Source organism: Rheinheimera oceanensis (assembly GCF_018831085.1).
In the GTDB taxonomy this organism is placed as follows: domain Bacteria; phylum Pseudomonadota; class Gammaproteobacteria; order Enterobacterales; family Alteromonadaceae; genus Alishewanella; species Alishewanella oceanensis.
On the sequence record NZ_JAGPNM010000001.1, the window covers coordinates 288,358 to 403,700 of the forward strand.

Genomic DNA, 115,343 nt, shown 5'->3' on the forward strand with positions numbered 1-115,343 from the left:
CACCCAATTCTTTAAATACTGCTGGCGCTATATGATAAGTGGCGCCATGAGCACAATCGATAACAATTGTCATGCCGCTTAACGATAAATGGTTAGGTAAGTGGCTTTTACAAAACTCAATATAACGTCCGGCAGCGTCATCGATACGCTGGGCTTTACCCAGTTTCTCAGATGATTCACATACCATCGGCTGTTCCAGTTCGTGCTCTATCGCCAGCTCAACGTCATCGGGTAGCTTAGTGCCATCAGCAGAGAAAAACTTAATACCGTTATCATAGTAAGGGTTGTGCGAAGCACTGATCACAATGCCTGCCTCAGCCCGGAATGTGCGGGTTAAATAGGCGACAGCCGGCGTTGGCATTGGCCCTAACAAGCGCACATTAATACCGGCAGCAATTAAACCGGCTTCCAATGCTGTTTCTAATAAATAACCGGAGATACGCGTATCTTTACCAATTAAGACTTTGCGGGTGCCGCGTTGTGACAACACCCGGCCAGCGGCCCAGCCTAACTTCATGGCAAATTCGGGTGTAATAGGAAACTCACCTACCCGGCCACGCACGCCATCAGTACCAAAATACTTTCTGCTCATCCTTTATGCTCCATACTGCATTGCTGTCACTACCCTGACCGCCTGCACTGTTTCTTTAACATCATGCACCCGGATTATCCGGGCCCCTTGTAATGTTGCAATAGTAGCGCAGGCCAGACTGCCTGCCAAACGCTCATTCACCGGTATGTTCAGTAATTGACCAATCATTGACTTACGCGACATACCCGCCAGTACCGGGTAGCCGGAACAGGTAAACTGTGCCAGCTGCTGCAACAATAAATAGTTATGGCTCAGGCTTTTACCAAAACCAAAACCGGGGTCAAGAATAATATGTTGCCGGCGCATACCAGCCTGTTCACAGGCAGAAGCCCGGTCTAATAAAAACTGCTTCACCTCTGCCACCACCTGCTGATATTGCGGTGAATGCTGCATACTACGCGGCGCTCCCTGCATATGCATCAGGCATACCGGTACATCAGCGGCAATAGCGACCTTTAAAGCTCCAGGTTCCAGCAAGGCCCTGACATCATTAATAATATCGGCACCAGCCTGAACCGCAGCTGACATCACCCCGGCCTTACTGGTGTCAACAGAAATTGCACAATCAAAACGTTGGCGGATTACCTCAATTACCGGTATAACCCGGCTTAGTTCCTCCTGCTCTGTTACATCTGCAGCACCCGGGCGGGTAGATTCGCCACCAATATCTAAAATTACGGCACCGTCTGACAGCATTTGCTCTGCCTGACGTAGTGCAGCGTCCAGTTGCTGATGTTTACCGCCATCGGAGAATGAATCCGGCGTGATATTTAAAATACCCATAACCTGTGGGCGACTTAAATCCAGCTTGCGCTGGCGGGGCAAGGACAACAGCATATTGGCTCCTGTAACAGATATTTTGGCTTTGGCAGTAAAAATAAACCCCGGCATAACCGGGGCTTTAATTTAGCTAAATACAGCAGATTTAGTGCAGGTTACCTTCTGATGGTTTACCCGGAACGGCTGCATCATCATCCTGGCTGACTTTGCTATCCGGCTTGTCGTCTGAGCCCGGCTTATCGCGAGGTTCCCAGTTTTCCGGCTGCCGTACTTCGCGCCGTGCCATCAGATCGTCAATCTGTCTGGCATCTATGGTTTCATACTTCATCAATGCATCTTTCATTGCATGCAGGATGTCCATGTTTTCTTCAATCAGCTTTTTCGCTCTGTCGTAGTTACGGTCAATAAAGTTACGAATTTCAGCATCAATGGCTTTAACAGTATCTTCCGACATATGCTTATTTTTACTGACCGAGCGGCCAAGGAATACTTCACCTTCTTCATCGGCGTACAGTAATGGGCCAAGCTTCTCTGAGAAACCCCACTGTGTAACCATCTTACGTGCCAGATCTGTAGCCCGTTCAATATCGTTCGACGCACCGGTAGTGACAGATTCAAAACCGTAAATCACTTCTTCGGCTATCCGGCCACCGAACAACGAACTGATCATACTCTCCAGCAAGCGTTTGCTGTGCGATACACGGTCGCGCTCAGGTAAGTACATGGTGACCCCCAAAGCACGGCCACGCGGAATAATACTCACTTTGTAAACCGGGTCGTGATCCGGCACCAAACGGCCGACAATAGCATGACCTGCTTCATGATAAGCTGTCATTTCTTTTTCTTTTTCTGTCATTACCATAGAGCGGCGTTCTGCGCCCATCATGATCTTGTCTTTGGCTTTTTCAAACTCATCCATAGACACTACACGGCGACCGCCCCGGGCGGCAAACAGCGCAGCTTCATTAACCAGGTTGGCTAAATCGGCACCGGAAAAACCCGGCGTACCACGTGCAATAACTGATGGCTCTACCCCTTCAGCCAGCGGTACTTTACGCATATGTACTTTTAAGATTTGCTCGCGGCCTTTTACATCCGGCAAACCTACCACGACCTGACGGTCAAAACGGCCGGGGCGCAGTAGCGCAGGGTCCAGTACGTCAGGGCGGTTAGTTGCGGCAATAACAATAATACCTTCATTACCATCAAAGCCATCCATTTCAACCAGCATCTGGTTTAAGGTTTGCTCACGCTCATCATGGCCACCGCCTAAACCGGCACCACGCTGGCGCCCTACTGCATCAATCTCATCGATAAAGATAATACAAGGTGCCGCTTTTTTGGCTTGTTCAAACATATCGCGCACACGGGATGCACCAACACCCACAAACATTTCAACGAAGTCTGAACCTGAAATAGTGAAGAAAGGTACTTTGGCTTCACCGGCAATGGCTTTGGCTAACAAGGTTTTACCAGTACCCGGAGGGCCAACCATTAAAATACCGGTCGGAATTTTACCACCCAGCTTTTGGAAACGGGATGGATCACGCAGGTAATCAACCAGTTCAGAAACCTCTTCTTTCGCTTCGTCACAACCGGCAACATCAGCAAAAGTAGTTTTGATCTGATCTTCACCCATCAGGCGCGCTTTGCTTTTGCCAAACGACATGGCACCTTTGCCACCGCCGCCCTGCATCTGGCGCATAAAGAAGATCCACACGCCGATAAGCAGCAGCATTGGGCCCCAGGACAACAGAATAGTACCCAGCAAGCTGCTTTCTTCCGGTTTACTGCCTAAGGTTCTGACATCATTTTTAATCAGGTCATCCAGCAGCTTTTCATCATAGCCACCAGGGATCACTGTTTCGAAGCGGTCACCGCTGCGTTTTACGCCGGTAATCACACCAGAACGCTCAACCTTCACCTCGCGGATCTGGCCCTGATTTACCTCGTTGATAAACTGAGTATAACTGGTTTGCCGGTCGGTACTGTCGCCGGGGCCAAAGCTGTTAAACACCGACATTAATACGACGGCGATCACTAACCAGACAATCAGATTCTTTGCCATGTCACTCAAGGTTATAACCTCTTCTTACCGATAAATAGATAATTACCCGGCTACTTTACTAGACTTTGAAGCCGGTCGCCACGATATATGTCTCTCGTGAACGCGCACGGGACGAATCGGGCTTACGAATTTTTACAGTGGTAAAGGCGGCGCGCACATCTTTTAAAAATTGCTCGAAGCCATCACCCTGAAATACTTTGACCACAAAACTGCCATTTTGCTTCAACACTTTGTGACACATATCAAGCGCCAGTTCCACCAGATACACCGACCTTGCCTGATCTGTAGTGTCATTGCCACTCATATTTGGCGCCATATCAGACAATACCACATCTACGTTCTGACCGCCGATCCGGCTCAGCAATGCGTTTAATACTGCTTCATCACGAAAGTCTCCCTGCAGGAAACTGACACCGTTAATCGGATCCATAGGCAGAATGTCACAGGCTATCACGGTACCTTTGCTACCGACAAGACCAACACAAAACTGAGACCAACTGCCCGGTGCTGAGCCTAAATCCACTACTGTCATAGCAGGTTTTATCAGTTTGTCCTGCTGGTTTATCTCTTCCAGTTTAAACGCTGCACGTGAACGCAGGCCTAACTTTTGTGCTTTTTGTACAAACTGATCATCGAAATGCTCTTTCAACCAACGGGTTGAACTGGCAGAGCGTTTTTTCTTGGTCATGCTTTCACTCTTGATTAGTGTTATGCGTTAGATGGCGCTACAATAACGCAAATTCAAGCGTTATCTTCGGAAATAGTCATTTTATGAGTTTAACCAACAAACAGAAACAATTTTTAAAAGCAAAAGCCCATGATCTTAAGCCGGTGATCCTGCTGGGTGGCAACGGCCTGACCGAAGGTGTGGTAGCCGAGATTGAAGTTGCACTGAACTTTCACGAGTTGATTAAAGTAAAAGTACCCACTGAAGATCGCGAACAAAAAGTACTGATTATGGATGCCATTATCCGTGAAACCAAAGCCGAAAAAGTCCAGATAATAGGCAAAACCCTGGTGTTATTCCGGCAAAGCGAAGCGAAAAAAATCCAGTTGCCACGCGGCTGAGTACATATTAAACATAAAAAAAGCGCCGTCAGGCGCTTTTTTGTTGGGTTCAGAACTCAGATATATTGCACTGCGGTAATTTCAAACTCAACTACACCTTTTGGCGTAGTGATATTTACGACATCATCAGCCGTTTTGCCGATTAAGCCGCGCGCTATCGGCGAATTTACCGAGATCAGGTTATTTTTGATATCGGCTTCATCATCACCCACAATACGGTAGGTCACTTCTTCCTCTGTATCCAGATTCAGAATAGTCACAGTACTACCAAAAATAACCTTGCCGGTATTGGGTAACTTGCTGATATCAATAATCTGTGCATTAGACAGCTTGGCTTCAATATCCTGAATGCGGCCTTCGCAAAAGCCCTGTTGCTCACGGGCTGCGTGGTACTCGGCGTTTTCTTTTAAATCGCCGTGCTCACGTGCTGTGGCAATGGCCTGAATAATTGCCGGCCGTTTTACTGATTTAAGTTCATGCAGCTCAGCGCGCAAACGTTCTGCGCCCTGCACTGTCATCGGAATTGCACTCATCCGTTAACTCTCTTATGTAGTTCCTGCACTGAGGCTACGTTTTCAAACGCACTGGCGGCGTTCGATTTTACCGTAGCAAAGGCAGCATTTAATGTCGTGGTGTAGTTAGCTTTGTACTGCAGCGCACCGCGGCGAATGACTTTAGAATCTTCAATCGCCTGACGGCCATCAGTCGTATTAACAATATAGCTGTATTCACCGTTTTTAATGCGATCCAGAATATGCGGACGGCCTTCAGACACCTTATTTACCGTGCGGCAAGCAATACCTGCAGCCTGCAATGCCTTGGCGGTACCGCCGGTAGCATCCAGCTCAAAGCCTTTTTCAACCATACGTTTTGCCAGTTCAACTACGCGCACTTTATCGCTGTCGCGTACTGAAAGCAAGGCACGACCACCAGTTGGAATTAAGGTACTGGCACCCAACTGGCCTTTAGCAAAGGCTTGCTCGAAGGTATCACCCACGCCCATGACTTCACCGGTTGAACGCATCTCAGGGCCAAGGATCGGATCCACACCCGGGAATTTGTTAAACGGGATAACCACTTCTTTTACCGAGAAAAACGGCGGAATAATTTCTTTGGTTACGCCCTGTTCAGCCAGCGATTTGCCGGCCATACAGCGGGCTCCCACTTTGGCAACCGCCACACCGGTGGCCTTTGAAACAAAGGGCACAGTACGGGCAGCACGCGGGTTAACTTCAATTAAGTACACTTCGTTATCTTTTACCGCAAACTGGGTGTTCATCAGACCGACCACACCCAGCTCCATCGCCAGCTTACGCACCTGCTCGCGCATGACGTCCTGGATTTCTTTGCTCAGGCTGTGCGGTGGCAGTGAACAGGCCGAGTCGCCGGAGTGTACACCGGCTTGTTCGATGTGTTCCATAATGCCGCCAATCACTACCTCTTTGCCATCACAGATGGCATCGATGTCAACTTCAATCGCATCATCAAGGAAGTTATCCAGCAGTACCGGTGAATCATTCGATACGCTAACGGCATCGGTCATATAACGGCGCAGGTCCTGCTCGTCATAGACGATTTCCATCGCGCGGCCACCCAGGACATAAGACGGGCGCACGACCATCGGGAAGCCAATTTCCGGCGCCTTGGCAATCGCTTCTTCCATACTGGTTACAGTGGCGTTTTTCGGCTGCTTTAAGCCTAAACGCTCTACCGCTTGCTGGAAACGCTCACGGTCTTCTGCGCGGTCGATAGCGTCCGGCGAGGTACCAATAATTGGCACGCCGTTGGCTTCCAGTGCGCGGGCTAATTTCAGTGGCGTTTGGCCACCGTATTGCACGATAACGCCTTTAGGCTGCTCTTTACGCACAATTTCCAGTACGTCTTCCAGCGTGATGGGCTCAAAGTATAACCGGTCTGACGTGTCGTAATCGGTAGACACGGTTTCCGGGTTACAGTTAACCATGATGGTTTCAAAGCCGTCTTCGCGCAGCGCCAGTGAGGCGTGCACACAGCAGTAATCGAACTCGATACCCTGGCCGATACGGTTCGGCCCGCCACCGATAATCATAATTTTATCGCGTTGGGTAGGCAGCGCTTCACACTCTTCATCGTAGCTGCTGTACATGTAAGCGGTGTTAGAGGCAAATTCTGCCGCACAGGTATCTACCCGCTTATACACCGGGTGCAACTTATAGCCGTAACGCTTTTTGCGTACTTCGTTTTCGCTAACCCCTAACACATCGGCAATACGCTTATCGGCAAAGCCTTTGCGTTTTAAGCGTTTTAACCGCGCTTCGTCCAGCGCGGCAAAGCCGTCTTTGCTCAGCAGTTGCTCTTCTTTGACCAAATCTTCAATTTGCACCAGGAACCAGCGGTCAATATTGGTTAGGGTGAAAATCTCATCCATGCTCATGCCAAAGCGGAACGCATCGGCGATATACCAAATGCGGTGCGAGCCCGGCTCTTTTAATTCACGGATAATTTTATCTTTGGCTTCCGGCAAGGTGATATCGATAATCGGATCTAAACCGCAAACGCCAATTTCAAGGCTGCGCAGCGCTTTTTGCAGCGATTCCTGCTGGTTGCGGCCAATTGACATTACCTCACCGACTGACTTCATCTGGGTGGTTAAGCGATCATTAGCACCGGCAAACTTTTCAAAGTTAAAACGCGGCACCTTGGTAACCACGTAGTCGATGCTCGGTTCAAACGACGCCGGAGTTCTACCGCCGGTAATGTCGTTGGCCAGCTCGTCCAGCGTATAGCCAATGGCCAACTTGGCAGCCACTTTGGCAATAGGAAAGCCGGTCGCTTTTGAAGCCAGTGCAGATGAGCGCGACACCCGCGGGTTCATCTCAATGATCACCATACGGCCATCCACCGGGTTAATACCAAACTGTACGTTTGAACCACCGGTTTCAACGCCGATTTCACGCAGTACCGCTAACGAGGCATTGCGCATGATCTGGTATTCTTTGTCGGTCAACGTTTGCGCCGGCGCTACGGTGATAGAGTCACCGGTGTGTACGCCCATAGGGTCGAAGTTTTCAATGGCACAAACGATAATGCAGTTATCGTTTTTATCGCGCACCACTTCCATTTCATACTCTTTCCAGCCGATTAACGACTCGTCAATCAACAGCTCTTTGGTAGGCGATAAATCCAGCCCACGGGTACAAATTTCTTCAAACTCTTCGCGGTTATAAGCAATACCACCGCCGGAGCCACCCATAGTGAACGACGGCCGGATAATGCACGGAAAGCCAATGTCTTCCAGTACCTGGTAAGCTTCATCCATGGAGTGGGCTAAGCCGGCACGTGGGCACGCCAGGCCGATAGAGCGCATGGCTTTATCAAAGCGGCTTCTGTCTTCAGCTTTGTCGATAGCGTCAGCAGTAGCGCCAATCATCTCGACATTGTATTTTGCCAGTACACCATGGCGTTCCAAGTCCAGCGCACAGTTCAGTGCAGTCTGGCCGCCCATGGTAGGCAACACGGCACAGGGCCGCTCTTTTTCAATAATTTTTTCCACTACCTGCCAGTGAATCGGCTCAATGTAGGTGGCATCGGCCATTTCCGGGTCAGTCATAATGGTGGCCGGGTTCGAGTTCACCAGAATAACGCGGTAGCCTTCTTCTTTTAACGCTTTACAGGCCTGGGCACCTGAATAGTCAAATTCACAGGCCTGGCCAATCACGATCGGGCCGGCGCCTAAAATCAGAATGCTATTTAAATCTGTACGTTTTGGCATTGCTGCTAAATCTCCGTAATTCGTTGTCGGCTCAGGCGTTGTGCTTACGCATCAAAGCAATAAAGTGGTCGAACAGCTCAGAGGCTTCGTGCGGACCCGGGCTGGCTTCAGGGTGGCCCTGGAAGCTAAACGCCGGTTTGTCGGTACGATGTATGCCCTGTAAGGTGCCGTCAAACAACGATTTATGGGTGGCGCGTAAATTGGCCGGTAAGCTGGCTTCATCCACGGCAAAACCGTGGTTTTGCGCCGTAATCAATACCCGTTTAGTGTCCAGATTCTGCACCGGGTGGTTACCACCATGGTGGCCGACCGTCATTTTCACCGTTTGCGCGCCACTGGCCAGTGCCAGCAACTGATGGCCTAAACAGATACCAAACACCGGAATGTCGGTTTCAAGGAAGGTTTTAATCGCCTCGATGGCATAAGTACAAGGAGCCGGGTCGCCGGGGCCGTTAGATAAAAAGATACCATCCGGGTTCAGCGCCAGTACATCAGCCGCTGACGTTTGTGCCGGTACTACCGTCAACTTACAGCCACGGTCGGCCAGCATGCGCAGAATATTGCGTTTTACGCCAAAATCATACGCCACTACATGGAACTGCTGCGGCGCGGCTGCGCGATGGCCTTCACCTAGCTGCCAGCTGCCTTCAGTCCACTGGTAAGCTTGTTTCACGCTAACTTCTTTAGCTAAGTCCATGCCTGACAAGCCGGGGAAGCCTTTAGCCAGCTCAAGTGCTTTAGCTTCATCCGGGTTATCGCCAGCGATAATGCAACCGTTCTGGGCACCTTTTTCACGTAAAATACGGGTTAACTTACGGGTATCGATATCGGCGATGCCGAGAATATTATGTTGTGTTAAATACTGACTAAGAGAGAGTTGGTTACGGAAATTACTGGCAAGAAGCGGAAGGTCACGGATTATCAGGCCCCTGGCCCAAATTTGTCCGGATTCTTCATCCTCAGGGTTAGTACCGGTATTGCCAATGTGTGGATAAGTGAGAGTAACGATTTGTTCTGCGTATGAGGGATCAGTTAATATTTCCTGATACCCGGTCATGGAAGTGTTAAACACCACTTCACCTACAGAAACTCCTTCAGCGCCAATGGCTGTACCGCGAAATACGGTGCCGTCTTCCAGTACGAGCAGGGCGGACTTAGTCAAGATAACCTCCAAACAGCAAAAAACGGGCGAAAACCTGACACTGTTTTACAACCCGTTTTGACCCAAAATGTGATACCCGATTTGCCTTAGGCAAACCTGACTATTTTAGGCGATCAGCGCTGGATAAGCTATGCTTTTTTTGAATTTTATTACAAATGACAACTTTAGCCTGTTTTTAACCTTAATAGCGCAAAAAGCTAGCTTAAATCAGCTAAACCTAACACTTGTTGCATAGAATAAAGTCCACTCTGTTTATTTTGCAACCACAGAGCAGCGCGCAGTGCGCCTTGGGCAAAGGTATTACGGCTGGACGCTTTGTGGCTTATTTCCAGCCTTTCGCCTAAATCAGCAAATAAGGCGGTATGGTCGCCAATAATGTCACCGCCACGCACGGTGGCAAAGCCGATAGTTTGCTGCTCACGCTCGCCGGTAATACCTTCGCGGCCATACACGGCAACCTTAGCCAAATCGCGGTCCAGCGCTTTGGCGATGCTGGCGCCAATCGCCATAGCCGTGCCCGATGGCGCATCTTTTTTAAAGCGGTGATGTGCTTCAATAATTTCAATATCTGCGGTTTGTCCCATTACTTTGGCGGCAGTTTGTACCAAATGCAGCAGCAGGTTTACACCTACACTCATATTCGGTGCCCAGACAATCGGAATCTGCTGGCTGGCTTGCTGCACCTGCTGGTATTGCGCATCGGTTAAGCCGGTAACGCCTATTACCATGGCTTTTTTTGCCGCTACCGCCAGCTCAAGATGCGCCAGCATGGCCTCGGGCATAGTGAAATCAACCCAGATATCGGCATTATTAATACTGCCGGTGCCGGTTGCACTAAGGGGTAAACCCAGCTTACCCACACCTGCCAGCTCGCCGGCATCAACACCGATAAGATCTGAGCCGGCACGTACTGTGGCGGCTGTCAGGTGTAGTTGTTGCTCTTTAGCAACAGTAATTAACGCCCGGCCCATGCGGCCGTTAGCACCAAAGATCCCGATAGATGGCATAATCTGGCTCTGTGTAAAAGTAATAATGGCGGCTATTAGAGCAAAAGCCGCCTGCAGGGGGAAGTAAAATAGCCATCTTTATAGCTAAAACTTAGGTTTTCTTATCATCATTGCAGCAGTCCAGGTTGTAACGCCTGCCGGGCTCGCCACAGCAACTCGTCTTTACTTCGTAAAGACTCAGACACTCTGTGTCGCCCCATCAGGGATACAACCCTCCCTAAGTAAAGCAAGAGCAACAAAGCAAAAGCTTACACCGCGCGCTGCAAAATCTGCCGCGAGATATCCGGAGTAATATCACCGTGCTCACCTAACTTCAGCATACCGTTCGCTTGCAGCGCTGCTACCAGCTTATCGACAGCATCGGCTTTAATGCCGTAATCGGCTAAACGGGTCGGTACGCCCATTTGCTCGAAAAAGGCACAGGTATGGTTAATCGCATCGTCAATTAAGCGCTCTTCATCCTGATGCTGTAATTGCCAGACCCGGCGGCCATATTGCAGTAGCTTGTCGCGCTTTTGTCCGCGTTGTTGCTGCAACAGTGACGGCAACACTATCGCTAATGTCTGGGCGTGATCGAGGCCATACAGGGCGGTGATCTCGTGGCCAATCATATGGGTGGCCCAGTCCTGCGGTACGCCCTGGCCAATCAGGCCGTTTAGTGCCATGGTTGCCGCCCACATTACGTTGGCGCGCACATCGTAATTCTCCGGCTGGCTCAGCGCTTTGGGGCCTTCTTCTATCAGGGTTTGCAGTAAGCCCTCAGCAAAACGGTCCTGTACCGGTGCATTGACCGGGTAAGTCATATACTGCTCCATCACATGCACGAAGGCATCCACTACGCCATTGGCCACCTGTTTGGGCGGCAGGCTAAAGGTGACGGTAGGGTCTAAAATGGCAAACTGCGGGTACACCAGCGCACTGGAGAACGACAGCTTTTGCTGCGTTTCATAGCGGGTGACCACCGAATTGCCGTTGCTCTCGGTGCCGGTGGCCGGTAAGGTAAGCACGCAACCCAGTGGTATAGCAGCGGTTACTTTGGCACCTTTAGCCAGAATATCCCAGGCGTCACCGTCAAATACTGCAGCAGCGGCAATAAACTTGCTACCGTCAATAACACTGCCGCCACCGACCGGCAGCAGAAAATCAATTTTCTCACGACGCACCAAATCAGCCGCCCGCATTAAAGTCTCAAAGCCGGGGTTTGGCTCTATGCCACTAAATTCCTGCCAGTCAAAACCGTCTAATGCTTTTACTACCTGATCGTAAACACCGTTGTGTTTAATGGAGCCGCCGCCATAGGTCAGCAGTACTTTGCTGCCCGGTGGAATAAGTTTGCTTAACTGCGCCAGTTGCTCTTTGCCGAATACGATACGGGTAGGGTTTTGAAATGAAAAATTAAACATCTTGCCTCCGAAACTGTGGCCTGCGCCAACATTAGACAATTGTTATGCGGCCGGATCAGCCCCCAATCAAGCTTTGATGTCAATATTGCGTTAAGCACAGTATTGTACAAGCTGAAACGCGCCGCCTTGCGATAGCGTAGTTTGCCAATAATACTGTAAACATACTTTTGATTTCTCCCTCGCAGGTAAGGTTAAGATGTTACGAAGCTTGCCTTGTGCGCTGATAAGCCTGCTGATGCTGGTGGCATGTTCTAAAACCGAACGCGAATTAGTACTGCAATATGGCACAGTGTTGCCGACACCAAGGCCTGTGGCCGACTTCATGCTACTGGATCAGAACAACATCACTTTTACTAACACAGATTTACATGGCAGTTGGACCATTCTGTTTTCCGGTTTTACCTATTGCCCGGATATTTGCCCGCTAACGCTTGGTCAGTTGCATGCAGCCGAACAGCAAATGACGGTGCAAAATCAGCACAAGGTTATCTTTGTCACCGTAGACCCGGAGCGGGATAACCCGGCCGGCCTGAAGCAATATCTGCAGTGGTTTCAACCACGCTGGATCGGTCTGACAGGTAAGCCGGCTGAACTCAGCACCCTGCTGGACAGCTTGGGACTATCTCAGGTGCGCATTCCGTCAACGACTGCCGGCAATTACAGCATCGAACATTCAACCGCCATTGTATTACTGGACCCACAGGGCCGTATGGCAGCGTACTGGAAAGCGCCACTGGATACGGCTCAGCTGGCGGCCGATTTCTCTGCTCTGCCAGCACCTGAATAACACTTTATAGTCGGGAGGATGTCAGTGTGATATCAGCATGCGCCCAGGCTTGCTTAAAGCGTGCGGCTACACTATCTGCTTCCTGGTTTTTATCCTGTGCCCGCAGCGCTTGCTCCAAACCGAATAACGACCAGCCATTTTCCGGATTACGCCGCAATTCCTGCCGGTAAGCCTGCTCTGCCTCACCCGGCCGGCCTGCTTCTAACAGCATAGCCCCCAGCGTTTGGCGAACCGGAGCATGCCAGGCAGGAGGCTCGTCATACGGCAACTCATCTTCTACCGCCAGTGCTTGTTGCAACGCAGACAAAGCGCGGTTCTTCTCTTTTGCCGCCCACGCCAGTTCGGCAGCCAGCACCCGCTCTGCCAACGTTACACCGTGACTAAGAGAGTAACGATCCCACACCTTCATAGCGGCTATCGCCGGCTCAGTTACCAGCGCCAGCAATGCACTGTGATGGGCTTTTGCATCAGCACTGCGCCCGGTGCGCAGCGCTGCCATCCCCTGCGCGTAGTGCCAGATCGCCTGCATATAAGGCAAATCGGCAGCGGGCTCCGGCGTTTGCAAAATAGCCTGCCATTGTCCGAAGCGGACTTGCGCGAACAGTGGCGTTACAGCAAAATTTTGCATTGCTTCCATGCCGGCCATTCGCATCAATTGCGGATCACTGGTGCGCTCAGAAGTGGACTCAGCCGCTGCCAGTGCTATCTGCCGGTTACCGGTCATCGTAGCGGCAAACCAGAGAAAGTGATGGTTATGCGGCACATAGCCCAGCGGATACACCCCGGGGCCGGGCCGGCAAGCAGCCAAATAGCTGTTATCCGCCTCTATTGCCCGTTGATTGGCAATCACCGCATCATGCCAACGGCCCACCCTGGCATAAATATGTGCCGGCATATGCACCAGATGGCCTGAGACGGGAATCAATGTCCGCAGCCGATCTGCTGCCTGCACGCCACGTTCCGGCTCATTTGAAGCTTCCACCGCATGGATATACAGATGCAGGGCTCCGGCATGATCGGCATTACGTGCAATAATATCTTCCAGCACCTGCACAATTTTTGCCGTATTGCCGGTCGGCTTACCATCGCTATCCCAGTAATCCCATGGCTGCAGATTCATCATAGACTCAGCATACAAGGTGGCGGCGTCAAGCTTGTCCGGTAGTTTTCTGACCAGCTCAGCCATCGCTCCGGCATATGCCTGATCCAGCGCGGAGCGGTCGGCTGGCGGCTGCCCGGCATAGCGTGCAGCCAATGCTTTAATAAAGGCCTGCTCCCACGACGTGGCCAGATGCGCAACGTTTTGTGCCGCCTGCAGCCGCTGCCATGCTGCCGTGTTGTTTGCAGGGTCCATACCGGCATTAACATGTGGCCCCAGCACTAATGCCGCCCCCCACCAGCACATTGCACACTGCGGATCCAGCTCAACAGCTTTAAGAAAGGAGCGTTCAGCGGCCTGATGATTAAAACCGTAAGTTAACATCAGGCCCTGATCAAACCAGCGCTGTACCTGCGGATGAGCCGTCGTAACCGGCAGGCTGTAATCGCCCAGCCCGTCCAATAAGGTGGCGCCAACGGGAGCAATTTCAGGTAAGTAATTCTTTTCGGCTGCCGGTGTTGCTGCCAGAGCCGAAATTTCAGTGTTATATCCCTGAGCGTTATTCAGTGCATAACCAACCGCAACTGAAACGCCGATAACAACAGACAGGGTAAAAAGCAGTTTCATAGTGTATCTCCTTAAACCCATAAAAGAAGTTTTGCGATACACGTCCTGACCTGATGTGATTTTTGCTTGAGAACGTCCCGGCTACACTGCATCACCACGCAATAACCGCACCTGTCGCTCCAGCTCTGCCGCAGTGGCAGCAGTTGCCGGTAATGCCTCGCTGGCGTGCAGCTTTATTTTAGACCAAAACCGGCCTTTGAACTTAAAAGCACCACTGCCATGATGGCTGAAAAAAGAGCCCCATAAGCCCTGCAAGGCCATTGGCACCACCGGTACCGGCGTTTCAGCTAAAATACGCTCAATACCAGGACGGAAGCTGTCTATCTCACCATTTTTGGTTAAACGCCCTTCCGGGAAAATACATACCAGATTGCCCTCTTCCAGCTCACGCTTAATGGCAGCAAATGCGGCTTCATATACCGCTTCACTTTTTTGCTTTGAGCAAATAGGAATAGTGCGGGCGGCTTTAAACAGCCAGTTGGCAACCGGTAAATCATAGATGGCTTTTTCCATTACAAAACGCACTGGCCGGCGCACAGCGCCACCAATCAGCAAAGCATCAACATAGCTAACATGGTTGGCAACCAGCACGGCCGCACCTTCAGCCGGAATATGGTCCAGCCCTTTGCTGCGTACCCGGTACATGGTGTGGCTAAGCAAATAAATAACAAACCGCAGTACAAACTCCGGCACTGTACTGTAAACATACAGCGCCACCACGGCATTCATAATAGCCAGCACTAAAAAATACTCTGGAATAGATATGCCCAGTACAGTTAAAAACACAATACCGGCAATAGCGCTCACCACCATAAACAATGCATTAAAAATATTGTTGGCGGCAATCACCCGCGCCCGTTGTTGCGGCTCGGCGCGCTGTTGCAACAATGCATACAGTGGCACAATAAATAAGCCACCGAAAATACCAATCAAGGTTAAATCAATTAATACCCACCATCCAAAAGCGCTAGCCAAAAACTGCGGTAAACTTAACAATTGCTCCGGTGACAGCTCTTCGGGCAAAACAGCCGGGCTGCTAAAGAATAAGCTGATACCAAACACCGTTAAGCCAAGCGAACCGATAGGTACTATACCAAGCTCAACCCTGTCGCCGGATAAGCGCTCGCATAACATAGAGCCGATGCCCACCCCCACTGAAAATGCCACCAACAGCGCCGTAACCACGGTATTGTCACCGCCAAGCGCGGTTTTGGTGAAATTGGGAAACTGGGTTAAATAGCTGGCACCTAAAAACCAAAACCAGCTAATCGCCATAATAGACAGGTATAAAGTACGGTTCTGATAACTAATACTGATAGTCGCTTTGGTTTGCTGCCAGGGCGCAAAACGAAATTTATCGGCATTATGCACCTCGCCAACTGCCGGGACCTGCCGGCTTATCAGATACCCCAATACCGAAAACAGCAGCACCACAGCACCCACCCATAGCGGTGCATCTGCCAGGCCTACTAATAAGCCACCGGTAATGGTGCCCAGCAAAATAGCCACAAAGGTGCCCATTTCTACCCAGGCATTACCGGCTAACAGCTCCTTGTCACTGAGTAACTGCGGCAAAATGGCGTACTTTACCGGGCCAAAAAACGCCGATTGGCTGCCCATTAAAAACAGCAGCCCCAGCAACATCAGGTATTGCTGAAAATAAAATGCTACGGCAGCCAGCAGCATCAAGCCTATTTCCAGCAGCTTTAATGCACGGATCAATTGGGTTTTGCATACTGCATCAGCCAGTGCACCGGCAGTGGCAGAAAACAACAAAAACGGCAGAATAAACAGCCCCGTTGCCAAATTCATGGTTAAATTAGTATCCCACGGCAACGCACTGGCGGCGGTAAAGGTCAGCATTAACATCAAGGCATTTTTAAATACATTGTCATTAAAAGCGCCGCTGGCCTGGGTAAGAAAAAACGGCAGAAAGCGTTTGCTGCTGATTAAGCGGTTTGTCGACATATCCACTCCATCGGAAAAAGAGATAGTAATAAATAAGTTGCCAGCATAATCAACTCATATTACATATACCAGTACGATCTAACGATCCGGTTTGACAGGCCATCTAGCCATCTATATATTGCGCAACCATTAAGGCAATAGCATTGCCTGCGTATTTATAAGGTAAACCTATGCACAACACTACGCTGGCACCAGCGGGCGCTAAGCGCTCACTGCTGCCATTACTGTTTTTTGTCGCGCTGTTTCTCGGCACCGGCCTTTATCTGCAAAATGCAGGCGTAGCCTATGCGTTTTACCAGTTGCCCGGTCATGTTGCTATTATCCCTGCCCTTATACTGGCAATCTGGCTGCATAAAGCGCCGCTGCAACAATCTATAGATGTGATGATAAAAGGCGCAGGTAACAGCAATATTATTACCATGTGTATTATTTATTTGCTGGCAGGTGCCTTTGCCAGTGTTGCCACAGCAACCGGCGGTGTAGATGCTGCCGTAAACGCAGGTCTTAGCTTAGTACCTGCGCCCTGGCTATTACCAGGCTTATTCGTTATTGCTGCACTAATATCCACCGCTATGGGTACCTCAATGGGCACTATAGGTGCACTGGCTCCTATTGCTGTTGGTTTATCTAATCAGGCCGGATTAGACCAGGCGTTAGTGGCGGGTGTACTGCTTAGCGGCGCCATGTTTGGCGATAATCTGTCGATTATTTCTGATACCACCATTGCGTCTACCCGCACCCAAGGCGCAAAAATGGCAGATAAATTCCGTGAAAATATTAAAATTGCCCTGCCAGCAGCCGTGTTAACACTGCTGCTGTACATTGCGCTGGCCACAGACGGAGCACCGGTACAAATTGATACCGTAAACTGGAGCGGTGTAATGCCATATGCTGCTATTTTGCTACTGGCGGTAATGGGGCTGAATGTATTTGTTGTACTGCTGCTGGGCATCGTACTGGCTGCACTGCAAGGCGCCTTTTTTGCTGATTACGCTCTGGCTAACCTCGGTAAAGATATCGCCGGCGGTTTTGCCAGTGTGCAGGAGATTTTCCTGCTGGCCATGCTGGTAAGCGCACTGAGCGAGTTTATTAAACAGCAAGGAGGCTTGCAGTGGATCGCCGGTAAAATCCAGCAAGTTGCTGGCAGCCTGAAACTGGCTGGCAATAAAGCGCAGCAACTGGCAATTGCAGCATTAGCGTTTAGCAGTAACCTGTGTATCGCCAATAATACTGTAGCAATAGTTTTAACAGGTGAGATTAGCAAAACCCTGGCCCAACAACATCAGATAACCCCTAAGCGCAGCGCCAGCTTGCTGGATATTTTTGCCTGTATCAGCCAGGGCTTGGTACCTTATGGGGCTCAGGCATTGTTGCTGGGGGCTAGTTTCGGCATATCACCATGGCAGGTAGTAACGCAAAGCTATTACTGCCTGATATTGCTGCTGGTAGCGGTATTCACTATTTTACTTAAACCGGCAAAGCCAAAAGTAGCGGCGGCTGCGGTTTAAGATTTATGCCCTGGTAATAAACGCCGGAACCAGCGCTGCAGGCTACTGGCAGGTTTAGCCAGGCTATGATAAACCAGCACCTGCCAGCGCATTTTCAGGCTGTGGCCGCGCACAAACCAGAGCTGGCGGGCAAGCCAGGCACTGCCCGCAGAGCCCTGCAACATGGTCAGCAGTAAATTACACACCAACGGCTGGGGCCGGGGCAACGCAGAGCGTTGTAAAGCAGCCTGCGCGGCACCATTATCAAATAATATACTCAGCACCCGGCACGCATTGCTCACGGCTGACTGCACCGACATCAGCGCAGCTTGTTCAAGCATAAAATCCAGTTGCTGCTGATGTTGCACTTCCTGCAGTAAATCATTTAAATCAATCACATCTTTGGTTAGCTTATGTGTCTCTTCCTGATAAAACAGATGCACAGCCGCATGGATAAATAAATGTGCGGTGGCAGGCACTTTAAACGCTGAGCCCGGAATACTGACAGCATGAGTAAATAACGGCGTGATATCTATACTTCTGGCAGATGCCGTCGGGTAAATATGGTGGTGTAAATCGATCACTGTGCCACGCTGATAATGTTGTAACGGCGGATTCTGATGCGACCAGTTTAGATAGTAATCACGGTCGTAACTGGTCATTTCACCTTCGCGAAAGCCATAAAAAAATAACCTGTCCCGCACATGCCGCAGCTGGTTTGCCGGCACCAGAATATCAATATCAGAAAACAACCGGCCAAAACTCACCACTAAAGCCTGTGCTCTGTAAGCTGCGCCTTTTAACAACAAGCAGGGGTAATCAGCGCCAGCAAACAACGGCTCCAGTTGCTGTAATTCAGAATACAGGCTGTGCTGCTGCTTCAGAGCGTAACGCGCCCCCGATTCACCATGCAACTTAACCTGCTGCGGCACCTGGTCAAGCAATTGCTTTGTTTGTAGCACATGGTAAAACCGGGCTGTAAGGCCTTGTTGGCGGGCTTGCTGTAAAAATATGGTCCATTGCTGTGGTGTGGCCTGGCGCACAAATGCGGCCGGCGAGGCAAAAAAAGCCAGTAACTGCGAACTTAACATAACTTATTCAACCCGCTCAAAGCTTGCTCTATGCAGGCATATTCCAGCCGGTAAGCATCAACCTGCTGTGTTAACCTGCTAAGGCTGTTAAAGCCCTGCTCTGCCAGTATGGCGTAGTTAAAAGAGTTATTGGCAAGATGCATAAAGGCATCAGCCTGGCTTACCTTTGATAGCGTTAGCTGCTGCTGTGCGGCATTATACTGCGGGAAAATAACCCAGGCAGCTATTGCCGTTTGCTGCATACCGGCCCAGCTTTGTGTTGATGGCAACATATAACCTACTGTGCCTTTAGTCGTACCGCTGGTAATTTGCCGGATTTGTGCCTGCGGATACCAGCTTTGCAATAACGTCAATGACTGGTTTTTCAGACTCACCGGCCTGACATAAGGCACAATTGCACCGCTGGTTAAATCAACCAGGCACATTTCGTCAGACAATAAACGCCAGCCTTCCTGCATCAGTACTGCGCACAGCGTGCTTTTACCTGAACCTGGAGGTGCCGGCATAATCAGTGCTTTTCCGTCACGTTCAAGCACTGCGGCATGAATAGCCAGAAACTGATGCTGATAAGAAGCCACGCACCAGTTAACACCCCACTCAAAAACCGGTACCAGTTGGGCTGAGTCGGTCATTCTGAAATGCTGATCGCCGGATGAAACATGAAACGGCCGCCCCCAGCCCGACCATTTACGCTGCACTTGCAGGCAAAAATCGTAAATAAGTTGTGGGTTCGGGCGTGTTATCAGTGTCGCAGGATATAACTCAGCAAGCGCGGCAGTAAGCTTGTTGCTGTGGTTAGTAACAAGTACGGAAAAAGGTGCAGTATGAATAGCGAAATCAGTCAACGTCAGGCTCTGTTATCTCAACCTCTGCTCCGCTCAGATGAGTTTCATGATCGAACGTTGAAAACAGCACACTGCTGGCATCATTAAATGTTACCTGCAGTGTGTTGTTATCTGTGGTTTGCTGAGATAGCCAGGCAGCATAACTCAGTGTTACGTCCATCAGGTTACCCCATGTAACCGTCGATGTAATACACCAATAAAGCCGATAGCTGATCTTTTTGTGCCTGAGTAACCGCGCCCTGATAAGCATTTACTATTTCATCAGGCGTAGGGATACTGGTGCTGATACCTTCTAACTGGTAGTACAGCGCATGCAGGAAAATTGCCGCAATATTGCGGATTAGTGCATTGCTACCACCAAGGTTAACGGCGTCGCGTAGCGTACCATTGTAGCCATACTGAAAAACAGTATTAAACTTGGTGTTTTGATTTATCTCTATACCGCGCCACTTCTTATGCCATTGGCCGCCAGACTTATAGAAATAACCGCCTTTACCGCCACCAATACCCGGCTTTTTAGCCTCAAAATATAGCTTGGCACTGCCATGAGAATCATAACTTTTTTTACACTGTTCAAATTTATCAGGTTGTACTGACTGCATCTGCGATGCATTTTCGCTTAACGAACAGTTAAGTGTGCTGGTACCCCAGGCGGATTTACTCTTAAGTGTCAGCAACACCGGCAAGCTACCCAGACCTGCGCGCATTAAAAATTTTCTGCGGCCAGACTGCGTTGCCTTTATTTCCTTGTCATTAACAGGTTCCATAGCTACATTCCATAAAGCAAACTGCATAAAGTGTAATGCCAGTTACATGCAAGATCAAATCCAACAATATAACTTCATATCAGGCATCATAAAATTCTGAAACCCAACATCGCGACGGCATAAGTTGTAAAGCAAGCTGACGCTAATATCAGGCTTTACAGTTAGGCAAAGCACCGCTGGCTTTGCGTTCATTGTAGGTTTGCATTGCCGTTGGCATTTTTTCGCGCAATTCTTTAATCCGTGTCTCCGGCAACGGGTGGGTAGACAGAATTTGTGGTGTACCGCTACTGCCCTGCGCCGCCATATTCTGCCATAAGTTAACCGACTGACGCGGCTCAAAACCCGCCTTTGCCATTAAATCCAGCCCTATAATATCGGCCTCACTTTCATGTGCCCGGCTAAATGGCAGTGCTACACCGACTTGCGCCCCTAAACCAAAAGCCGTCATCAGTTGTTGCTGATACTGTACGTTATAAGCTTTCATAGCGGCATCGCCCAGTGTCAAGGCCGTTTGAATAAACTGATTAGTAGACAGGCGCTCGTTGCTGTGACCAGCCATTACGTGCGCGATTTCATGGCCGATAACCGCTGCCAGCTGGTTCTGGTTTTCAGCTACTTTCAACAGGCCGGTATACACACCTATCTTGCCGCCTGGCAACGCAAAAGCATTTACCTGCTCAGAATCGAATACTACTATTTCCCAGGTGTTGCCCATAAACTCCTGTGGAGTCACCTTCAGCAAAGCGCCTGCAACACATTGTACATACTCATTGGTACGCCGGTCTTTGGAAATGGGCGTTTCAGCTTTCATGGTTTCAAAGGTTTGTGCGCCCATCTTATCCAGTTCAGCTGCATTAAACAGCATGACCTGACGGCGTCCGGTTGGCGATTGTGCACAGGCCACAATCAGTAAAGAGCAGGTGGTTAGCAGTAATAACTTTTTCAACATGAGCATATCCTTATTTGACACTTTGATCGCAGCCGACACTGCGTAACATGCTGTTATTGTATCTGCTGGGCAATAAAAAACCACCCGAAGGTGGTTTTTCATTACAGCTTAGCTGGTTAAATCGTCAAAGAACTTCTTCACGCCATCAAAGAAGCCCTTCGATTTAGGCCGGTGTTTGGCTTCACCATCCCCTGCCATGCTGTCATCAAGCTGACGCAGTAAATCTTTTTGCTTTTCGCTTAAGTTCACCGGTGTTTCGATCACAACTTTGCATACCAGATCACCCACACCGCCACCGCGCACCGACTGCACACCTTTACCCCGCAGACGGAACATTTTTTCGGTTTGCGTTTCTGCCGGTATCTTCAGCTTCACTCGGCCATCCAGGGTCGGCACATCAATTTCACCACCCAGTGCAGCAATAGTGAAACTCAGAGGTACATCGCAGTACAGGTTATTGCCATCGCGCACGAAGATCGGGTGCTCTTTTACATGCACCTGCACGTAAAGATCGCCTGCCGGTGCGCCATGCATGCCCGCTTCACCTTCGCCGGTTAAACGGATACGATCGCCGGTGTCCACACCTGCCGGAATTTTCACTGACAAGGTTTTGGTTTTCTCTACGCGGCCTTCGCCATGGCACTTAGTGCAGGGGTCAGGAATAATTTTGCCACGGCCATTACAGGTTGGGCAGGTTTGCTGTACGGCAAAAAAGCCCTGACGCATTGTCACCTGGCCGGCACCATGACAGGTTGGACAGCTTTTCGCTGACGTGCCTTTTTTAGCACCCGAGCCATCGCAGCTGTCGCAGCTCACCATCGTTGGTACTTTAATATCAACTGATTTGCCGCGTACTGCTTCTTCTAAGCTTAGCTCCAGATTGTAACGTAAATCGGAACCACGCTGCGCCCGTGACTGACCCCGACGGCCTCCGCCACCGAAGATATCACCGAATACATCACCAAAAATATCGCCAAAATCAGCATTGCCTGCACCAGCGCCACCGCGGTTTGGATCTACCCCGGCATGGCCATAACGGTCATAGGCTGCGCGTTTTTGCTCATCCGACAACACCTCATAGGCTTCCTGGACTTCTTTAAACTTCTCTTCCATGGCTTTATCACCCTGAGTTCTGTCCGGGTGAAATTTCATGGCGAGGCGTTTATAAGCCTTTTTGATGTCTTTATCGTCGGCGCCTTTAGCGACACCTAGTACTTCATAATAGTCACGCTTCGACATAGCTTAGTGCTAACTTCTCATGTTAAAGGGGCTGCAGTTTACTACAGCCCGGTTAAACCTTAATTATTTTTTGTCGTCTTTCACTTCTTCAAACTCAGCATCAACCACGTCGTCGTTGCCGCCTGCCTGCTGGCCTGCGTCGCTGCCGCCTTGCTGGGCTTTGGCCTGAGCCGCTTCCATCAGCTTTTGCGATGCCTGAATAAGTGCCTGAGACTTCTCATCAATAGCGGCTTTGTCGCTGCCTTTTAATACAGCTTCCAGCTCTTTGATTGCCGTTTCAATGGCTTCTTTATCATTTGCTGCCAGTGCAGTGCCTACTTCTTCCAGTTGCTTACGGGTGGCATGAACCATCGCGTCGGCCTGGTTACGGGTTTGCACCAGCTCTTCAAACTTTTTGTCTTCTTCAGCGTGAGCTTCTGCATCACGTACCATGGCCTGAATTTCTTCATCAGACAAACCAGAGTTCGCCTTGATGGTGATTTTCTGCTCTTTACCGGTGTCTTTATCTTTAGCTGATACGTGCAAAATACCGTCGGCATCCAGATCGAAGGTTACTTCAATTTGCGGCTCGCCGCGACGTCCGGCACGGATACCTTCTAAGTTAAACTGCCCCAGTGATTTGTTGTCAGAGGCGCGTTTACGCTCACCCTGCAGCACGTGAATGGTTACCGCAGACTGGTTGTCTTCTGCCGTTGAGAACACCTGCGATTTCTTGGTTGGGATCGTGGTGTTTTTCTCAATCAGCGCTGTCATTACGCTGCCCATGGTTTCAATACCCAGTGACAGTGGTGTTACGTCAAGCAGCAATACGTCTTTAACATCGCCTGACAACACCGCACCCTGAATAGCGGCACCTACTGCTACGGCTTCGTCCGGGTTCACGTCTTTACGCGGCTCTTTGCCAAAGAAAGCCGTTACCGCTTCCTGTACTTTTGGCATCCGCGTTTGACCGCCCACCAGAATGATGTCGTTAATGTCGCCCACGCTTAAATCAGCGTCTTTCAGTGCTTGTTTTAACGGCTCAATAGTACGTTGAATCAGGTCTTCTACTAAAGATTCCAGCTTGGCACGGGTTACTTTGATGTTCAGGTGTTTCGGGCCTGAAGCATCAGCAGTAATGTACGGCAGGTTTACTTCAGTTTGTGACGCTGACGACAGCTCAATCTTGGCTTTTTCCGCAGACTCTTTTAAGCGCTGCATTGCCAGAGGGTCGTTACGCAGATCAATACCCTGCTCTTTCTTGAACTCTTCAACTAAGTAGTTGATTAAACGGTTATCGAAGTCTTCACCACCTAAGTGAGTATCACCGTTAGTAGCCAGTACTTCAAAAGTTTGCTCGCCATCTACGTCGTCAATTTCAATAATCGAGATATCGAAAGTACCACCACCTAAGTCATATACCGCAACTTTGGTGTCGCCTTTCTTTTTATCCATACCATAAGCCAGTGCCGCAGCTGTTGGCTCGTTGATAATACGCTTAACGTCTAAGCCTGCAATACGGCCGGCATCTTTAGTGGCCTGACGCTGTGCATCGTTAAAGTACGCCGGTACGGTAATTACCGCAGCCGTTACCGCTTCGCCTAAGAAATCCTCTGCGGTTTTCTTCATTTTTTTCAGCACTTCGGCTGAAATTTGCGGTGCAGCTAATTTTTTGCCTTTAACTTCAACCCAGGCATCGCCATTATCTGCCTTAACGATAGCGTAAGGCATAATTTTGATGTCGCGTTGTACTTCACTGTCTTCAAAGCGACGGCCAATTAAACGCTTAATCGCGAATAAGGTGTTTTTCGGGTTAGTCACAGCCTGGCGTTTTGCCGGCTGGCCCACTAATACTTCGCCATCTTCAGCGTAAGCAATAATAGAGGGCGTGGTACGGGTACCTTCAGCGTTTTCTAATACGCGGGGTTTGTCGCCATCTAAAACCGCAACACAAGAGTTGGTTGTACCTAAGTCAATACCGATAATTCTGCCCATAACTACACTCCACTTAATATTCTGAACAAGCACAAATTGCGTTGAGCGGTTAATGGGGATTAGCCCTGATCCATTCAAGGTTATTAGATTAAAAATTTTGTCTGTTGCGTATTTAATCCGCTTTTAGCGCCGGTTTAACGCTGTTATCTACCGATAACGGTTAACTTATCGGTGTTTACCTGCCTATAATAGCCAGCATCATCAGCGTTTATTTTTAAAGGGTTTTGTTATGCCATTACTCGACAGTTTTACCGTAGACCACACCATTATGAAAGCCCCGGCCGTACGCGTGGCAAAGAAAATGAATACGCCAAAAGGTGATGCCATCACCGTATTTGATTTACGCTTTTGCGTACCGAATGAAGAAATTCTGTCAGAAAAAGGCATTCATACGCTGGAGCATTTATTTGCCGGTTTTATGCGCGACCATTTAAATGGCAACGACGTAGAAATTATCGACATTTCGCCGATGGGCTGTCGCACCGGCTTTTATATGAGCTTAATTGGTACGCCGGACGAACAGCGTGTAGCTAAAGCCTGGCAGGCGGCGATGGATGATGTGTTGCACGTTGCCAGCCAGAGCGATATCCCGGAGCTGAATATTTACCAGTGCGGCACGGCGCAAATGCACTCGCTGGATGAAGCTAAGCAAATTGCCAGGAATATTCTTGACCGCGGTGTCGGTGTAAACCGTAATGACGAGCTGGCATTACCGGCTGAGATTTTAAATAAGCTGTGATAATAAACGGCGTCTGACCGGTATCGCGTGTTGGCTTCAATTGCCAACAACACGAAAAGACGCGGTGAGGCAACTGACAACTAAGAAAATCGTCTGTGGCAGGGATGCCACAGAGGAGCCTACAGGGAAGTATCTACGGCGTCTTTTCGTGTTGTCAGTTGCCGGCCCGAAGCTCGATCCCGATGACTCACTTCAGTTAAATACCCGCTAAGAGCATTTATCCAGCAAATACACCAGATGCTGATACTCAATACCGCTATGGCGCGATAAACCAATTTCGCAGGTACGGCTGGTTGACACCCCTTGTGTGCAGCCACTTACCTGCTGCTGTAAACCAGACAGCGCCGAGGCATTTAACTCTGGCAAGACAAAACCTTTATCACCGGCAAAACCACAACAACTGATACCTTCCGGGATCACCACATTGCTGCTGCAACAACGCAGCAACTGTTTGAGTTTATCTGCCTGCCCCAACTGGCTGGCACTGCAGGTAATATGCAGCGCTACCGGCTCATTAAGCGGCGTAATATTCAGCTTAGGCAGCACTTTATCATGCAAAAAGTCGACACTGTCGAAAATACGCAGCCTGCTATCCAGCTTACCTTGCAGGGTTAAACTGCAGGGGCTGGTGTCTGACAAAATAGGTATGTCACCATTATTACTTACCTTAAGCAGCCATTGCTCCAGCTCATGCTGCTTTTGCCTTGCCGCAGCAAACTGGCCTTTAGATTGAAACGGCATACCGCAGCACTGGCTAGCCAGACCTTCCGGCATTATCAGCTGATAACCGGCTTTAGCCAGTAAGTGGGCACTTACCTGCTGCAGGCTGCGTTTATCTTTACTGTCTGCCTGCGGCGCCATTACGCGGCCAGAGCAGCTGGCTAAATAGATAACAGGTTTCAGCCGGGTATCTGCATGAGCTATTGGCAGCACATTGTTATAGTTCGCTGTTGGCATTGCGCTATGCCACAAAGCCCGTAGCGGCAACAGTTTGCCAAGTATACTGCCTATAGCCAGGCCGGCACGGGCCATAGCTGATACTGCCGTAAAATGCCGGGCAACGAAAGCCGACAACCCCTGCCATGAGCGGTTATGCTCTGCCCGTAACTGCCGGGTAAGATCGCCGGTATTAATACCCACCGGGCAGGCGGTGCTGCACATACCACAAGCGGCACAGGTGTCGTTACCGGCGTACTGATAAGCCTTATTAAGTTCAGCCAACCGCTCTGGCTCATCACCGCTGCGCTGTAAACGCGAAATTTCACGCTGCGTAACAATACGCTGGCGCGGCGTTAAGGTGAGCTTGCGCGACGGGCACACCGGCTCACAAAAGCCGCATTCAATACATTTATCTACCAGCGGGTTAGTTGCCGGTAAGGGTTTGAGGTTTTGCAAATGCAGCTGGTTGTTGTAAGTGAGTACTACATCCGGGTTCAGAATATGTTGCGGATCAAGTAACTTTTTAATCCGCCACATCAGATTATACGCTTCAGTACCCCACTCCAGCTCAACAAAAGGCGCCATATTGCGGCCAGTGCCGTGTTCAGCTTTAAGCGAACCGGCAAACTCTACTGCTACCAGTTGCGCCACTTCCTGCATAAAGGCATCGTAACGCGCAACCTGTGTCGCATCATCAAAGCCCTGGGTAAAAACAAAATGCAGGTTCCCCTCTAAAGCATGGCCAAAAATAATCGCTTCATGGTAGTAGTATTTATCAAACAACTGCTGCAGCCGTGATACACCTTCAGCCAGTTGCTCAACCGGAAAAGTAACATCTTCAATAATCACCGTAGTGCCGGTTTTACGCACCGCCCCTACTGCCGGAAAAGTGCCTTTGCGTATAGCCCATAGCTGGTTGTATACGGCGGGGTCAGTACTAAAATCAACCTGCTGTTCCAGCGTAAAAGCTGCCAGAGCACTGCGTACCTGTGCCAGCTGTTGCTGTAACACGGTACCATTTACTGCTGTGCTTTCTATCAGCAAAGCACAGGCATTGTCAGACAAGCCCTTTACCCATGCTGGCATGCCGCTCTTATGCTCTACCGAGCGCAGGCTGCGCCGATCCAGTAGCTCTACCGCTGATACCGGCTGCTGCTTTAATACCGTAACAGCACGGCAGCAGCTTTCTACCGACGGGAACACCAGCAAGGCACTGGCGCGGTGTGGATAATCCGGTACGGTGTTGTACGTTACAGCGCTGATAAAACCCAGGCAGCCTTCAGAGCCGACCATTAAATGGGTCAGGATATCAATAGGATCAGTAAATTCAGTTAACGCATTGAGTGAAAAACCGGTGGTATTTTTTAAGCGGTATTTATGGCGAATTCGTGCGCTAAGTTCGGGGTTATCACGGGTTTGCTTACCCAGCAAAGCCAGCTCGGCTAAAAGTTTGGCATGGCTGTGGCGAAACGCCATTACGCTTTGCGCATCTTCGGTATCCAGCACTGTGCCGTCAAACAATACCAGGCGCATTGCCGAAAGAGTATTAAAGCTGTTATGTGCAGTGCCGCAACACATACCGCTGGCGTTATTCGCTACTATACCGCCAATTTTGCAACTGTTAATCGACGCCGGATCAGGGCCGATTTTGCGCTGAAATTTTGTCAGTACACTGTTAGCCGCCGCACCAATAACACCGGGTTGCAGCCGTATTTGCTCGCCTAAACCGCGCACTTCACGTTGCTGCCAGTTTTCGCCCAGTACCAGCAGTACAGAGTCAGTTACCGCCTGGCCGGATAAACTGGTGCCGGCAGCACGGAATGTCAGCGCAACCTTAAATTCATTTGCCAGTTTTAGCAGCGCCACCACTTCAGTTTCACTTTCTATGCGCAGCACTAACTTGGGCAGCATACGATAAAAGCTGGCGTCAGTACCAAAAGCAAGCGTAGCAATAGGGTCGTCAAAATAACGTTCAGCAGGAATAAGCTGTTTAACGGCCTGAATAAACTGCGGTTGCATGCAAACCTCTGGTGATAACTCACTGAAAGCAGATTAACTGATAATACGGTATTCTGTTTAATCTTGCATAAATTTTTTGCCACAAAAACCAATTTATGAATAATTTATTCAGAACATCATTATTAAGCTGCTATAAAACCCGCTTTTACCTGGCGCAACCGCGCCGGCACAGTTGCAGTGCCAGGCCCCAGGGATCGCGCAGCATGGCCAGATGCGAGCCATCGTTCAGGTGTACGTCAGTAACATGGCTGGCACCTGCGGCGATTAGGCGGGCGCTGTCAGCGGCCGGATCGGCCGATACCAGCGCCAGGTGTAAAATTAGTGAGTCCATCGCCGCGTAATCAGGTACCTGATCGGCCGGGTTGCAGTAAATCTCTATCATCATGATGCCGCTGTCGTCGGCAAGAAAATGCGTTTGTGCCGCATCATTTAATGCGCGTTTTAAACTAAAGCCTAAATGCTCAATGTACCAGTTGGCCATTTGCTGGGGTTGGGCAACATTAAAAGCGACGTGTTCAATACGCATAACTTAAGGTTCCTGTGGTTTACTGCTGATGGGTATAAAGCTGTCCAGCCAGGCGTTGATATTGTCTGTTGGCACCTGCAGTGGCCGGTACACCGGTTTAATTTGCGGATAGCCACCCACTTGCTGTTGGCTGTCGATAATACGGCCATCGCGGTTGAAATAACTTTGTACTATGCGCCGTTCAATAGCGTCGCGTTGCCAGTACCGCGCGCCGATAACCGGTAGCAACTGGCGTTCCAGCTCTTTTGCAGCCATAACACTGATGCCCTGTGGCCATACCGGTGCAGCAGTTAAACGCTTTATTACGCCCATAGCATCATACATAGGCTTATCGTCGAGGTTAAAGGTCAGGTTATCCTGCAGGTAAGCATCGCCATGATAAGACACCAGGGCTAAATCTGAATACGAATCGCGGCCATAGCGCAGCACATTGCCTATCACCGCCACCTGCGGGTTCTTTGGTGTAAAAGCGGTATGTGTCCATTCATTATCAATAAAACCCAGCTTCACAGCATTGGCGTCGGCGTTATAAATAATGTTATTGAGTACCACACCCGTAGTATGGGCTTTAAAGTACGGGTTACGCCGTGCATTGTGGGCAAACAGGTTACCGATAAAAGCAATGTGCTGGCTGAAATCATGTACCAGCGCGCCTTTGCTGTGCTTGCCTTTTATGTGGGTGGCATAATCCAGCGCTTCGGCCAGAATATTGTAGCGAAAAGTGATGTGCTTCGACGTTGCCTGCGGGCCTTTATCACGCGGACCTGACGCCGACACCAGCTCGTCAGTGGCCCAGCTGATAGAATTGTGCTCGATTAACACATTGCAGGCGTCTTTACCGGTGACGGCTATACCGTCGGTATCCCAACCCGCCCGCTTTGGCAAACCGGCATCGCCCGGGCGGATATGTAAATGCCGCACTATCACATCATGGCTGATAATACGCAGGCCGCCTTTAATCAGCGTAATGCCAGGTGCAGGGGCTGTTTCACCGGCGATGGTCAGGTACGGCTGGTTTATTTCCAGATTAGTACGCTCAAGATCTATCACCCCGGCCACTTCAAATACCACAATACGCGGCCCGCTTTGTGCCAGCGCAGCAGCCAGAGAGCCGGGCCCGTTGCGGTTCAGGTTGGTCACCTTTAGCACCACACCGCCTGCACCGCCGGGTGTATCCAGGCCAAAGTTACGGCAATGAGCGTCTGCGCCAGCCTGATCATATTCTGCCAAAAACTCTGCCGCCACGCTTTGATACCAGCCATAACCGCGCTGGCGCTCCAGCGATACCCGGCTGACATCGTTGTAGGTTTTGCCATCGCGGTCGAAAAATACCGGCTGACCGGTTTGTATGTCGTAAAACCTTGCCCACACTGCACTGCCGGGGCTGTCGGTTAATGCCAACCGGCCATCGGCGTCGCGGTAACGCGCTTTATCTTTTATTTGCTTTTCTCTCAACCAGTTGGCAGCATCTGCCAGGCTTTGCGCTACGCCGGGGTGATCCGGCGCATAACGTAGTAATAGCTGCAGCAGTTTTGCACTTTCGCTGCTAACCAGTGATGCCAGCTCATAGCTACGTGCCATTACCGGCTCACCGGTTAACGGATGATGCTGCGCGCCCCACACTGTGCGTTTGCCGTCAACTATCACCTGATTAGCCAGCAGCCAGTCCACAGCGCGATAAAAAGCGACTGCGGCCGCTGTTTTTGTGCTGTCGGCCAGCATAGCAAAGCGCGGTTCATTGGCCACCTGCCACAACAGTTGCATCAGTTGATACAGGGCGTTGTCATTCAGCGTTATGGCGTCATGATAACTACCACGTAGCGGGTAAGATTGCGGGAAGCCGCCATTGGGGTATTGCGCACTCAGCACCAGCGTAATACCCCGTTCTATGGCCTGAGCGATATCCTGTTGCAGTTGCGGTGTGGCTTGCGGGTAAAAATCAGCCAGCCAGTGTAATTGTGTACTGGTGGCGTCATTATCAAAGGTGGGTACGTAATTGGGTTCCGAGCCAAACTGCTGGCCCGGTTGCCTGGCGCTGCGCATATCAGTGCGCTTGCTCCAGCCACCGGACGGTGTTTGAAAACTTAGCACGGCCTGCACTTCTGCCGCGCTATTAATGCCGGTTAAACCAAACTCATTATGCTTTAATGCCGCTGTTGCCGGCCTGCCCTGCTGTTCGGCTGCCAGCGCTGCGGCATCCTGCTGTAGCAACTGTGCAGAATCTGCCAGATATTGCTGCCACTGTGCAGTGAGCTGCTGCCCCTGCCAGTAATTAGCACTGGCAGCTAAAGGCAGCAATAACCCCGCTGCCAGCAGTAACCAGCGTAGCCTGTGTAACATCAGAACAAAAAGTCCGTGGCTAAAAAGTGCGAACTGCGCATCTTTACCATCTGTTTAACGAAGTCGATATCGGCTTGCTGGTATTTGGCGGCTACCAGAGTGGGAGTAGAGAACTGCCGCAAGGCGTCTACCACCGACAGCGTGCCTTCGGCGGAGTCTTTGCGGCCGTTAAACGGAAAGCTGTCCGGCCCGCGCTGGCATTGACTGTTGATATTAATCCGGCCGACCTGATTAGCAAAAATATCCACCAGTTCACCCACTTGCTGCGGGTTCTGGCCAAAGATACTCAGCTGCTGGCCAAAGTTAGAGTTCACCACATAATCAATCACTTCGGCAATATCGTTATAGGGCACCACCGGTACCAGCGGGCCGAACTGCTCTTCGTTATACAGCCGCATACTGCTGTTTACCGGATATAACAGCGCCGGGGTAAACAAAGAGGCTACCGTTTCACCACCTCCCGGGTTTTGTAGCTTAGCGCCTTTACTTAGTGCATCTTCTAACAACTCTGCCAGAAACTGCGTTTTACCGGGCTCGGGCAACGGCGTTATCGCCACACCACTTTGCCACGGCATACCGGCTTTTAGCGCGCTAATAGCTGTTGCTAACTTGTCTACCAGTTCAGCAGCGCGGCTTTGCTGCACAAACAGAATTTTCAGCGCGGTACAACGCTGGCCGTTAAACGACAAACTACCGGCCACGCATTCCTTCACCGTGCGGTCCATATCGGCGTCGGGCAGAATAATCGCCGGATTTTTCGCATCCAGCCCCAGCACAGCGCGCAGCCGGTGTGGTTTGGGGTGCATACGCTTTAGATCACTGGCGCCTTTGTTGGTGCCAATAAAGGCAAACAGGTCAATTTTGCCGCTTTCCATCAGCGCACCGACGGTTTCACGGCCGCGGCCATAGATAATATTGATCACCCCGGCCGGAAAGCTGTGTAAAAACGCCTGCAGCAGCGGCTGAATAAGCAATACGCCATATTTCGCCGGTTTAAAGATCACGGTGTTACCCATGATCAGCGCCGGGATCAGCGTGGTAAAGGTTTCATTTAGCGGGTAGTTAAAGGGCCCCATACACAGCGCGACGCCTACCGGCACCCGGCGGATTTTGCCTAAACTGCCCTGTTCAATAATAAAGTGACTGGCGTCTCTGTCTTGCTGTTTTAACGCTTCGATGGTATCGCGGATATAGTCACAGGTGCGGTCAAACTCTTTCGCCGCATCGGGGTAGGTTTTGCCGATTTCCCACATTAACAGGCGGATCACTTCAGTGCGCTGCAGTTGCATTAAGCCAAGGAATTTCTCTACATGCTGAATACGTTCCAGCACTGCCATAGTTGGCCAGGCGCCACGGCCTAAATCATAAGCTTTTACCGCACTGTCGAGTGCTGTTAATGCAGTGTCAGCGTCCAATAACGGCGTATGGCCCAGCACTACTTGCTGCAGAGCATCGCCGTCACGTAGGTAAATTGGGCTCACCACCGGGCTTAATTCGCCCTGCCACTGCACCAACTCGCCGTTTAATAAATAGTCGCGCTGGGTTATTTCGCCTTTATGGGCAAACTCTGCCGGTATATCAGCCGCTTGCGGAAAAACTGTTGCTAAACTCATGCCTTGCTCCTTCTAACAAAATTGACTTGGTTGTTAGTCAGGGTCAGATGCGACGCTTGCCCGGCTTGGGCCGGATCTTTTATGTTGCTTTGTTCTGGTACCGTTGCTGGCTTCACAGTTAAGGGAACGCAAAGACGTCGTGAATACGTCCCTGTAGACTTACAAACTGCGTCCTGCAATTTGCCCTTCGGGTGGCTGTGCCATTCAAATTCGTTCCCTACGAATTTGTCTCTGCCGCATCCCTGCGGCAGACGCTTTGCTATACCCTTAACTGTTTCGCTTTGTTATTCCGGTGATACATCAATCGTTAGCTGTGCGCTTCGGGGTTCCAACCTGCTACGGTAGTGATGCCGGAAAAAACTAAGCAGACCGTCTCCCGCATGGATGCGGGAGAGGAGCCCCCACGGATGGGTTTACGGCGTGTCTGCGTGTTTTATTGCGGCGTCACCAACCACCGATACCGGCTAAATAATCACTTCACAAACAGCGAAGGCCGGTTCTGCGCCCAAAAGCCGTTAAAGTGATCCTTGCTGACAATAGCGCCGGTATGCTCAACGACAAAGCCCGCTAAGCGGGCAGCAAACTTCACTGCATGCTGCGGCGCTATACCACCTAAGCGCGCTGCCAGATAACCGCCGTTAAACGAATCGCCGGCTGCGGTGGTATCTACCACCTTCTTCACCGGGTGCGCCAGCGCTGTAAAACCCTGCTGCTGATAACGGCCGTTAATACCGTTTTTGCCATCTTTAACAATAATTTCCGCCACACCCAGCTCCGTCAGCTGCGCTACCACATCATTGGTGGTTTGCGCATCAAACAATACGCGATGGTCATCCAGGCCAGGCAGCGCCATATCAGCCAGGCTATAGGCCTGAATAAAAGCGGCTTTGGCCGCTTCAGCATTCGGCCACAGCGCCGGGCGGTAATTCGGGTCGAACACTATCTGGCTGCCATCGGCTTTTAACCGGCTGACCAGCTCGAATAACTGTGCTCTGTCGGCTTCAGATAAAATCGCCAGCGTAATACCGGAGAAATAAAACATATCGCAGCCTTTAATGGCGTTGTAGTTCAACTGCGCATTAAAACACTGCAACACCTGCTTAGCTGCCGAGCTGTCGCGCCAGTAGACAAAACTGCGTTCGCCAAAAGCATCGGTATTAATCATATACAAGCCTGGCCGGGCGGTTTTAGTACGCAGCATCAGGCTGGTGTCTATTTTTTCCCGCTCCACCGCCCGTACCAGTTTGTCGCTGATAAGGTCGGTACCCACTGCAGTAAAAAACTGCACATCAACCGGGTTTTCACAAGTGCGCTTTAAATACACCGCAGTATTAAACACATCACCGGCAAAATTCTGGTGATACACATTGTCTACCAGCTGATACAGCTCGACCATGCACTCACCCATAATGACAATACGTTTGCTCATGCCATGCTCCTTAAGCTGCGGTTTTTATCTGTTTGGCAATAGCGGTTGCTTCAGCAGCCAGTGCGGTGATCTGGCTCCACTGCTGTGCTTTCACCAAATTAGCCGGGGTTAGCCAGGAGCCGCCCACCACAAATACATTTTTCAGCGCTAAAAACTCGGCCAGATTATGCTGACCAATACCACCGGTAGGGCAAAACTTTACTTGCTGGAATACACCGCTAAGGGCCTTTAGCATTTCAATGCCGCCGGATAAATGCGCCGGGAAAAACTTCACCTCGCGCAAACCGTATTCATACGCCATGGCAATTTCTGACGGTGTGGCTACGCCGGGCGCCAGTGGCAGGCCGGTAGCAATCATCGCTTCCAAAAGCTTTGGTGTGCTGGCCGGGCTAACCAGAAACTGCGCGCCGGCATCTTTACAGGCATTGGCATCTGCCGCTGACAATATAGTACCGGCGCCCACTAACAAATCCGGCAAAGCAGTACGAATAGCAGTAATGGCGGCTAAAGCCTGCCGGGTGCGCAGCACCACTTCGACCGAGCCTACACCGCCGTCCTGCAAGGCTTTGGCAATGGCGACAGCTTCATGCGGCGTGTCGGCCTGAATAATGGGTAATAATGCCGGCCCCTTAATTACAGGGGATAGCAAAGACGACAATAAAGGAGGTAAAGACGACATTAAGCAACTCCTGTAAAAGCTTCCAGCGCTGCGGCCGGTTGAGAAACCAGTTGATGATAAGCAGCATGCACTGCACCAAAAAATACTTTGTTCAAACTTAGCTGCGCTGGGAACACCGCATCGAGGGCTAAAAACAGCGCCACGTCGGTATCGGCATTGCCACTGCACTGTGCTGCCACAGCCAGTAGCTGCTCTGCCAGCGGGTCAACCAGTTTTTCGTTATCGCTATAACGCTTAACAATAAACCGGCACCAGGCGGCGATGGCAAACGCCAGTTTGTCGATCGCTTTACCGGCGGCTAAGTTGTCACTGATGACGGGCAGTATGCGCATCGGTAGCTTTTGCGAGCCGTCCCAGGCAATTTGCGCCAGCAAATGACGGATAGCCGGGTTACGAAACCGCGCCAGTATATCCTCACTGTACTGGTTAATATCCAGCTCGGCCGGGGCTTTGAACGACGGCATAATTTCAGTAGTGATCATTTGCTGAATAAACTGTGTCAGCACTTTATCCTGCATGGCATCAAATACCGTTTCGTAGCCCAGCAAGCAGCCTACATAGGCCAGTGTAGAATGCGGTGCGTTAAGTAAACGCAGTTTGGCTTTTTCAAAGGCAGTGACGTCCTGGGCGTAAATCACCCCGGCTTGCTGCCAGGCTGGCCGGTCGGCCGGTAAAATATCTTCGATAACCCACTGTACAAAGGCCTCGCGCTTAATCGGCCAGTTATCCTGCACACCCAATACTCCCGCAACCTGAGCTTTAATCGCCTCGTCGGTGGCCGGGGTAATGCTGTCGACCATAGTGCAGGGGCTGATCAGTTGCTGGCTGAGCCAGTTAGCGATAGTCGGGTCTTTTTGCTCCGCAAAGGCAATCAGTGCATTACGCAGCTTATGGCCGTTGTCGGTAAGGTTATCGCAGCTAATCACACAAAACGGGGCGATATTGGCCTGGTACCGCGCCGCCAGTGCGGTAAATAGCAAGCCAATGGCGGTTATTGGCTGGCCGCTGCCGGTTAAATCCTGCTGAATCTGGCTGTGGTTTAAGTCCAGCTTGCCGCTGCCGTTTAAGCAGTAACCTTTTTCGGTAATGGTCATAGTAACGTATTTGGTGCTGGCGGCCGTTAAGCGCGCTAATACCTGGCTATACTGCTCGCTGGCGATCAGCACTTCCTGCACCGAGCCGATAACCTGATAGCTTTGCACGGCATCCAGCACGGCCAGCGTATATAAACCATCTTGCGGTGATAATGCCTGGCTGACATCGGGTGAGCGCATTGATACGGCGCTGATGGCCCAATCGCCGCCAAATTGCAGGGCCTGTTCGGTATACCAGGCCTGATGGCCGCGGAAAAAGGCGCCGGGGCCTAAATGCACTATGCCGATTTGCGGCTTTTGCTCTGCCAGCCGGTAGGCCGGAATTGGCAGCTTGCCGTTTAGACTCGCCAGAGTCTGATTACTGAGATGTGCCATTTATGATTCCTGCTATTTTCTGCAGTGTAGGCTTGGGCAGTTTGTTACACGCAGAGACGTCGTAAATACATCCTTGTAGACTCCTCTCCAGCATCCCTGCTGGAGACGCTCTGCTTAGTAACAATCTGCCCCGCTGTTAGATTACGCTTAGCATCATTTCAACTGATACGCTTTTTTTACCAGGCCATAGGTCAGCTCGTAGGCTAACTCGCCGGCTTCTTCTTCGGTTAACCGGTGCTCGGCCACTAAACCTGCCAGGAAGCGGCAGTCGATGCGCCTTGCTACGTCGTGCCGCGCCGGGATAGACAAAAATGCCCGCGTATCGTCGTTAAACCCCACAGTGTTATAAAAACCGGCGGTTTCGGTTACCTGGTGGCGGAAACGCAACATGCCTTCCGGGCTGTCATGGAACCACCAGGCCGGGCCGAGTTTTAATGCCGGGTAATGACCTGCCAGCGGCGCCAGTTCACGGGCATAAGTGGTTTCGTCCAGTGTAAACAGAATGATGTTTAAGCTGGCTTCGTTGCCGTATTTCTGCAGTAAAGGCTTAAGGGCCTGCACGTATTCAGTCGGGCTGGGAATATCGGCGCCTTTATCGGCACCAAAACGCTCAAAAATCACCTGGTTGTGGTTACGGTGCGCACCGGGGTGAATTTGCATCGTCATGCCATCTTCCAGGCTCATGCCGGCCATTTCGGTCAGCATCTGGCCGCGAAACAGTTCGGTTTCAGCAAGTGTGGCTTTACCGCTTAAGCAGCGTTGGAATAGCGCGGCGGCATCTTTCATGGCTAAGTCTGCGGTAATGGCGGTTGGGTGGCCGTGATCGGTGGCCGTAGCACCATGCTCACGGAATACAGCGCGGCGTTTACGCAGTGCGGCCAGATAACCCTGCCAGCTTTTCGTATCTTCACCGGTAATTTCGCCTAATTTAGCCACGTTAGCAGCAAAATCAGCGCGGTCGGCATCTACCACATCGTCGGGGCGAAAGGTGGTAATCACCCGGGTTTCAAAGCCGCTGCCTTTTAATTTGGCATGGTGTTTTAAATCGTTCAGTGCGCCTTCGGTAGTAGCAATTAGCTCGATATTAAAACGCTCTAACAGCGCCCGCGGTTTAAATTCCGGTTTTGCCAGTTGGGCGTTAATGCTGTCGTAGTAATGATCTGCGGTTTCTTCACCCAGGGTTTCAGTTAAACCGAATACGTCGTGAAATACCGTGTCGAGCCAAATGCGTGATGGTGTGCCACGAAACAGATAATAATGCCTGGCAAAAATATGGAAGATTTTGCGGTAATCACTTTCCACCACAGCACCGTCTTTACGACGGATGCCAAGCTCTTCCAGTTTAATACCCTGGCTGTATAACATACGAAACACATAGTGATCCGGCAGCAACAATAAGGCGGTGGCATTGTCCCAGTTGACGTCTTCTGCAAACCAACGTGGATCGGTATGGCCGTGCGGGCTAACGATAGGCAAGTCTTTAATTTGCTGATATAAACGCCGGGCGATATCGCGCACCACCGGATCTGACGGAAATAAGCGGTCCGGGTGCAGTTCTAAGCGACGACTCTGTGCCATGTTCAAGTCCTGTTATAAAAAGTGGTTAAATGTAATATTGCTTTAATTTCACGCATCAGAGCGTCACGCCGTTTTTCCAGATGGCAATTTCGCGGTTATCTGATTGCTCATTGCGCGTAGCTTTGCCTGAGGCGACATCGATCAGATAACGGAAAAAGTCATGGCTGAACTGCCCGGCGTCCTGGCCTTTTTTCAGCAGGCCGCCGGCATCAAAATCAATCCACTGCGGCTTGCGTGCAGCCAGAGAGGAATTCGACGAAATTTTTACTGTCGGTGCAGGAAAGCCCAGTGGTGTGCCCCGGCCGGTGGTAAACAGCAGTAAGGTAGCGCCAGCTGCTGTTAAGGCGGTGGATGACACCGCGTCGTTACCCGGCCCTTCAAGCAGGGTTAGGCCACTTTGGCTGGCCATATCGCCATAGCGGATCACCTGGTTTACTACCGCAGAGCCACCTTTTTGAATAGCGCCAAGCGATTTTTCTTCCAGTGTGGTTAAGCCGCCATCTTTATTGCCGGGGCTCGGGTTTTCATACACCGGCTGTTTGTTGTCAATAAAGTACTGTTTAAAATCATTCACCAGGGTAACGATATCGCCAAACACCTGCTCGTTTTGCGCCCGGGCCATAAATACCTGTTCAGCACCAAACATTTCCGGGGTTTCGGTCAGTACCACCTTGCCGTTAGCGGCCGCGACTAAATCAGCAATCCGGCCCACCAACGGGTTAGCGGTTAAACCGCTTAAACCATCAGAACCACCGCATTTCATACCCACAACCAGATCAGCTACCGGGCACGGTGTGCGTTTATCATCGCGCATTTTTGCTACCAGCTCTTCCACTGCTGCCAAACCTTGCTCTATTTCATCTTCCACCTGTTGGGCATTAAATGAGCGGATGCGGCTTAAATCAACGCCCGGGCTTGCGGCCAGTAACTTACTTAGCTGATTGTTTTCACAGCCTAAACCCATTACCAGCACACCACCGGCATTGGGGTGTTGAATAAGCCCGGCCAGTAAACGGCGGGTGTGATCTAAATCATCGCCCAGTTGCGAGCAGCCAAACGGATGGGTAAAGGCATAAATACCGTCGATATCATCGCCATACTGTTTACGCGCCTGTTCGGCTACCCGCATCGCGGCGCGGTTAACACAGCCAACGGTGTTGATAATCCACAGCTCATTGCGCGTTCCCACTTTGCCATTGGCACGGCGGTAGCCCATAAATTCTGTTGGTAAACCGGCCGGAAACACCAACGGCTGTGCCTGACAACCGTTGTAACGATAATCAACCTGGCCGCTGAGTTTAGTTGCCAGGTTGTGCGAGTGAATATGCTCACCGGCTTTAATATCCGTTGTCGCCGCACCTATGGCAAAGCCGTATTTAATGACACTCTCGCCTTTGGCGATGTCAACCAGCGCCACTTTGTGCCCGGCCGGTACGGCCTGCTGTGCAGTTAACTGCGCAAACGGCTCTGGCAGCGCCGCGCCCTGCGCTAATGGTTGCAATGCCACTACTACGTTGTCGCGCGGATGTACCTGCAACACCTGTAATTGCTCGCCGATATCTGCCGGTGTATCCAGTCTGGTACTGCAACCGGTTTTTTGCTCTGTGCTCATGTTCAGCCTTCCTGCACCTTGTCTAGCGGTGGCAAACTGTGATTAAAAAAACGCGTCTGACTATTGTGTTTTGCTCGAACCGACTTGCCCACACCAACACGCCGTAAATACATCCCTGTAGGCTCGATTCAGGCATCCATGCCTTCAACGGTTGGTTTAGGGCAAGTCGATTCTCCCCTCTCAGCACCGCAGTACTTCAGGTAAAAGCTATAGCTGCAGCGCCTCACCATTTAAGGTTAGATCGAACTGATCAATCTGCGCCACATTCTCCAGCACGCCTATGCTGGCGGTCTGGTTAAACTGCACATGATGCAAACTGACACCGCTGATCGGCGCCCGCTCAAAACCACGCAGCAAAAACGCCCGCTGGGCTTTTTGCACGCGTAAATTGCTGATATGCAAATTCTTTACCTGCGGCAGGTGTTGGCCTGCATCACCTTCTTCGTAGAAGAAGTTAATCACGATAGCGTCTTTTACTTCACCGATATCAATATCGCGGATATAGATATTTTCAATCAGGCCGCCACGTACCGAGTTGGTTTTAATACGAATGCCGCGCTCTAAATCCGGGCTGCTCATCCGGCAGCGGCGGGCGAAAATATTACGCGCCCCACCGGAAATCTCACTGCCCAATACCACACCACCGTGGCCGGCACGCATCATACAATCCTGGATCACCACATTTTGTACCGGCGTTGCCAGGCGGCGGCCGTCGTTATTACGGCCGGATTTCAGTGCAATGCAGTCATCACCGGTATCAAACAAACAGTTTTCAATTAATACCCGGTTGCTGGACTCCGGGTTGCAACCATCGGAATTCGGCCCGTGGCTAACGCAGTTAACGCCGCGCACTATCACATCTTCTGACAGCACCGGGTTAATCAGCCAAAATGGTGAGTTACGAATGGTAATGCCTTCAATTAATACCCGTTTACAGCGGTATGGCTGAATAAACGGCGGCCGTAAGTAATTTTGCGCAAACACACGCTCGGCTACCGGCACACCGGCTTCGGCCATGTCAAACAGCGGCGTACGGGTGTTAGCTTGATCAGTTTTCGCGTCAAGCTGCCATGGGGTATGTTTCCATTTACCTTTCCACGGCCACCACTGCGTATTACTGCCATTACCTTCCAGAATACCTTCGCCGGTTACAGCGATGTTTTCCTGCTCGAAGGCATAAATCAGTGGCGAATAGCCCATTAACTCTACACCTTCCCAACGGGTAAACACTGCAGGCAGGTAACGCTCTGGTTCAGGGTAAAACGATAATACGGCATCTTTTTGCAAGTGCAGGTTAACGTTAGATTTTAAATGCACCGGCCCGGTGTTAAAACGCCCGGCGGGTACCACTACACGGCCACCACCTGCAGCAGCGCAGGCGGCAATGGCAGCTTTGATAGCGTCACTGCTATCAATGCCAACTTTGGCACCAAATTCGGTAATAACAAAATCACTTTTGGCAAAGGTAGTAGGTGCAATAGCAGCAATAATGGCATCGGCTTGTTGCCAAAGCACAGCGTCGGCAGCATCACTGGAAGAGGTTGCAACAGCAGACACAGACGAGCAGCCGTTTAATGACCATAAAGATAAGCCGACACCTGCCAGGCCTAAGGTTTTTAAATGTTGTCGTTTTTGTCTGTCTGTCATTAGTAACCTCTTTTTTTGGTGGCCACCGTTATTACAGTTACCGGCGCCTTTACCTTAATTTTTCAACTGAAGTAAGTTGGTTGCTGATACTATAATAACCAATTTGCCACCGGTGGCAAGTGAATCGGCATTTTTTTTGCCAGCGGTAGCAAAAAAGTTTGTCTGATTTAAAACCTGAATAAAACCGCTTAGTCGCTGCTACCGGCTACTCTGGCTGTTGACTCACGCACTACCAGAGTTGGCGCCACTTTTGCTGCAACGTTAGAGGCCGCTTTGTCGTTGTTTTCTATCGACATAATCAGCTTACTGGTAGCCAGTAGCGCCATTTGCCGCACCGGCCTTTTTATGGTGGTTAATGCCGGTATCACCCGCGAGGCCAGCATATTGTCATCAAAACCGGCTACCGATAACTGCTCCGGCACTTTAATCCCCAGGCTGTGTGCTACCTTTAATACCCCGGCGGCCATCTGGTCATTATTGGCAAAAATAGCAGTGGGCTTTTCTTCTGCCTGCAGCAGCTGGCGCGCACATTCAATACCGGTTTCGTAGGTATTATTACCTTCAATAATCCAGTCTGGCTGCAGTTTAATGCCATAGGCCGATAGCCCGAGCTGAAAGCCTTCCATCCGCTCGGTTGACGATTTATAACGCTGCGGCCCGCTGATAAAGGCAATATGCTCATGCCCCAACTGAGCAAAATAACGCGCCATTTCAGCAGCTGCAGCTCTGTCGTCTGACACGACTATGTGTTTGGCTTCATCCAACGCCACAGAGCTTAAACGTACATAAGCACTACCCGACTCTTTTAACGCCTGCGCCAGCGTTTCAGATTCCGACACCGGCGGCAATACGATAACGCCATCGAGTTTTGAGCGCTGCATAAAACGCAGGCAGTCCTGCAGCAGCGTTTCACTGCGATAGCGGCACGGATGTACTACCAGTTCGTAGCCCAGATTAGAACATACTTCCAGCACACCACGTTGTACGTCATCCAGATAAAGCGCATCGGGGTTGTCGTAAATAAGGCCAAGCAGGTATGAACGGCTGGATGCCAGCCCCCGCGCCTGGGTATTAGGCGAATATTTTAACTCGCTGATGACCTTTTCTACCCGGGTGCGGGTAGTGTCACCGACACTAAGCGAACCGTTAATAACCCGTGATACCGTGCGTTTGGATACACCGGCAATACGGGCAACATCATTTATCGTGGCTTGTTTTTGCATAAGTCTCATCTTATTGACCACGCGCACTGTTAGCGACCAGTTGCGGCCTGTAAGTACAAAGTGCGATATCGATCGCTGTTTGCTTTACGCTGGCGATTAGATCGGTTGGGGCTTTTTTGGCAAACAACACCAGTGGCCCGGTAACACCGACAGCAGCCACTACCACCCCCTGGCTGTCGCGGATTGGTACCGCCAGACAGCGCACGTCGTCATGGTATTCCATATCGTCGCTAGCATAACCGCGTGCCAGTATCCGCTGCAACTCTGTTGTTAATTCATTTGGCTGCACCAGACTGTGCGAAGTGCGCCGCTTAAACAACCCGGCTTCGGCTAATGCCGTTAACCTGTCAAAATGATGAAATGCCAAAAACACTTTACCCGCAGCAGAGCAGTTAAAATCGGCTATGGTACCCGGCCTTGCGGCTAAACGTTGCGGATTAGGGCTATCGCACACTTCTACCAGCAAAGCGCCTTTGGCATGTGGTAATGCCAGATGGCAGCTTAAACCGGTAGTTAGCGCCAGTTGCTGCAGCATGGGTAAGGCTTGTTGCTGCAGGCGCTGCGAACTTAATAAACTCAGGCCCATTTTAAACAACTGCGCCCCCACCAGATAGCGCTTGCCGTGTTTTTCCAGCACCTGCTCCTGGCACAGGGTTTGTAAAATGCGAAACGCCGTGGTGCGGGGTACCGCTAAACGCTGTTCCAGCTCGGTTAAACTCAGGCCCTGGTCCGACTCTGTCACCAGTGACAGAATGCGGCAGGCGTTGGCCAGATTGGGGATCACGTAGCTTACCATCGGTTAACTCCTGAGTTTAGGATCTGTTGAAAACCAAGTTGGTTAAGAAACAAACCGGTTAAAAGCCAAACTGCTTTGGTAACCACTCACTGATTGCCGGCACATAAGTGACCAGCATCAGCACCACAAACATTGCCAGATATAACGGCATTAACGGCCGGATAATGGCTTCAAGCTTGGTTTTGGCAATAGCACAACTAACAAACAGCACACTGCCCACCGGCGGTGATACCAGACCGATAGATAAATTAAGTACCATCATAATGCCAAAATGCAGCGGGCTCATGCCCAGCTCTACCGCTACCGGCAGAAAAATGGGGGTAAAAATCAGCACTGCCGGGGTCATATCCATAAAGGCACCCACCAGCAGTAAAATCAGATTAATCATCAATAAAATTAACAGCGGATTTTCACTGATTGTCAGCATGCCGGCACTAATGGCCTGCGGAATTTGCTCGTAAGATAAAATCCATGACATAGCCGATGAAGTGGCAATAAGCGCCAGCACGATGGCAGTGGTTTCTGCTGCTTTCATCAAAATACCCGGCAGTTCAGTGGTTTTAACTTCACGGTAAATGCCCACCGCCAGGATCAGCGAATACACCACAGCAATAGCGCCAGCCTCAGTAGCAGTAAATACGCCGCTGACAATACCGCCAATCACCAGAAATATCATAAACAAGCTGGGGACCGCAGCAGCTACTTTTTGTACCACCAGCTTTAACGGCAAGCGAGCGCCCAATGGGTAGCCTTTTATTTTGGCGTAACCGGCACAGACAATCATTAACGACACGCCAAGCAAAATGCCCGGCAAATAACCGGCAATAAATAAGGCAGCAATGGATACACCACCACTGGCAATGGCATACACAATTAAAATATTACTCGGCGGAATAAGCATACCGGTAGTTGCTGCGGCCGCAGTTACAGCAGCGCTGTAGTTTACGTCATAGCCCTGCTTTTTCATCTCCGGCAGCATAAAACTACCTATAGCCGAGGTTGCTGCTACGGCAGAACCTGAGATAGCACCGAAAAACATACAGGACATCACATTAACCAGTGCCAGGCCACCCGGTAGCATGCCCACCAGCGCCATAGCGCATTCAATTAACCGCTTGGCAATGCCGCCACGGCCCATAATCAGCCCCGATAGCACAAAAAACGGAATCGCCAGCAGCGCAAAGCTGTTAATGCCACCGGCCATACGCTGTGCCATGGTAGTAACAGCGGGCATAAAGTCGATACTAAGCAACATAGTGGCCAGCGTTGCCAGGCCAATACAAAATGATATCGGCACGTTAAGCAGCAACAAGCCGAAAAACACCAGCAGTAAAACCAGAATTGCCATTTCCATTAGTGTATCCCCTCTACTACCGGCGTTGGTTTGTTACAAGCCATAAAATACAGCTGGCAAATACCATAAAACGCAATCAGCACACCCGACAGCGGTACAGCGATATAGATATAAGCCATTTTAATACCCAACGCGGCTGACATCTGGTTTAGCTCCCAGGTCAGTGCTACCAGGTTACCGCCACCAATAACCATTACGGCAATGGCAAAAATAACTACCGATGCTGTTAACACCATTGCCAGTTTGTTTTGCAGCGCAGCATTAAAGCGACGGGTAACAATATCCAGCCCCAGATGCACACCGGTGCGGTAAGCAAACGCAGCCCCTACCATACCGATCCAGATCAGAAGGGTACGCGACAATTCTTCCGTAACTGAACTGGGCGCGTTTAGTATGTAGCGCGACACAACCTGCCAGCACACCACCAGCACTATTGCGCCCATCAGCCCGGCCAGAAACCACTTCAGTAAGGTGTCAACAAGGTGGATTAACTTAGTCATCTTTTGCCTCCATTTGCGCGCCAATATCGGCTATTTGCTGTAGTAAGGGGCCAATATCGGTTTGTTGCAGGCTTTGATGAAACGGCGCAACCGCATCACGAAACGGCTGTTTATCCGGGTAAATTACCTTTACACCGGCCGCTTTTACGGCGGCCAGTGCTTCGTCTGATGATTGCTGCCAGGCTTCACGCTGGTAGACGATTGAATCATTAGCAGCGCGCTGCAGCCATTCCTGCTGCTGTGGTGTTAAATCCTGCCATACCGGCAGGCTGACAATCAGTACATCCGGCACTGAGGTATGTTCATCCAGGGTGTAGTATTTGCTTAATTCATAATGGCGCGATAAATAAAAACTTGGCGGGTTATTTTCTGCCCCATCTACTACGCCTTGCTGCAAAGCGGTATACAGCTCACCCCAATCTACTGGTGTGGCAGCACCACCTAACTCAGTAACCATCCGCACAGCAGTTTGGCTGGCCAGCACGCGGAATTTTTTGCCGCGTAAATCAGCCGGGGTATTAATTTCAGTATTGGTAGAGTAAAAGCTGCGGCTACCGGCGTCATAGTAGCCCAGGCCACGTAAACGCGCAGGTTGCAACGCCATCAGCAATTCAGTGCCGGTTTTACTGTTTAGCACCTGCCATAAATGGGCGTTGTCATTAAAAATATAGGGCACACTAAATACGCGCATTTGCGGTACAAAGCTTTCTACAGAGCTGGCCGATACTTTCGTCATTGCCAGGCTGCCAATTTGCAGCAGCTCAACTAATTCGCGTTCATTGCCAAGCTGGCCGCCGCTGTAGATCTCAATCCGCATAGTGCCGTTGGAGTAGTGCTCAAGGCGCTTGCCCATCAGCACCATGGCTTTGTGTACTACATGCTCCTGATCCAGCGCATGCGCCAACCGTAAAGTGGTAATATCCTGCTGTGGCTTGCAGCCTGCCAGTAGCGCAAGGCTGGTCAGCAGCATGGCGCAAGCCTGCCGGGTGAAATTTTTCATAACTCGTCCTACCCTGTTGAGTGACATATCTGAACGCATGCCTTACTCAGAAACAGCTGCCAGTGGCAGCGTAACACCAACGCTATTTCATAGCGCTGGCGGGAAATTTATCCATATCGTGGTAATCCAGGTTTTCACCGGCCATGCCCCAGATAAAGGCATAATTACTGGTGCCGCAACCACTGTGAATAGACCATGCCGGTGACACTACCGCCTGCTCATTCGCTACCCAGATATGCCGGGTTTGTTGTGGCTGGCCCATAAAGTGACACACGCGCTGATCATCACCGAGGTTAAAATAGAAATACGCTTCCATCCGGCGGTCGTGCTGGTGCGCCGGCATGGTGTTCCATACACTGCCGGGTTTCAGCACGGTTAAGCCCATTTGCAACTGGCAGGTTTGCACCACATCGTTAATCATCAGCTGATGAATAGCGCGCTCGTTCGAGGTTTCCAGTGCGCCCATTTGCAGCACAGTGCAATTATCCATTGTCAGGTGTTTAGTTGGGTACGCATGATGCGCCGGGGCAGAATTTAAATAGAATTTGGCCGGCTTGGCGCTGTCGCTGCTATGAAAACTTACCTCGCGCGCACCCATGCCAACGTACAGCGCTTCGGTGTTTTTCAGCTCGTAATCTGTGCCATCTACCGACACTTTACCGGTGCCACCAACGTTGATAATACCCAACTCGCGGCGCTGCAGAAAAAACTGCGCTTTAAGCGGCTCTGGCGCATCAAGTTTTACTGCAGCTTTTACCGGCACAGCACTGCCAACAATAACGCGCTCGTAATGGGTGTAGCACAGCACCAGTTTGTCAGCCTGCATCAGGTTATCTACCAGAAAATGCTGGCGCAGCTCGTCAGTGTCATAATGCTTTACGTCATCCGGATGTGTCGGGTAACGGCTTTCAAATAAAACAGTCATAAAAACCTCAGTTAAAAAATAAATTGTTTAGCGCGCCAGCCAGCCGCCATCTACTGCCAGTACATGGCCATTAACATAATTACTGGCATGTGACGCCAGAAATACCGCAGCACCGGCTAAATCTTCCGGCTCACCCCAGCGGGCCGCCGGAATACGCGCAGTAATAGCTGCATTACGCTCGGTATCGGCCTGCAGTGCAGCGGTGTTGTCGGTACGGAAATAACCCGGCGCGATAGCATTAACCTGAATATTGTGTTGTGCCCATTCGTTGGCCAGTGCTTTCGTTACACCGGCAATAGCATGTTTGCTGGCGGTGTAAGCAGGCACAGTAATACCGCCGCTGTACGACAGCATTGAGGCGATATTAATAATTTTACCCTGCCGGCGCTTAATCATCTGTGCACCTAAACGCTGGCTAAGTAAAAAAGCCGCGTCTAAGTTTACCGCAATGACTTTGTGCCATTCGCTCATCGGGAACTGATGCGCCGGGGCACGAAAAATAGTACCGCCGCAGTTCACCAGAATATCAACTGCGCCTTGCGCCAACGCCTGCTGCGCTAATTGTTCTACCTCGGCTTCGTTACTTAAATCTGCCGCTAAACCAATGGCTGCTCCGCCTTGTTCGGTGATCATTGCTACTGTGTCGCGGCTGCCTGCAACGGTTGAACTGGCACACAACACTTTGGCACCGGCCTGTGCCAGTGCTACAGCAATAGCCTGGCCCAAACCACGGCTGGCGCCGGTAACCAAAGCGGTTTGCCCGGCGAGAGAAAATAATGCTGCCATAATGGCCTCCTGCGTTTAAATAAACGTTGTCATCACGACATTTCGTTCATATATGGAACAAAACTAAAATTCGAAACAACTCTAAAATATCAATTAATCAATCAGTTAAGTCGCATTGGCGAGTTTTACTTACAAATTAGGCTGATTTTATTATCGCCAATAATTGACAGATTTTAGTTGATGGTGTTAGCTTTTTGCCATCGGTGGCACAAAATTGCAAGTTTTTTTTGCCACCGGTAGACAAAGCATATAGGCTGAATACGAAACAAGCAAATCAACAGGGAGCAAAGTCACTTTGCTCCTGAAAAAACACAAAAAGCCGGGGCATGACTCAGGCTAAAACTACAAGTCAATTCAGGACGAGGTATATAAAATGGCTTATCGCAACACGCAATTCCGCCCCACTAAACTGGTGCGCGCGCTTACGCTGGCCGGTTTAGCTACTGTGCTTGGCACTGCTCCGGCACTGCAGGCACAGCAAGCCGAAGAGCAACCAACAGCACAGGTACAGGAACAAGACATTGAAGTTATTACCGTAACCGGTGGCTTTCGTGGCAGCCTGGCCAGTGCTTTAAACCAGAAACGTTTTGAAACCGGCTCTACCGACACTATTAAAGCTGAAGATATTGCTGACTTCCCGGATCTTAACTTAGCAGAATCTTTACAGCGTATTCCCGGCGTAGCCATTAGCCGTGTTGCCGGCGAAGGCCGGCAGATTTCAGTGCGTGGCTTAGGCCCGGATTTTACCCGCGTACGCATTAACGGTATGGAAGCCCAATCTACCAGCGGCGGTACCGACCAGATTGGCGGCGCTAACCGTGGCCGTGGCTTTGACTTTAATACCTTCTCATCTGATTTATTCAGCGAACTGACAGTGCGTAAAACGGCCTCTGCCAACGTAGAAGAAGGCTCTTTGGGTGCCACGGTAGACCTGCGTACAGCGCGGCCATTCGACTATGACGGCTTTACCTTTGCCGCTAACGTACAGGGTGGCTATAACGATTTATCGGAAGAAGTAGACCCTAAAGGCTCATTTTTAGTCAGCAATATTTTTGCCGACGGCAAATTTGGCGTACTGTTTTCGGCTGCGTACTCAGAGCGTAATATTAAAGATGAAGGTGCCAGCACAGTACGCTGGAATAATGTTAATGACTTTGGTACATACCGTGGCGACAGCCAGGCACCTGAATTACAGGAAATTAACGATGCGTTCCGGCCACGCTTACCACGTTACGACTCTTACGAGCACAACGTAAAACGCACCGGTATGGCCGCAGCATTTGAATTCCGCCCCAGCAGTGAAACCCGCTTTAACCTGGATATTTTGTACTCTAAAGATGATTCAACCCGCCAGGAGGCCTTTATGCAAGGTATCCTTAATGCCGGGGCTAACCGCCCAACTCTGGCTACGGCCCCCGGCAGCACTACCGGCGGCATGAATGTACTGGACTATGAAATTGATAACACTAACACCGTAACCTATGCTTCATTTGAAAATGCGCTGGTACGCAACGAGCTGCGTTACGATGAGCTGTCTACAGACTTTTTGCAATTTACCCTAAGCGGCCAGCATCAGTTAACCGATAACCTGAAAATTGATGCCATGGTGGGTCGGGCTAAGTCTGAATTTGATAACCCGATTCAAACTACTGTGGTCATGCAAAAAGGCGGGCTGGATTTTAGCTACGACTACCGCGGCGGCAAACGCGATAACCCTGAGTTGTTATTTGGTGCCGGTGCTTATGATGCTAATGGCTGGACTATTAACAGCCTGCGGATGCGCCCGCTGGGAGCAGAAAATACTTTTGATAATGCCGGGCTTAATCTGGAATACATCTTAAACGATAATCTGACCTTACGTGGTGGCGTACATTATAAAAAGTTTGAATTTGAAACCCGCGAAGCACGTCTTGGCAGTGAAAACGGCTTGGTAGGTACGCCGGATTTAGCCATGCCGACAGATCTTATTACCAGCTATAACGCGGGTGTAGGTTCACAAGGTGCCTGGCTGGTACCTAACCTCAATGCGTTTGCCAATGCTTATGATATTTACAGCAATACAGGACTCTACACCGTTAGTACTGATAACCGCCGGGTGGATAACTACTCAGCCGAAGAAAAAACCTTAGGCACTTATTTACAGCTGGCATTTGAAACAGAGGTAGGCGATACCACCATTCGCGGTGATGTTGGCGGCCGCTATGTTAAAACCGATCAGTCATCTACTGCCTGGGCAACGCTGGGTGGTACACCTGAGTTGATTACTGCCAAGCACGATTACAACGAGTTTTTACCGTCACTGAACCTGGTGTTTGAACCGTTAGAAGATGTGATTATCCGTTTTGGCTATGCCGAAGTTATGGCCCGTGCCGGTTTAGGTAGTTTGCGCCCTAACGTGTCTGTATCAGTATCCGGCGGCTCGCGTAGTATCAGCGGTGGTAACCCGGCACTGGAACCCACCAAAGCCAAAACCTATGACTTAGGCTTAGAGCTGTACTTTGACAATGAATCTTTGTTAGGTGTGGCGGTATTCCGTAAAGATATCGACAGCTATGTACAGGGCCTGCGTGAAACCAAACCCTTTACCGAAACCGGCTTACCGATTCAGGCCGCCATTGATGCCTGTAATGCCGGCCCTGGTTATGGCCCGGATTGTAATGAAAACGTAGAGTGGCAAACCAATACGCCGCTAAATGGCCCAGGTGGCAACCTGTACGGCTTTGAAGTGCAATACCAGATGCCATTTAGCTTTTTACCTGAGTTCTGGGACCGTTTTGGCTTTATCGGTAACTACACTTACGTAAAAGCGCAGATGGATTACATCAATGCTGACGGTCAGATTCTGGCCACCCGCGACTTACAGGGTTTGTCAGAGTCTACCCGCAGCGCCACCCTGTACTATGAAGATGACAAATTCAGCGCCCGTGTATCACTGACTGATCGTTCTAAATATCTGACGAACGCCATCGGCCGTGATAACAACGATATGGAAGGCACCAACGCTACCCGTAACATTGATGCGGCTATGTCTTACCAGTTAACCGATAACTGGAAAATAAGCTTTGAAGCACTTAACCTGACCGATGAAGTAGATGATCAATGGGTAGATTCAAGCGGCAACCGCTTAACCTACTACCACAGCACTGGTCGTCAGTACTACCTAGGCGCTCAGTACAAGTTCTGATAACGCCTCCGGGCACAACCCGCTATGCTCCGGCATAGCGGTTTTAATTTCTCCCGCAAAACGCTGAGCCACGGAAGGCCCGTTTTACTAAGCATGGACATACAAATTGTAATAACAGGTACCTTATGGCCCGCATTCTTTTTGGCAAAACCTTGTTAAGTATCAGCATTGCTACCGTTGTCAGCGCTTGTTCGCCACAACCTTCTGCTACGGCTCCACAATCGGTTAGCAGTAACGACAGCAGCATTGCCAACCTCAGTGTCAGTAACCCGTCCACATTTGAGCGCAAAGAGCAAAACCTGCTGCTGCCATTTACTGATCTTGGCATAACAGCAAGCCAGGCTCAGGCATTAGTGGCACTGGAAGGTGACTATGCAGTGCCGTCACAACTTATTGACCACAACGGCGATGGCAATAAAGATAGCCTGTTATTACAGTTTGATTTTGCAGCCGTTGAGACAAAACAACTGCAGATCCTTAACGATACCGCACTGTTTAACGCCCAGCAGTTAGCCAAACGTACTCAGGCAGAAATATCGCATAAAACCGGCGGCCAGTGGCAAGACAGCAAATACATTGGCGGTGAGTTTCAAAACGTCACCGAGCTGACTCCTCCGCCACAGTATACCGATCATTCCGAGTGGATCCGCTACGAAGGCCCGGGCATAGAGTCAGATAAAGTCGGCTACCGTATTTATCTCGACTGGCGTAACGGCTTTGATGTGTTTGGCAATAAAACCGGCAAGCCGGTGCTGCATCAGGTAGGGCTGGATGGTTATAAGTCGTACCATGAAATGGCCGACTGGGGTATGGACCTACTTAAAGTAGGTAAATCGCTTGGTGCCGGCGGTTTCGGCTACTGGGACGGTGAAAAGGTGCAACTGGTTTCTACGGTCAGCGGCCACACCGCCAAAGTAATTGAAAACGGCGCTTTATATTCTGCACTGCAAATTCAGTATAAAGACTGGCAAATTGCCGGCAAAACCACCAACTTAACCGCTAACCTGTCAATGACTGCCGGTAGCCGCCTGGTGCATACCCGCTTGTCTTTAACCGAGCCGCTGGACAATATTGCCATTGGTTTGGTGCGCTTACCCAACACCAAAGTGCTGCATGGTAAGTCAGAAGTTACCGGCCACAGCTGGACATATCTGGCTACCTGGGGCGAACAAACCCTGACCGGTGGTAACGATAAACTCGGCATGGCCGTTTTATATAAGCGTGGCGCCAATAAACAACTGACAGGCGATGAGAACAGCCATGTCGCAGTAATGACACCATCAGGCACCGAGCTGGAATATTACTTTCTTTCGGCCTGGGATGGTGAACCGGGCGGTATTAAAACCGAAGCCGAGTTTGTTGAATACCTTGAACAGGAAGTAGAAAAACTTACGCTAACGCCCAGGTTGTCGCTTAAAACAGCGCTGTCTGAGCAACAAAAGGCCGCGACGTTAACTGCCGATGTTGCGTTAAACTGGAGCGAGCGTTTAGCTGCCAGCGAAATGGTACGGCAAACACCCTACTATGCTTATGGTGGCTGGGATTACGAGCGCCAACGCCCAAGCAAATGGGAATACACTACCGGCTTACAGCTGCAAGCCTATGACGACCTGCTTAAAGTGAAACCTAATGCCCAGTGGCAGCAGGTGCTGACAGACGTTATTGACTCCTTTATTACCAGCGACGGTGATATCCGCACCTATAAACTCAGTAACCATAATATCGACAGTTTAAACAGCGGCAATATGCTGCTGCGCGAATACCAGCGCAACCCCAAGCCACAATATAAACAGGCACTGGATTTACTGCGCAAACAATTAGCCGAACACCCACGCACTTCTGAGGGCGCCTTCTGGCATAAACAAATTTACCCGCATCAGCTATGGCTGGACGGCGTATATATGGGCATGCCCTTTCTGGCTAATTACAGCAAAACCTTTGAGCAAGGCCATGCTTTTGACGAAGTGGTAAAAGAATTTACTATCAGCCGCGACAAACTGCGCGACCCCAACACCGGCCTGTATTACCACGCCTGGGATGAAGCCCGTAAGCAGGATTGGGCCGATAAAGACACCGGCCTGGCAAGCCAGTTCTGGGGCCGGGGTTTAGGCTGGCTGGCAATGGCACTGGTAGATGTGCTGGAGATTATCCCTGCAGAGCAAACCGAATTACGCCAACCACTATTGGATATGACAGCAGAACTGGCCGAAGCGCTGGTAAAAGTGCAGGATGCGGATACCGGCACCTGGTATCAGATCCTGGATAAACCCAACGCACCGGGTAACTATTTAGAATCCTCTGCCAGCAGCATGTTTACTTACTTCTTTGCTAAAGGCATAAATAATGGTTATCTGGATGCAAGCTACAAAGCCACCGCAGTAAAAGCATACCAAGGGCTGGTAAATGAATTTATTCTGGTACACCCGGATAACAGCATAAGCTTAGTTAATACCTGCCAGGTTGCCGGTTTGGGCTTTGGCCGCGATGGTAGCTACCACTATTATATGAGTGAGCCGGTATTTCGTAACGACGCTAAAGCCAACGGCCCCTTTATTATGGCCGGTGTGCAAATAGCCAAACTGCTTGGTACTAACTAAGTTTCTTCTTGTGTTTAGCCGGTTTTGATGCTTCGGCACGAACCGGCTTGCCCACGCTAACACGCCGTAAACCCATCCCTGGGGGCTCGACTCAGGCATCCATGCCTTCAACGGTTAGCTTAGGGCAAGTCGATTCTCGCTATGTTGCCCCGGTAATCTTGTGGTACCGGCTTTTTTGGAATCAAATATATGCAAAAAGCCTTTCCATTCTGCATCCTGTTACTGCTGTTTATCAGCACAACCAGCTTCGCCGATATAATCCGCCTGCAAGTGGCGCAAAGCGGCGATACGCCCTTTCGCAGTATTCAGCAGGCCATTAACAGCCTGCCGGACAACGATACTCAGGCCATTATTCAGATTGGCCCTGGCGTCTATACGGAAAAAATTTATCTCACCCGCAATAAAGTGGCGCTAATTGGTGCAGGTGCGGATAAAACCGAAATTCGCGTGGCAGAGCTGCGCACAAACTGGTTAAAACAGCACCCCAGCGATTGGGGCGCGGCAGTGGTAAATATCCGTGCCAGCGACATTGCATTGTTAAATATCAGTATTGTAAACAGTTATGGCGAACTAACCGGCGATAACGAGCATCAGTTTGCTGTACGTGGCTTTGAGCAGGCAACCCGTATTATTACCGCTAACTGCCGTATTATTGCCGGCGGTGCCGACACCTTAAGCCTGTGGAATAAAACCGACGGCATGTATTACCACGACAACTGCTACTTTGAAGGCCATACCGACATGGTGTGCCCGCGTGGCTGGGCGTTTTTCAGTAACAGCACTTTTGTTAATAAAAAAGCCTATGCAACGTTGTGGCATGACGGCGAATTAAACGAGCAGCAAAAAATGGTAGTGCGCGACTCGCGCTTTGACGGCGTGCCGGGCTTTATGCTGGGCCGGCGCCATTATGACGCACAGTTTTACCTGATTAATAACCAGTACAGCCAGAATATGGCCGACAAACCGATATTCCGCCACACCTACCCAACCGAGCCAGAGCGCGACCGCGCTAACCTGTGGGGCGACCGCTACTATTTTAGCCACAGCGATAACAAGCAGGTTATTTATCCGTGGCTTAAAGCTAATTTAGCGGCGCATCCATCACAATTATCGCCGGAGCAAATTACTGCAAAGTGGACTTTTGCCGGCCGCTGGGATCCGGAGCAACAAGTAAAAATGCTGCTGCAACTAAATAAGGAATAACAAATGAAGTCTCTGCTGATCCTGGCTTTATGCTTTGGCCTTAGCCAGGCGCAAGCCACTGAAATAAAACCGGCAAAACTGCACCTGGTGGGCGACTCAACCATGTCGGATAAACCCAATCTGGCTTACCCCGAGCGTGGCTGGGGCCAGTTGCTGCCGCAATTTTTATTGCCACAGCTAACGGTAGTAAACCATGCCGCCAATGGCCGCAGCACGCGGCGCTTTTTGACTGAAGGCCGCTGGCAATTACTGTTAAGCGAGCTTGGCAAAGGCGATTATGTGCTGATCCAGTTTGGCCATAATGACTCAAAAGAGTCAGACCCGGCACGTTACGCCGCTTTTGACAGTGATTATCAGACGTTCTTAACGCAGTTTATTGCCGATGTGCGTGAGCGTGGTGCCACGCCCATGCTGGCCAGCTCAATTTGCCGGCGCAACTTTGCCGAAGATGGCAGCTTAAAACGTGATTTAGCCGATTACGCCAATGCAGCTGCCAAAGTGGCCAAACAAGCAAAAGTCAGCTTTTTTGATTTACAGCAGCAAAGCTGTGATTTCTGGCAACAGCAGGGCAAAGATAACAGCCAACCGTATTTTATTCAGATACCGCCGGGGTTGTACCAAAAGTTTCCGGCAGGCACTACAGATAACACCCACCTGACACTGCAGGGCGCCAGCAAAATAGCGCAGTTTTTTGTGCAGGATTTAAAACGCCAGCAGCATCCGCTGGCGGCTTATATATATCGGGAATTATTGTAAAAAAACCGGCATTAAAGCCGGTTTTTTTTACACCCGATAACTATTAGTCCGGCGCTTTGGATACACCTACCATTGCCGGGCGTAATAAACGGCCGTTTAGCTCGTAGCCCTTTTGCATAACAAAGGTAACGGTATTAGGCGCCACATCAGCAGATGGCTGAATGCTCATCGCCTGATGGTGCTCCGGGTTAAATGGCTGGCCTTGCGGGTCAATTTGGTTTACACCGTATTTTGCTACCGTATCCAGGAAGCTTTTCAGGGTTAGCTCAACGCCTTCAACCACCCCTTTTAACGCTTCATCCTCACGGTTGATAAAGCCCAGTGCCCGCTCCAGGTTATCTACCACCGGTAATAAGTCAGCGGCAAATTTTTCCAGGGCAAACTTGTGGGCTTTTTCTACATCCATCGTGGCACGGCGGCGCACATTTTCAGATTCAGCCTTAATACGCAGCATTAAATCCTGCTGCTCTGCCACCCGGGCGTTAGCATCAGCCAATTCGGCTTCAAGTTTGGCAATAATTGCCTGCTCACCCGACAGCTCTACTGTATCGGCATGCTCATTAGCTTGTTCTGGCGTATTGTCGTTTGGCTGGTGTTGCTCTGTCATGTGTTACTACTCCCAAATTAAGTAGGTGTATTATGGGGATACCTGGCGCCGATTCAAGTTTAAATTTAATTGCCGCGCACAGGCTTCCACTAACGGGATCAGCCGGGCGTAATTCATTCTGCGTGGCCCCAGTAAAGCAATAAAACGTTTTGGCTGTTGTTGATAACGCTGCACTATGACACTGACATTCGCCAGTTCAATAAAACCCGATTCTTTACCCAGCAATAATTTAGGCTGATCATCCTGAGTTAGGCTCTGCAACAAACGGATCAGGCCATCGGGTTGCTCCAGCATTTGCATTACCTGCTGCAGCGCAGGGTTTTGCTGGTATTCCGGCGCCAGCAATAACTGGTGCTGGCCGTATATTAACGGCTGATGCTGTTGCAGCTCATCCAGGCTTAGTTGCCCCAGTACTTTTTGCAATAGTTGCTGACACACACCGGTTTCGTTACGCACTATGCTGCCAAGGCGTTCAATACCATCCTGCCACTGCCCGCCGCCACCCAAAGCCGCGTTTAACAAGCACAGCACTTTACTTAATGTGTTGCTGTCGATGGCACTTTCGCAGTGCAGCACCCGGTGCAAAATATCGCCGTCTTCATCTATCACCACCAGCAGCAACCTGTCACTGGCCAGGCGCACTAAATCAATTTGCCGCACAATACGGCCATCAGCCTTAGGCGCACTGACAATAGCGACAAAGCCGGTAAGGTTAGTCAGTAGCTGCCCGGCCTGCTGGCATAATAACGACACCGGCAACTGCGGTGTCAGCCTGCGCTGTAACTCATTATTCCACATGCTGGTCAGCGGTTGCAGTTGCAGCATTTTATCGATAAATAAACGAATACCCGCTGTGGTGGGAATACGCCCGGCCGAGGTATGCGGCGAACGGATTAAGCCCTGTTGCTCCAACGCCATCATAGTATTACGCACCGTGGCCGAGCTAACAGCCAGTTGAGCATGATCCGCCAGCAACTTTGAAGATACAGGCTGGCCATCCAGCAGATACTGTTCAACAATCAGCTTTAAAATCAACTCAGATCGGTTCAGGGCTAACGTCATGCAACATACTCACTTTATCATTGAGCTTGGATATGGGGGCAATAAGCACCAATTCAAGTAAAACAAGGCGCTAGTGTCCAACGCATGCTGCCGTTATACTGCGCTAACGCATTGAAAGGAAACTGCTATGCAACATGCCTTTACCACCGTTGGCCTGATTGGCAAACCACACCATCAGGGCGCTAATAATACACTGCTAAGCCTGTACAGTTTTTTACAACAGCAGGGGCTAAAAGTTTACGTTGAAGAACGCGTAGCCCAGTCGCTTACATTGCCGGGTGTAGAAATACTTGATCTGGTTGAGCTGGGTAAAAAGTGCGATCTGGCCATAGTGGTAGGTGGCGATGGCAATATGCTGGGTGCGGCACGCGTACTGGCCAGGTTTGATGTGGCGGTATTGGGTGTTAACCGTGGTAATTTAGGTTTTTTAACCGACTTGGCTCCGGAAAACTTTCAGCAGCCACTAAGCGAAGTGCTGGCCGGTAATTTTGTTACCGAAAAACGTAACCTGCTGGAAATATCCGTACACCGCCACGGCACGGTAAAAAGCAGCAACAGCGCCGTAAACGAAGCCGTGCTACACGCCGATAAAGTAGCGCATATGATTGAGTTTGAAGCCTACATCAATGATGAGTTTGTTTACAGCCAGCGCTCCGACGGCCTTATTATCAGCACCCCAACCGGTTCTACCGCTTATTCATTGTCCGGCGGCGGCCCAATTCTGACTCCCGATTTAGACGCTGTCAGCCTGGTGCCTATGTTTCCGCATACGTTAAGCAGCAGGCCGCTGGTGGTATCAGGCAATAGCGAAATCAGGCTTAAAGTGGCCAGCACTAACGATGCCCACCTGCAAATCAGCTGCGACAGCCACGTTATTCTGGCGGTAATGCCAGGTGATGATATTTATATCCGTAAGCACCCCACCCCACTTAGGTTGGTGCATCCGCCGGGTTATAGCTACTTTCATGTGCTACGCAATAAATTGGGCTGGGGCAGCAAACTTTATTAAACCGCTGCTTGCCTATTGTACAATTCCTGTATAAAGTTACTGTATAAATAAACACTGTTATTTTTCACAGTTGTTCTGTAGCGTAACTTTATTCAGGTTGGAGCATCGTATGCTGTGTCATCTGCATATCAGTAATTTTGCTATTGTCCGCGCGCTGGAAATTGATTGGGCCAGTGGTATGTCTACCATTACCGGTGAAACCGGTGCCGGTAAATCTATTGCGATTGACGCTTTATCATTGTGTTTGGGCGAGCGGGCCGATGCCAGCGTAGTGCGCCCCGGTGCAGATAAAGCCGATATTGTTGCCAGCTTTGATATCAGTAAACTTAAAGCCGCACAGCAGTGGCTGACAGAGCAAGATCTCGCTATGGGCCACGAGTGCATTGTACGGCGCGTAGTAAACAGTGAGGGCCGCTCGCGTGGCTACATTAATGGCGTACAGGTACCGGCGCAGCAGCTTAAAGCCTTAGGCCAGCATTTACTGAGTATTCATGGCCAGCACGCGCACCAGCAACTACTAAAAAGCGACTACCAGCGCCAGTTACTGGATGCGTTTGCCGCTAACAGTGCAACACTGGATGCCACCCGCCATGCCTGGCGCAACTGGCAGCAATTACAGCGCGAATACAGCGAATTACAGCAATCACAACAGCAACGTGATGCCCAGCGCCAGTTGCTGGAATATCAGGTAGCCGAGCTGGATAACTTTGCCCCACAAGAAAATGAATACCCCGATTTAGAAGCCGAACACAGCCGCTTAAGCCACGGCAATACCTTGTTAAGCCAAAGCCAGCAGTGCCTGCAGCTGCTGTATGATGACGAACAGCAGAATATTTATCAGGCACTGTCTGTAGCCACTGCCCAGTTAGAACAGCTGGCAACCCTGGACCCGGCACTGAACAACATAGCCCAAATGCTAAACGATGCACTGGTACAAACCGAAGAAGCCAGCCGCGAACTGCGCCGCTATGCCGACAAAGTTGAGCTGGACCCGGAACGTTTAGCACAGGTAGATGAACGCCTCGGCCTGTGGCTGAACTTATCGCGTAAACACCAGGTAGCCCATGAGGCCCTACCCGCGCTACACCAACAACTGGCTGCGCAGTTAGCCACCCTTACCGGCAACGACAAACGCCTGGTGCAACTGGCTGCCGATATTGAGCAGGCCGAATTAAACTATATGACACAGGCAGAGCAATTAAGTGAACAGCGCCGCCAGGCCGCCAGTGCCCTTAGCCGTCAGGTCAGTAAAAGCATGCATGAACTTAGCATGGCAAATGCGCGCTTTGAAATACAGCTAACCACTATGGCAACCGGGCAGGCCAGTGCCAGCGGTATTGATGCTGTTGAATTTCAGGTATCCACTAACCCGGGCCAGCCGTTGCAGGCCATGCATAAAGTGGCTTCGGGCGGCGAATTATCACGCATCAGCCTGGCTATACAGGTAATACTGGCCGACAAAGTCACTACCCCGACACTTATTTTCGATGAAGTAGACGTAGGCATCAGCGGCCCGGTGGCGGCCGGTGTGGGCCGTTTATTGCGTCAGTTGGGTGAAAGCACGCAAATTATTTGTGTTACGCACTTACCGCAGGTTGCCAGCCAGGGGCATCAGCAACTGTTTGTAGAAAAGTATACTGACGGTATCGCCACAGAAACACGTATGCGCATGCTGGCCGACGAAGAGCGTATCAGCGAAATAGCACGCTTGCTGGCTGGCGAAAATATCAGCGCCAGTGCGCTGGCAAATGCCCGAGAACTTTTATGTGCACCGGCAGTCTGAAAGAAGGTTTTTCACAAGGCTTGTCATAGGGTATGATGAAGCCAATCAGATTAAGCAGAAGTGACAGATGAAAGCAGTAATTAAAACCCTATGTCTGGCAGTTGGCATATTTAGCCTTGGTGCCTGCAGCAGCTGGATTTACCGTATCGATATTCCACAAGGCAACTTTTTAGAACAAAAAGATGTAGATAAGCTACGTGTAGCCATGACCAAAGAACAGGTTATTTATGTATTGGGCAGCCCGGTGGCCAGCAATGCATTTGACAACGACACCTGGCACTATTTTTATGCCCTTAAAGGCGGCCGTGGTAATAACTTTGAAAAGCAGCTGATTGTTGAGTTTAAAGACGACAAACTGCAGGATATAAAAGGCGATTTTGACAAATCGGCCGAATTTAGCACTCCGCTGGATATTTAAACCCGGCGCAGATAAAAGCGGAATAAAAAACCAGCAGTTAAGCTGGTTTTTTTATTCCGCAGCGCTTTTCACTTCATGTGGCCGGCCACCGGTTACTTTATCTGCCCGCCCTTCCTCTTTGGCTTTCTCGGCCCGGCGGCGGCGTAAATCTTTTGGATCGGCAATCAGCGGCCGGTAAATTTCAATTCTGTCACCCGCTTTTACCCTATCATCAAGTTTTACCGGCCGGCTCCAAATGCCTACTTTTTGCACAGCCAGGTCAATTTCAGTAAACTGCTGCAAAATGCCAGAGCGCTCAATAACCTGCTGCACAGTGCTGTTACGGTTAACTGATAATGTCATCAGGCTTTGCCGCTCAGGTAGGGCGTAGGCCACCTCTATCATGATCTGCTCAGACATGGCTTTCTCCGTATACTTGTTTTGCCCGTTGCGTAAAAGCATTCACCATGGCTGCGGTAAGCTCGCCAAAAATTTTACCAAAAGCAAACTGAATAAGCCGGCTGGAAAATTCAAACTCCAGCCTTAAAATAACCTTACAGGCCGTTTCACTTAATGGCTGAAACTCCCAACCGCCATGTAATTGCTTAAACGGGCCGTCTACCAGTTGCATAGCAATACGATGATGCGGGTACAAGGTATTACGGGTGGTAAAAGAATGGCCAATACCAGCCTTGGAAACCGTAAGCGATGCCACCATTTCTGTTTCAGACTGGCTGACAATACGGGCAGAGGTACAGCCAGGCAGGAATTGCGGATAGTCAGGTACAGCGTTGACTAAGTCAAACATCTGCTGTGCACTGTAAAAAACCAGCGCACTGCGCTCAATTTGTGGCATACTCTCTCCCCTTTAAACCCGCCGCCGATTGTAACAGAATAACGCGCTGCAACAAGGCTTGAGCCATCGCTGACCCATAAAACAGAGCTGCGACAAATAACGAATTATGAGTAAAAAACAAGTTAGTAAAAACAAAAACGGCACCATAGCGCAAAACAGAAAGGCACGGCACGAGTACTTTCTGGAAGACCGCTATGAAGCGGGTATGGCCCTGCAGGGCTGGGAGCTGAAAAGCATCCGCGAAGGTAAAGTTAACCTGTCAGATTCTTATGTCATTTTACAAAATGGCGAAGCGTTTTTGTTAGGTGCCCAAATTCAGCCTTTAAACAGTGCGTCCACGCATGTGGTCTGTGATCCCGAACGCAGCCGCAAGTTGCTGTTACATAAACGTGAGCTAAATAAGCTGATTGGCTTAAAAGAGCGCGACGGTTATACCTTAGTGGCCACCGCCATGTACTGGAAAGCCTGTTGGGTTAAGCTGGAGTTTCATTTAGCCAAAGGTAAAAAAACCTTTGATAAGCGTGACGATATTAAAGACAGAGACTGGTCACGCGAAAAAGAACGCATGATGAAGCACAATAAACGCTAAGTCGGGCTTGAAACTTCTGCAGCCTTACCCCATCTAAGTAAGGCGACAGGAAAAAACGGCAAAGGTGCAATGCTCGCTTGTGTAACCACAGTCAGCTGCGTACAATAGCCAAACACTATGGTGTGTAAGTGTTCCATACAGAATTCGGGGCTGATTCTGGATTCGACGGGATTCACGAACTCCTAGGTGCATGCCGAGGTGCGGTAGGCCTCGTAAAAAAACCGCAAAAAACTAGTCGCAAACGACGAAACATACGCAATCGCTGCTTAATAGGCAGTAGATAGCTCTTCCCCTCACGCATGTCTGTAAGCTGAGACTCTGGAAGATCACCCCTAACAGAATCGCGTCGCGTCTTCGCCTGGAGACAACACGTTAAAACCAATCAGGCTCGCCCGACGATAGCCTGCCATTCGGCGCTCATAGGGTTAACTAAATGAATGTGCTAAGCATGTAGGACCGAAGATGTAGGTTTTTCGGACGCGGGTTCAACTCCCGCCAGCTCCACCAAATAGCAACAGGCCAGCAGAAATGCTGGCCTTTTGTTTTTGGGTTCTACTACCACAACTGCATTGCAGCAAAATTTACAAAATTGCAGGTAAATAATCCGCGAAGTATTGTCTTGCCTTGGTTAGCCAGCTTAGCGGATTTTAGTAAAGTTATTTAAATTCAGCATCTTGAGCATTGAAAACTACGTGGCCTGATCCTTGCTGTTGTCTTAGCATTTCCTTCTTCACCTAAACAGCGCTTACCGATGAGATTATCTAACAGTGTAAAAATTATGCTGGCTGTGGTTTTAGTATTGCTGGCAATAAGAGTAGCCTTACCGCCTGTAATGGTATGGTATGTCAATTCGCTGCTGGAAAAGCAGGAGGGTATTAGTGGCCAGGTGCAGAATATTGATTTGGCGCTTTGGCGTGGTGGCTATGTTATTAAGCAGATAGAAATTAATCAGCTTAATGACGAAGGCGAGCTGCCACTGTTTTCAGCTGAGCGCATTGATATCCGGCTGTCGTGGGCTGCGCTGGCCGATGGTGAAATAGTTAGCACTATGGCATTTCACCAGCCGGTGATTATGGCGCTGGACAGAGCCGATCAGCAAGATATTACCGAGGATGCGGTACTGGACGAGCGTACCTGGATTGGCCTGGCAAATAACCTGACGCTGTTTTCTATTGATAAGTTAGCTATTCACGATGGCAGAATCGAATTTAACGCTATTGCTCAGGGTTTGCTGGGTGAGCTTATTCTGAGCAACGTAGAGGGCGAGGTTGTTAACCTGCACAATAACGCACAGTCAGAACTGTTAACTGAGCTCGATTTTAGCGGCACAGTTGCCAAACAGACTCCTTTTATCATTACAGGTAAGTTTAACCCCAATGTAAAGTTACCGATGTTTGATATCAATATGAAAATGGACAGAATACCTGCTGCCGAAACAGCAGATATTATCAAAATATATGCCCCCTTTGACGTAGAAGCAGGCGAGTTTGAGCTGGCTACAGAACTGGCCAGCGATAAAGGCCGGTTAAATGGTTATGTAAAATTTGGCATTTACGACCTGAAAATTTTTTCCTGGAAAGAAGACGTGGTAAAAGATGTTATAAAGGGTGACGGGAACCCATTGCAGGTATTTGTTGAGGGCATTTCGGCCATGCTCGCTACATTGCTTGAAAACAGTAAACAAAACCTGATCGCTACCCGGATCCCTGTCAGCGGTGATTTTAACGAACCGGATATCTCCAGGTTAAAAGCCCTGGCCGGGCTGCTGCGTAATGCTTTTATCGAGGCTTACCAGTTAAATCTTGAAGATATTATTGATTTTTCATCCGTGGCTGATGAAAAACCCGACGCGGCAAAAAACTAAAATAAACTGCTGGCTACATTATGTGCCAGAGTATTGACCGGAGAATTGCATGAAAACAGCCACCGTTATTACCGCCTTTTTTCTGTTTACTCTTAGCGGTTGTGCCAGTAAGCCTGTGCCGCCTGATACTGCAACGGCCGATACAGCAAAACAAACCACAGAAGCTGCTGCAGAACCAAAAACCGCTGCAGAATCTGAAGCCACCGCAGAGCCACTAACCGCAACAGAACAGCTTAGCAGCGGTAAAATTACCACCATTACAACCTCGCAGGGCACTATTGAAATTCAGCCTACAGTAGTGGATATGGCCAGCCGTGATGACCCCGCAACGCCGGAAGATGAAGCCGCAGAGCAATACAATGATCCGCTGGAAGGCTGGAACCGCGCTATGTTTGGTTTTAACCATGTCGCCTACTCTTATGCGCTGATCCCATTGGTTAAAGGCTACGAATATGTGTTACCGGATGCGGTGCGCAGCAAAATAGGCAATGCTTTTAGTAATATCCGCGAGCCACTGAGCCTGCTAAATAACCTTGCTGCTGGCGAAGTAAAAGATGCCGGCACGAATCTTGGCCGCTTTTTAATTAACAGCACCTTGGGTATTTTGGGCTTGTTTGATCCCGCCACAGCCTGGTTTGATTTACCACCAGCGAAGCAATCACTGGCTGATACGCTGGCCGGTTATAATGTCGGCCCCGGCCCCTATCTGGTACTGCCCATACTGGGGCAAAATAATGTGCGGGGTTCTACCTCTGTGGTAAGTGGCGTGCTGCTTGACCCGCTACGGCAAATAACCTCACCGCCTGACACCTATTACCTGCAGGGTGTTGACGCCGTTGATACTTTTTCAGATCGCGCCAGAGTATATGAAAAGCTATATCAACAGGCTGAAGACCCTTACCTGTACTTTCGTAACCAGTTTTTACAGGGAGTAAAGCGCGATGACGCCTTCAGCAACCAGCCAGAATAATACCGGCTTCAGCTTGTGGCTGGCACAGCGTATAGTGCAGGCACGCTTTGTTATACTGCTGCTATTTATCTTTTTAATTGCCGCCGCAGCATTTTTTGTACAACAGTTTCGTATCGACGCCTCAGCCGACACCTTGCTGGTAAAAAACAACGCGCTGTATATTAAAACCCAGCAGGCGAATCAGCGTTTTTCACCGGATGAGTTTATTCTGGTAGCCTATAAACCACGCAACGGCGAGTTGTTCAGTAACACGACCTTTGCCGACTTAACTGCGCTGAGTGAGCAATACAGCAAGCTGGAACGGGTGCAAAGCGTTACCTCGATGCTTAACGTACCACTGATTGCCGATGCATCAGTGCTGACAACCGACGTTGATGTATCTGCGCTTACCTGGCAGAAACAGCAATACTCACCGGCACAGATGCAACAGCTGCTCAGTGACCACCCTATTTTTACCGATTTGCTGCTAAATACCGCCCAAACCGCAGCGGCCATTCAAATAGTGTTTAAACCAGATGCGCAATTAACGGCACTGGAAAACGATATGCTGGCGATTGAGCGCCACACGCTGCAACGTGAGCTTAGTGCAGAAGAACAAACCGCACTGGCAGAATTGCAGGTAAAAGCAGATCCGCTGCGCCAGGCCCTGGTTAAACAGCGCCAGCAGGAAATTGCGCAGATAGAACAAATTAACCAACAGGTACAGCAACGCGCGCAAACCTTTACCGGTGGCGGCTATGTCGTGGCGCAGCATCTGGTGGATATTATCATCAGCGATCTCACCGTATTTGGCAGCGCCATTGCCGGCATTATCGCCCTGTTATTGCTGCTGCTTTACCGTAGTATACGCTGGGTGGTGTTTCCGCTATTAGCCTGTGCTGCAAGTGTTTGGCTTACCCTTAGCCTGTTTGCCTTGCTCGACATACGTGCCACAGTTATTTCAGCCAATTTTATTGCGCTGCAGCTTATTTTAACGCTGGCAGTGATGATCCACCTGATCGGCGCTTACCGCGATATCGCCCGTAGCGACGCCACGGCTTGCCAACAGCAGCGTGTAATAGCAACATTACAGCAAAAACTGGCACCGTGTTTTTATGCCACAGTCACTACCTCTGTCGGTTTTGGCTCGTTAATCTTCAGCGGTATTCAGCCGGTGGTTGATTTTGGTTTTATGATGTTAATTGCAATGCTGATCACCATGAGTGTCAGCCTGCTGCTGTTTCCTGCCTTGCTCAGCCTGCTGAAAAGCAAACCGGAAACCACCGATTACGCCATACTCAGCACCAGCTTGCAGGCTATCCGCCGTTTGGTACAGCATGCACCTTTACGCACGGTTTTTGCCTGCCTGTTGCTGTTTGCCCTGCTGTTACCCGGCATTATGCGGCTGAATGTAGAAAACAGCTTTATTAATTATTTTGCCACCGACACCCAGGTGTATCAGGAGCTTAGGTTTATTGATCAGGAATTTGGTGGCTCTACGCCGCTGGATATTATTATTAGCCTTGACCCGGCAAAAACCAAACCGGATTTGCTGCTAAGCGCCGAGCAGTTTAATCAGCTGCATCTGGCCCACGCAGTAACAGCAGAGTTTGCCGCTACTGGTAATGTTACCTCACTGGTTAACTTTACTACCCTGGCTACCCAGCTTAATGATGGCAAGCCACTGACAGAATATGAATTAAATTCGATTTACCTGTTGCTGGATCAAAAGGTCGTTAATCAGCTGGTGGGGGCCTATCTGACTGAAGATCCGCTGCAGGTACGCATTGCCACCCGTATTCAGGACACCACAGAAGGGCTTAACCGCGAATTGCTGATGCAACAGCTGAAGCAGGATTTACAAGCAGTGGGCCTTAAAGCCCAGGATTACAGCCTTACCAACCTGTTTGTGTTGTATCAGGATATTTTATCGCGGCTGTTTGATTCGCAAATAATGACTTTAGGCCTGGTTTACCTTGGCATGGCGGTTATTTTGCTGCTGATCTTCCGTTCATTAAAAATTGCGCTGATAGCGCTGGTGCCCAATGTATGCACCACGCTGGGCATTTTAGGGCTAATTGGTTGGCTGGGTATTCCACTGGACATTATGACCATTACCATCGCCGCTATTGCTATGGGTATCGCAATTGACGATACCATTCACTTTGTACACAGCTATTTGCAGGCCCCGGCTGATACTGCGCTTAAAAACGCCTATGCCCATACCGGTATGGCAATGTTGTTTACTTCTGTCGTTATTGCCGCCGGTTTTGCCGTGTTTGGTTTTTCCAGTTTTTTACCCAGTGTGTATTTTGGCTTGCTGACAGCTGCAGCCATGATAATGGCGCTGGCAGCCGATTTAACCATATTGCCGGCCCTGCTTAGCCGTTTTGTTAAGCCCTAAGCAAAAAGCCGGCAAAAGCCGGCTTTCGTAGCACCAACGTGGTTATACGCTAACGTGTAAACGCACGTCGACATTACCGCGGGTAGCATTTGAATAAGGGCAAACATGGTGCGCTTTTTCTACCAGTTGCTGTGCAGCAGCTTTGTCCATACCCGGCAAGCTGATGAATAAATCAACATCCAGGCCAAAACCACCTTCAATTTTACCAATACCTACTTCAGCACGCAGGCTAAGATCTGCAGGCAGCGCTTGTTTACTCTGACCTGCAACAAATTTCATTGCACCGATAAAACAGGCAGAATAACCGGCAGCAAATAACTGCTCAGGGTTAGTTGCCCCACCACCGCCGCCTAATTCTTTTGGTGCGGCCAGTTTAACTTCTAATAAACCATCGCTTGATTTAGCTGCGCCATCACGGCCGCCGGTTGACGTTACTACTGCTTTATAAAGAATATCCATCGTTATTTCCTCAGTTAGGGTTAGTTGCCGTTAGTGAACATCTGCATAATAGAATCAATTAATCTTGCATGCAAGATATTTGTATATAACTTTTTTGCCTCAAATATAATTACCAGAGCTATAAGGCTGCCAGCTAAGTTTGGTACACTTGGAGAAAATTGCCGGATTAATACAGATGAATAAAACTTTACCACTGGAACAGCAACTGTGCTTTGCGCTTTATAGCGCCTCTAATGCTGTGGTGCGGTTGTACCGGCCGTTATTGCAGCCCTTTGATCTGACTTACCCACAGTATGTGGTAATGCTGGCATTATGGCAGCAGGACAATATCAGTCTGGGTGAACTTAGCAGTAAAACGCTGTTTGATTCAGGCACCTTAACACCACTGGTAAAAAAGCTTGAACAAAAAGGCTGGCTGAAACGAATACCTTCTTCGGTTGATGAGCGGGTAAAACATGTTGTGCTGACCAACAGCGGTAAAGCACTGGAAACGGCTGTGGCGGGCGTAATGCCTGCGCTACGCTGCCAAATATCACTACCAGATGACCGGTTAGTGCAGCTAAGGGCATTGGCACGCCAGGTTCAGTCAGATATTCAACAACTTGAACGCTGCTCTGCTAGCTAATAGCCATATACTTCGGGCCGTTGAAGCATGCTTAAGATGAACTCAGGCTGAATTACACTTAATAACATTAGTTAAATAACAATATTTTTTTACTTTTGTTAAATCATAATCTTAGTTTCAATTGGCTGATTTACTTTATAAAAGTACCGGTCTGGTATTTGACGCAAACCCGAATCAACTGCATAGTAATTCCGGCATTAGTGCCCTGCAATGGAATTGTTAGCATTTACACCGCACGGAAAGCTAATTTCACGCGTAATTAAGACAACAATAAAATCAGATAATGCGCAGACAATGACTTTTTGGGGCATCATTATGAGTTCTCTGGCAGCAGTTACAGATACTGCTTTTTCACCATCAGCAAACACCTTAGCAGTACCTTTTAACTGCACCTCTTTGTACAACCCTTTGTTGCATTTTCCCGACTTTTATCAGGCGCGGCTGGCCAGTGCACAAGAACAGCGCAATGAAACGTTTAGCTTACGCCATAAAGTGTATTGTGAAGAACTACGCTACGAACCGCCAAGACCGAACAAACTGGAGTATGACCAGTTTGATCACCGGTCGATCCACTGTGCAATTCAACACACTGATTCTGATACGCTGGCTGGCACAGTTCGTCTGATCACATCAGCAGCACCAGAGCAATTGCTGCCGGTGGAGTGTTATTTTGCCAATAGCTTCACCAATTCGGCACTGGCGCCGGCAAATTTTCCCCGCCGTAATATCTGTGAAATATCACGCCTTGCGGTACCAAAAAATATTCGTCACAGCCAGATTATTGAAGCAACAGACAACTATTCTGCTTTAACCAGCTTACAGGGCCAATGCCGTAAACTGGTATCCGTTGCCTTGTATTTACTGGCTACCCTGATGTGTGTCCGCGACGAGCGTTACCACGCCTACGTGATGATTGAACCCTCACTGGCCAGAATACTTAAAAGAGTCGGTATTCATTTTGTGCAGATTGCCGAAGCGATAGACTTTAACGGCAAACGTGCGCCCTACTATCTGGATATGCGCACCACCAGAGCAACGCTGAAATCAGACTACCTTAAGTTGCGTAATGCCCTTGATGAGCAGCTGTTTGAGCAAAGCAGCGAGTATTTTCATGCTGCCCGGCCACAGTTGGTATATCGCTGACATCTGCTAAAATGCCGGCCTGATTCTGCGCACGGGTACCAGACAGTAGTATGGATTCATTAACACAACTTGCATTAGGCGCTACCGTTGCCGCCGCGGTAATGGGTAAAACGCCGGGCTCAAGGCTAAAAACTGTGCTTACCGGCGCGGTACTGGGTACTTTGCCTGATTTAGATGTGGTAATTGATTATGGCGATGTCGTTAGCAATATGGTGTTGCACCGCACGGAAAGCCATGCGGTTTTATATCAGACATTAGTATCACCGGTGCTGGCATGGCTGGCTGCAATCTTATGCCAGCAGCGACAATATTACTGGCGCTGGCTACTGGCAACCTGGTTTATTCTGCTAACCCACACTGCTATAGATGCCATGACGGTATACGGCACCCAATTTGGTTTACCCTTTACCAATACCCCTTTTGCTGTTGGCAGCATCTTTATTATTGACCCCCTGTATACCTTGCCATTGCTGCTGGGGCTGGGCTATTACCTGCTAAGTAAACCGCATGGCCTGGCGATAAATGCCGGGGCACTGGTGGTTTCAAGTGCTTATATGTTGTGGTCTGTGCTGGCACAGCAGTATGTCAGTAATGTTGCACAAAACAGCCTGCATCAGCAGCAGCTGGATTATCAGCAAATGCTGGTGACACCCGCACCGCTGACAACGCTACTGTGGCGTATTGTTGTCATGACAGAGCAGGGCTACGCAGAGGGGTTTTATTCATTGTTCGACCGCAGTACAGAGATTCGCTTTACGCATATTATGCGGGACCACTCGCTTAAACAGCAATATGCCCGGCTTAAACCGGTGCAGCAATTGCACTGGTTCAGCCGTGGTTTTTATGCTGTGCAGCAACAAGGCGATACTCTGCTGCTAACCGATTTACGCATGGGGCAGGAAGGCAGCTACGCTTTTGAATTTGTGGTAGACCCAGAAAACAACGTTGCTGTACAACAGTTGCCAATGCGCCGTGATATGGCAATGGCGTTGCCGTGGTTATGGCAACGCATGTGGGGGCAGCAACTGCCCTCACCTTACTTAGCCGTTAACCAATAATCTGATAACCAGACCAGTCGGGCCGCATAGGTTGGCTTTGCCCGCTATTGTGCAGGTGAATATGTAAACCCTGCAGCTGTTCCAGTGCAAAGCAGTCGTCCAGCTGCAGTAAATCATCTTTGTGCTGGCTGTCGGCATCGGTTAACAGTTGTTGTTTTGCTTTAGCCTTAGCTTCTGCTGCGGAAGCCGCAACGCAAAGCATAAAGTCATGCTGCTCGGCAATTTTATCCGGGTAATAACCACCAAAATTAACAAAGTACAGTTTGTTACTGCTGTGTTGCGGCTCGTTATGTAAACTGACGCTGTAACCGTCGATATGGTTAACTTGCATGTAGCTATCAATATGCAGGCCCTTTACCGTGCCAAACCATTGCTGGCATAACAGGTTGTAGGTGTCTTCGATCCGCTTTGCGGCTACAAAACGCACATCATGTAGTTCAATATTGGCACCAGGCGCTGTGCCACCTATATACACCAAAAACAGCTGCATTGTACTCTCCGGTTATAATAAAAACGCAGTATAATGGCGCGCTGAAATGGTTACCAGCACAGCGGTTGTGTCAAATTAATAAGGCTTAAATATGTGATCTCAACCAGAAAGAATAGTGCAGTTACGGCCCGAACTTTTGGCGCGGTATAACGCCTGATCGGCTTTGTCGATAACTAAATCGGCATGCTCCAGTGTGGCAGCACAAATGCCGGCACTGAAACTACAATAAAACCGCTGCTCTGCTGCGGTAAAAGGTAAAGCGGCAAATAACTCACGCACCTGCTCTACCAGGGTAAAAGCCCGCTCGACACTGCAATCAGGCAGCACCAGTAAAAATTCTTCACCACCATAACGCCCAACCAGATCGGTTTTACGTAATTGTTGTTTCAACAGGTTAGCTAAATTGGCTATGACCTGATCACCAATTAAATGGCCGTAGTTATCGTTAACTTTTTTAAAGTGATCAATATCCAGCATTACCACGCTGACAGGTTGGCTACTGCGCACTGCCCGCAACATCTCCAGAGCCAGCCGCTCTTTAATATGGGCGTGCTGCAACAGGCCGGTAAGGCTGTCACGCGTCATGATATCAGCCAGTTGTCTGGCCCGTTGCGCCCGGGCAAATACCGCAACCAGCAAGGCTGTATCGGTAATAGGTTTGGTAATAAAATCATCGCCCGCTTTAATCAGCGCGGCCAGTTGCTGCTCACTGTCAGTTTCAGACGATAAATAAATAATCGGCACCCCAAGCCAGGCTTGCTGCAACCGCACCAGCTGTGCCAATTCGGGGCCAGAGCAAAACGGCATACTTACGTCCAGCAAGATAACATCCGGATGAAACTGCTTAAGAGATTCAAAAATCAGTGCAGGCTCTGACAGCACCTCTACCAGCAAGCCCCCCTGGCGTAATACCAACGCATAATGCTCTGCCAGCAGTTGGTCGTCATCTACCAGCATAACCCTGAACGGTTCACGCTCGTTACGCGATAGCTGTTGCCGTAAGCGGGCTTCCAGTTCAGTGATATTCAATGGTTTTACAAAATAGCCGATAGCACCTGCCCGTATAGCGTTTAAATAGCTGCCAAAGTCACTCTGGCGGCTTAGCAGCAGCGCCGGAATGGCCGAGCTTTGCTTTGTCTGTAAGTCAGCGAGACGCTGCATACATTGCCCTGGGTTCTGGTGCATATCCAGATCAATAATCAATACTTCAGGAGGGGTATTGGCGATAACCTGCGCTATGTCATCCACACTGACGAAATGACGGTAACTATAGCCAAAAATATCCAGCATGGTGCTGATTTGCTCTGTCAGGGCAGGCTCGTCGCATAACAGATAAACACCAGCCCGCGGTGCTGGCGGCACTTCTGTTGTTACCGGCGTAGCGGGATAATCTGCCACAGCAGCTGGCAGCTTAAGCTGTTGTATATCATCAATCAGGCGCTGTTGTGCTGTTGGGGCAACGACAACGCCAGGCACCAGCCAGGGTTTTAGTTGCAGCTCACATTGCCGGGCCTGCTCGCCAAGCTCTGGTAAACCAAAAGTGCCGGCGGAGCCTGCCAGAGTGTGTAGTTTTGCAGATAAATCCTGTACCTGATTTTGCCAGGCCAGATCAGACAACTGATATAGCAACATCGCGCCTTGCTGTAGCAACGGCAGCTCTTGTCCCAGCCGCATCACATAGGTATGGCGCAACTGCGCAAGCTGTTGCTCTAAATCTGTTTTTGACTCTGTCATGCTACCCTGGTCACTACGCTGCTTAGTAAATTTGATACCGGCTTGGCTACGATCCTGCGCCTGGCGCTGCACAGACCGCTATATCATCAAGTTAATGAAAAATCTGCTGTAAATTTAGCGCATAACCATTAAAGATGCTATACATTGGTGCTAAGGCATAACAGGTTGACACACCGTCCGCAGCCGATACGGAGAGCTCTGTGTAGTAATGCAAATTGAACTACAGCATATTCTGGCCCAAATCAGCCGTAATCCCAATATCGACAAAGGCGATTTATCTGCAACTAACAGATTGATTTTAGAGGCTATTACTAGTGGGCTAGCTGTTGACCGCGCCAGCATCTGGTTATTATCGGATGATCATCAATTAATGCACTGTGTCTATCAGCTCGATGGTAAGCAGCACAGCACGCCGGATATAACCCTAAGCCGGCAAGACTTTCCCAGTTATTTCAATGCGTTGGACGATGAGCGTAATATTGTTGCTACCAACGCACATCATCACCCGCAAACGGCTGAATTTTCCGATATCTACCTGTCACCTTCCGGTATTTGCTCTATGCTGGATACGCCAATCCGCCATCACGGTGTTATGGTAGGTATTATTTGTATTGAGCATCGTCAGGTTAAGCAATGGCAAACAGACGAAATTGTCTTTGCCGGCTTTCTGGCCGATATCTATGGCCGGGCATTAAGCGCATCAGAGCGCATGCGTTATCAGTGCGAGCTAGAGCAGCTAAACAGTGGCTTAGAGCAAATTATCAGCCAGCGTACGCAAGAACTGACCCAGTCGCTTGAGCAACTGCAGCTTACCCAGCACCGGTTAATTGAAGTGGAAAAAATGGCCAGCCTTGGCCGATTAGTGGCCGGTATCGCTCACGAAATAAACACACCGCTGGGTGTTGCCGTTACCGCTATCAGCCATGCCGAAGCAACGCTGCTGGAATTGGAGCAACTGTTTCAGGCCGGCCAGCTTAGCCGGCAAAAATTCAGCCATAGTGGTGCTGCAATTAAGCACAGTATTGCTATGGTAAATACTAACCTGCAGCGCACTGTTGATCTGGTAAACAGTTTTAAACAAACTGCCGCAGCCAGCGAGGCTCAGCAAGCCGAGTGGTTAGTATTAAGCCAGTTTATTCCCAAAGTGCTGTGCAGTGTCGATTCGCTACTAAAACAGTATCAGGTGAATGTACAACTGGACGTGCCTGCTACGTTAAAAGTTCACAGTTTTGCCAGCCCGCTGGCCACCATTCTAACCCGGCTGATAGAAAATGCCTGCCAGCATGCCTTTGATAATCAGCCCTCGCGCCAGATTGTGATCCGTGCCAGCCAGAACACTTACAGCTGGCAACTGGATATCGCTGATAATGGCCGGGGTATGAACGCAAATGAACTGGCCCGGGCCTTTGAACCATTTTTTACTACACGCCGCCACACCGGCGCCAAAGGCCTGGGTATGACACTGGTATTTAATCTGGTTACCCATCTGTTACAGGGCGATGTCAGCCTGCACAATACTGATACAGGCTGTGTGGTAACCCTGCGCTGCCCGCTTACGCTAAGCACCACTGCCTGAGCCCTGTCAGCTGAGTATTAAAACCTGCGTACTACAACCTGCATACTACAATCTGATAGTCAGGCCGTCGGCCAATGCTTTACGGTACGCCAAAACACCCGGTATCGTTGCCAACACGGCAGACAATAACAAAATAGCCCCGGCCCAGTATAAGGTAGTCAGCTTGACAATGTGCAGGCTGATAAATAAACCAAAATCAGCGGCCAGTTTATCCTGCAGCAGGTACAAACTGATAAATAGCAAGGCTGCAGCAGATAACATCGACAACAGTGTTACCAGTAATACCTCAAGCTGAATCAGCACAAACAAATACCAGGGATGCGCCCCGGCTGCGCGCAAAATGGCCATTTCGCGTTGCCGCTCTTTCATTGATGCCAGCAAAGTGGTGATCATCCCCACCAGCGCCGCCAACAGTACCAGCAAACTTATCAGCAACAATAAATTTTCTACCATACCCAGCATCTGCCACAGTTCAGCTAATGCGACCCCCGGCAATATGGCAGTTAGCGGTTCATTTTTAAACTCATTAATTTGCCGCTGCAGGGTGAAAGTCGCCATGCGCGATTTTAACCCCACCATAAAAGCGGTAATAGATTTAGGCGTTAAGTCATGCTGCAATGTCTGCTCACTGCTTAGCTGTCTGCCGGGCATCGGCGCACCCTGCTGCCAGTCCAGGTGAATGGCTTCTATCGCTTCAAGGCTGACATGTACAGTTTGATCTACCGGTGTACCGGTGCGCGCCAGAATACCCACCACGGTAAAGGGTTTGTCTTTATGCTGGCTGAAACTTACCGCACCAACCCCATGCGACAGTTCAATTTGCTCGCCCAATTTATAGCCCAGCTTTTGTGCTACTTCAGCCCCCAATACGGTGTCAAACACCTGTTCAAAAGGCTTACCCTGCGCCAGTACCAGTGGCTGGCTGTTGGCGTAGCGATAATGGCTAAAGTAATCGGTATTAGTACCCATTACCCGGTAACCACGATGCGAATCACCCAGTGATATCGGAATTGCCCAGTCTATTTGCGGGTGTTTAATAATACGCTGATAACTGGGCCAGCTGATATTTGCCGTAGCATTACCAATACGAAATACTGAATATAACAATAAGTTCAGCTGACCAGAGCGGGCGCCAACAATCAGATCGGTACCCGACACTGTGCTGGTAAAGCTGCTTTTTGCCTCAGTGCGCAAATGATCAATACCCAGCAACAAAGCAATACTTATGGTTAATGATAACCAGGTCATCAGCACGGTACCACGCCGGTTCCATAAACTTAACCGGGCTAATTTCATCAGCATGGCTGTACTCCTGTGGCTAACTGCTGCATATCCAGCTGATAATGAAAATACCGGGTCAGGCTTTGATCATGGCTGACAAAAATCACTGTGCAGCCATTGGCGTCGGCTTCGGCCAGCATTACCCGCATAAAGGCGTCACGATTATCACTATCCAGTGCTGACGTGGGCTCGTCGGCAATCAGTAAGGTAGGTTTGGGCAGCAGGGCACGGGCAATGGCCACCCGTTGTTGCTGGCCAACACTAAGATTGGTGGCCGGTTTATGCCATAAATCCTGCTGTAAGCCTAAACGTTGTAGCAAGGTTTTTGCCCGGTTTACCGAGTCGGTTTTATTCTGGCCGGCAAAATGGCTGCTTAGCAAGGTGTTATCCAGCACCGACAAATAAGGAATAAGATTAAGCTGCTGAAATACCACACCAATATACTTTGCCCTCAGGCTGTCCCGCGCACTGCTGGATAATTGATGCAGCGGCTGGCCATTAACATACAGCTCTCCGCTAACCGGGCGGGTAATACCACAAAGTAAATTCAATAAGGTGGTTTTGCCGCTACCAGAAGCACCGCGCACAAATAAATGCTGGCCGCAGTGTAATGTCAGCTCAGGTAAGTTTAACTGCCAGCCACCATTCTGGTAATAAAACTGCAGCTGTTTGAGATCAATAGCGGGAATTTTCGGCTTGTCGGTCACAGGCACCCTCGGTGTCATGTTATGATGTTGGCGTTTTTTGTCATTATGCCAACTTAGGGGGGCGAGCTCCAATGCTACGGACGTTATCTGTTGCGTTATACCTGACACTGGTCGCATGTTTTACTGCCGGGCTTAGTGCCAGTGAAGTCAAAACCATCGAATGGACTGACTTAATGCCGGAAGAAGATTTAAAGCTGTTACTGGAAATGCCCGAAGTACAGCATGATTACAGCCAGCCATCACCGTTTGACGACGATTATCAGGGGGATGACCCAACCGCAAAACAATGGCAGCAAATTCTTAAATCAGCCAAGGTACGCCCGGAGTTTAATAATACCAAAGTGCGGGTACCTGGTTTTATTGTGCCATTGGAGTTTGACGGTGCACAAAACGTGACCAGCTTTTTTTTAGTGCCTTATTTTGGCGCCTGTATTCATGTACCGCCACCACCACCAAACCAGATTATCTATGTCACAGGGGCAAAAAACCTAAAAGCTGACATGATTTACTCACCGTTTTGGATCAGCGGCACATTAACTACCGAGACCATGACACACGATCTGGGCCAGGCAGCTTACAGCCTGAAGGTAGATAAAGTAGAAGAGTACACCTACTAAAGAAACGGCAGCTCAGGCTGCCGTTATCATTTTACTGTTACTGCAAGCGTACTGTGCTGCTGCTGAGCGCCGCTTGTGATGCTCCCTGCTGGCCATTAATAATCCACTGAATATCCATATGCTCCAGTGCTGGCAATAGTTCGAAAATACGCAGTTTCAACTCATTTAACCGCGCCGGACGCTGACATAACAGCTGGTAGTTGGCATAAAAATCGGCATGGCCTTCATTTGCCTGTGGCTCGGTTAAATCAGTGCTGGCTTCAGCCATAGCCAGTTCGCAATTGGCGTCATTATTAAAACTAAACCAGTCACCCTGATTAAACACGGCAATCGCCGCTGCGACTTCCTGCTTTTGTTCCGCTGTGCTGGGTTTATGTTCAAAGCCGACAATGCTTTGCGCAGCTGATTGAAATGCCAGTTGCATTTCGTTACCTTCCAGCACCAGGGTTAATACCGCATGGCCATGCACATGAGCCCCAAGCGATACCAGTTCATCATCATGTTCATGATCATGCCCGGCGTGTTCATCTGCGCCATGCTGATGGCCGTGCTTATGTTCAGTTGTACTGTGTTCATGCGCAACTAAAGTTGTTGTATTTAATGCCATTAAGCTGCAAACAAGCAGGCTGGCAACTAAAGAGAGCTTCATAGCATCGTTCCTGTTCTAATCTCATTTATGTGACTTTATAACATAAAGCACTTTCTGTACACCAGCCGCTGATCTTGCTCACCCGACACAACGTAAAGGCACTATTGTTATCGGAATATAACCCGGTTATGGCCAGACTTATTGTAATTTTAGGTGACCAGCTTAACTTTGACTGGTAGTGAGTTTGAACGGCTGGTTAGTGCTTATCTGGCCGCAGTGTCTGCGGTGGTTGTTGCTCCAGCCACTGCACTGTCTGCCAGATAGAATGCATTGCCATTTCTAAAAATGCCGGCTCAATACGCTGCCAGGTATCTTGTACCGTATGGTAGTACGCATGCTCCTGGCCACCGAAAAACAGGTAGGGAATACCAGCACGGTGAAAAGGCCCGTGATCACTTGCTTCCGGCCAGTTATAACGTGGGTTATCACGCGCCATACGGCCAGGGCCACGGTGATGTAAAAACTGCAAGTTACTAAAATTGGCATCTAATTGCGATACCAGTGCCGGATAGCGTCTGGCACCGGTCAGGTAGAGCTTACCACGCCTGTCAGGCTGGCTAATCATATCCAGATTCAGGTTCATTACTATGCCATTAGGAGGTACAGGCGGAGCAGTGATAAAAGCTTTGCTACCATACAAGCCAGTTTCTTCAGCATCAGTGGCAAGAAAAATATAAGAGTACACCGGGCAAGAATGGTTTAGCCTGGCCGCCAATTCCAACATAGCGGCAACCCCGGAAGCATTATCATCAGCACCATGGAAAATTTTTCTGCCCTGCATGCCAAGGTGATCATAATGCGCTGTAACAACAATATAGTGATTGGGGTAAGTACACCCCCGGCGTAAGCCCAGCATATTAATACCGGTTTTTTCGGGCCAGGAGGAATATACAAAAGGCTGTTGATAGTTGTTGTTAAAACTGTCTAACCGCAGCAGGGCATAACGCTCAGAAATCAGTTCACGGGCAAGATCTGCACCTGCAGTGCCGGTTTTACGCCCCTGCATATCTGCAGCGCTTAACAGCTGAATATCTGTTAACAACGTTGCACTGCATACAAAACTGCACTGCAAGCCAAGCAACAGAATGGACGAAGCTATAAGCTTATATCGCATCCTCGTCTTCTTCGCCAGTGCGTATACGTACTACACGTTCAACATCAAACACAAAAATCTTGCCATCGCCGATACGGCCGGTTTGTGCGGTTTTCATAATAGCTTCAACGCAGCGCTCCACCTGCTCATCGGTAACCACAATATCCAGTTTTACTTTAGGCAAAAAATCGACCATGTACTCTGCACCGCGATACAGCTCGGTATGGCCTTTTTGCCGGCCAAAACCTTTAACTTCAGTAACCGTCATACCGGTAATACTGATATCTGCCAGCGCTTCACGCACGTCATCCAGCTTAAAAGGTTTAATAATGGCTTCAATTTTTTTCATCGTAATTTCCGTCAGTTAAGCGCCAGTGGTATTGGCAGTATAATACAAGGCCGGATGCTGTTCAGCAGTTAATCAATAAGAATCACTTGATCTGCTAAGGGTAAAACACGATAAGATAGGCAGGTATTTCCAGCAGAGGCCTAAACAGTATGAATGCAGCACAAATTATTGCCGAAATGCGGGTGTTACCGCAGATAGATGCGGAGTTTGAGATCCGCCGCCGGGTCAATTTTATTAAGCAACGTCTTAGCGCTTCTGGCATGAAAACTTTGGTGCTGGGCATCAGCGGTGGTATCGACTCTACAACCTGTGGCCGTTTAGCCCAATTGGCTGTAGATGAACTGAACGAAACCGGTAATGGTTATCAGTTTATTGCTGTGCGCCTGCCATACGCTACCCAAAAAGATGAAGCTGAAGCCCAGATGGCAGTTGATTTTATTCAGCCAAGCAAAGCGTTATCAGTAAATGTGCAACCCGGCGCTGATGCCATTCATCAGGCCACCTTCAGTGCAATGGCGGCTGATGGTCTGGCTACTGCCAGTGAGGCTCAGGCCGATTTTGCCAGAGGTAATGTAAAGGCCCGTACCCGTATGGTTATCCAGTATCATATCGCCGCCCTGCTGGGAGGCTTAGTGCTGGGTACTGATCATTCAGCTGAGAACATTACCGGTTTTTATACCAAATGGGGCGATGGTGCCTGCGACTTAGCGCCGTTGTTTGGTTTAAGCAAACGCCAGGTGCGTTTATTGGGTAAGACATTGGGAGCACCAGATGTGCTGGTACGCAAAACACCCACTGCCGATTTGGAATGTCTGGCCCCGCAAAAAGCTGATGAAGCAGCGCTGGGCTTAACTTACGAGCAAATTGATGATTTCCTTGAAGGTAAAACTGTATCTGCTGATGTAAGTGAAAAGCTGATTGGTATTTATCTGAAAACACAGCATAAGCGTCAGCCGATACCCACCATCTACGATTAGAAGCAATTATTTTACATTAAAGCAATAAATGCTACGCTTTTTGCAGGACAACAGTTGCAAGGAGCGTTCTATGCCAAGCACAACAAGCAGAGGCTTTAGCTTACCAGAGCTGATGATTACGCTGGCTATTCTGATCATTTTTGCCACTGTCGCGGTACCGGCAATGGCTGAATTTATCGATCGCCAGCGTGCTAATGCTTATGTGCGACAGTTTAGCCAACATCTGGCTTTTGCCCGGATTGCAGCTACCAGCAGTAACCTGCCGGTGCAACTATGTCCTGCTGTCGGGGGAAAATGCGAAGCAAACTGGCAAACTGCACCGGTACAGTTGTCTCTACTTTACCCTGATACCAACGAGCGCACCTTATTGCGCGAAATACCGGCAATTTATCCGCGGCATAAACTGATCTATAACCGCGAAGCCATAACATTCCGCCGGGATGGTAGTTTAAATGGTTTTGAAAACGGTACTTTTTACTATTGCCCGCAACAAAGCTATCAGTGGCATTACCGGCTTACCATAAACCAGGCTGGCCGTAACCGCTTAACTGAAGTTGCAGCTCCTTGCCCGGCCTGATTAATTCCAGCAAGACTGTGTTTGCGGATCCTGGCCGTTACGCTGCCCAAGGTTATTCAACGTAAACAGCGGGCATTCGCTGTCGGCCTGTTGCGGCCCCTGCACCTGTGCTGTCAGCTCAAATTCCTGCTGCGCTGCAAAGAGGTTAATTTTAAACTGATAACGCTCTGATACCTTAGCTCCCAGCATTACTAAATCTGCCGAATACACACCGTAGTCGGCAAAATGCTGCTCTTGTGCATTTGCCAGTTGCAACAGCTGTGATATTGCGTCGGCGCGATAACTGCGTAGCACGTACTGCTGATAAGACGGGTAACATATTGCTGCCAGAATACCCACTATAACCACTGCTATTAGTAACTCGATCAAACTAAAACCTGATTTACCAGTTTGCATTTAGTGCCCCCCCTGCTCTGTCTGAAAAGTTGCCAGCGTACTGATCCGGGGGAACTGATCAGCAGTCAATGCTGTAACACAATTGGCACAATCAGGCGTAATGGCCAGTAAGTCAGCGCGCACTCTGTGCTGTTGTTGGTCATTTTGCAAACTTAACTCAAGTTCGCCGTGCAGGTTTTTCTGTAATACCAGTTGGCCCCGCTCTAACGCTGTCATCTGCCAGTGCCTTCTGACGTACACAGCCCCGGCATGATGCAAATGTAATGCATGAATTTGTAGTTCGGTATGTTCTGCCAGGCTGCAGTCTGGCTGGACAGCTGCTACCTCAGCCGAGATCAGGTACACTACCCCGGCATAAACCTGCGGCACTGCGGTAATACGTTTATGCATCTGAACATACCAGCCTGCACCCAACTGTATCTGCTGCCACAGTTGCTCGGCAATACCTGCGGCTGTCTCAGCATGGCTCAGATAAGTTCTGTCGGTCAGCTCACTTAGTTGTACCACAGCTCGCTGCTGCAAATGCCTGACAACCAGTAAGGTGTCGCCTCCCTCCGCCATACTGGCAATAATCAGCAACATTGTCTGACGCTGTAACTGGCCGCTACCAACAGGTGCTAAAGTATGCACAAGTTGTAACGGCTGGCGAAACTCCGCCGCCATAGTGCTGAAATCAGCCACCAGTTCAGGCCTGGCAAAACCACGGCGGGTCAATGGGATAAACCATAAACGGCCGCTGGTATCAATGGCATAAACTGCGTCGGCTATACCATCATAATTTTGGTCCAGTACTACCGGCTGCGCTTTAATACTGCTGATGTGGCCGGTTTCAGTTGGCCAGTTTGTCAGTTGATCCAGCAGCACTGAACTATCAGCACTGTGCATCTTCAGCACACCTTCAGCATCTGGTATATCCAACTGAACATTATTACTCAGGCTGATTTTTCTTGCTGGGCCATCATCTGACAATGACGGTAACATTGCGGCAACAGCAGTTGGATCGTTTAGATCACAGCTGTAGCCGCCGGTGCTGACACCAGACAACATAATACAGATAAGCCAGTGCTTTAGCATTTTAGTCTGGCTCCTGTATCAGCGTTGTTTTCAATACCAGGCTGCTGTAACCGGCATAAAAAAGCTTGCTGTCTGAATAAGCTGCAGTATCAACCTGCACGATTTCACATTGTATTGCCCCACCGGACCAGGCAGCATAGCTAGCCGGACAAGTTGTCATGGTGCGTTTGCTGGCGACAGCTGCTTCACTCAGTGTATTTAACGCTGCACTATGCTGTGCCAAAGCCTCTTGTGTAGTTTGTAACTGCTGCTGTCCGGCATAAGCTGTTTTATGGCTCAGTTGGCTAACCAGCAGCATGGCTGAGATCAGCAAGCTCATCACCAGTAAAAACACCATCGCCATAATAAGCACCATGCCCCTGTGTACCGTCATGATCCCTCCTGCAGTGTTGCATTCTGGAAAAAGATACTGCTGCTAACCAATAACCTGCGGTAGTGATCACCTGGCGCAATAAACTCCGAAGCGCCCATATCGTAGTGCTGATTATTGATATAACCGGGATCAGGCTGGCGGGCACGCAGCAGTACATAATAGCGGATACTGATAATACGGCTGCTTTTCTGCCACCAGAAATTTGCCGCCATCTGCTGGGTTGGTAAAAAATAATTCAGCTGACCATTAAGGCTGGTGTCGACACCGAATTCAAAATGCATACGCTCTACACCATCAAGTACTGAATCGGTACTGATCGTTGCGATGCCCGCCTGATTTCTGGCCAGGCGCTTGCGCATCAACACAGGCACGTTATTGCCGTCTACACGTTGTGACTGCAGATAAAACACCAGATGTTGATAAGGAAAATAATCATAGGCGGCGCTAAGCGCCGGGCTGCTGCTGTCAACAAAACGGCTGTGTTGCCAGTCTGTCTCCAGATAGAACCGGTTTTGTCGCATTTCTGCTGGCATGGTCAGTTGGCCAACCAACCGCTTTACCTGCAACAGCTCACTATCAGCTATGCTTTGGGTAATACAATTCAGTTGAGTCCCGGCGCCAGCGCGACTGGCATATACCGTGACAAAGTTGCGCCCGGCCTGAGGAAAGCTGCCGCTGTCCAGCGTATCGTCAACGCAGTCCGGCACCGGAGAAGCCGGCATGGGTAGGGTGACGGCCAGCATGGGGTCGGCCCTGCCGCCCCAAAAACCGGTATTGGTGAGTTCATTCTGAAACAGACTCATTACCAGTTGTGCATTCTGCTGTAATTCTGCTAATTGCTGTGCCTGCCTGGCAGAGCGGCTTAAGCTGCTAAAAGCGATTAACACCATGCTGAGTAAAAACAGTGCCAGCATCATAGCAATAAGCAATTCCGTTAAGGTAAAACCTGCAGTGCGGCGCACAGTTACCTCCAGCGGCTTTGCACAGTAAAGCCACTTCTGCCATTGCCGCCGGTGCAAGGCTGACCGCTTGCCTCAGCAGAATATGCCCGTTGCTGCCAGCTAATATCCAGCCTTACAGCTGCCCCCAGTGACTGCAGACAAAATTCAGGCTCATAAAAACGGCTAACATGTTGTGACTGGAACGAAGAAAACAAGTGATGCAACTGGGCATCTGCCAACTGCTCTGCTGAGCATGTTGCCGGAGGGCTGCACACAGTAACTGCAGGCAACTCTGTATATTGGGTAACTCGCTGGCCAACAGTGGTACGCAAACTCTGGTTAGCTCTTAACTCACTGAGTAAAGCATAACTCAGCGCCACAGCCTGGGTACGCTGAGTGGCATCCTGCACCTGACGCAATGCTACTGTTTGCGCTGCCAGTATACCTAACAAGCCAACCTTTAAAACCAGCAGTGTAATTAATACTTCAACCAGACTGAATCCATGTTGTAACCGCATATCCATATGCCCAAGGCCAATAAACTTAACCTTAAAGTTACAACATTATTTCAAAAGATCAAATTTAATTCTAAATTACCAGCATTGCCTTACATCTGCTATATCAAAACCACCATTAGCGCCCTTGCGGCCAGCTTGATTGAGTATAAGTACACCACATTCATCTGTAGCCTGGCTGCCAATTGGTGTGGCATTCAAAGTATATGTTCTGGCAGCCTGATCTGACACAGAAAAAGTATATCGCGCGTCAATATCGTTTATGCACTGCAAAACCGGCATATCAATGCCCTCATAGCTGAAAGATGCCGTGTAACTGCGTTCCATAAACTGAGAGAGTTCTGTCAGGCAAGCTACAGCTGCGGCTCTGTTTGAACGCTGTACATAGCCCTGATAGGAAGGGTAGGCAATGGCAGCAAGAATACCAACAATAGCCACAACAACCATTAACTCAATCAGGGTGACACCTTTTTGCTTGCGTTTTATATTCATATATTTGCTCACTGGTTTGTCAGCTCACGCCAGGAAACCCTGCCCTGTAAAAAGCCGGGAGCTACATTAACATCCGCAATCCGGGTATCAGCCAAACCCGTTATCAGGCTGGCGGTGCCATCGTTGTTATCAAACACAACAGGCTCGCTGGGCATACCATCAAACCGCATGCCTGACACAGGTGTATTAACACCGTTAACACTCAATCCATCGTCACCGTCAATGTCGCCATCACCATTACGGTCAAAAAACATATAGTTAAGCCTGCTACCGGTGTAAGGGCTTACCGCCATAACCCAGCCACTGCCCTGTGGGTTACAATCATTATCACCAGGCGCTATTGTATTTACAATCAAGCTGTTACCTACAACTTGCGGCCTGTTGACAATACGCTCCCGTGCGTCACTCAGGTCAATATACCAGCCCCGTGTTCCGGCCATATCATGTGGCTCGCCGGGTTCTACCACACGTGCGTTATCCTGCTGCGCAATAATGTCGCGCTGCTTCAACTCAGAGCGGTTATTGATCACTCTACCGTCACGGATACCGTACCAGGTGTTTGCATCACTGCGTAACGGATCTTCGCCGGCCAGCATTTTACCGGTACCAAAAAATATCCATAAATAGCCTGTTGTAGGCTCTGAAGATAACGATACCCCACCGGTAACCGGCTGTGGGTTGCCGTTATGATCTACGGCCGTAAACAAGGGGGCGCCGTTGTATGCTACATTCCACATAGCCGGGTTATCTGAAGATAAATCGAATTTCCATATATTGCCGAGAATATCACCGGCAAAGAACCAGTCCATATTCCCATCACCGTTTTGGTCCCAACCTTCAACCTGCCCAAGACCATTGGGCACACCACTGTTTGCTTCAAGCTGTTTAAGCACATTACCGTTTTCAAGATCAATAACCAGCAAGCCGGCTTTATTACTGCTGTTGTTATAACCGTAACCGGCTATTGCTGCCCATTTGCCGTTATTAAGCCGGGCAATAACGGGCTTGTTAGTGGTAATACCTAACTCAGGATAGCGTTTATCCCATAGTACTTTATCACTTACCAAAGCCTGCGGGCTGGACACATCAATTGCAAATAAGCTGTCTCCGCCACGACCAAGAGAGCCCAGCAAAATTGAGCGCCAGCTACCATTAATGTAAGCATCAAATACTACTGATGAGCCATCAACATAGTACTTATGCTGATAATCTATACTGGCAAAAGCAGCTAAGTCTGCACTTTCAGTCAGCATTTGCCTTGGCACATAAGCCATAATTTCAGTGCCGTTATTACCATTAAAAGCATGCAACATACCGTCGTTAGCACCAACATAAACAACCGGTGTCCTGTTGTTATTGGCAATAAGGAAAGCTCTGTAGCTACTTGCGCCATCCCAGTTATAACGCTGATAGTTACGATTTACCGGCACACCGACATACGCCGGTGAAGAATTAGCAATATCGCCCAGCAAAGATACCCTGCGGCGAAACTGTGCATTTGTACCAACCTCTAATTCCTGATTGCCCCGCAGGTAATTCACCAAATTTGTTTTACCACTTAGCGCATTACCATCAGCAGTGACATTTTCTGCAGTAAAAGCAGCTGCGGTACCATTATTTTTACCAAATAAAATATTGCGGGCATCCCAGGCCGGGAAATTTGACTCCCACACTGGCGTATTTACATCATTGATATTAAAAGATTTAAGCGAACCGCTCCATTCACCTGAGTTAAAGCTGCCCTGATAAACAAAATTATCTGCCTGTAATGATGTTGTAGTACCGGCCAGATTTGAGGCTGACGCAACCCGTTCAATAATGGCATTTAGTGTACGCTCCAGCTGAGTAGCAAAATCATCTGGTTTATCTGCGGTAAAAAATCCACCACGGCTATTTACAGAAGCATGTAACAAATCATCAATCTTGGCGCTATTTTTCTCGGCTTCAGTGCCGGCAAAAGGGCTTGCCCAGCTGATACTGGCATTATTATTGATCGCCGCAAAAGCGGTTACCGGATCTTCATTACCAATTACGCCCAAACCAATACCAAAAGTCACCATATGCTGCCAAAAAGCCGGATTGATAGTACTGGTGGGCACGCGGTTATCTAGATCAGTACGTAAGTCATTCTTCCAGTACTTCATGGCTACGTCGGCCAAAGTGGTGCTGTGGCCGTCAGTAAAAGGTGCCACTGCAGTGTAGCGGTAACTGGCTCCGGTATCTCCTGCAGGCCTCAGTATGGTATTGCCTGCAGAACCGTCCTGATTGCCAACATCTGAAGCGGTATCACCATCAGACCAATATCCATCTGTCATTAAAATAGTGAAACTCTGCCGGCACGATATATGGTCTATTGATTGTTCAGTGCCGCTGCCGGGGTTAATGCCCCAGGGGCCGCGGCTATCGGTGCGGGAAAAATAACGCCCTGCAGCATCAAGCGCGGTAAGTAGCGGCGTACCTGCCGCCGGTATATCCCTGGTATAAAGATCCGAATAAAAATTGTTTTTGGCCGAGTCTTTAAAATCACGCACGCCCCTGACAATCACTGCGGTGTTAACACCATCCACAGATGAGCTGCTTTTGTTTAATGCACCAAACCCCACCCGCATTTTTTCAGATTGGCCAACAAAAGCACGGCCAATACCTGCCCGGCTGGTTAAAATACGCGAGCGGTGATAGGTGTACCAGTTAGCAAAATTCTGCATCTCCTGGGTATAACTACATATACCTGCAGGGCAATCTGTGCGTTTATCACGGCCATGGCCGCTGTAAGAAGCGGTAGTACTTCTGATTTCAACTTTTGTATAGTTGTTCCATTGCCAGGCACTGCCGCTGTTAAGATAAAAATAGGTTGCAGGCCAGAAGCTACGGTTATTGGTGTCATAGCTACAACTACCGCTGGAGTTACATTTATACCAGCGGTTGCTGTTGTAACGGCCATTGTTGCGGGTTAAATCCCGGGCAACTGAGTTGACGGTATCTGCCGAAGGGCAGGCACCGGTTAGCATAGGGTTGTGCCAGGCACAGGCCGGTGCCGCATTAGGGAAACTGGTACCATCCGCTCTGACCCAGGGTTTATAAGTTACTGCCGGATCGTAGTAGCTTTTATTATTCTGCGCTGACCGGGTAAATGCGTTATAAGCTTCACCGTCTTCTACCGTAGGAACATAGTTATTGTAATCATTTGAGCCATAAACTCCGTTAGCCCGCGGAAAAATATAACGTTTATCCGAAAACATGATTTCATCAGGTAACAGCTCAAAGTGCATTGAGCCTGAATCGTCAATAATAAACATAATATTGGGAGGCACTGCACTGCCTGTTTGCAGCGGTGTGTTAGATATCTCAATAGCAGCGTGCGCCGTTGTTGCACCAAGCAGCAGACCTGCAACAAAAGCAAACCTGAACGACGGGTTAAATCTGAACATATTCATGAATGCTTCCTCAGCGACGCCAAATGGTCTGTAAGGTTACCTCTGCCCGCCCCGGTGTTGCGGGCACTCTGGCTGTGATGCGAAAAGTCGGTTCCAGGCAGCCGGCAGGAGGGGTTGTTGCCCGGTCGCATTCAGGAGGGAAAATCCAGTCGCCCATATACTCAATAATATAATTAGCAGGATTCGCCATACCGTCATTCATCGCAGGAGCCTGCACCCAGGTAACGACCTGGCCGGCAGCCCAGCGATCCGGTAATAATGGATCAGGAATATCATAAACGCCGGCGTTGTTAATCAGCGCAACAGGACCGCCGGGTAAAGGCGCCGCGGCCAGTAAACGCTCTGCCACCAGCAAGGCAGCTTCTGCCTGCTGCAGCGCTAACTGTCTGTCATGCAGGTTACCCGTCATTTGCTCCTGCACTGTAGTACGCTTCATATTGCTTACAGCTAACAGTGTAATAGCCAGCAAAAGTAATAAGCTGACAACCAGAGCAACGCCTTGCTGCTTATATAAGCTACTTTGCATAATCACCCCAGCCTGTTACGTAATGACACCAAAAAGGTGATCGTTCTGACATTGTCAGGCACGTTTTGCCCCTGCAATACCGCATCATCCAGTGTGACACTAACATTTACTGCAGTTATGCGCCCCCACTGCCCTGCAGCGGTTACAGCGGCAGCCTGTTGGAATACCCCGGTATCGCCATTAAGGTAAGCAAACTGCAAATCGGCAACGCCGTATAACACCTCTTCATTAACCTGAGCGTCGCCTACTAACGATGCTCTGTACAAAGACATCACGCCAGCATCATCCCGGCTGGGGGCAACAAACCAGGCAACAGATTCAAACCGCATTAACATAGCGTTATTACTGAACCCCCGCGCCGGGCTGAGCCCACATGCCCAATCATCCTGCCCCATAAAGCCAAGATTTGCATCACAGTTTAAACCTGCTGCAGCATGGGTAACTGACGTTGCGCCAGCTTCATTAACCTGAAAAATACTTGCCAGGCTTTCATCACAAGCAATGGCAACTTCTCCGGCTACCAACACCGGATTAGTGTTTAAACTGATAACTGAGCCATTGTAATTACTGATAGAGTTGTTGGCGCCGGAGCCAAACATCAGCCTTAAAGCCTGAGTGCCGTTAGCAGGTTGCAGCCCGTTAATTACACCAACAGGTGCCGCAAACCCCTGAATACCTGAACCGGTCGTCCAATCTGCCCATGCTGGCCGCACACCTGCTATAGCTATAACATTTGATATCCGCATACTGTTATTGCAGCCGGAAAAACCCGCATTGCGGATATCATGCGACATCAACTGAAAACTGAGCCGGGCAATGCTTTGCATATCACTTAAGGCCGCATTAGCTCTGCTGGTGGTCTGGTTAGCTATAAATATCCCTATAGCACCGCCTAATACCAACAGGCCAAGTACCATAGCGCTCATCAGTTCAACGAGTGAAAATCCCCGGATACGCATATTCATGGCATCACCTGAGTAACAATGGTATTTTCAGTATTTAAGCGCTCGTCACCCCAGGTAATAGTGACGGTATATCTGTCACCTTCCCAACTGACAACAGGGCAGGCATCTGCACGGGTTGCCTGTTTCACATCCTGAACCCAGGCGGCAGTCCCTAATACATCACTACCGGTACAATCACTAAAAGCATAATTGCCCAGCCTGGCTGCTTGCGGGTTTGCTCTTAATAACTCAGCTAAGGTGTCTGTCAGTATTACCGCCATGGTTTTTTCCAGCGAACTGTTAGTGTGGCGCATACTTGATGTTTGTAGAGCCGCAACACCTAATAAACCAATACCTAATACCAGTACCGATACCAATACCTCCAACAAAGACACCCCATGTTGCTTAGTAAAAGTGTGAACGCCATTATTCATATTATTGCCCCTATGCCGGATTTGCCGGTACAGGACAATTCTGCCCTGCACTGATGCTGACAACCCTGGTACGCCCACCGGAGCGCAGCTCAAGATCCCGGCTATTTTGAGATATCGGCATATCGGGTAAGCAAATGCGTAAAACTCCATTTAACGGATTATTACCATTACCGCTTCTAAGCAATCCCTGCGGGCTGAAACGCACAGAATGCCCGACACCGTCTATTGTCGCATTGGCTACATTGCTGCTGGATAACACAGCAAAGCGAGCTGAATGAATAATTCCGGTTGCTATGGCAGTAACATCTGTAGTTCCGCGCACCAGCCAGCCTTGCCAGCCCGCTGCGGGTGGCACAGAGCAGCGCTCTCCGTCTGTGCTATGGCAAAACACTATGCTTTCATTTCGCTTTATTGCCTCGGTACGTGCCAGAATAAGCGCTGCCAGCATTTCATTAGCCTGCGCGGTTAAACGGTTGCTGTTTATCAGGTTGGTAAAAGAAGGCACCGCTACAGCCATCACAATGGCCAGCACTGCTACAGTCACCATTAGCTCAACCAGCGTAAAGCCGTACTGTAGCTTTAGCGGCCAAATAGTATTGGGATGTTTTTTTCTTTCAGCAGTTATCATCAGGCTAAAGTCTCTGCGAAATACAAGACACATTTTCATTTACAGACTTTACGCTATCAATAAAACAACAGGCATGATTTTCATGACAGGCGGTGCCATTGCCAGACCAACGGCAAGCTGATAATTAAGACATATTGCTACGGATATTAGCCACTTCGCGCCTGCTGACTTCCAGCTTCTCGTTGCGCCCCACCAGCACAACCCAATGCTTGCCGTTAGTGCTGATTAAACGCTGAAAATGGGCTTTATTGATCACGGTGCTGCGATGAATTCGCAACAGGTTATCAGGATACAATTGCTGCAATTGCACCAGGCTCTGCTCAATTATCGCTTCACCCTTGCTAAATACCATCCGCACATATTTATCCTCAGCGCTAAAATACAGCACATCTTTGAGCTCTATCTGGCGTTTTATCCCAGCCTGTATGTAACTTAATTTAGGCTCGGCGCTTTTCCGTTCCAGATGAGCCCGGGTCTGAGTGCCTAAACGTTGCAACGCTTGCGCCAGCCGCTCTGGCGCTACCGGCTTTAACAGATAGTCTGCCGGACTGGCCTGATATGCATCCAGCGCGTGCTGCGGATGGGCAGTGACAAAAATAACCGCCGGCGGTGTTGCCAGTGCCAGAATATCTGTAGCCAGCGAAATACCATCAGAGCCCGGCATAGCAATATCCAATAACAGCAAGTCAGGCTGTAAACTATGAATAAGCTGCATTGCCTGCGCGGCATTTCCGGCTTCGCCAACACACTGATATCCGGCCTGTTGTGCCAGTAAACGCTGTAATCTGGCGCGGGCCAGCGGCTCATCATCAACAATAAGCACTTTCATCAGCTGCTATCCTTCGGTAATACCAGCTTTACCCTGAACTGCCCCTCGCTGGTTGCACTGTGTAACTGCGCAGCGCTGCCATAATGCAATTGCAAGCGCTGGCGAATATTGTCCAGCGCCATACCATTACCGGCTTTTTTGCCACCCTGTTGCCCCAGCGGATTAGTAATGACAATACTGACTGCGTGGCGGCTTTCTATCAGCGTCAGGTGCAGCCTGGCTGTGTCAGCACAGTTTTCCACGCCGTGGCGTACTGCATTTTCCAGCAGCGGCTGAATAGTCAGCGCTGGCAGGCTAAGTTCCGGAATATACTCAGGTAAATCCCACTGTACTGTCATGCGTTGGCCTAAACGCCATTGTTCCAGCGACAAATATTGCTCAGACAACCTTAATTCTTCAGCAAGAGACACGGTCTGGCCGGCATTTAATGCGGCCCTGAACAACGCCGATAAGTTGAGCAGCGCCTGCTCTGCTGCGTTGGGATCAACCTGGGTAAGCTCTGCTACAGTGTTCAGGCTGTTAAACAAAAAGTGCGGTTCTATACGGGCCTGTAATGCGCTTAACTCAGCCCGGCTTTGCGCCCGGACCTGTTGGCTACGCTCGGTGTGAATAATAAAAAACTGTATGGCAATAACCGCAATAATCAGGCTAATCATCATATTTGCCAGTACAAATGCCGGTAAACTCTGCGACATATGCAGGCTCTGGCTGGCCAGCCAGGAATGGGCAATAACACTGACCAGGATAGTTATTACCTCAAACAGCATAATGCAGCTAATCAGCATGCTAGCAGGCTTAAGGCGGTTGAGTTGGCGGCGTAACTGACAAAAACAGATGGTGGTAAGTAAAGCCACCCAATGCACGAATACACTGATAAGCCCCAGCCTGAGCCAGGGATCTGCTGTTATGCCGGGGGCAAATGCCAGCACCACCGACACAGCCTGCGCCATAACCAGCAACCGCAATACAAAACGGCCATGGCACAGATAGGGAAATTCCAGCGCGGGTAAAGCCCGGTTTATTTGCATACGTTTGCCTGACAGTTTAACTATCAAGCAGCATACTATAACAACACGGGCAAACAAATATGGCTGAGCGCGCTACACGTCAGTCCGGTATTAACGCAGCTCTGCCGGGATAGCAAATACCACATTTTCTTCGCGACCGGGGTTTTCACTTACCGTTTTACCACCCCATTGCTGCAGCTGTTTGACGACCTGCTGCACCAGCACTTCAGGCGCCGACGCACCGGCTGTTACGCCCACTGCTTTTACGCCTTCAAGCCAGGCTTGCTGAATATCACTAGCGGTATCAATTAAATAAGCCGTGCAGCCCATTTTATCAGCAAGTTCGCGTAAGCGGTTGGAGTTACTGCTGTTTTTTGCCCCTACCACCAGCAATAAATCGGCTTTGCCGGCTAAATCGCGCACCGCATCCTGCCGGTTTTGCGTGGCGTAACAGATATCGTCTTTGCGCGGGCCTTCAATTTCCGGGAAACGCTCACGCAGTGCATCTATTACATCAGCGGTATCATCCACCGATAAGGTAGTCTGGCTGCTAAAACACAGTTGGGCCGGATTTTTCACCTTAAGCACCGCTACATCATCAACCGACTCCACCAGATAAATACCACCATCGGCGTTATCATACTGGCCCATGGTGCCTTCTACTTCCGGGTGGCCTGCGTGGCCAATCAAAATACATTCGATGCCTTTGCGGCTGGCCCGGGTAACTTCCATATGCACTTTGGTTACCAACGGACAGGTAGCATCAAATACTTTTAAACCGCGTTGTCTGGCGTTTTCCCGCACGGCTTGTGACACACCATGCGCACTGAAAATAACGATATTGCCATCCGGCACTTCGTTCAGCTCGTCAACAAATACCGCACCACGACGGCGCAGGCCGTCTACGACAAACTTATTGTGCACCACTTCGTGGCGCACATAAATCGGCGGCTCGTACAGCTCCAGCGCGCGCTCAACAATACTGATGGCACGGTCTACTCCGGCGCAAAAACCGCGCGGATTGGCTAATAGAATATCCATAACTCAGCTTACCTGTACTATTTCAACGCTGAAGGTCAGCGTTTGCCCGGCCAGCGGGTGGTTAAAATCTATCGTCACTGACTCGCCTACCACTTCACGTACCAGACCGGGCATTTCAGAACCATCCGGCATGGTAAAGCCGATAATCATACCAGCCTTAGCCGGTGCATCGGCAGAAAACTTACTGCGATCAACATAGTAAATATTATCCGGGTTCGGCATACCATAGGCATCCTCTGGCGCCAGCGTAAAGGTTTTTTTATCGCCGGCTGCCAGCCCACTCAGCTGCGCTTCAAACGCCGGCGAGATACTGCCATCGCCCATTTGCAATTTAGCCGGTTTGTTGTGCACCCGGGTGCTTTCTGCCGCGCTGCCATCAGACAACTTAATATCAAAGTGAAAAATAACGCTGCTGTTGGCACCGATTATTGCGTTTGTCACTTTTTCACCTCGTTATTACTAAAGCTGTCCCAAATAAGTAAAGCTGCACCAATACAGATAGCCGAATCGGCAATATTAAACGCCGGATAATGCCAGTTTTGATAGTACAGATGAAAAAAGTCTATTACGTAGCCATAAATACTGCGATCAATTAAGTTACCTATAGCACCGGCCAGCACTAAACTCAGCGCCAGGTTAAGCTTTAACTGTGCCCTGCTGTTGCGCGCCAGCCATACCGCCAGCACACAGCTTATTACCACAGCAATAATGGTAAAAAACCAGCGCTGCCAACCGCCGGCATCGCTTAAAAACGAAAACGCCGCACCATGGTTACGCACATAGGTGAAGTTAAAAAACGGCAGCAGTTCAATCGAATCAAACAGCTGCATATTGGCTATCACTACCTGTTTGCTCAGTTGATCGGCTACCAGCACCAACAGCATTAACCACCACAGGCGCCAGCCGGTATCTTTAAATAATGCCATTATGCAAACGCCCGTTGTTCGCCTTCGCCCTCTACGTTACTCACGCAGCGCAGGCATAACTCGGCATGTGCAGCATTAGCCCCCACATCATGGCGGTGATGCCAGCAACGGCCGCATTTGGCTGCTGTTGAAGCTGCTACCTGCACGCTTAAGCCGGCTAATTCAGTTTGTACCGCATCTACCGGGGCATTACCGGTACTTACCTGAGCTGTAGAGGTGATCAGTACAAAGCGCAGCTCGTCACCCAGTTTAGCTAAATCTGCGGCCAGCGCTGCTGAAGCATATAAGGTTACTTCAGCTTGCAGTGATGCACCGATTTTGTCTTCACGCCGTGCCGCTTCCAGTACTTTGTTCACTTCATCACGCACCTGCAGCAATTGCTGCCAGAAGGCATCATCAAACTTACCGGCAGTGACACCACTAAAACCGGTATACCAGACATCAGTAAACACAAATTCCGTCTGCTGGCCAGGTAACTCCTGCCAGATTTCCTGGGCGGTAAAGCTCATTACCGGTGCCATCCAGCGCACCATCGCCTGCGCAATATGATACAACGCGGTCTGGCACGAGCGCCGCGCTACGCTGTCGGTATGAGCGGTGTACTGGCGGTCTTTAATGACATCCAGATAAAAACTACCCAGCTCCACAGTACAGAAGTTCATCAGTTTCTGGCTAACCTGGTGGAATTGATAGTTATCGTACGCGTCGATGATTTCCTGCTGCAACTTAGCGGCACGGTTTACTACCCACAGGTCCAGTTCAACCATCTTATCAAACGCTACTAAATCGGTTGCCGGGTTAAAGCCGTTTAAGTTAGCCAGTAAAAAACGCGCGGTATTGCGGATGCGGCGGTATTTATCCGCTGCGCGGTTTAATATTTCATCCGACACTGTCATCTCTGAAGTGTAATCGGTAGTGGCAACCCATAAGCGCAGGATATCGGCGCCTAACTTGTTCATTACATCCTGTGGTGATACCACGTTGCCTAAAGACTTCGACATCTTGCGACCATCACCGTCTACGGTAAAGCCGTGGGTCAGCACTTGTTTGTACGGCGCTTTGTGCTTGATGCTAACGCCGGTCATCAAGGACGACATAAACCAGCCACGGTGCTGATCGGAACCTTCCAGATATAAATCAGCCTGATCAGCGCCGCCAAATTCCGGACGGACCTCGACCACGCAGGCATGGGTAACACCGGAGTCAAACCAGACATCCAGGGTGTCTGTTACCTTAACGTATTGTTTTGCATCGTCACCCAGCAAGGTTTCAGCGGTTAAATCAAACCAGGCCTGAATGCCATCCTGCTCAACCAGCTTGGCCACCTGCTCCATTAACGCCTGAGTATTAGGATGCAATGCGCCGGTGTCTTTATCAACAAACAGTGCTATCGGCACACCCCAGGTGCGCTGACGTGAGATACACCAGTCTGGCCGGCCTTCCACCATTTTTTCAATCCGCTGCTGGCCCCAGTCCGGGATCCAACGGGTTTGTTCAATCTGCTCAAGCGACGTAGCACGCAGGCCCTGCTGTTCCATGCTGATAAACCACTGCGGTGTGGCGCGGAAAATAATCGGTGTTTTATGCCGCCAGCAGTGCGGGTAGCTGTGCTTGTATGCCTTATGCACCAGCAGCGCACCGGCTTCTTTTAACGCCTCTACTACGCTGTCGTTGGCTTTAAATACATGCTGACCGGCAAACAGTGGTGTATCCGGCAGGTAAACGCCGTTGGCGCCTACCGGGTTAGCCACTTCAAGGTTATATTGCTTGCCGACAATAAAGTCTTCCTGACCATGGCCAGGCGCCGTATGCACACAACCGGTACCGGATTCAGTGGTAACGTGCTCGCCCATGATCAGCGGTACGCTAAAGTCGTAAAGCGGGTGCTGTAATGGCACTAATTCCAGTGCTGCGCCTTTGGCAAAACCCAATGCGTGGTAGTGTTCAATACCGGCGCGCGCCATCACGTCTTTTACCAGATCGGTAGCAATAATTAGGCGCTCAGCACCCAATGGCCCCTGCTCTACCTGCACCAGGCTGTAATCCAGTTTGGCATTTAATGCTACCGCCCGGTTGGCCGGGATTGTCCAGGGTGTGGTGGTCCAGATCACGACCGATACTTTACCGCTGCCGCGTTTGCCTTGCGGGTGATCAAAACGGTCAACCACCGCTTCATCAACCACGGCGAAGCGCACATCAATGGCCGGTGATACCTTGTCCTGATATTCCACTTCGGCTTCAGCCAGCGCTGAACCACAGTCAGTACACCAGTGCACCGGCTTAAAACCCTGCTGTAAATGGCCGTTAGCAATAATTCTGCCCAGCGAGCGGATAATATTGGCTTCAAAGCCGTAATCCATAGTGCGGTAAGGGTTTTGCCAATCGCCCAGTACACCTAAACGGATAAAGTCAGTACGCTGTGCATCAATTTGCGTGGCAGCGTATTCACGGCACTTCTGCCTGAATTCTGCTGGTGTCAGCTTGGTACCCGGCTTACCATATTTTTTCTCGACTACCAGCTCAATCGGTAAGCCGTGACAGTCCCAGCCCGGTACATAGGGTGCGTCAAAATCGTCCAGCGTTTTCGCTTTAACGATAATATCTTTCAGAATTTTATTAACCGCATGCCCGATATGAATATTGCCGTTAGCGTAGGGTGGGCCGTCGTGCAGAATAAAGGTTTTTTTACCTTTTTTGGCTGCACGGATTTTGCCGTATAAATCGGCTTCGGTCCATTTTGCCAGCATTTGCGGCTCGCGTTGCGCCAGATTGGCGCGCATCGCAAAAGCCGTTTCCGGCAAATTCAGGGTATGCTTGTAGTCGCTCATCCGTTGGGTTCCGTCTTATCAGTAGTGGCATGCGCTGATGTTAAAGCGTCATGCTGAAAAAATGCTTTTGCTGCTCTCACATCAGCAGCAATTTGTTGTTGTAATGCAGCTAAACCGTCGAAGCGTTGTTCATTACGTAACTTATGCCGCAATAACACTTCTATTTGGCTACCATATAAATCGCCTTTAAAATCAAACAAGTGCGCTTCAAGCTGCTGCCGCTGGCCTTGCACAGTCGGCCGGTTGCCAATATTGGCTACGCCGTAATAGCGGCCAAAGACCGTGTTCGCCGTAATAGCATACACGCCAGCTACCGGCAGCTTACGCCGGTATAAAAATACATTGGCAGTAGGAAAACCCAAATCGCGGCCTAATTTGCGACCATGCCGCACGCGGCCGGTCAGGGCAAAAGGCCGGCCCAGCATCTCTGCCGCCAGCGTTAAATTGTCATCTGCCAATGCCTGACGGATCAAGGTGCTGCTGATCCGTTGCTGGCCTAACACTAAACTTGAGGTACTGTATAAGCTAAATTGATACTGCTCAGCTGCTAATGCCAATAGCTCAAAATTGCCACTACGGTTACTGCCAAAGCGAAAATCATCACCGACAATTAAATGTGCCACACCAAGCTGTTTTAATAACAACTGCTGAATAAACTGCTCAGGTGCCTGAGCTGCGAACGCGGGCGTAAAATTAACACATAACAACCGGTCTATACCCAACTGCGCCAATGCTGTGTATTTTTCCCGAAACCGCGTTAAACGTGCGGGTGCAGCAGCGCCGGCAAAAACCTCCAACGGCTGCGGTTCAAACAGCATCACGCAAGATGGCAATTGCATTTGCCTGGCGATAGCCACTACTTTATGCAGCACGGCCTGATGCCCCAAATGCACACCATCAAAATTACCTATGGTAAGCACACAACCACGATGCCGGGGCTGAATATTGTGTAAGCCGCGAATTAACTCCATGCCTGCCGTTTCTGAGTACTGATTATAAACCGCGCATTATAGCCACTTAATCATTTGCTTTCAGCAACAGAATTGGCTTTAAAATGCCGCAAACGCACACCAAGCAGCCCCAATAACAGAAAATACCCGGCAACGGCCAGCAGACACAATGCGCTTAAACGCCACACCTGTGCAGTAAAACTAAGCTGCACCCACTGTGCCAGTGTTGGTGTTTGCCAATAAAGCAATGCCGCCATCAGACAACTGGCAATAACCAGCTTGAGTAAAAATACCAGACTGGTTTTACTTAATTGGTATACCCCGGCCAGTTTTAAACCACGGTACAGTAAAAATGCATTTAAACTGGCTGACATAGCCGTAGCCAGCGCCAGACCGACATAGCTTAAAAAAGGTGCCAGCATCAGGTTAAACACCATATTGGCTACCATGGCAATAATGCCAATACGTACCGGTGTTTTAATATCCTGGCGCGCATAAAAACCCGGCGCCAACACTTTTATCAGCATATAGCTTAATAAGCCGGTACTGTAAGCAATTAAACTGTACGACACCATCAGCACATCATTTTGGCTAAACTCGCCACGCATAAACAGCAAAGCAATAATCGGCTGCGACAACACCATTAAACCCGCCATTGCGGGTATACCAAACAAGGCAACAAAGCGCAGTGACCAGTCCAGCGTATGGCTAAAACGTTCGGTATTAGCAGTGGCATGATGGCGGGATAAATTTGGCAGAATTACCGTTGCAATAGCAATACCAAATAAACCCAGCGGAAACTCAATTAACCGGTCAGAGTAATACAGCCAGCTAACCGCACCAGTGAGCAAAAACGAGGCAATTACGGTATCAAGCAGTAAATTTATCTGGCTGACCGACACACCAAACAGTGCTGGCAGCATAAGTTTGCGGATTTTAGTGACATTTTCATCGCGCCAGCCCCACTTTGGCCACACCAGCACACCGGCTTTGGCTAAAAACGGCAGTTGAAACAACAACTGCACTACACCACCGATAAATACCCCCCATGCCAACGCCAGCGCAGGCTCTTCCATAGTGGGTGCCATATAAACCGCGCAGGCAATCATAGCGATATTTAAAAACACCGGCGTAAAAGCTGCCACAGCAAAACGATTATAGGTATTAAGCACGGCCCCCGATAACGCCACCAGGCTGATAAACCACAAATAAGGAAAAGTAATTTTCAGCATCAGGCTGGCCAGTTCGAATTTATGTGCTTCAGGGCCATCATTTAGCCACTCAACAAACCAGCCCATACCAAACAGCATCGCTACCAGAGGCGAGGCAATCACCCCAAACAATGTTACCAGAGTAACAACAACGCCGAGGCTGCCGGCTACTTTAGCCAGCAATTCGCGCACTGCATCATCGCCATGTTTGGCTTTTACTTCGGCCAGCACCGGTACAAAGGCCTGCGAAAAAGCGCCTTCAGCAAATAAGCGGCGCAGAAAATTAGGAATACGATTAGCAAAAAAGAATACGTCGGCAGCGGCACCTGCACCGATAAAGTTGGCTACTACTACATCGCGTACCAGCCCCAGTACACGCGAAATTAACGTCATAAAACTAACGATGAGGCCTGATTTTAATAACTTTGCAGACACTTAAACTTCCTTCTTCTGGCAAGCTGCTATTTTGCCCCTTTATTAACGCAGATTACCAGTAGGCCACCGGATTAAAATCTGCGTCTTTACCGTTAAAGCATTTGACAACGGGCCATTAAATAGGCATATTATGCGGCCTTTGATGGGTCCGGTTTAGTTTTTTAGGAGTGTTACCTTGGCTAACATTAAGTCTGCTAAGAAGCGCGCAATTCAATCAGAAAAACGTCGTCAGCAAAATGCTTCACAACGTTCTATGATGCGTACTTTCATAAAGAAAACCTACGCAGCGGTATTAACTGCTGACGTAACTGCTTCAACTGAAGCATTCAAGAAAATGGTGCCTGTTCTGGATCGTATGGCCGCTAAAGGTCTGATCCACAAGAACAAAGCAGCACGTCATAAAGCTCGTTTAAATGCCCATGTTAAAGCATTAAGCGTTGCTTAAGACACAGTTCCAACAAAAAAGCCGGCATTAGCCGGCTTTTTTGTTTTCGCTATCCGCTATTAAGAGCAATATAACTTATGCAGTAATGCAATCAGCGCTTCAGCTTCTTTGCTGTTCAGGCTGTAAAATACCGTTTGTGCTTCTTTGCGGGTTTTTACCAGCTTATGCCGGCGTAACAACGCCAGATGCTGCGACAATGCGGACTGACTCAGCTCCAGTTTTTGATTCATTTCCCCTACCGACAGCTCCCCTTCCAGCAAATGGCAAAGGATTAATAAACGCCGCTCATTGGATACTGCTTTTAACAGCTTTACTGCTTTAGCAGAATTTTTCAGCATATCCTGTAAATTCATTTCGTGTACCTGTATGTCCGGACGGCCCGATATTACCGCCTTCCTTATAGAGCGACAATATAATCATTCTTATTTAACAAAGAATAACACTTTCTGCTTTACCTCAGCGGTGAACACCTCTGTTAGTCTGACAAACAGCAGCTTTTAGCGTGCATAACTTCGGCAGCGAAAAAAAAAGTGCTACAGTCTGCGCACTACAATAACAAAAGGAACAAACAACGATGAAATTATGGTTAACCACGCTGGCAACCGCACTTAGCCTGCAAATCTCAGCTCAGGAACTTACACTGGATAACACCCTGGCTTATCAGCTGACAGAATCTATAACGGTAGAAGTAGGCCAGCGTCTGGCCGGTAGCGAAGCCGATGCCAGAGCAGTAGCCTGGGCAGAGCAGAAATTTAAACAGCTGGGCTACGATAAAGTCTGGACCGAGCCATTTAGCATGCAGTACTGGGAGCGGGGCAATGCCAGCCTGAGTGTCAGTGCACCTTTTCATCAAAATCTGGTTGTTACCGCTTTAGGTGGTTCTGTCGCTACGCCGTTTGACGGGATTAATGCTCAGGTAGTGATGTTTGACAGCCTGGAACAGCTAAAACAAGCCGATGCTGCGCTGGTAAAAGATAAAATCGTTTTTATTAATAAAAGTATGGGTAAAGACAAACTGGGTACCTTTTATGGCTCAGTGGTTGGCGCGCGCGCTCAGGGTGCGGTAGAAGCAGCAAAATTGGGCGCCAAAGCTATTATTATCCGCTCGGTGGGTACCAGTATTAACCGTTTTGCCCATACCGGCATTATGCGTTACAACGATGAAGTCGCACGGATCCCCGCCGCTGCGATCTCGGTGCCTGACGCCATGCAACTGGCTAAAATGCTAAACCGCCAGCCAGAGCTGACACTGCACTTACAAATGCAGAACAAATTACCCGGCGAAGTAATAAGCCACAATGTTATTGCCGAGATCACCGGCAGCAAATACCCGGATGAAATTGTATTAATAAGCGCCCACATTGATTCCTGGGATGAAGGTACCGGTGCACTGGACGACGGCGCCGGAGTAGGCATTGTTATGGCAACCGGCGCTTTACTGAAAAAACAAGGCCGCCCGGAGCGCACGGTACGGGTGGTGCTGTTTGGCAATGAAGAAGGTGGCTTAGTAGGTGCCCGTGCTTATGCAGCCAAACACGCTGCCAGTCTGAATAAGCATGTATTTGCTTCAGAATCTGACTTTGGTGCAGGCCGCATCTGGCGGCTGGATACCGGCTTTGGTGAAAAGGCACTGGCCTTTGGTAAAACATTGCAGCAAAAACTGGCACCGCTTGGTATAGAAATGGGTGATAACACAGCCTCTGGTGGCCCGGATGTCTCTGTTTTAAAAGCACAGGGCGTGCCGGTTGCCAGTTTACAGCAAGACGGTACAGATTATTTCGACTACCACCACACGCCAAACGATACGCTGGATAAAATTGATCCTGCGGCAATGCAGCAAAACCTGGAAGCCTGGTTAATTACCACCAAAGCTATTGCAAACAGCCGCATTGATCTAAGGCAGTAAGCTAACCACGCACTCGCAGCGGCCTGGCTTTAACCGGAACAGGCCGCTGATGTTTACGATAACTGCTACGTAACAGCCATAACTGTATACCCACTACCAGCATAATCATGGCTGAAGGATAAAAGTACACATTGTCACTAACGGTAAACAGCAGCATCGCCACTATGCCGTAGTTAAAAGGTAGCATCTCGTAAAACCAGAACGGTAAAACCCCACCGTACTTATTTCTGGCATCTTTAATGTCTGAACGGCGGTTATCTGAACGCAACACCCAGATAACTGCACCGGCAAACACAATAAGCACCCCGGAAACAACGGCCAGCCAGGAGTTTATCCCCAGTAAAATTGCACAGCCAACAGCAATATAAACGTAAGGTATCGTTTCATATAATTTTGCAGGCAACATCAGTGAACCCTCTCCTTGTTCAGCTAAAACTAAGTGTAGAACAAGTTTTGTTTTATGTATGACAATGCCATTACAACCATTAATTAAACTAATCCTAAAACAGCAAAATTCCTCAGTTGAGTAACACTGCACCGAACAGCATAATGCGCACAAATTATAGTCAGCCAGATACGCAGGAAAACGTTATGGAAAACATTATGTTCGATATTATCAGCTGGGTTGGCTTAACAATTTGTATTGGCGCGTTTTTTATTAAAGATGTGTTCTGGCTGCGCTTAGCAACACTGATTGGCTGTAGCCTGTTATTCGTCTACTACAGCCATATTGCTATTCCACAGGGTGTTATCTCTAATTTATTAGTATTATTAATTAATGCTTACTACCTGCTGCGCTTTGCCAAAGCACGTAAAGCCGAAAAAGCCGCCCGGCAAAATCCGGCCACTACTCCGCTGGCAACTCAGGCCGAATAACCCTGCAACACTTTTGTCTGACAAACACTCAGGCTATAATTGCCGACCGATCAGACAGGAGTACCCACTATGCAAAACGATGAATCAGACTTGTTTCTGCAGGAGATGTCTGGTGTAACGCCATTGTCTCAGGATGCTGTATTACTGGAAAACGGTGAGTTCAGCCCTACGCTGGCACAACAAGCCCGGCGTAAAGCGGCAGAGCAGGACATGGAGTACGATGCTAACTATCTCAGCATGGAATATGTTGATCTGGTAAAGCCGGACGAGCCCTTCACCTATAAAAAAGATGGCGTACAGGATGGCGTTTACCGCAATTTACGCCTGGGTAAATATCAGCTGGACGCCACATTAAACCTGCTGGGCAAAAGCCTGAGCGATGCCCGCCGTGAGCTGTTTTTCTTTATTGAAGATTGCCATAAGCGTGGCGTGCGCACTTTGCTTATTCACCACGGTATGGGCCGCAATAGTAAACCGCACCCGGCAATATTGCGCAGTTACGTATTTAAATGGTTACCGCAAATACCAACAGTGCTGGCCTGTAATACCGCCCAAAAGCAACATGGTGGTTATTCAGCCACCTATGTTTTACTGCAAAAAAATGCCGAACAAAAGCGTGAAAACAGAGAGTTACACAGCAAACGCGGCACACAGAAATAACTAACCCCCGGCAAGCCGGGGGTTAGATTTAGTCAATCCGTTTGACTGTATTCGATTCCTGCTATCCGCCACACAACAAACAGACAGCTTCGGCTGTGGTTAAAAATGCCGATAACGCCATTAAGCACACCACAACGGCGATTGCGGTAAAGCCAAAACCACGACTGGACGCTTTACTCATAACTAACCTCAGTTACGCATTTTGTTATTTTAATTAGCAACTTGGCCTAAGTTTCCTTAAACCGTCACTGAGTGTAGTTAAGTTGTAACAAAGTTACAATAACTGTGTATTTAACCAGTCTTTTCAATATGATGCGCTAACGCTGAATAAACAAAATCTGCCGCCAGCAAGCGGCTGTCATTCAGCTGCGGTAAAGCTTCTGTACTGTGCTCAATATGGCTAATAACAAAACCAGCCTGCTGGTAATTTTTCAGCGCCGACGGATGATCTGCGCTGCAGGTATGCAGCCATATTTTGCTGGCCTGCCACTGTGCTGCCTGTACTATAGCGGCTTGTGCCAGCTTTAACCCCAGACCCTGACCGATAAATTGCGGCAATAAGCCAAAAAACTTAATCTCAACACTGCGATCGGCGTGCTTTAATAGCTCTATATAACCTGCCGGAGTGCCTTTTACCCAAAGCAGCCAGGTACGAACCTGTTGCTGCGTTAAATAATCCAGCCACTGCTGATAGTTCCAGCTTAAGCGGCTAAACCAACGCCAGGGGCCGCCAACAGTGCGAAACATAAACTGGCTTAACTCAGGGCTGATAACTTCAGCTTCTGCTAATTGCACACCATCCGGCCATTGCGGCGGCGCTGGTGTGGGCGCATCAAACTGCAAAAACCAGGTGGTAATCTCTGTGGTATGCATTTTAATATCCCCTGCCAATATCTACCGGATTAAGCAAAGCTTCACCGCGTTGGCTACGCCGGTAATTATCAGCAATTTGTTCAACCACAGCGCCAACATCTGTTACCGCTGAAACATGCGGGGTAATAAGCACAGCCGGATGGCTCCACAGTGCATGCTCTGCCGGTAACGGCTCCTGACAAAATACATCCAGGCACGCAGCCTGCAACCGGCCGTTATCAAGCGCTGCCAGTAATGCGGCTTCATCAACAATATCGCCACGTGCCACATTAATAAAAATGGCACCGTTTTTTAAGCTGCTGAAAAAATTCTCTGAGAGCATCTGCTGCGTTGCCGGTGTTAGCGGCAGTAAGCAAATCACAATATCAGCATCAGCTACAGCTTTAGCAAGGCCCTCTGTACCTTGAAAACAACTAACATGCTCAAGCTGCTTTGGTGTTCTGGCCCAGCCTCTCACACTATAACCCAGGCTAACAAAATGCATGGCAGCAGCGCTGCCCAGCTCACCCAGACCAAGCACAGCAATATGGGCAATCTTTCTTGGACTTTTCTGCTTCCACTGCTTTAGTCGCTGCTGCGCGCTGAACATATCTAAGCGCAGGCGGTAGTAACTGACCACACCATCAAGATAGCGCACCATGGTATCTGTCAGCGTAGGGTCAACAATACGGGCAATAGGTAAGGCAGGCAAAGTGGGATCAGCCAATATGGCATCCACCCCGGCACCAAAACACTGCACGGCTTTTAAAGCTGGCAGGCTGGCCAGGCTGCCGTGCGGTTGCTTCCATACTACGGCAAATTCAACAGCTGCCGGGTTACTGATCTGTGGCCAGATTTCAATTTCAGTATCAGGCAAAGCCTGCATTAAGCGTTGTTGTAAATCGTCAAGTTTACGATCGGGAATGATTAGGGCAAGGCTCATAGGTCACCAAAGCTTCAAAAAAGCGTCATATCGCTGACACAGCTCGCGCTGATGCTGGAAATGCCTAAAGATAACATGGTACAGACTGATGCTAAACTGCCGCACTATCTTTTTATCTGACGTTCATCTGGGGTGCAAAGACTGCCAGGCCGATTATCTGCTGAGCTTTCTTGAGCATACTCAGGCGCAAACTATTTATCTGTTGGGTGATATTGTCGATTTATGGGCCATGCGCAAACAGGTGCACTGGACACCCAGCCAGAACAAAGTGCTGCGTTGCCTGCTGGATAAAGCCGAGCAAGGCGTAGAGATAGTGTATATCCCCGGTAACCACGATGAAGCCATGCGGCTATATGCCGGTAAGAGCTTTGGTAACATTCGTATTGCCCTGCGCGCCAGCCATACCACAGCACAAGGCAAGAAATTGTTACTACTGCACGGTGATGAGTTTGATAAAGAGGTTAACTTTGGCCGCTTACATGCCTGGCTGGGTGACAACCTGTATGACTTGTTACTGTTTTTAAACCGCTGGTACAACCGCCTGCGCCGGTTAACCGGAGGTAGTTACTTTAGCCTGGCGGCCTACATTAAAAGCAAGGTACCGGGCGCACAAAAAGCTATCGCCCGTTACCGTGAAGCGGCTATCGCCAAAGCCAAACGCGGTGGCTTTGACGGTATAGTATGCGGCCATATCCATCATGCTGAAATTCGCCTGGAGCAAGGCATTATTTACTGTAACGATGGCGACTGGATAGACAGCTGCACGGCACTGATTGAACAACCCGACGGTAGCCTGGCATTGTATCATTGGACAGAGCAGACAGAAAAAATTGCCGCCTTGCCACTTGCAGCCAGTAGTAAAAAAGCTGCCTGAAATTTCAGCAAACTGCCATAAATCCGACACTGAATTGTCATACAACCGCTTTAGCCTGAGCGCAGCCTACTGCCGTGTTATCGGAGCAAACCATGATCAGTGTCGAACAAGTGCTTGCACAAAACCTGCCTCAGCTGTCAAACAAGCCATGGCTATATAAACCCGTAAAAGGTGCCTTGCGCCGTTTGCTGCATGAGCAGGACTTTATTGCCTTTGCCAGCCGTTATCCGCATTTACAAGGGCTGGAATTTGTTGAACAGGTACTGGACTACTTTAACTTTCGCTATTCGGTGCGCGACAACGAAATAGAGCGCATCCCCACCACCGGCCGTATTGTGATTATTGCCAACCATCCCATCGGCTCGCTGGATGGTTTAGCCTTGTTAAAGCTGGTAAGCGATATTCGCCCCGATGTTAAAGTAGTAGCCAACCAATTGTTGATGGCGCTTGAACCTCTGCATAACCTGCTGCTGCCGGTAAACAATATGAGTGGTGGCACAGAGCGGCGGGCACTGGATAATATTCAGCAGCATTTAGCCGCAGAGGGAGCACTGATCCTATTTCCGTCGGGCGAAGTATCGCGCCTGCGCCCGGAAGGTATTCGTGATGGCAAATGGCATAGCGGCTTTTTACGTTTTGCCAGCAATGCCAAAGCACCAATATTACCTATTTTTATTGATGGCCGTAACTCAGCGCTATTCTATGGCGCCTCTATGCTTTACAAACCGCTGGCAACCATGCTGCTGGTAAAAGAAATGTTTAAGCAGCAGCGTAAAAAGCTCGAAATGCGTATTGGTGAGCAGATCCCTTACGAAGCCTTTGCCAATATGGCGCTGGAAACTCAGGCCAAAGTAAAGCTGTTTAAAAAACACCTGTACCGGCTGGCTAAAGATAAATCAGCGCTGTTTATTACTCAAAGCGCTATTGCTCACCCTGAAGACCGTATTACGCTAAAAAAAGCTGTTGAGGCCTGCGAATTGCTTGGCCAAACCGGTGATGGCAAGCAAATTTACCTGTATTGCCATCAGCAAAGCTCGCCGATACTGCGTGAAATTGGCCGGCTACGCGAATTTGCCTTTCGGGCTGTTGGCGAAGGCAGTGGTTTACGCCGCGATATTGACCGCTTTGACAGCCACTACGAACAGTTGATCCTGTGGGATAAAGACGATCTGGAAATTGTCGGCGCTTACCGCTTTGCCAACACCCGCAAAGTGTTGGCGGAATATGGCGAGAATGGCCTGTACACTGCGTCATTGTTTCAGTTTGATGCCAAGATGCAGCCGTATCTTGATGCCGGGCTGGAACTTGGTCGCAGCTTTGTGCAACCACGTTACTGGGGGAAACGCAGCCTGGAATATTTATGGTACGGCATTGGCGCTTACTTAAAACGTAACCCGGATATCCGCTATCTGTTTGGCGGTGTCAGCCTGTCGAACAGCTACCCACAGGCAGCACGCGATCTTATGGTGTATTTTTACAGCCTGTACTTTAGCGACACAGCCTGCGCGGCGGTGTCAAAACAACCTTATCAGCTGCCACAGGCTATTTTATCTGAATTACAGCAGCACTTTAGCGGCGATAACTACCTGGAGGATTTTACCCAGCTAAAACACTTGCTGGCCAATATGGGCGTTAGCGTACCCACACTGTATAAACAGTACAGCGAACTGTGTGAGCCGGGTGGCGTGAAGTTTCTCGCTTTTGGTACCGACCCCGGTTTTGCCAACTGCGTTGACGGCCTGGTACTGGTAGATATGACCATGCTAAAAGCCAGTAAAAAAGCACGCTATATCGACACAGAATAATCAGGCTAATGCATCATTGTAACTGGCAGCTTTGGCTGCCGGTTTTGCTATGTAAAGGTTCAGTAAAGTTCAGTTTCAATTCAGCCTAATCCCTCTATAAGCTATACACTGTACAAAAAGCCGTCGGTGCAGTAATTTGCTAACGGTGAAACTGAGGATAGCAAGATGAAAAACCTGATGCTGCAACTAAGCCGGATGCTGGCGATGTGCGTGCTGCTGGTTAGCCAGTCGTTTGATGTCCGGGCTGAAGAAGAAACCTTGTCACAGGCGCAGCTGGATCAAATGCTGGCGCCGGTAGCCCTGTATCCTGATACCGTATTAACCCATGTACTGATTGCCTCAACCTACCCGCTGGAAGTAGTACAAGCTGCCCGCTGGGTAAAAGATAACCCTAAACTGACCGGCGAAGCCGCTGTAGATGCAGTAGAAAAACAAAGCTGGGACCCAAGCGTCAAGGCACTGGTAGCGTTTCCACAATTACTGGAGCGGCTAAGCAATGATCTGGACTGGACCCAGGAGCTTGGTGAGGCATTTTTAGCCGACGAAGCCCAGGTAATGGCCAGCATTCAGACACTGCGGCAAAAGGCTTATGCCAATGGCTCATTAAATGACACTAAACACGTGGTGGTAGAACGCGAACGTGAAATTATAATTATTGAGCCGGCACGCAAAGAAGTGGTTTACGTGCCGGTATACGACACCCGTGTGGTATATGGCGACTGGTGGTGGCCATCCCACCCGCCGGTATACTGGCATACTGCAGGCGTGTATTACCGCAATAGCCCGTTTCACTGGGGCATAAGTGTTAATGTACGGCCCTGGTTTTACTTTAGTATCTTCGACTGGCGTCATCGCCATGTGGTAGTACACCACCACTATTACCACAAGTACGCCACAGGCACTATGTAGATGCCCGCCGCTGGCACCACAACACCGAACATCGCCGTGGTGTGCATTACCGCCATGAACGGTTAAACCGGGATTACAACGCAGGCTATGGTTACCGCCAGCCAACACGTGAAGTACAAGGCCAGCCGGTGCGCCATACCCGTGTTGACAGTAATGTTACGGTGCGGGAAAACAAGCAGCATTATCAGCGTAAAACAGCTGAGCAGGTAAAAATGCCGAACCGTGACTGGCAGGCTAACAACAACACCCAACGTCAGCAACGCCATGTCTCAACAGAACAACGTAATGTATCAACAGAGCAACGGCTGCGGCCAACCGAGGTTAACCGCGACGAACGCCGCCAGCAGCAGCTTAACCAGCAATTAAAAGAGCAGCGCCAGCCGGCTGTACAGCGTGAGCGTTCAGAGCGGGTGATCAGCACCGAGCAGCTGCGCCAGCGTGAAGTGCAAACTACGCAGCCACAGCGTACTGAACAGCGCCAGCTCAGAACAGAACAGCGCCAGCCGGCTGTGCAGCAGCAACCTGCGCTGCAGCAGCGTCAGCCGCAAGTGCAGCAGCCAAGACAACAACCGGCTGTGCAACAACGGCAACCTCAGGTACAGCAACAAGCCCCAGCCGTGCGCCAGCAGCAGATACGTGAACCACGCCAGGCTGCTACTGTGCAACGCCAGGAGCGGCCAGCGCGGCAAATTCAGTAATACTGACTTTATTTGATATAAAACAAACTACGGGGCTGAATTCATATCAGCCCCGTTTTTTTATTGATCCAGCCCAATATTCTTTGCTGAGCAAAGCGGACAATTGGCCACAGAACTTATCTGTGGAGATCACTATGAAAACAACCCTGTCTATTATCACTCTTGCCTCACTGTTAGCCGCTGCTCCTGCCTCTGCCGACTTTGCAATTAATATAGGTGCCATTACCGTAGCGCCGGACGACAGCAGCTCCAGCTTAAACGTTATTGAGCAGGTAGCCGGTTTGCCATCAGGTTCCACTGCTGTTGGCGTTAACACTAATACCCAGTTGGGCCTGACATTTGACTACCGCATTAACCCGAACTGGGCAGTACAGTTGATTGCCGCTACCCCATTCAGTCATGATATTACCGTAAAAGGCTCAGCGATAGATGGCTTAAAAGTAGGTAAAACCAAGCATTTACCACCAACATTGCTGGCGCAGTATCATTTTATGCCACAGCATCAGATGTTTGATCCCTTCGTTGGTGTTGGATTAAATTACACTGAGTTTTTTAACGAAAAGGCCGATGCGCAATTGATTGGTGCCTTAAACGCACTGGAAGTCGCAGGCGCTGATGACAATGTCGGGCTAAAACTAAAAAGCTCTTTTGGCCTGGCGTTACAAGCTGGCGTAAACATTAAACTCACCGACACCTTAGGGCTGCATCTGATGGTAAGCAAAATGGATATCGACACTACCGGCCGGGTTCAGATAAATGGCACTACAGTGCAAAGCGTTGATGTTGACATAGACCCCTATGTTGCCATGGTAGGCCTGCGCTGGAAGTTATAAAGCAATAACTTAGACTAAAGGCGACTGCGCGCCGGTTGCCTTTTAGCCTAAACTGTTATCCTATAGCGGTACTACACTACACGGAGCATAACAGTGGCTAAAGCCCCCGCTACGCTGAACTGGCAACAGCTGTTAAAATCCGGCGATCGTATTTTTATCGGTTCACATGCGGCTACGCCAACGGCGCTGATAGATCACCTGATTAGCAATGCTAAACAACTGCATGATATCGAAATTGTGCAGGTATACTCATTGTCTGACAACAAATGGGCAAAACCTGAATATCAACAATTGTTTAAAGTGAATGCCCTGTTTATTGGTGGTGATCAGGTGCGACGGGCAGTAGCTGAAGGCCGGGCCGATTACACTCCCTGCTTTATGTCAGATATTCCGTCGTTATTCAGCGAAGGCGTATTACCACTGGATGCTGCATTAATTATGGTAAGCCCGGCCGATGAGCATGGTTATCACTCGCTTGGCGTATCAGTAGATGTGGTATCGGCGGCAGCTAAATCGGCCAAAAAAGTTATCGCTCAGGTAAACACGTCCATGCCGGTTACTTACGGCCAGGCCTTTATTCACCGCGATCAGATTGATAATTTCTTTTATGCTGACCAGCCACTGCCACAAATGCCGGCACCCGAGCTTGATGCCATTACTGAACGGATTGGCCAGTATGTATCTTTGCTGATAGAAGATGGCGCAACAATTCAGATTGGTGTCGGCAAGATGTGTGATGCCGTACTGCGGTATCTTGGCAACCATACTGACCTTGGCATTCACAGTGAAATGATTACCGACTCCATGATGGAGCTGATAAAAAAAGGCGTCGTCACTAACCGCCAAAAGACCTTTCATCCGGGCAAAACTGTGGCAAGTTTCTGTGTAGGCAGTAAAGCCTTGTACGATTTCGTTCACTGTAACCCCCATATGGGTTTCTACCCGAGCGAATACGTGAACTCACCGGCTAATATTGCCCGTAACGACAATATGGTATCAATAAACAGTGCGATTGAAGTAGACCTTACCGGCCAGATAGTGTCTGATTCAATTGGACATTTATTTTACAGCGGCATTGGCGGCCAGGTTGATTTCAGCCGGGGCGCATCCATGAGCAGCGGCGGTAAGCCCATTATTGCCCTGCCCTCTACCGCGCAAAACGGCACAATATCACGCATAGTACCCTTTATTTCTGAAGGTGCAGGCGTAGTAACCTCGCGTGGCCACGTACACTATGTGGTTACCGAGTTTGGTGTAGCCTCACTGCGCGGTAAAAGCATCCGCGAACGATCACTGGAGCTTATTCGGGTGGCGCACCCAAAGTTTCGCCAGCAGTTGCTCGAAGAAGTACGTAAACATTACTGGGTACCGCATTATCAGTTGCATACACCAATGGAAGTACCCGAGCTGGGCGATGTGGGCTTTAAAGAACTATTAATTGATGGCGAAGAGTTTGATCTTCGGCCATTAAACCCGTCTGACGAGCGCCGCCTGCAGGAGTTTTTCTACTCACACACCAAAGAAACCCTGCAGCTGCGTTACAGCGCCGTGCCAACACAAATGAGCCGGGAGAAATCCTGTACTTTGGTTGGCGTTGATCAATCCCGAGATTTAGCACTGTGTATTGTGAAGCAAAAAGGCTCTGTGGTACAAATTCAGGCAGTGGGCCGCTATTACCTGTTAAACGACAACCAAAGCTGCGAAGTTGCCTTTGTGACACGGGAAAAATATCAGGGCAAAGGTATGGCTAAACGCCTGCTACAGGAGATGATTACCATTGCAGAACTACGCGGTTTAACCAGCATGACAGCCTATGTACGCTCAGAAAATAAAGCCATGCTGGCAGTATTCCAGAAAGCCGGTTTTAGCCGCCTGCCGGGAGATGATCCCAGTGAAGTTTACCTGCAGCTACGCCTGCCCCACTCAGCCAGCAGCAAACCAGCAGAGCAAAGCTGATGGCAATTACCCTGTTTAGCCACCCCAGCTGTTATTTACACCAGGCCGGCGATGATCACCCGGAACAACCTGCCCGGCTAAGTGCAATAAATGATCAGTTAATCCGCTCTGGCCTGGAGTTTATTGTACAGCAGCGTGATGCCACACCTGCCCGTGCGGAAGATTTATATCATGTACACAGCAAGCTGTATATTGATGAAATTTATGCCAAAAACCCTGAGGATGGCCACATCTGGCTAGACCCTGACACCCAGATAATGAAACATAGCCTCAATGCAGCTCTGCATGCCGCAGGCGCAACCATTAATGCGGTAGATCAGGTAATGAGTGACACCAACCAGCAGGCGTTTTGTAATGTACGCCCGCCAGGCCACCATGCCACTCGCGACCAGGCCATGGGTTTTTGTATTTTTAACAATATCGCTGTAGCAGCGGCTTATGCGCTTGAGCACCACCAACTTAGCCGGGTAGCAATTGTCGATTTTGATGTGCATCACGGCAACGGTACTGAAGATATTTTCGCCGCTGATGATCGGGTATTGTTTTGTTCATCCTTTCAGTATCCACTTTACCCCAATACCGGTGAACACCCCAGCGCCAGTAATATCGAAAACTTACCACTGCCTGCCCTGTGCAAACCAGCCATCTGGCGCGAGCAAATTCAGCAGCACTGGCTGCCGCGTATTAACGCATTTAAACCGCAGCTTATTCTGGTATCCGCCGGTTTTGACGGCCACCGCGAAGATGATATGGCGCAATTTCTGCTAACCGAAGCCGATTACCAGTGGATAGCACAACAGCTAAAACAACTGGCCGATCAACACTGCCAGGGCCGTATTGTCGCCGCACTGGAAGGCGGCTACGCCCTAAGCGCACTGGGCCGTAGTGTAGTAGCATTTTTAAAAGGCTTGATGTAGGTAAATACCGCCGCAACACCAACCGCTGATGCTTTTATCTTTTAGCTAGCCATAAAAAAAACCTGCCGCAGCAGGTTTTTTCGTTATTACAGTTGGTTAGCTTAACCTAACCAAACCCGCGCGTTGCGGAACATGCGCATCCAGGGGCTGTCTTCCTGCCAGCCGTCTGGCTGCCATGAATTAGCTACGGCGCGGAACACCCGCTCCGGGTGTGGCATCATAATCGTTACACGGCCATCAGTAGTGGTAAGCGACGTAATACCAGCTGGTGAGCCGTTCGGGTTTTGCGGGTATTGCTCAGTGGCTTTGCCGTAGTGATCGACAAAGCGCATGGCAACCGTGCCGCTATGGTTGGCTTTGGCGAAAGCTTCAGATGAAGCAAACTCAGCATGCCCCTCACCGTGCGACACCGCAATCGGCATACGTGAACCGGCCATACCGTTAAAAAACAACGACGGGCTTTGCTGTATTTCTACCAGGCTAAAACGACCCTCAAAGCGCTCAGATTTGTTGCGGACAAAGTGTGGCCACAGCTCTGCACCCGGGATCAGGCTCTTAAGGTTAGACATCATCTGGCAGCCGTTACACACCCCCAGCGAGAAGGTGCTTTGGCGCTCGAAAAACTCAGCAAACTGCTTACGGGCGATGTCGTTAAACAATACTGATTTAGCCCAACCTTCACCGGCGCCCAGTACGTCGCCGTAAGAGAAGCCGCCACAGGCCACTAAGCCGTTAAAATCGGCTAACTTAGCCCGGCCTGCCAGTATATCGCTCATATGTACATCAACCGCGGTAAAACCGGCACGGTTAAAGGCGGCAGCCATTTCTACGTGCGAGTTAACACCCTGCTCACGCAGTATCGCTACTTTCGGCGCTGCACCTTTTAAAATAAAGGGTGCGGCAACATCGGCATTTAAATCAAAACTCAGTTTTACATTAAGGCCCGGATCGGCAACATCAGCTTTGGCGTCAAACTCTTGTTTAGCACCTGCCGGGTTATCACGCAGCGCTTGCATCTGATACGTGGTTTCGGCCCAGATACAACGCAAACGAGTGCGGCTGTCGCTTAATACCACTTTATCGCCACGGCTGAATATCAGCTCGTCGTCAGTATTTACACTGCCTATAACATGGCTGCAGTTGCCCAGTTGATGCTGCGCCAGTACCTGTTTAACGTAATCCAGATCTGCTGCGGCAACCTGAATCACCGCGCCAGGCTCTTCAGAGAACAGCACCGCCATATCATCGTTACCCAGTGCGCTGATATCGGTACGTATACCGGCTTTACCGGCAAAGGCCATTTCAGCCAGCGTCACAAATAAACCACCGTCGGAGCGGTCATGGTAGGCCAGCAGTTTCTGCTCGCGGGTTAACTGCTGCACGGCGTTAAAAAAGTTAATCAGCAGCTGTGGGCTGTCTAAATCAACCGGTGTTTGTCCGAGCTGCTTATACACCTGCGCCAGACAGGACGCGCCCAAGCGGTTTTGCCCCAGGCCTAAGTCAATTAACAGCAGGCTGGTGTCGCCTTTGTCAGTACGCAGCTGCGGTGTAACCGTTTTGCGGATATCTTCTACCCGTGCAAACGCAGTGATCACTAAAGACAATGGTGCGGTAACGGCTTTATCTTCACCGTTTTGCTGCCATTTGGTTTTCATAGACATCGAGTCTTTGCCCACCGGAATGGTTACTTCCAGTGCCGGGCACAGCTCTTCACCAATGGCTTTAACGGCTGCATATAAACCAGCATCTTCGCCGGGGTGGCCAGCCGCAGCCATCCAGTTTGCAGATAGTTTTATCCGCTTTAAATCGCCAATATCAGTGGCGGCAATATTAGTAATGGCTTCTGCTACCGCTAAACGGGCTGAGGCAGCAAAATCAAGCAGCGCCACCGGCGTGCGCTCACCCATCGCCATGGCTTCACCGTGGTATGTATCGTAACTGGCTGCAGTAACTCCGCAGTTAGCTACCGGTACCTGCCAGGGGCCTACCATCTGGTCGCGTGCTACCAAACCGGTGACAGAACGATCACCAATAGTTACCAGAAAGGTTTTTTCGGCAATGGCTGGCAAACGCAATAAACGCTCTGCCGCGTCTTTTACTGATACACCGGCTAAATCCAGTGCTTTACCTGCTGCTTGTGTGCTTTGCACATCACGGTGCATTTTCGGTGCTTTGCCCAACAGCACATTTAATGGCAAATCAATAGGTGTACTGCCAAAGTGGGTGTCGGTCAGCGTTAAGTGTTGCTCTGC

At 49.7% G+C, this 115,343-nt stretch carries 104 protein-coding genes and 1 other RNA gene (2 of these 105 only partly in view); 34 read left to right on the forward strand and 71 right to left on the reverse strand.

Features of this window, described 5'->3' with window-relative positions; genetic code table 11:
- The 4 genes from glmM to rlmE form a co-directional block, all read right to left on the reverse strand.
- Positions 1-592, reverse strand: the 5' end (the start) of a protein-coding gene (gene glmM, locus J3B89_RS01360) for a phosphoglucosamine mutase (RefSeq protein ID WP_215395717.1). The gene continues 743 nt to the left of window position 1, outside the view; 592 of the gene's 1,335 nt are visible here — the first part of the coding sequence; its start codon is at positions 590-592; its stop codon lies off the left edge, out of view.
- A gap of 3 nt (positions 593-595) precedes the next feature.
- Positions 596-1,429 (reverse strand): dihydropteroate synthase, encoded by an 834-nt coding sequence (gene folP / locus J3B89_RS01365; protein WP_215395718.1) that lies wholly within the window; start codon positions 1,427-1,429, stop codon positions 596-598.
- A gap of 88 nt (positions 1,430-1,517) precedes the next feature.
- Complete coding sequence (gene ftsH / locus J3B89_RS01370) at positions 1,518-3,449, reverse strand: ATP-dependent zinc metalloprotease FtsH (protein ID WP_215395719.1); 1,932 nt, start codon at positions 3,447-3,449, stop codon at positions 1,518-1,520.
- Between the two features lie 49 nt (positions 3,450-3,498).
- On the reverse strand, positions 3,499-4,128 hold the full coding sequence (gene rlmE / locus J3B89_RS01375; protein ID WP_215395720.1) for a 23S rRNA (uridine(2552)-2'-O)-methyltransferase RlmE: 630 nt from the start codon (positions 4,126-4,128) through the stop codon (positions 3,499-3,501).
- An 83-nt stretch (positions 4,129-4,211) separates the two neighbouring features.
- Between rlmE and yhbY the strand changes: the two genes are divergently transcribed.
- Complete coding sequence (gene yhbY, locus J3B89_RS01380; RefSeq protein WP_215395721.1) at positions 4,212-4,508, forward strand: ribosome assembly RNA-binding protein YhbY; 297 nt, start codon at positions 4,212-4,214, stop codon at positions 4,506-4,508.
- A gap of 56 nt (positions 4,509-4,564) precedes the next feature.
- On the opposite strand, the gene greA is transcribed toward yhbY, so the two are convergent.
- The 5 genes from greA to J3B89_RS01405 all read right to left on the reverse strand — a co-directional run bounded on the left by greA (position 4,565) and on the right by J3B89_RS01405 (position 11,831).
- A complete protein-coding gene (greA, locus tag J3B89_RS01385; protein ID WP_215395722.1) occupies positions 4,565-5,041 on the reverse strand; it encodes a transcription elongation factor GreA in 477 nt (158 codons plus the stop codon).
- Positions 5,038-8,259 carry a carbamoyl-phosphate synthase large subunit gene (gene carB, locus J3B89_RS01390; RefSeq protein WP_215395723.1) on the reverse strand — a complete coding sequence of 1,074 codons (3,222 nt, stop codon included), beginning with the start codon at positions 8,257-8,259 and terminating at the stop codon, positions 5,038-5,040. Before carB ends, greA begins: the two co-directional genes overlap by 4 nt.
- Positions 8,260-8,290: 31 nt before the next feature.
- A complete protein-coding gene (gene carA / locus J3B89_RS01395) occupies positions 8,291-9,421 on the reverse strand; it encodes a glutamine-hydrolyzing carbamoyl-phosphate synthase small subunit (RefSeq protein WP_215395724.1) in 1,131 nt (376 codons plus the stop codon).
- A 197-nt stretch (positions 9,422-9,618) separates the two neighbouring features.
- Positions 9,619-10,428 (reverse strand): 4-hydroxy-tetrahydrodipicolinate reductase, encoded by an 810-nt coding sequence (gene dapB, locus J3B89_RS01400; RefSeq protein WP_215395725.1) that lies wholly within the window; start codon positions 10,426-10,428, stop codon positions 9,619-9,621.
- A 248-nt stretch (positions 10,429-10,676) separates the two neighbouring features.
- The gene (locus J3B89_RS01405) at positions 10,677-11,831 is read right to left on the reverse strand and encodes an iron-containing alcohol dehydrogenase (protein WP_215395726.1); all 1,155 of its coding nucleotides are present in this window, start codon (positions 11,829-11,831) and stop codon (positions 10,677-10,679) included.
- A 196-nt stretch (positions 11,832-12,027) separates the two neighbouring features.
- Here J3B89_RS01405 and J3B89_RS01410 point away from each other — a divergent pair, with 196 nt between their 5' ends.
- The gene (locus tag J3B89_RS01410; protein ID WP_215395727.1) at positions 12,028-12,618 is read left to right on the forward strand and encodes an SCO family protein; all 591 of its coding nucleotides are present in this window, start codon (positions 12,028-12,030) and stop codon (positions 12,616-12,618) included.
- Positions 12,619-12,622: 4 nt separating this feature from the next.
- Here the strand turns inward: J3B89_RS01410 and J3B89_RS01415 are convergent, their stop codons facing one another.
- Positions 12,623-14,344, reverse strand: a complete 1,722-nt coding sequence (locus J3B89_RS01415; protein ID WP_215395728.1) for a hypothetical protein — start codon at positions 14,342-14,344, stop codon at positions 12,623-12,625.
- Between the two features lie 81 nt (positions 14,345-14,425).
- On the reverse strand, positions 14,426-16,312 hold the full coding sequence (locus J3B89_RS01420) for an MFS transporter (protein ID WP_215395729.1): 1,887 nt from the start codon (positions 16,310-16,312) through the stop codon (positions 14,426-14,428).
- 170 nt (positions 16,313-16,482) lie between these two features.
- Here J3B89_RS01420 and J3B89_RS01425 point away from each other — a divergent pair, with 170 nt between their 5' ends.
- Positions 16,483-17,820 carry a Na+/H+ antiporter NhaC family protein gene (locus J3B89_RS01425; protein WP_215395730.1) on the forward strand — a complete coding sequence of 446 codons (1,338 nt, stop codon included), beginning with the start codon at positions 16,483-16,485 and terminating at the stop codon, positions 17,818-17,820.
- Here J3B89_RS01425 and J3B89_RS01430 read toward each other — a convergent pair.
- The 7 genes from J3B89_RS01430 to dnaK all read right to left on the reverse strand — a co-directional run bounded on the left by J3B89_RS01430 (position 17,817) and on the right by dnaK (position 24,664).
- Complete coding sequence (locus J3B89_RS01430) at positions 17,817-18,890, reverse strand: nucleotidyltransferase domain-containing protein (protein WP_215395731.1); 1,074 nt, start codon at positions 18,888-18,890, stop codon at positions 17,817-17,819. The genes J3B89_RS01425 and J3B89_RS01430 overlap by 4 nt on opposite strands.
- Positions 18,884-19,735, reverse strand: coding sequence for an HprK-related kinase A (locus J3B89_RS01435; protein WP_215395732.1), 852 nt, complete (start codon positions 19,733-19,735; stop codon positions 18,884-18,886). The genes J3B89_RS01430 and J3B89_RS01435 overlap by 7 nt, the downstream gene beginning before the upstream one ends.
- Positions 19,728-19,895, reverse strand: a complete 168-nt coding sequence (locus J3B89_RS01440; protein ID WP_215395733.1) for a hypothetical protein — start codon at positions 19,893-19,895, stop codon at positions 19,728-19,730. The genes J3B89_RS01435 and J3B89_RS01440 overlap by 8 nt, the downstream gene beginning before the upstream one ends.
- Positions 19,896-19,899: 4 nt before the next feature.
- Entirely contained in the window at positions 19,900-20,502 is a 603-nt protein-coding gene (locus J3B89_RS01445; RefSeq protein WP_215395734.1) for a hypothetical protein, read from the reverse strand.
- A gap of 148 nt (positions 20,503-20,650) precedes the next feature.
- Positions 20,651-21,451, reverse strand: coding sequence for a M48 family metallopeptidase (locus J3B89_RS01450; RefSeq protein ID WP_215395735.1), 801 nt, complete (start codon positions 21,449-21,451; stop codon positions 20,651-20,653).
- A gap of 108 nt (positions 21,452-21,559) precedes the next feature.
- On the reverse strand, positions 21,560-22,690 hold the full coding sequence (gene dnaJ, locus J3B89_RS01455; RefSeq protein WP_215395736.1) for a molecular chaperone DnaJ: 1,131 nt from the start codon (positions 22,688-22,690) through the stop codon (positions 21,560-21,562).
- Between the two features lie 63 nt (positions 22,691-22,753).
- The gene (gene dnaK / locus J3B89_RS01460) at positions 22,754-24,664 is read right to left on the reverse strand and encodes a molecular chaperone DnaK (protein WP_215395737.1); all 1,911 of its coding nucleotides are present in this window, start codon (positions 24,662-24,664) and stop codon (positions 22,754-22,756) included.
- Positions 24,665-24,893: 229 nt separating this feature from the next.
- Between dnaK and luxS the strand changes: the two genes are divergently transcribed.
- Positions 24,894-25,403, forward strand: coding sequence for an S-ribosylhomocysteine lyase (gene luxS, locus J3B89_RS01465; RefSeq protein WP_215395738.1), 510 nt, complete (start codon positions 24,894-24,896; stop codon positions 25,401-25,403).
- A gap of 207 nt (positions 25,404-25,610) precedes the next feature.
- Here luxS and J3B89_RS01470 read toward each other — a convergent pair whose 3' ends face one another.
- The 17 genes from J3B89_RS01470 to J3B89_RS01550 all read right to left on the reverse strand — a co-directional run bounded on the left by J3B89_RS01470 (position 25,611) and on the right by J3B89_RS01550 (position 47,838).
- On the reverse strand, positions 25,611-28,361 hold the full coding sequence (locus J3B89_RS01470; protein WP_215395739.1) for an FAD-binding and (Fe-S)-binding domain-containing protein: 2,751 nt from the start codon (positions 28,359-28,361) through the stop codon (positions 25,611-25,613).
- A gap of 145 nt (positions 28,362-28,506) precedes the next feature.
- Positions 28,507-28,887 (reverse strand): VOC family protein, encoded by a 381-nt coding sequence (locus J3B89_RS01475; protein ID WP_215395740.1) that lies wholly within the window; start codon positions 28,885-28,887, stop codon positions 28,507-28,509.
- Between the two features lie 3 nt (positions 28,888-28,890).
- A complete protein-coding gene (gene pelA / locus J3B89_RS01480; protein WP_215395741.1) occupies positions 28,891-31,227 on the reverse strand; it encodes a pectate lyase in 2,337 nt (778 codons plus the stop codon).
- Positions 31,227-32,840, reverse strand: a complete 1,614-nt coding sequence (locus J3B89_RS01485) for an NADP-dependent glyceraldehyde-3-phosphate dehydrogenase (RefSeq protein ID WP_215395742.1) — start codon at positions 32,838-32,840, stop codon at positions 31,227-31,229. Before J3B89_RS01485 ends, pelA begins: the two co-directional genes overlap by 1 nt.
- 472 nt (positions 32,841-33,312) lie before the next feature.
- Positions 33,313-34,269 (reverse strand): sugar kinase, encoded by a 957-nt coding sequence (locus J3B89_RS01490; protein WP_215395743.1) that lies wholly within the window; start codon positions 34,267-34,269, stop codon positions 33,313-33,315.
- A 10-nt stretch (positions 34,270-34,279) separates the two neighbouring features.
- Positions 34,280-34,948, reverse strand: a complete 669-nt coding sequence (gene eda / locus J3B89_RS01495) for a bifunctional 4-hydroxy-2-oxoglutarate aldolase/2-dehydro-3-deoxy-phosphogluconate aldolase (RefSeq protein ID WP_215395744.1) — start codon at positions 34,946-34,948, stop codon at positions 34,280-34,282.
- Positions 34,948-36,417, reverse strand: a complete 1,470-nt coding sequence (locus tag J3B89_RS01500) for a mannitol dehydrogenase family protein (RefSeq protein WP_215395745.1) — start codon at positions 36,415-36,417, stop codon at positions 34,948-34,950. Before J3B89_RS01500 ends, eda begins: the two co-directional genes overlap by 1 nt.
- A gap of 153 nt (positions 36,418-36,570) precedes the next feature.
- Positions 36,571-37,995, reverse strand: a complete 1,425-nt coding sequence (uxaC, locus tag J3B89_RS01505; protein ID WP_215395746.1) for a glucuronate isomerase — start codon at positions 37,993-37,995, stop codon at positions 36,571-36,573.
- A 55-nt stretch (positions 37,996-38,050) separates the two neighbouring features.
- Entirely contained in the window at positions 38,051-39,607 is a 1,557-nt protein-coding gene (locus J3B89_RS01510; protein ID WP_215395747.1) for a UxaA family hydrolase, read from the reverse strand.
- 207 nt (positions 39,608-39,814) lie between these two features.
- Entirely contained in the window at positions 39,815-41,254 is a 1,440-nt protein-coding gene (locus tag J3B89_RS01515; protein WP_215395748.1) for a glycoside hydrolase family 28 protein, read from the reverse strand.
- Positions 41,255-41,442: 188 nt separating this feature from the next.
- Positions 41,443-42,477, reverse strand: coding sequence for a LacI family DNA-binding transcriptional regulator (locus J3B89_RS01520; protein ID WP_251372154.1), 1,035 nt, complete (start codon positions 42,475-42,477; stop codon positions 41,443-41,445).
- 10 nt (positions 42,478-42,487) lie between these two features.
- The gene (locus tag J3B89_RS01525; RefSeq protein WP_215395750.1) at positions 42,488-43,273 is read right to left on the reverse strand and encodes an IclR family transcriptional regulator; all 786 of its coding nucleotides are present in this window, start codon (positions 43,271-43,273) and stop codon (positions 42,488-42,490) included.
- Between the two features lie 58 nt (positions 43,274-43,331).
- Positions 43,332-44,627, reverse strand: coding sequence for a TRAP transporter large permease (locus J3B89_RS01530; protein WP_215395751.1), 1,296 nt, complete (start codon positions 44,625-44,627; stop codon positions 43,332-43,334).
- Positions 44,627-45,127 (reverse strand): TRAP transporter small permease, encoded by a 501-nt coding sequence (locus J3B89_RS01535; protein ID WP_215395752.1) that lies wholly within the window; start codon positions 45,125-45,127, stop codon positions 44,627-44,629. The genes J3B89_RS01530 and J3B89_RS01535 overlap by 1 nt, the downstream gene beginning before the upstream one ends.
- Positions 45,120-46,127: a TRAP transporter substrate-binding protein gene (locus tag J3B89_RS01540; protein WP_215395753.1), complete on the reverse strand. Its 1,008-nt coding sequence runs from the start codon at positions 46,125-46,127 to the stop codon at positions 45,120-45,122. Before J3B89_RS01540 ends, J3B89_RS01535 begins: the two co-directional genes overlap by 8 nt.
- Before the next feature lie 82 nt (positions 46,128-46,209).
- The gene (kduI, locus tag J3B89_RS01545) at positions 46,210-47,052 is read right to left on the reverse strand and encodes a 5-dehydro-4-deoxy-D-glucuronate isomerase (protein WP_215395754.1); all 843 of its coding nucleotides are present in this window, start codon (positions 47,050-47,052) and stop codon (positions 46,210-46,212) included.
- 27 nt (positions 47,053-47,079) lie between these two features.
- Positions 47,080-47,838: an SDR family oxidoreductase gene (locus J3B89_RS01550; protein ID WP_251372156.1), complete on the reverse strand. Its 759-nt coding sequence runs from the start codon at positions 47,836-47,838 to the stop codon at positions 47,080-47,082.
- Between the two features lie 373 nt (positions 47,839-48,211).
- Between J3B89_RS01550 and J3B89_RS01555 the strand changes: the two genes are divergently transcribed.
- The 4 genes from J3B89_RS01555 to J3B89_RS01570 all read left to right on the forward strand — a co-directional run bounded on the left by J3B89_RS01555 (position 48,212) and on the right by J3B89_RS01570 (position 55,578).
- A complete protein-coding gene (locus J3B89_RS01555; protein WP_215395755.1) occupies positions 48,212-51,022 on the forward strand; it encodes a TonB-dependent receptor in 2,811 nt (936 codons plus the stop codon).
- 125 nt (positions 51,023-51,147) lie between these two features.
- Entirely contained in the window at positions 51,148-53,619 is a 2,472-nt protein-coding gene (locus J3B89_RS01560; RefSeq protein ID WP_215395756.1) for a glycoside hydrolase family 88 protein, read from the forward strand.
- A 189-nt stretch (positions 53,620-53,808) separates the two neighbouring features.
- Positions 53,809-54,822, forward strand: coding sequence for a pectinesterase family protein (locus J3B89_RS01565; RefSeq protein WP_215395757.1), 1,014 nt, complete (start codon positions 53,809-53,811; stop codon positions 54,820-54,822).
- 3 nt (positions 54,823-54,825) lie between these two features.
- Positions 54,826-55,578 carry a rhamnogalacturonan acetylesterase gene (locus tag J3B89_RS01570; protein ID WP_215395758.1) on the forward strand — a complete coding sequence of 251 codons (753 nt, stop codon included), beginning with the start codon at positions 54,826-54,828 and terminating at the stop codon, positions 55,576-55,578.
- A 43-nt stretch (positions 55,579-55,621) separates the two neighbouring features.
- Here J3B89_RS01570 and grpE read toward each other — a convergent pair whose 3' ends face one another.
- Together grpE and hrcA are read right to left on the reverse strand one after the other, a co-directional pair.
- Complete coding sequence (gene grpE, locus J3B89_RS01575; RefSeq protein ID WP_215395759.1) at positions 55,622-56,185, reverse strand: nucleotide exchange factor GrpE; 564 nt, start codon at positions 56,183-56,185, stop codon at positions 55,622-55,624.
- Between the two features lie 30 nt (positions 56,186-56,215).
- Positions 56,216-57,247 (reverse strand): heat-inducible transcriptional repressor HrcA, encoded by a 1,032-nt coding sequence (hrcA, locus tag J3B89_RS01580; protein ID WP_215395760.1) that lies wholly within the window; start codon positions 57,245-57,247, stop codon positions 56,216-56,218.
- 127 nt (positions 57,248-57,374) lie between these two features.
- Between hrcA and nadK the strand changes: the two genes are divergently transcribed.
- The 3 genes from nadK (at position 57,375) to J3B89_RS01595 (ending at position 60,457) form a co-directional block, all read left to right on the forward strand.
- Positions 57,375-58,256: an NAD(+) kinase gene (gene nadK, locus J3B89_RS01585; protein ID WP_215395761.1), complete on the forward strand. Its 882-nt coding sequence runs from the start codon at positions 57,375-57,377 to the stop codon at positions 58,254-58,256.
- Between the two features lie 109 nt (positions 58,257-58,365).
- Entirely contained in the window at positions 58,366-60,039 is a 1,674-nt protein-coding gene (recN, locus tag J3B89_RS01590) for a DNA repair protein RecN (protein WP_215395762.1), read from the forward strand.
- Between the two features lie 67 nt (positions 60,040-60,106).
- Entirely contained in the window at positions 60,107-60,457 is a 351-nt protein-coding gene (locus tag J3B89_RS01595; RefSeq protein ID WP_215395763.1) for an outer membrane protein assembly factor BamE, read from the forward strand.
- Positions 60,458-60,508: 51 nt separating this feature from the next.
- Here J3B89_RS01595 and J3B89_RS01600 read toward each other — a convergent pair whose 3' ends face one another.
- A complete protein-coding gene (locus tag J3B89_RS01600) occupies positions 60,509-60,856 on the reverse strand; it encodes an RnfH family protein (RefSeq protein WP_215395764.1) in 348 nt (115 codons plus the stop codon).
- Positions 60,849-61,292, reverse strand: a complete 444-nt coding sequence (locus J3B89_RS01605) for a type II toxin-antitoxin system RatA family toxin (RefSeq protein WP_215395765.1) — start codon at positions 61,290-61,292, stop codon at positions 60,849-60,851. The genes J3B89_RS01600 and J3B89_RS01605 overlap by 8 nt, the downstream gene beginning before the upstream one ends.
- A gap of 106 nt (positions 61,293-61,398) precedes the next feature.
- Here J3B89_RS01605 and smpB point away from each other — a divergent pair, with 106 nt between their 5' ends.
- The 5 genes from smpB (at position 61,399) to J3B89_RS01630 (ending at position 67,098) form a co-directional block, all read left to right on the forward strand.
- Positions 61,399-61,881 carry an SsrA-binding protein SmpB gene (smpB, locus tag J3B89_RS01610; protein WP_215395766.1) on the forward strand — a complete coding sequence of 161 codons (483 nt, stop codon included), beginning with the start codon at positions 61,399-61,401 and terminating at the stop codon, positions 61,879-61,881.
- 146 nt (positions 61,882-62,027) lie between these two features.
- Positions 62,028-62,388: a transfer-messenger RNA gene (gene ssrA, locus J3B89_RS01615) on the forward strand.
- A gap of 244 nt (positions 62,389-62,632) precedes the next feature.
- A complete protein-coding gene (locus J3B89_RS01620; RefSeq protein WP_215395767.1) occupies positions 62,633-63,745 on the forward strand; it encodes an AsmA family protein in 1,113 nt (370 codons plus the stop codon).
- Positions 63,746-63,794: 49 nt separating this feature from the next.
- A complete protein-coding gene (locus tag J3B89_RS01625) occupies positions 63,795-64,715 on the forward strand; it encodes an MlaA family lipoprotein (protein WP_215395768.1) in 921 nt (306 codons plus the stop codon).
- Positions 64,687-67,098: an efflux RND transporter permease subunit gene (locus tag J3B89_RS01630; RefSeq protein ID WP_215395769.1), complete on the forward strand. Its 2,412-nt coding sequence runs from the start codon at positions 64,687-64,689 to the stop codon at positions 67,096-67,098. Before J3B89_RS01625 ends, J3B89_RS01630 begins: the two co-directional genes overlap by 29 nt.
- A gap of 42 nt (positions 67,099-67,140) precedes the next feature.
- Here J3B89_RS01630 and J3B89_RS01635 read toward each other — a convergent pair whose 3' ends face one another.
- Positions 67,141-67,557: an organic hydroperoxide resistance protein gene (locus tag J3B89_RS01635; RefSeq protein ID WP_215395770.1), complete on the reverse strand. Its 417-nt coding sequence runs from the start codon at positions 67,555-67,557 to the stop codon at positions 67,141-67,143.
- Positions 67,558-67,732: 175 nt separating this feature from the next.
- Here J3B89_RS01635 and J3B89_RS01640 point away from each other — a divergent pair, with 175 nt between their 5' ends.
- The 3 genes from J3B89_RS01640 (at position 67,733) to J3B89_RS01650 (ending at position 70,383) form a co-directional block, all read left to right on the forward strand.
- Positions 67,733-68,182, forward strand: coding sequence for a MarR family winged helix-turn-helix transcriptional regulator (locus tag J3B89_RS01640; RefSeq protein ID WP_215395771.1), 450 nt, complete (start codon positions 67,733-67,735; stop codon positions 68,180-68,182).
- A 315-nt stretch (positions 68,183-68,497) separates the two neighbouring features.
- Positions 68,498-69,325 carry a PEP-CTERM/exosortase system-associated acyltransferase gene (locus J3B89_RS01645; protein WP_215395772.1) on the forward strand — a complete coding sequence of 276 codons (828 nt, stop codon included), beginning with the start codon at positions 68,498-68,500 and terminating at the stop codon, positions 69,323-69,325.
- A gap of 50 nt (positions 69,326-69,375) precedes the next feature.
- Positions 69,376-70,383, forward strand: coding sequence for a metal-dependent hydrolase (locus tag J3B89_RS01650; protein ID WP_215395773.1), 1,008 nt, complete (start codon positions 69,376-69,378; stop codon positions 70,381-70,383).
- Here J3B89_RS01650 and J3B89_RS01655 read toward each other — a convergent pair.
- Together J3B89_RS01655 and J3B89_RS01660 are read right to left on the reverse strand one after the other, a co-directional pair.
- A complete protein-coding gene (locus J3B89_RS01655; protein ID WP_215395774.1) occupies positions 70,373-70,873 on the reverse strand; it encodes a DUF1543 domain-containing protein in 501 nt (166 codons plus the stop codon). The genes J3B89_RS01650 and J3B89_RS01655 overlap by 11 nt on opposite strands.
- Positions 70,874-70,972: 99 nt before the next feature.
- Complete coding sequence (locus tag J3B89_RS01660) at positions 70,973-72,607, reverse strand: diguanylate cyclase domain-containing protein (protein ID WP_215395775.1); 1,635 nt, start codon at positions 72,605-72,607, stop codon at positions 70,973-70,975.
- A gap of 208 nt (positions 72,608-72,815) precedes the next feature.
- Here J3B89_RS01660 and J3B89_RS01665 point away from each other — a divergent pair, with 208 nt between their 5' ends.
- On the forward strand, positions 72,816-74,183 hold the full coding sequence (locus J3B89_RS01665) for a GAF domain-containing sensor histidine kinase (protein ID WP_215395776.1): 1,368 nt from the start codon (positions 72,816-72,818) through the stop codon (positions 74,181-74,183).
- 45 nt (positions 74,184-74,228) lie between these two features.
- On the opposite strand, the gene J3B89_RS01670 is transcribed toward J3B89_RS01665, so the two are convergent.
- Both J3B89_RS01670 and J3B89_RS01675 read right to left on the reverse strand, forming a co-directional pair.
- On the reverse strand, positions 74,229-75,485 hold the full coding sequence (locus J3B89_RS01670; RefSeq protein ID WP_215395777.1) for an ABC transporter permease: 1,257 nt from the start codon (positions 75,483-75,485) through the stop codon (positions 74,229-74,231).
- Positions 75,479-76,189, reverse strand: a complete 711-nt coding sequence (locus J3B89_RS01675) for an ABC transporter ATP-binding protein (RefSeq protein WP_215395778.1) — start codon at positions 76,187-76,189, stop codon at positions 75,479-75,481. Before J3B89_RS01675 ends, J3B89_RS01670 begins: the two co-directional genes overlap by 7 nt.
- 53 nt (positions 76,190-76,242) lie before the next feature.
- Between J3B89_RS01675 and J3B89_RS01680 the strand changes: the two genes are divergently transcribed.
- Positions 76,243-76,788, forward strand: coding sequence for a DUF3299 domain-containing protein (locus tag J3B89_RS01680; RefSeq protein WP_215395779.1), 546 nt, complete (start codon positions 76,243-76,245; stop codon positions 76,786-76,788).
- A 37-nt stretch (positions 76,789-76,825) separates the two neighbouring features.
- Here the strand turns inward: J3B89_RS01680 and J3B89_RS01685 are convergent, their stop codons facing one another.
- From J3B89_RS01685 to glnB, 3 genes are all read right to left on the reverse strand, one after another.
- Positions 76,826-77,437 carry a ZrgA family zinc uptake protein gene (locus J3B89_RS01685; RefSeq protein WP_215395780.1) on the reverse strand — a complete coding sequence of 204 codons (612 nt, stop codon included), beginning with the start codon at positions 77,435-77,437 and terminating at the stop codon, positions 76,826-76,828.
- A gap of 196 nt (positions 77,438-77,633) precedes the next feature.
- Complete coding sequence (locus J3B89_RS01690) at positions 77,634-78,551, reverse strand: M28 family peptidase (protein WP_215395781.1); 918 nt, start codon at positions 78,549-78,551, stop codon at positions 77,634-77,636.
- Entirely contained in the window at positions 78,541-78,879 is a 339-nt protein-coding gene (glnB, locus tag J3B89_RS01695; RefSeq protein WP_215395782.1) for a nitrogen regulatory protein P-II, read from the reverse strand. The genes J3B89_RS01690 and glnB overlap by 11 nt, the downstream gene beginning before the upstream one ends.
- A gap of 149 nt (positions 78,880-79,028) precedes the next feature.
- Between glnB and nadE the strand changes: the two genes are divergently transcribed.
- Both nadE and J3B89_RS01705 read left to right on the forward strand, forming a co-directional pair.
- Positions 79,029-79,856, forward strand: coding sequence for an NAD(+) synthase (nadE, locus tag J3B89_RS01700; RefSeq protein ID WP_215395783.1), 828 nt, complete (start codon positions 79,029-79,031; stop codon positions 79,854-79,856).
- 70 nt (positions 79,857-79,926) lie between these two features.
- Complete coding sequence (locus tag J3B89_RS01705) at positions 79,927-80,433, forward strand: GspH/FimT family pseudopilin (RefSeq protein WP_251372158.1); 507 nt, start codon at positions 79,927-79,929, stop codon at positions 80,431-80,433.
- On the opposite strand, the gene J3B89_RS01710 is transcribed toward J3B89_RS01705, so the two are convergent.
- The 19 genes from J3B89_RS01710 to murJ all read right to left on the reverse strand — a co-directional run bounded on the left by J3B89_RS01710 (position 80,434) and on the right by murJ (position 99,417).
- Positions 80,434-80,829, reverse strand: a complete 396-nt coding sequence (locus J3B89_RS01710) for a type IV pilin protein (RefSeq protein ID WP_215395785.1) — start codon at positions 80,827-80,829, stop codon at positions 80,434-80,436.
- On the reverse strand, positions 80,830-81,903 hold the full coding sequence (locus J3B89_RS01715) for a hypothetical protein (protein ID WP_215395786.1): 1,074 nt from the start codon (positions 81,901-81,903) through the stop codon (positions 80,830-80,832).
- Between the two features lies 1 nt (position 81,904).
- Positions 81,905-82,276 (reverse strand): hypothetical protein, encoded by a 372-nt coding sequence (locus tag J3B89_RS01720; RefSeq protein ID WP_215395787.1) that lies wholly within the window; start codon positions 82,274-82,276, stop codon positions 81,905-81,907.
- The gene (locus J3B89_RS01725) at positions 82,273-83,238 is read right to left on the reverse strand and encodes a PilW family protein (protein WP_215395788.1); all 966 of its coding nucleotides are present in this window, start codon (positions 83,236-83,238) and stop codon (positions 82,273-82,275) included. The genes J3B89_RS01720 and J3B89_RS01725 overlap by 4 nt, the downstream gene beginning before the upstream one ends.
- A gap of 2 nt (positions 83,239-83,240) precedes the next feature.
- A complete protein-coding gene (gene pilV, locus J3B89_RS01730; protein WP_215395789.1) occupies positions 83,241-83,735 on the reverse strand; it encodes a type IV pilus modification protein PilV in 495 nt (164 codons plus the stop codon).
- A gap of 75 nt (positions 83,736-83,810) precedes the next feature.
- Positions 83,811-84,224 (reverse strand): type IV pilin protein, encoded by a 414-nt coding sequence (locus J3B89_RS01735; RefSeq protein WP_215395790.1) that lies wholly within the window; start codon positions 84,222-84,224, stop codon positions 83,811-83,813.
- Positions 84,225-84,232: 8 nt separating this feature from the next.
- Positions 84,233-87,658: a pilus assembly protein gene (locus J3B89_RS01740; protein WP_251372160.1), complete on the reverse strand. Its 3,426-nt coding sequence runs from the start codon at positions 87,656-87,658 to the stop codon at positions 84,233-84,235.
- A 10-nt stretch (positions 87,659-87,668) separates the two neighbouring features.
- On the reverse strand, positions 87,669-88,184 hold the full coding sequence (locus J3B89_RS01745) for a pilus assembly PilX family protein (RefSeq protein WP_215395791.1): 516 nt from the start codon (positions 88,182-88,184) through the stop codon (positions 87,669-87,671).
- Between the two features lie 2 nt (positions 88,185-88,186).
- Positions 88,187-89,149: a PilW family protein gene (locus J3B89_RS01750; RefSeq protein ID WP_215395792.1), complete on the reverse strand. Its 963-nt coding sequence runs from the start codon at positions 89,147-89,149 to the stop codon at positions 88,187-88,189.
- Positions 89,146-89,562, reverse strand: coding sequence for a type IV pilus modification protein PilV (pilV, locus tag J3B89_RS01755; protein WP_215395793.1), 417 nt, complete (start codon positions 89,560-89,562; stop codon positions 89,146-89,148). Before pilV (J3B89_RS01755) ends, J3B89_RS01750 begins: the two co-directional genes overlap by 4 nt.
- Before the next feature lie 10 nt (positions 89,563-89,572).
- Positions 89,573-90,229 (reverse strand): GspH/FimT family pseudopilin, encoded by a 657-nt coding sequence (locus J3B89_RS01760; RefSeq protein WP_215395794.1) that lies wholly within the window; start codon positions 90,227-90,229, stop codon positions 89,573-89,575.
- A gap of 85 nt (positions 90,230-90,314) precedes the next feature.
- A complete protein-coding gene (locus tag J3B89_RS01765; RefSeq protein WP_215395795.1) occupies positions 90,315-91,019 on the reverse strand; it encodes a LytR/AlgR family response regulator transcription factor in 705 nt (234 codons plus the stop codon).
- Entirely contained in the window at positions 91,019-92,047 is a 1,029-nt protein-coding gene (locus tag J3B89_RS01770; protein ID WP_215395796.1) for a sensor histidine kinase, read from the reverse strand. Before J3B89_RS01770 ends, J3B89_RS01765 begins: the two co-directional genes overlap by 1 nt.
- 90 nt (positions 92,048-92,137) lie before the next feature.
- On the reverse strand, positions 92,138-93,067 hold the full coding sequence (gene ispH / locus J3B89_RS01775) for a 4-hydroxy-3-methylbut-2-enyl diphosphate reductase (protein ID WP_215395797.1): 930 nt from the start codon (positions 93,065-93,067) through the stop codon (positions 92,138-92,140).
- Positions 93,068-93,070: 3 nt separating this feature from the next.
- Positions 93,071-93,508: an FKBP-type peptidyl-prolyl cis-trans isomerase gene (gene fkpB, locus J3B89_RS01780; RefSeq protein WP_349814177.1), complete on the reverse strand. Its 438-nt coding sequence runs from the start codon at positions 93,506-93,508 to the stop codon at positions 93,071-93,073.
- The gene (lspA, locus tag J3B89_RS01785; protein ID WP_215395798.1) at positions 93,505-93,993 is read right to left on the reverse strand and encodes a signal peptidase II; all 489 of its coding nucleotides are present in this window, start codon (positions 93,991-93,993) and stop codon (positions 93,505-93,507) included. Before lspA ends, fkpB begins: the two co-directional genes overlap by 4 nt.
- Positions 93,993-96,821: an isoleucine--tRNA ligase gene (gene ileS / locus J3B89_RS01790; protein ID WP_215395799.1), complete on the reverse strand. Its 2,829-nt coding sequence runs from the start codon at positions 96,819-96,821 to the stop codon at positions 93,993-93,995. Before ileS ends, lspA begins: the two co-directional genes overlap by 1 nt.
- Positions 96,818-97,792 carry a bifunctional riboflavin kinase/FAD synthetase gene (ribF, locus tag J3B89_RS01795; RefSeq protein ID WP_215395800.1) on the reverse strand — a complete coding sequence of 325 codons (975 nt, stop codon included), beginning with the start codon at positions 97,790-97,792 and terminating at the stop codon, positions 96,818-96,820. The genes ileS and ribF overlap by 4 nt, the downstream gene beginning before the upstream one ends.
- Before the next feature lie 50 nt (positions 97,793-97,842).
- Positions 97,843-99,417, reverse strand: a complete 1,575-nt coding sequence (gene murJ, locus J3B89_RS01800) for a murein biosynthesis integral membrane protein MurJ (RefSeq protein WP_215395801.1) — start codon at positions 99,415-99,417, stop codon at positions 97,843-97,845.
- A 175-nt stretch (positions 99,418-99,592) separates the two neighbouring features.
- Between murJ and rpsT the strand changes: the two genes are divergently transcribed.
- Positions 99,593-99,862, forward strand: a complete 270-nt coding sequence (gene rpsT / locus J3B89_RS01805; RefSeq protein WP_068228633.1) for a 30S ribosomal protein S20 — start codon at positions 99,593-99,595, stop codon at positions 99,860-99,862.
- A 59-nt stretch (positions 99,863-99,921) separates the two neighbouring features.
- Here rpsT and J3B89_RS01810 read toward each other — a convergent pair whose 3' ends face one another.
- A complete protein-coding gene (locus tag J3B89_RS01810) occupies positions 99,922-100,215 on the reverse strand; it encodes an ArsR/SmtB family transcription factor (protein WP_068228627.1) in 294 nt (97 codons plus the stop codon).
- Between the two features lie 221 nt (positions 100,216-100,436).
- On the opposite strand from J3B89_RS01810, the gene J3B89_RS01815 reads away from it, so the two are divergent.
- A complete protein-coding gene (locus tag J3B89_RS01815; protein WP_215395802.1) occupies positions 100,437-101,768 on the forward strand; it encodes a M28 family peptidase in 1,332 nt (443 codons plus the stop codon).
- A gap of 1 nt (position 101,769) precedes the next feature.
- On the opposite strand, the gene J3B89_RS01820 is transcribed toward J3B89_RS01815, so the two are convergent.
- A complete protein-coding gene (locus J3B89_RS01820) occupies positions 101,770-102,174 on the reverse strand; it encodes a hypothetical protein (protein ID WP_215395803.1) in 405 nt (134 codons plus the stop codon).
- A 185-nt stretch (positions 102,175-102,359) separates the two neighbouring features.
- Between J3B89_RS01820 and J3B89_RS01825 the strand changes: the two genes are divergently transcribed.
- Entirely contained in the window at positions 102,360-102,644 is a 285-nt protein-coding gene (locus J3B89_RS01825; RefSeq protein WP_215395804.1) for a hypothetical protein, read from the forward strand.
- 69 nt (positions 102,645-102,713) lie between these two features.
- A complete protein-coding gene (smrA, locus tag J3B89_RS01830) occupies positions 102,714-103,304 on the forward strand; it encodes a DNA endonuclease SmrA (RefSeq protein WP_215395805.1) in 591 nt (196 codons plus the stop codon).
- 291 nt (positions 103,305-103,595) lie between these two features.
- On the opposite strand, the gene J3B89_RS01835 is transcribed toward smrA, so the two are convergent.
- A complete protein-coding gene (locus tag J3B89_RS01835) occupies positions 103,596-104,177 on the reverse strand; it encodes a GNAT family N-acetyltransferase (RefSeq protein WP_215395806.1) in 582 nt (193 codons plus the stop codon).
- A 1-nt stretch (position 104,178) separates the two neighbouring features.
- Positions 104,179-105,099 carry a 2-hydroxyacid dehydrogenase gene (locus J3B89_RS01840; RefSeq protein WP_215395807.1) on the reverse strand — a complete coding sequence of 307 codons (921 nt, stop codon included), beginning with the start codon at positions 105,097-105,099 and terminating at the stop codon, positions 104,179-104,181.
- A gap of 88 nt (positions 105,100-105,187) precedes the next feature.
- Between J3B89_RS01840 and J3B89_RS01845 the strand changes: the two genes are divergently transcribed.
- From J3B89_RS01845 to J3B89_RS01875, 7 genes are all read left to right on the forward strand, one after another.
- Positions 105,188-105,973 (forward strand): UDP-2,3-diacylglucosamine diphosphatase, encoded by a 786-nt coding sequence (locus tag J3B89_RS01845; RefSeq protein WP_215395808.1) that lies wholly within the window; start codon positions 105,188-105,190, stop codon positions 105,971-105,973.
- A gap of 92 nt (positions 105,974-106,065) precedes the next feature.
- The gene (olsF, locus tag J3B89_RS01850) at positions 106,066-107,778 is read left to right on the forward strand and encodes a bifunctional ornithine lipid synthase OlsF (RefSeq protein WP_215395809.1); all 1,713 of its coding nucleotides are present in this window, start codon (positions 106,066-106,068) and stop codon (positions 107,776-107,778) included.
- A gap of 165 nt (positions 107,779-107,943) precedes the next feature.
- Positions 107,944-108,687: a DUF3300 domain-containing protein gene (locus J3B89_RS01855; protein ID WP_215395810.1), complete on the forward strand. Its 744-nt coding sequence runs from the start codon at positions 107,944-107,946 to the stop codon at positions 108,685-108,687.
- A gap of 41 nt (positions 108,688-108,728) precedes the next feature.
- The gene (locus J3B89_RS01860; RefSeq protein ID WP_215395811.1) at positions 108,729-109,385 is read left to right on the forward strand and encodes a hypothetical protein; all 657 of its coding nucleotides are present in this window, start codon (positions 108,729-108,731) and stop codon (positions 109,383-109,385) included.
- Between the two features lie 134 nt (positions 109,386-109,519).
- A complete protein-coding gene (locus J3B89_RS01865; protein ID WP_215395812.1) occupies positions 109,520-110,218 on the forward strand; it encodes an OmpW/AlkL family protein in 699 nt (232 codons plus the stop codon).
- A 93-nt stretch (positions 110,219-110,311) separates the two neighbouring features.
- Positions 110,312-112,174: a GNAT family N-acetyltransferase gene (locus J3B89_RS01870; protein ID WP_215395813.1), complete on the forward strand. Its 1,863-nt coding sequence runs from the start codon at positions 110,312-110,314 to the stop codon at positions 112,172-112,174.
- Entirely contained in the window at positions 112,174-113,091 is a 918-nt protein-coding gene (locus J3B89_RS01875) for a histone deacetylase family protein (RefSeq protein ID WP_215395814.1), read from the forward strand. Before J3B89_RS01870 ends, J3B89_RS01875 begins: the two co-directional genes overlap by 1 nt.
- A gap of 101 nt (positions 113,092-113,192) precedes the next feature.
- Here J3B89_RS01875 and purL read toward each other — a convergent pair whose 3' ends face one another.
- Positions 113,193-115,343, reverse strand: partial view of a phosphoribosylformylglycinamidine synthase gene (purL, locus tag J3B89_RS01880; protein WP_215395815.1) — the 3' portion only. It continues 1,743 nt past the right edge of the window; only the last 2,151 of its 3,894 coding nucleotides appear in the window; its start codon lies beyond the right edge, outside the window — the gene reads right to left on this strand; it ends in the stop codon at positions 113,193-113,195.

Coding starts and splice junctions, on each gene's coding strand:
- folP (WP_215395718.1), bottom strand. CDS start 1,429: ATGCTGTTGTCCTTGCCCCGCCAGCGCAAGCTGGATTTAAGTCGCCCA.
- rlmE (WP_215395720.1), bottom strand. CDS start 4,128: ATGACCAAGAAAAAACGCTCTGCCAGTTCAACCCGTTGGTTGAAAGAG.
- yhbY (WP_215395721.1), top strand. CDS start 4,212: ATGAGTTTAACCAACAAACAGAAACAATTTTTAAAAGCAAAAGCCCAT.
- greA (WP_215395722.1), bottom strand. CDS start 5,041: ATGAGTGCAATTCCGATGACAGTGCAGGGCGCAGAACGTTTGCGCGCT.
- carB (WP_215395723.1), bottom strand. CDS start 8,259: ATGCCAAAACGTACAGATTTAAATAGCATTCTGATTTTAGGCGCCGGC.
- dapB (WP_215395725.1), bottom strand. CDS start 10,428: ATGCCATCTATCGGGATCTTTGGTGCTAACGGCCGCATGGGCCGGGCG.
- J3B89_RS01405 (WP_215395726.1), bottom strand. CDS start 11,831: ATGTTTAATTTTTCATTTCAAAACCCTACCCGTATCGTATTCGGCAAA.
- J3B89_RS01410 (WP_215395727.1), top strand. CDS start 12,028: ATGTTACGAAGCTTGCCTTGTGCGCTGATAAGCCTGCTGATGCTGGTG.
- J3B89_RS01415 (WP_215395728.1), bottom strand. CDS start 14,344: ATGAAACTGCTTTTTACCCTGTCTGTTGTTATCGGCGTTTCAGTTGCG.
- J3B89_RS01420 (WP_215395729.1), bottom strand. CDS start 16,312: ATGTCGACAAACCGCTTAATCAGCAGCAAACGCTTTCTGCCGTTTTTT.
- J3B89_RS01425 (WP_215395730.1), top strand. CDS start 16,483: ATGCACAACACTACGCTGGCACCAGCGGGCGCTAAGCGCTCACTGCTG.
- J3B89_RS01430 (WP_215395731.1), bottom strand. CDS start 18,890: ATGTTAAGTTCGCAGTTACTGGCTTTTTTTGCCTCGCCGGCCGCATTT.
- J3B89_RS01440 (WP_215395733.1), bottom strand. CDS start 19,895: ATGGACGTAACACTGAGTTATGCTGCCTGGCTATCTCAGCAAACCACA.
- J3B89_RS01445 (WP_215395734.1), bottom strand. CDS start 20,502: ATGGAACCTGTTAATGACAAGGAAATAAAGGCAACGCAGTCTGGCCGC.
- J3B89_RS01450 (WP_215395735.1), bottom strand. CDS start 21,451: ATGTTGAAAAAGTTATTACTGCTAACCACCTGCTCTTTACTGATTGTG.
- dnaJ (WP_215395736.1), bottom strand. CDS start 22,690: ATGTCGAAGCGTGACTATTATGAAGTACTAGGTGTCGCTAAAGGCGCC.
- dnaK (WP_215395737.1), bottom strand. CDS start 24,664: ATGGGCAGAATTATCGGTATTGACTTAGGTACAACCAACTCTTGTGTT.
- luxS (WP_215395738.1), top strand. CDS start 24,894: ATGCCATTACTCGACAGTTTTACCGTAGACCACACCATTATGAAAGCC.
- J3B89_RS01470 (WP_215395739.1), bottom strand. CDS start 28,361: ATGCAACCGCAGTTTATTCAGGCCGTTAAACAGCTTATTCCTGCTGAA.
- J3B89_RS01475 (WP_215395740.1), bottom strand. CDS start 28,887: ATGCGTATTGAACACGTCGCTTTTAATGTTGCCCAACCCCAGCAAATG.
- pelA (WP_215395741.1), bottom strand. CDS start 31,227: ATGTTACACAGGCTACGCTGGTTACTGCTGGCAGCGGGGTTATTGCTG.
- J3B89_RS01485 (WP_215395742.1), bottom strand. CDS start 32,840: ATGAGTTTAGCAACAGTTTTTCCGCAAGCGGCTGATATACCGGCAGAG.
- J3B89_RS01490 (WP_215395743.1), bottom strand. CDS start 34,269: ATGAGCAAACGTATTGTCATTATGGGTGAGTGCATGGTCGAGCTGTAT.
- eda (WP_215395744.1), bottom strand. CDS start 34,948: ATGTCGTCTTTACCTCCTTTATTGTCGTCTTTGCTATCCCCTGTAATT.
- J3B89_RS01500 (WP_215395745.1), bottom strand. CDS start 36,417: ATGGCACATCTCAGTAATCAGACTCTGGCGAGTCTAAACGGCAAGCTG.
- uxaC (WP_215395746.1), bottom strand. CDS start 37,995: ATGGCACAGAGTCGTCGCTTAGAACTGCACCCGGACCGCTTATTTCCG.
- J3B89_RS01510 (WP_215395747.1), bottom strand. CDS start 39,607: ATGAGCACAGAGCAAAAAACCGGTTGCAGTACCAGACTGGATACACCG.
- J3B89_RS01515 (WP_215395748.1), bottom strand. CDS start 41,254: ATGACAGACAGACAAAAACGACAACATTTAAAAACCTTAGGCCTGGCA.
- J3B89_RS01520 (WP_251372154.1), bottom strand. CDS start 42,477: ATGCAAAAACAAGCCACGATAAATGATGTTGCCCGTATTGCCGGTGTA.
- J3B89_RS01525 (WP_215395750.1), bottom strand. CDS start 43,273: ATGGTAAGCTACGTGATCCCCAATCTGGCCAACGCCTGCCGCATTCTG.
- J3B89_RS01530 (WP_215395751.1), bottom strand. CDS start 44,627: ATGGAAATGGCAATTCTGGTTTTACTGCTGGTGTTTTTCGGCTTGTTG.
- J3B89_RS01535 (WP_215395752.1), bottom strand. CDS start 45,127: ATGACTAAGTTAATCCACCTTGTTGACACCTTACTGAAGTGGTTTCTG.
- J3B89_RS01540 (WP_215395753.1), bottom strand. CDS start 46,127: ATGAAAAATTTCACCCGGCAGGCTTGCGCCATGCTGCTGACCAGCCTT.
- kduI (WP_215395754.1), bottom strand. CDS start 47,052: ATGACTGTTTTATTTGAAAGCCGTTACCCGACACATCCGGATGACGTA.
- J3B89_RS01550 (WP_251372156.1), bottom strand. CDS start 47,838: ATGGCAGCATTATTTTCTCTCGCCGGGCAAACCGCTTTGGTTACCGGC.
- J3B89_RS01555 (WP_215395755.1), top strand. CDS start 48,212: ATGGCTTATCGCAACACGCAATTCCGCCCCACTAAACTGGTGCGCGCG.
- J3B89_RS01560 (WP_215395756.1), top strand. CDS start 51,148: ATGGCCCGCATTCTTTTTGGCAAAACCTTGTTAAGTATCAGCATTGCT.
- J3B89_RS01565 (WP_215395757.1), top strand. CDS start 53,809: ATGCAAAAAGCCTTTCCATTCTGCATCCTGTTACTGCTGTTTATCAGC.
- J3B89_RS01570 (WP_215395758.1), top strand. CDS start 54,826: ATGAAGTCTCTGCTGATCCTGGCTTTATGCTTTGGCCTTAGCCAGGCG.
- grpE (WP_215395759.1), bottom strand. CDS start 56,185: ATGACAGAGCAACACCAGCCAAACGACAATACGCCAGAACAAGCTAAT.
- hrcA (WP_215395760.1), bottom strand. CDS start 57,247: ATGACGTTAGCCCTGAACCGATCTGAGTTGATTTTAAAGCTGATTGTT.
- nadK (WP_215395761.1), top strand. CDS start 57,375: ATGCAACATGCCTTTACCACCGTTGGCCTGATTGGCAAACCACACCAT.
- recN (WP_215395762.1), top strand. CDS start 58,366: ATGCTGTGTCATCTGCATATCAGTAATTTTGCTATTGTCCGCGCGCTG.
- J3B89_RS01595 (WP_215395763.1), top strand. CDS start 60,107: ATGAAAGCAGTAATTAAAACCCTATGTCTGGCAGTTGGCATATTTAGC.
- J3B89_RS01600 (WP_215395764.1), bottom strand. CDS start 60,856: ATGTCTGAGCAGATCATGATAGAGGTGGCCTACGCCCTACCTGAGCGG.
- J3B89_RS01605 (WP_215395765.1), bottom strand. CDS start 61,292: ATGCCACAAATTGAGCGCAGTGCGCTGGTTTTTTACAGTGCACAGCAG.
- smpB (WP_215395766.1), top strand. CDS start 61,399: ATGAGTAAAAAACAAGTTAGTAAAAACAAAAACGGCACCATAGCGCAA.
- J3B89_RS01620 (WP_215395767.1), top strand. CDS start 62,633: ATGAGATTATCTAACAGTGTAAAAATTATGCTGGCTGTGGTTTTAGTA.
- J3B89_RS01625 (WP_215395768.1), top strand. CDS start 63,795: ATGAAAACAGCCACCGTTATTACCGCCTTTTTTCTGTTTACTCTTAGC.
- J3B89_RS01630 (WP_215395769.1), top strand. CDS start 64,687: ATGACGCCTTCAGCAACCAGCCAGAATAATACCGGCTTCAGCTTGTGG.
- J3B89_RS01635 (WP_215395770.1), bottom strand. CDS start 67,557: ATGGATATTCTTTATAAAGCAGTAGTAACGTCAACCGGCGGCCGTGAT.
- J3B89_RS01640 (WP_215395771.1), top strand. CDS start 67,733: ATGAATAAAACTTTACCACTGGAACAGCAACTGTGCTTTGCGCTTTAT.
- J3B89_RS01645 (WP_215395772.1), top strand. CDS start 68,498: ATGAGTTCTCTGGCAGCAGTTACAGATACTGCTTTTTCACCATCAGCA.
- J3B89_RS01650 (WP_215395773.1), top strand. CDS start 69,376: ATGGATTCATTAACACAACTTGCATTAGGCGCTACCGTTGCCGCCGCG.
- J3B89_RS01655 (WP_215395774.1), bottom strand. CDS start 70,873: ATGCAGCTGTTTTTGGTGTATATAGGTGGCACAGCGCCTGGTGCCAAT.
- J3B89_RS01660 (WP_215395775.1), bottom strand. CDS start 72,607: ATGACAGAGTCAAAAACAGATTTAGAGCAACAGCTTGCGCAGTTGCGC.
- J3B89_RS01665 (WP_215395776.1), top strand. CDS start 72,816: ATGCAAATTGAACTACAGCATATTCTGGCCCAAATCAGCCGTAATCCC.
- J3B89_RS01670 (WP_215395777.1), bottom strand. CDS start 75,485: ATGCTGATGAAATTAGCCCGGTTAAGTTTATGGAACCGGCGTGGTACC.
- J3B89_RS01675 (WP_215395778.1), bottom strand. CDS start 76,189: ATGACACCGAGGGTGCCTGTGACCGACAAGCCGAAAATTCCCGCTATT.
- J3B89_RS01680 (WP_215395779.1), top strand. CDS start 76,243: ATGCTACGGACGTTATCTGTTGCGTTATACCTGACACTGGTCGCATGT.
- J3B89_RS01685 (WP_215395780.1), bottom strand. CDS start 77,437: ATGAAGCTCTCTTTAGTTGCCAGCCTGCTTGTTTGCAGCTTAATGGCA.
- J3B89_RS01690 (WP_215395781.1), bottom strand. CDS start 78,551: ATGCGATATAAGCTTATAGCTTCGTCCATTCTGTTGCTTGGCTTGCAG.
- glnB (WP_215395782.1), bottom strand. CDS start 78,879: ATGAAAAAAATTGAAGCCATTATTAAACCTTTTAAGCTGGATGACGTG.
- nadE (WP_215395783.1), top strand. CDS start 79,029: ATGAATGCAGCACAAATTATTGCCGAAATGCGGGTGTTACCGCAGATA.
- J3B89_RS01705 (WP_251372158.1), top strand. CDS start 79,927: ATGCCAAGCACAACAAGCAGAGGCTTTAGCTTACCAGAGCTGATGATT.
- J3B89_RS01710 (WP_215395785.1), bottom strand. CDS start 80,829: ATGCAAACTGGTAAATCAGGTTTTAGTTTGATCGAGTTACTAATAGCA.
- J3B89_RS01715 (WP_215395786.1), bottom strand. CDS start 81,903: ATGCTAAAGCACTGGCTTATCTGTATTATGTTGTCTGGTGTCAGCACC.
- J3B89_RS01720 (WP_215395787.1), bottom strand. CDS start 82,276: ATGACGGTACACAGGGGCATGGTGCTTATTATGGCGATGGTGTTTTTA.
- pilV (WP_215395789.1), bottom strand. CDS start 83,735: ATGCGGTTACAACATGGATTCAGTCTGGTTGAAGTATTAATTACACTG.
- J3B89_RS01735 (WP_215395790.1), bottom strand. CDS start 84,224: ATGAATATAAAACGCAAGCAAAAAGGTGTCACCCTGATTGAGTTAATG.
- J3B89_RS01740 (WP_251372160.1), bottom strand. CDS start 87,658: ATGAATATGTTCAGATTTAACCCGTCGTTCAGGTTTGCTTTTGTTGCA.
- J3B89_RS01745 (WP_215395791.1), bottom strand. CDS start 88,184: ATGCAAAGTAGCTTATATAAGCAGCAAGGCGTTGCTCTGGTTGTCAGC.
- J3B89_RS01750 (WP_215395792.1), bottom strand. CDS start 89,149: ATGAATATGCGTATCCGGGGATTTTCACTCGTTGAACTGATGAGCGCT.
- pilV (WP_215395793.1), bottom strand. CDS start 89,562: ATGAATAATGGCGTTCACACTTTTACTAAGCAACATGGGGTGTCTTTG.
- J3B89_RS01760 (WP_215395794.1), bottom strand. CDS start 90,229: ATGAAAATGTGTCTTGTATTTCGCAGAGACTTTAGCCTGATGATAACT.
- J3B89_RS01765 (WP_215395795.1), bottom strand. CDS start 91,019: ATGAAAGTGCTTATTGTTGATGATGAGCCGCTGGCCCGCGCCAGATTA.
- J3B89_RS01770 (WP_215395796.1), bottom strand. CDS start 92,047: ATGCAAATAAACCGGGCTTTACCCGCGCTGGAATTTCCCTATCTGTGC.
- ispH (WP_215395797.1), bottom strand. CDS start 93,067: ATGGATATTCTATTAGCCAATCCGCGCGGTTTTTGCGCCGGAGTAGAC.
- lspA (WP_215395798.1), bottom strand. CDS start 93,993: ATGGCATTATTTAAAGATACCGGCTGGCGCCTGTGGTGGTTAATGCTG.
- ileS (WP_215395799.1), bottom strand. CDS start 96,821: ATGAGCGACTACAAGCATACCCTGAATTTGCCGGAAACGGCTTTTGCG.
- ribF (WP_215395800.1), bottom strand. CDS start 97,792: ATGGAGTTAATTCGCGGCTTACACAATATTCAGCCCCGGCATCGTGGT.
- J3B89_RS01810 (WP_068228627.1), bottom strand. CDS start 100,215: ATGAATTTACAGGATATGCTGAAAAATTCTGCTAAAGCAGTAAAGCTG.
- J3B89_RS01815 (WP_215395802.1), top strand. CDS start 100,437: ATGAAATTATGGTTAACCACGCTGGCAACCGCACTTAGCCTGCAAATC.
- J3B89_RS01820 (WP_215395803.1), bottom strand. CDS start 102,174: ATGTTGCCTGCAAAATTATATGAAACGATACCTTACGTTTATATTGCT.
- J3B89_RS01825 (WP_215395804.1), top strand. CDS start 102,360: ATGGAAAACATTATGTTCGATATTATCAGCTGGGTTGGCTTAACAATT.
- smrA (WP_215395805.1), top strand. CDS start 102,714: ATGCAAAACGATGAATCAGACTTGTTTCTGCAGGAGATGTCTGGTGTA.
- J3B89_RS01835 (WP_215395806.1), bottom strand. CDS start 104,177: ATGCATACCACAGAGATTACCACCTGGTTTTTGCAGTTTGATGCGCCC.
- J3B89_RS01840 (WP_215395807.1), bottom strand. CDS start 105,099: ATGAGCCTTGCCCTAATCATTCCCGATCGTAAACTTGACGATTTACAA.
- J3B89_RS01845 (WP_215395808.1), top strand. CDS start 105,188: ATGCTAAACTGCCGCACTATCTTTTTATCTGACGTTCATCTGGGGTGC.
- olsF (WP_215395809.1), top strand. CDS start 106,066: ATGATCAGTGTCGAACAAGTGCTTGCACAAAACCTGCCTCAGCTGTCA.
- J3B89_RS01855 (WP_215395810.1), top strand. CDS start 107,944: ATGAAAAACCTGATGCTGCAACTAAGCCGGATGCTGGCGATGTGCGTG.
- J3B89_RS01865 (WP_215395812.1), top strand. CDS start 109,520: ATGAAAACAACCCTGTCTATTATCACTCTTGCCTCACTGTTAGCCGCT.
- J3B89_RS01875 (WP_215395814.1), top strand. CDS start 112,174: ATGGCAATTACCCTGTTTAGCCACCCCAGCTGTTATTTACACCAGGCC.